We start from the raw sequence: 111559 nt of genomic DNA, 5'->3' as shown, positions 1-111559 counted from the left end.
CACTGGCCGGACGGCTGGCGAGTTCCTGCTCGAGTTGCTGGATGCGGCCATGAGCAACACTCAGCGCCTGCTCCTGCACCACGATGGTCTGGGCCATGTAGTACGGCGCATTCGGCTGCTGGCCGATCCGTGAGCGGATGAATTCCGCCGCCTGTGCATCCGGGGCTGCAGACTGGCTCTCGACCTGGGCCAGCTTGCCGAAGAGCTGTTCAATGGCCTGACGATCCTGATGGTCCATGAAGGGCAATCCTTACTATCAAATGTAGCTGTGGGGCAGGGAGTTACTCTTGCCGCTGCCCGGTGAGGCTGAGGAGGAGCTGGAAGATGTTGATGAAGTTCAGGTAGAGGGAGAGCGCGCCGAACACGGCCATCTTGTTGTTGGCCTCATGCCCGAAGCCTTCCGCATACTGTTCCTTGATGTTCTGCGTGTCGTAGGCGGTGAGGCCCGTGAACACGAGCACGCCGATGATCGAAATCGCGAACTGCAGCAGGCTGGAGCCGACGAAGATGTTGACCAGCGATGCGATGATGATGCCGATCAGGCCCATGATCAGGAACGAGCCGAACTTCGAGAGATCCCGCTTGGTCGTGTAGCCGTAGAGACTGGTGGCACCGAACATGGTGGCAGTGATGAAGAAGGTGCGCGCAATGCTCGCCCCGGTGAACACCAGGAACACAGAGGCCAGCGACAGGCCCATCACGGCGCAGAAGGCCCAAAAGGCCATCTGGGCGCTGGCCGCCGACATGGCGTGCATGCGAAACGAGAAGAAGAAGATAAAGGCGAGCGGCGCCAGCATCACGACCCATTTCAACGGCGTCTGGAAGATCGGCACGTAGAGGGCCGGGGTCGAGGCGACAAAGAAGGCGACCAGTCCCGTGAGGACGAGCCCGATGCCCATGTAGTTGTAGACCCGCAGCATGTGCTGTCGCAGGCCTTCATCGAAGATGGCGCCGCTCGGGCGAGCTGTGGCGGTCTGCCAGGCATAGGGAGTGTTCATGGATGTTTTCTCCTGAGGTTTACGGAAGCTGGCGCGACAGCCGCAGGGCTGCCCGCTCCAGTACTTTGTCGCCGCCGGTCCCAGTCAGTGCGCAGGCGACAGGGCCGGTCTGCCAGTAGACCGCCTTGGCCTTGTCGAAGCGTACCAAGGTTGGGGCTGGAGCCGCACCCGGCTTTCCTGGTCGGTGGAGCCGCTGTCTCGGCACCAGCAGCAGCCTGCTCCAGGCGACGGAACTCCGCCACGTGACGCCGTCGGTGATCGATGAAGGTGTTGTGCAGGATCGAGAGCAGCCAACCACGCAGATTGCCACCCGGGCGGAACGAGCTTCGCCGCTCATAGGCTCGAACAAGGGTGTCCTGCACCAAGTTCCCGGCTTGGCTCTCATCCCGTGCCAGCGAGTGAGCAATGCGCCGCAAGGGCCCGAGCAGTCCAATGACATCCATGCGCTTGGCGTCGTTCATGACGTTCATGACCCGTATACGGAGCTGATCGCCGAAGTAATCCAGCACGGATAAAATTTTTACCCCCCACCAGACGAGGAACTGAAAAGAAAAGGCGAGTGCGGTCGAAGCCGTCGCGTTCTCACCTTTGGTTTAACTCTGTAGCTGAGGAACCAGTCCTCCGTCGCTCTCCCGCGGCCGGCCACGGCCGGCGGTGGGAACAGCGGAGCCGCGGCTCGGAGTCACCGTGTCGCCGGTATCGCGCACGGGGGGCTGGCCGTCGAGGAGGTTGCGGATCTCCTCGCCCGACAGGGTCTCGTATTCCAGGAGGCCGCGGGCCAGGGCCTCGAGCTCGTGCTGCTTCTCGGTCAGAATGCGGCGGGCATCGTTGAGCCCGTCCTCGACCAGGCGGCGGACTTCCGAGTCGATCTTCTGGGCCGTCGCCTCGGACACATTCTGCTGGCGCCCCATGGACATGCCGAGGAAGACCTCTTCCTGGTTCTCGCCATAGGCCACCGTGCCGAGTTCGGGCGAGAAGCCCCAGCGGGTCACCATCATGCGGGCAAGACGCGTCGCCTGCTCGATGTCCGACTGGGCGCCGGAGGTCACCTTGTCGTGGCCGAAGATCATTTCCTCGGCGATGCGGCCGCCCATCATGATGGCAAGCCGCGAGGTCATCTGCTCGTAGGACATGGACAGCTTGTCGCGCTCAGGGAGCTGCATGACCATGCCGAGCGCGCGGCCGCGCGGAATGATCGTCGCCTTGTGGACCGGATCGGTCGCCGGGACGTTCAGGGCCACGACCGCATGGCCGGCCTCGTGATAGGCGGTCAGGCGCTTCTCGTCGTCGGTCATGACGAGAGTGCGGCGCTCGGCGCCCATCATCACCTTGTCCTTGGCGTCCTCGAACTCCTTCATCGTGACGATGCGCTTGCCGCGCCGGGCGGCGAGCAAAGCCGCCTCGTTGACGAGGTTCATCAGGTCCGCGCCCGAGAAGCCGGGAGTGCCGCGAGCGATGATCTTCAGGTCCACGTCGGGAGCCAAGGGCACCTTGCGCACATGGACGCGCAGGATCTTCTCGCGGCCGACCACGTCCGGGTTGGGAACGACGATCTGGCGGTCGAAGCGGCCCGGGCGCAGCAGCGCCGGATCGAGCACGTCGGGACGGTTGGTGGCGGCAATGATGATCACGCCCTCGTTGGCCTCGAAGCCGTCCATCTCGACCAGCAGCTGGTTGAGGGTCTGCTCGCGCTCGTCGTTGCCGCCGCCGAGGCCGGCGCCGCGATGGCGGCCGACCGCGTCGATCTCGTCGATGAAGATGATGCAGGGGGCGTTCTTCTTCGCCTGCTCGAACATGTCGCGCACGCGGGAGGCGCCGACGCCGACGAACATCTCGACGAAGTCCGAGCCCGAGATGGTGAAGAAGGGCACGTTGGCCTCGCCTGCGACCGCACGCGCCGTCAGGGTCTTGCCGGTGCCGGGAGGGCCGACGAGCAGCACGCCGCGCGGAATGCGGCCGCCGAGGCGCTGGAATTTCTGCGGATCGCGCAGGAACTCCACGACCTCCTGCAGGTCCTCCTTGGCCTCGTCGATGCCGGCCACCTCATCAAACGTCACGCGGCCATGCGCTTCGGTGAGGAGCTTCGCCTTGGACTTGCCGATGGACATCAGGCCGCCACCCTGCTTGTTCATGGCGTTACGGGACAGCCAGACGACGATGCCGATCATCAAGGCAAACGGCAGCAGCGACAGCAGCAGGCTACCAAGCAGGCTCGGCTGCGGCGGCGGCTCTGCTTTGATCACGACACTCTTTTGCTGCAGTTGAGCGATGAGGCCAGCACCTTGTGGAACATAGGTGGTGACGGTGCCGCCCGCGAAGCGCTCGGCGATCACCTCCTGCCCCTGGATGGTGACGGAACGGATCTCGCCCTGGTCGACTGCCGTGATGAACGCCGAGTAAGGGAGCTGATCAGGTTGCGGTCGCGTCGTGTTTTGGAAGTAGAACAGCGACAGCAGGGACATGACTGCGGCCACAATCGCAAGATTGCGAAAGTTGGGTGCGGTGTTCGGGTTGTTCATCTTGTTACTTTCTGAACGACACTGAAGCAGGCTGACGAGCGCCTGATCCGGCGCTCATCGCGGATGCTGTCAGCGTTGGAAGCGGTTCGGCACCGGATGCGCCTTGTCCAAATGCCTGCGGAGCAGATCCATGTTGCGCAGGTTCGAGCGGTAGAACACGTCGCCGACCCAGCCCACGAGTGGAATGGCGCTGATCACGAAGTCAACGCCGACATTGCCCATCATGCGCAGGAGCGTCGACATGGGTACGCCCAGGCGGCGCGCCTCCCAGATCAGGTAGGCCGACATGCCCTTTGAGGTTAGCGTGCCGACACCCGGGATCAAATTCAGGAGCGCGTCCGCGCCGAAGCGAATGTTGGTTCCCGGAACGCGGACAGCGCCGTCGAGAAACCGCGCCAGGGTATCGAGACGCACACGTGTTTCGTTAGCGCGAGAAAAGGCCTCATGGTGGGGTGATACGTAGGAATAAGACGTCACAGTCATCTCCCAAATGCGGAGCAGTTCCACTGCTCCTCAGGTGAGAGAGTCCGACATCGCAGTCTGGAGAAGACTGCCAGAGGGGCCCGGACCCCGGTAAGCGAATGTGGGGGTGGGAAGACCGGGTTCAAGGCCTGACTATCATCCCCTGGGGCACATTCATCCTTAGCGGTGTTCAATGACGGTATATTCCGCATCGATAACACCATCTTCGGGCTGCCTTCGTTGCGCCCGGCGCAGCCGACGCCGGAGATAGAAGGATAGGGCGATGCCGCCGATCAGCATGACGGGCAGTACAATGAAGAGCCCGACGAGCATGATGGTCAAAAGGACAGCTCCCGCCAAAAACAGGCCAGCGAGCCTCATCATCGGGGCCCATACCCGACCCGAGCCGATCGTAGCGCTCCGACCGGCATGGTCCATTTGCATCGTGGTCTCCTTTGCAGCCTGGGAGAGTCAATGGGACTGTAGCCCGTGAGCAGCTCCCAGTGTGTTCCCTGCACAGCATACGGAACGAGTGGGCATGATAATCCCGATCTTCGCTTGAAATGAGTCCGGCAGCATACTGCTCCAGGCGACAGGATCCCTGCGAGGCCGCCGAGCCCTGCTCCGGCCGCACTCGCATCCCCACCGGCACTAAGCCCGATCCATAGGAGGAGGATCAGGCGCTCAATCGTCGCGCGATTTCTCCACGCCCGCGGGGCAGGGAGCCTGTACCGGCGAACACTCCTGCTGCTCCCGCGGCGAGAATGCCAAGAACCAGAGGGAGAGCGAAGGGAAGTAGCCCCGGTTCCCACGGGATATGCATGGCCTCGGTTGTCAGCCACCAGCCGCCGATGAGGCCAGCCGTTCCTCCGACTGCGGCGGCAAGGATACCCACGGCTGCGATCTCCATCAGGCGCGCCATCGCCACCTCCCGGCGGGATGCCCCGACCAGGGAGAATACGAGGGCCTCGCGGGCCCGTGCATCCGTAGTCTGTCGCGACGTCGCTGTCCTGAACGAAAATACCCAAGACGTGGCCTTTTGCATCGGTGATCGGCTGATAGACGAAATTCACAAAGCGCTCCTCAAGGAGGCTGCCACTGAGCATTTTGGGATCAGACAGCCGGTTCAATGATTTCAGAGAGTTAGAGCATCGGACGGTTAAACGGACGCATATCCGGCAGCCTTAAGGTAGTTCCAGCACTCTTGTGGTTCGAACAGGTTGCAGATCTCACCGAGCGCTCGCCAGAGCGCGTCGAACGTTCGGGCCTCGGCCTTGCGCAAGTGCGCTTTGATCTTGGCAAAGGCCTGTTCAATTGGATTAAGATCAGGCGAATAAGCAGGTAAAAACAGGAACCAGGCTCCGCGTTGCTTCAGACACTGAGCGGCCTTCTCGCTCTTGTGGACAGCCAGGTTGTCGAGGATCACCACATCGCCTTTGCGCAGCGTCGGCGCGAGCTGCGTCTCAATGTAAGCCTCGAACGCCAACCGGGTGATCGGGCCATCGATGATCCACGGCGCGCACAACTCGTTGCACCGTAGCCCAGCCAGAAAGGTATGGGTTTTCCAGTGTCCAAAGGGAGCTTTCATGCGTAGGCGCTGGCCCCTGCGGCTCCGCCCGCGCAGGCGCGTCATCTTGGTGTTGACATACGTCTCGTCCAGGAACACCAGCCGGTGCGTCTCCTGGCGCATGCGCGGCTGGCGCTGGGCATGCCAGACCCGGCGCTCATCCCGCACATCGGCGCGTGCGCACTCCGCCGCCATCAGGCATTTTTTTATATGAGAAGCCGTGCCGGCACAGGAAGCGCGAGAGCATCGCGGGAGCCGCAACGATCCCATGCTCAGTCAGCAGCCTTGCGGCCAGCTCGGGCATGGTGATGGCCGGCTCGGCCTCGACCGTCTGGATCAAGAAGCTCTCATAGGGCACCAGCTTGCTGCGTCCGGGCGGACGGCCTTGCCGGGCCGGTGCCGGCGAGCCGAACCGCCGCTTCCGCTGCACCAGCTTGATGGCGAAACTCTCGCTGACGTCAAAGTGCTGGGCTGCCGCCCGGCAGGAATGACCTGCATCGACAAAGTCGGCGACGCGCACCCGCAGATCCAGGGAATAGCAATGACCCATAATCCACCTCCCAGTCCAGGCAGTGAATCACAGCTCGGCCTCGCACAGAAGCCAGGAGTCTCATTTCCGGTCCGAGGCTCTAACTGGTGCTTGGGCGCGGTGATAGTCCAAAGCTTTGTCTGCGCATCCTGAGCATGGGCCGCGTCGAGGCGGCCCGGTCCATTGAGCATACGATCAGTCAGTGCAGCCCCGACCATCGCTCAGTTTCTGGGTAAATGAATGCAGTCAGTCCCGCTCGATTTGCTGGCTTAGGTGTAGGTAGTCAGGATTGTATTGGCCTTCCTTCTGAAGGCGCTCCCAATCATTGATAACCACACTCTTTCCGCGTGAGGTGATCAACCCGTCGCCCCGGAGTTCTTGCAAGATGCGGTTGACGTGGACGGTCGTAAGCCCGAAGGCATCGCCCAACTCTTCTTGAGTGATCCGCAGGTCATAGCCGTGGTCCTTCGTCAGGCCCACGGCTTCGAGGCGGTCGTGCATCTCACACAGAAAGTGCGCCACCCGGTTGCGAGCATCCATTCGTCCGAGCGTCATGATCCATGTGCGATGCACCGCAGCGTCAATGAGTGTCGTGAGCCAGAGCACCCGAGTGAGGTAGGGATAGTTCTTCGTAATCTCGCGAAGATCACTGTGCGGGACGGCAGCCACCGTGCAGGGTGTGAGCGCACCAACACCGTCCTCCATCTTCTTGAGGAGGAAGCTGTGGAGGTCCATAAAATCGCCGGGGACGTGAAAAGCCGTGATCTGCCGTTTCCCACCAGCCAGATGCTGGTGACGGGCAGCAAAGCCCTTAAGAACGAGACTGCTGTGGGACTGGGTGCTGCCCTCGGGCACCACCTCCTCATGCGCCTTGTAGGTGGTCACCCGAGACGTGATCTGCTGGATCACTTGCTTCTCCTCATCGGAGAGGGGGCCATGTGGTTCGAGCTTGGCAAAATGAGTGGATGTGACACGCGCGTACCCCTGCTAAGTTCGAGGACCGGTGTTCTCTAATGATCTTAGAAGAGAATAAGAGCGCTACAAGGACGAAACTGGCTTTGGGACGCCATGTTGTCCCGCCTTCGTCCATTTCCTCTCGGCTCGGGTCTCTCCCGAGCTTGACCCTTGCCAGCCTCAGGCCGCTCCGCGCAGGCGTGGGGGCAGGGCCTCAATGAACGGAATCGTCATCAACTCCCGACCGGCCTTGTTGGTTATGACGATGGCATCGTCAAGCGGAACATCGTTCCCGCGTTTGATAGCTTCTGCCAGAATGTCTCGGATGCCTTCAAGGGCATCCGCCCGATCCGCGTCGAGGTCGGTAAGCTCAATCCCATCAGTGTCATGGATAAGCTGGTCGCCCTGTCGAATATGGCGGTAAAACCAAGGCATGCGCCTCAACTATTGAGATCATTTGATGTTCCTCGGTTCAGGAGTGATCTGCCTCCGTAAACCTCATCGGCCACTCTGGGGCACAGTCTGACGGCTCAATTATCCATGTCCCGCTGCAAACGACCAAGCCCAGCAATCAAGTAGCGGTCGGCACGGTCAAAAGCCGTGTCAACTGTGCTCGCTCAAAGCTGGCCTCCCTTCTGGACATCACTGGTGAGGCTGAACTTGGACCTGACAGTGTGACCAAAGCGGCGCTGGCTACGGGATAGACTGCCGCTTCAACCCTTAAAATGGTCAAGTCTGCTGGGTGAAGGTTTGGCGATTGCACAAACACCGCTGTTGGTGAAGACGCTCGCAAAAACTTGACCCTTGCGGCCTCCGGTGTAGATTGAGAACAATTCGAGAACATGAATCGGCAGGCCAAGGGGCGACTCCTGATGGAGGATCGTAATGCTTGGTGAAGTGAATTTTCACAGCAAGCCGCAATGGCACACATGGGCTGAGTACAGCGTCCTCGCTGCATCCCTCATCCTTGCGATCACGGTTGCTGCGAGTGTCTAAACCCTAGATGAAGACTGAGCCCAGTGTGGTGCAGGTCGGCCCACGTTACTGCTTTGGCTTCGGGCATGATCAATGCGAGCCAATGCAGCCTCAATCTTCGGCGGCAAAGGCTGGCAGATGATGTCGGCATAGAAGCTGCGAAGGTCCTCGCCGATGGTCCGCAGAAGTTCCTCATCAGACACCAGCGACACCCGACTTCCGCCCTCGCTGATGCTCCCCATCGTCGCCTCCAAATCACCGCCTCGGTAAAAGTAGCGAGGCGCTGAGAAACCGTTAACCACATTGTTAACCATATTCGCGAGTGGCTGTGGATAACGGGAAGAACGTCGGATTTTCACACATCAGGTACTTGCCTGTTCCCGACCGCGACGAAACCGGCGATTGCCAGTCCTGGCGCTGTAATCAGCCGTATCGCTGGATAAAGCCTTAGCCAGAGCAAGAAGATACGATGCTCGCATGGAACTCTCCTCGTCAGCAGCTATAACGTCGTGATGTTAGTCGTCTCGGATGGAACAGCGAATGGAACTCTCAGGTGAGTATAGGATTAGTTGAGCAGACGGACCCCTTATCCCCGCATTCCCCTTGTGCAGCGGGTCCACGACTTGCGAGAGATTGCTCGACCCGGCGCTCCTGAGAGCAGCCGGGTTCTTTTTTGTCATCAAGGCATAGCCGCTTGGTTCATGCCGCCGACCACTGCTGCTTCACCATAATCTCAATGGCCAAGTTTAGGGGTTCAGTTTAGATTCAAGGCAGATGGCCGTAGGCGGACCGCATGACTAAGCTCGCAGGCAGCAAGCCGCTTGTCCTCGTCTTGGAGGACGAGGCCCTCATTGCCTTCAATCTCCATGATGAGTTGCAGGATGCAGGCTATGCGGTGGCTGGTCCTTTCACGACCTGCTCTGCCGCCCTGGAGTGGCTTCAGACAGGCACACCTCAGACTGCCATTCTGGATGCGGCACTGAAGGATGGTTCGTGCCGCGAGATTGCCCTGGAACTAAGCCGCCATGGAGTGCCGTTCCTGATCTACTCGGGGCATCATGAGGACCGTCAGCTTCTGGCCGAGTTCCACCATGTCACCTGGATCGAAAAGCCGGTTCCGTCTGCTGTTCTGGTCCAAGCCTGTCAGCAGCTTCTGGTCGGCGGTCTCTAAATTGCCTGGGGAAATCAGTCGCTTCGCGTGAACGCTTGCACATCCAGCACGTTTTCATGGGTGGTCTCAGCGGTAAGTGGCGCGTAGTGGACAACAAAATGCAGTCTGTCTCGACGGAAGATGACCGGCTTGCAACCCTGCGCAGCTACCGGGTTCTCGACACGCCGCCAGAACCTGCGTTCGACGATCTGGTGCAGCTTGCCGCCCGTGCCTGTCAGACTCCCATTGCCCTGATCAGCCTCATCGACGAAGGCAGGCAGTGGTTCAAGGCCGAGGTGGGACTCGGGGTGCGTGAGACGCCTCTCGACCGCTCGATCTGCCTCAGCGCCATGCTTGAGCCGGAAATGACCATCGTTCCAGACCTAGCCGAGGACCCTCGCTTCGCTCACAACCCGCTGGTGACAGAGGAGCCGCACCTGCGCTTCTATGCCGGGGCGGTGCTGCGAACACCGGATGGGGTGCCTTTGGGAGCACTATGCGTGTTCGACCGCGTGGCCCGTGACCTTACGGAGGAGCAGGCTTCCACCCTCACGATGCTGGCGGGACAGGTGATGTCGCAACTGGAACTGCGCCGCGCCATCGCCGAGCGGGATGATGTGCTGGAGGCCAATCGCAGGTTTGAGCAGCGGCAATCTCTTCTCGTCAGAGAGCTTCATCACCGGGTGAAGAACACCTTGGCGACGGTTCAGGCGCTGGTCGGAGCCACGGGTCGGTCCAGCGGCAGCTTTGACGAGTTCTACCGCTCATTCTCGAACCGCATCGTTTCTTTGGCAAAGACCCACAACCTGCTGACCGAGGATTACTGGCAGACCGCACCGCTGCGGGGGATCGCTCTCACCGAACTCAAGCCGTTTGCCGAGGGCCGACAGCCTCGCTTCATGTTGATTGGTCCACCCGTGGAGCTATCGGCTGATCTGGCGGTGCCGGTTGGCATGGCACTCCATGAACTGACCGCTAATGCCATCTGCTATGGGGCTCTGTCGGTCCCAGGCGGACACGTCCAGGTTCGATGGAGTGTGACTCAGATCGAGGAGGTCAGGAAGCTTCATCTGGAATGGAGGGAGTTCGGCGGTCCTATTGTAAGCGAGCCGCAGCACCAAGGGTTTGGCACAACCCTCCTCCAGCGGATTCTGCCCATGCAGTGCAAGGCCGAGGTGGAGGTCCAGTATGACCCGCAGGGCTTGCGGTTTCGGATGGACGCGCCCTTGGTCGAACAGCGGCTGGTTCCAGCCTATTGATAGCCTGCAAGATCAAGAACCAGATGGAGCCAAGATCAGCCTTTGGTACTCCTTCTCGTCCCTGACGCCGCTTTCTTGGAAGACCGACCCTTGGTCGAGGGCCGAATCTTGGATCGCGTTGTCTCGTTCAACATTGCCTTCGGCTGTCGCTGCATCTCTGCCGTCCAAAAGCCACGGGCAGCGCCAGCCCACGTGTTTGCAGCAATCAGCCAGAGGCTCGGCAAAGGTTCTTCGTCATATCGAACTCAGCCTCCCGGAGCCTGTACGTGGATATGGTACGGAAGGGAGAAGCGCTTTTACGTGCTCTGAAGGAACGATCATCCATTGTGGATGGCTCAAGTCATCCTCACAGGTAGACATTTAGATGGCGTTGACCCTATTCGGGGAGACCCGCCAATCGCAATCCAGTCACGTATCGAGCAAGGTCGTTTGGGTTGGTGTATGGCGCTTGGGCGGCAAAGCGACTGATCGAGAACGCTGGGTTGATCTTTAACAGTTCCGCCACCGCATGTTTGGCATCTTCAAGCCGTCCAAGCTGGGCGTACGTAGCTGCGAAGAGGCGGTAGGCGGGTCCTGGCTGCGCCATCCGCTGGAGGTATCCTAGTGCCCCTTTGTAATCCCCGCAGAGATAGTAACCGGCTGCAACATTCCAAAGATATGTGTCTGGCTGATGGGGGTTCAGATGCAGGGCCAATTCGCCAACCTGAATGGCCTCCTGTGGTCGCCCAACATATGTAAGCGCATCACACATATCACCGAGAAGATCAGCATGGTTTGGGCTGAGGGACCGAGCCCGTTCATAACAGGCTATCGCCTCCTCAGGTTCTCTTCGCCAAAGATGGATTAGACCCAACGCCCAATGACACTCGGCGTCATTCGGGTCCAATGTTGTTGCTGTGACCGCAGCATCAAACGCTTCGGCAAGCACAGTGGCTGGGTCAGACGGTTCGTTCCACCGGAAGCTTAGGATTTTCGTCCGTGCCAGCCCGAGATATCCGCGTGAGTATTGAGGGTCCACCTCGATGGCTTTGACGAACATGCTGATGGCACGACGGCGATCAACTTGGGCCAAGCTCCGCTCAAGGTGGCGTCCGCGAAGGTAATAATCGTAAGCAGCCAAGTTTGCAGGCGGCTTGGTTAAGGCGAGATAGCGCTCATGCCCTTCAAGCTCAATCTTCAGGGCCGCTGGTATGCTCCGGGCCAGTTCATCTTGAACAGTGAAAATATCATCCAACTCGAAATCATACTTCTCAGCCCACACACCTTCCCCTGATGGGCCGGTCAGTTGAGCGGTCACGCGGCCATGATGGCCGGAACGACGGACACTTCCCTCCAGGAGGTAGGTTGCGCCTAGATCAGCCGCTGGATGTCCGATCCGTTGTGGGTCAGGGCGCGAACTGCTTGGGATGATCACAAGCCCGGAGAAGCGGAGGAGGGCGGCGATAAGGTCATCTCTTAGGCCCTCTGCGAAGTAAAGGTGTTCACGATCTTCGCTAAAATTCTTGAAGGGGAGAACAGTGAGAGATGGCTTATCGGAGAGAGTGGCAGGCGGCTTCGGCACAGTGGGTGAGCGTTCTGAGGAATCGGCTGGAAATGCGTACGCCCTGATAGGCTCCTCAATATTCTTCATCTGCTGAAGCCCAAGATCAGTGAACGACAACGAAAGTGTTTTGCGCACATAATCGTGCGCTGCTCCGGAAATGCAGATACCTCCTGGGTTAGCGAGCCCCTGAAGGCGCGCCGCTATGTTCACCCTGTCGCCGAGCAGATCACCGCCACGGACAATCACGTCACCGACGTGAATCCCGATCCGGAATTGCAGGTGGCATTCCTCGGGAGCGTCCTGGCTCGTTTGCGCGAGGGCGTTCTGGATATCTACAGCACATTGAACAGCATCCACCGCGCTTGGGAACTCGGCCAGAACACTATCGCCCGCCGTATTGGCGATCCGACCACCATATTCGGCAATCAGCCTGTCTGTGATCTCACGGTAGGTCGCTAGAGTCCGAAGAGTTCCGACCTCATCCTGGCTAATTAGACGCGAGTAACCTGCCACGTCGGCGGCGAAGATCGCCGCCAGCCGCCGCTCGACCCTGTGCTCCTGCCGATCCATGGGACCCTCGGTGCCGTTCCAGAGGGAATTCTGCTGCCGGTCGGGCAGGGTGTCCAGTCAGGGATGATTGTCTCATTCCCGCCCACGATGTCTACAGCCCCACCGGCCCCCGAGCGTCAGCCTTTCTCGCGCCAGAAATTAGTGACTTAAATCCGAGGCTCGACTTGGCTACTCGTTTTGCGGCGGCTGTGCGGGTGTAGCGGCTGGGTTGGGTTCCTCAAGTACGCTCGCTTCCGGCGTGAGCATAACGTCTTCCTTCGGTGGTCCCTCACCCGGAACCTCAACAGTCTTGCAATCCTTCAGAACCGCATTTTGCATTTCAAGGTTCGATGCCTGTTTCAAGCAATCGTCATAGCTTGAAAACAGCTTCTCCCAAGCCTGAGCGATATGTTGTTCGGTGGGGTTTGCGCTGCTGAGGATGAAGATCAAAACGTACTTCACGGCCATGGGTGCGACCCTCCGACCCTATGAAGGGTTAAACTCGCCAGCCGTGATGCCGTTCACAAAGCCGAGCTTACGGTTTCGACCGTTGTGAAGAGAATGAACTTCGAAGCCTTGATTGCAGCGGTCAGTTCAGATTGCCTCTCGTCCGAAGGCACCATTTGGTGTGTGCAGATGATCGAACTCTGCCAACAGCCAGAACTCTCTCAGCAGGCGCAGGCGCTTGAGCACTGGGCTGACTGTCGCGAGCGTGCTGTTGCGAGGCTGGAGCGTAAGGTCGAGCGCTTGCTTGATCAGAAGCGAGTGGAACAGGCTGCACGTCTTCGCTGCGCAGCCCATTACCTGCGCCAAGCTGCGCTCCGCGAGCGTCTCCACGCCGCCGCCTTGAGAGAACGGCTCAGCCATTAAGCTGCGACGTAGTTCCCCTCTTGCAGGCTTGCTTTGCTCACCGCTCAGAGAATTCACTTGAGATGCTGGGCAAGGTGCTTGTTCATCTCGAACATGCTCACCTTGTTCTTGCCGCCGAACACCGCCTGAAGCTTCTCGTCCGCCATGATCTCGCGCTTGTTCTGCGGGTTCTGGAGCCTGTGCGCCTTGATGTACTCCCAGACCTTGCTCACCACCTCCGGGCGCGGCAGGGGTGCCGAGCCGACAATGGCAGCCAATTCCTGCGAGGGCTGTAACGGCTTGAGGAAGTTAGAAGTCTGCTCCTGGGCCACACCCTTGGCTGATTTCGCCGGTTTCTTAGGTTCTGAAGTCGGCATGTGTTCCTCCACTCCGGGTGGAACTAAGGACGGTTTCACATGGAAGCTACGGCGTTCGAGTGTTGAAGGGCGGCTTGCATCAGCCGATCCGGTCCGAGATCGTGCCGGTTCTCCATCTGCAACATCGCGGCAAGCTGGGTGCGAGCCCGGTTCACCCGGCTCTTGATCGTGCCTTCCGCGACACCGCAGCGAGCCGCCACATCCGCATAGGTCTCGCCGTGCTCAGTCACCAGGAGGAGAGCCTCGCGCTGCTCCAGCGGCAAGCGCACCAATGCCCGTTGAACGTCGTCCAGAAACATCCTGAATTCCTGCTCGGGCTGCACCATCAGGCGTTGGGCGAAGCTGCTGTCCGGGTCCTCGACCTCCCGTCTGTACTTACGATGCTCTGAGTAGAAGCTGTTGCGCAGGATGGTGAACAGCCATGCTTCAAGATTGGTGTCGTGCTGGAAGTGATCCAGGTTTGCCCAAGCCCGCAGGAGGGTACTCTGCACGAGATCATCACTCCGGACCGGATCGCGGGTCAGAGACAGCGCAAAGGCTCGCAGGTGGGGGAGACAGGCGGGAAGGCGGTCGCGCATGTATTTTGAGCGACGGCCCGCGCAGACCTCCTCAACAAGGGCAAGATGCTGCGTATGTGAGGGCGGATGAATGTGCCGCAGCCGCGCCAGCTTGCGCCGTGCCGACCGGCTGCGCTCTGACTCCTTGAGCGCGGGATGGCTGTGTTGGCGGGCGGCGGTGATCATGGCCTCGCTCCACCTTCACCATACACCTACGGTTGCCTTTCAACCAGCCTATTCGGTCGCGAAACTGGCTTCTGCGGGCTGCTTGACCGCCTATCGACGCAAGCGCACCATGCCTGTCACCTAGCCTCGGCTTTTGGAGCCTGTCATGGCTGAACAAGATGGTGATGTCGCCTTGATCCGCCGCTGGTTCCAGAAGCTCCAACTCTGCATCCAGGCGGTGGATTTCGTCGGTTCCCGCCCACTCGTCGCCGACGACATCATCACCTTTGGGACCTTCGCAGCCTTCACTGTTGGGCGCGAGGCAACCGAGCAAGAGCAGTGGCGTCACGTCTGGAGCCATATCGACCAGTTCCGCCGGCGTCTGGATGATCTGCGGACCATCATCTCAGCCGACCGCCTCACGGCGGTCGGCATGGCGGTGTTCGAGTCCACCGGCTACACTGAGAGCGGCAAAGCGTTTGATCGGCCCGGACGGGCGACGATGGTGCTCGGGCGGCAGGCTGCGGGCGAGGAGTGGATCGCCCAGCACACGCACGTGTCGCTGTTCCCTGGCACCCCCTCACGCTCCTTCACCAAGCGGAAGCATCCGCCTGCTTTGTAGCGGAGACAGCGCAGCCAACCGGAGGAGCTTGGCGCTTCGGACCAAGGGGCTGAGGCGCAATGTCTGCCACGGGAAGGTCACCCATGACCGAGCGAAACTACAATGTTCTGTTCCTCTGCACCAGCAACTCTGCCCGCTCGGTCTTAGCCGAAGGCCTCCTGCGCAAGGACGGCGAGGGCCGCTTGAGAGCCTACTCGGCAGGCAGCGAGCCGAAGGGCGCGGTCAACCCGCTGCCCCTGAAGGTGCAGGGTGACCACGGCTATCCAACTAACGGAATCCGCTCGAAAAGCTGGGATGAGTTCGCGGCTCCGGAAGCGCCTGTGATGGATTTTGTGCTCACCGTCTGCGACAGCGCGGCAGGTGAGGCGTGTCCGGTCTGGCCAGGACACCCCTCAATCGCGCACTGGGCCATCGACGATCCCGTCGCTGTCGAAGGTTCCGACGCCGACAAGGAGCAAGCTTTTGTTCGCGCCTTCCATGCCGTGAAAAGCCGGATCGACACATTCCTCCATCTGCCGCTGGTCAGCCTTGATCGGTTCACGATGGGCACTCGGCTTCAGGCCATTGGTCATGTGGAAGCAGCAGGCTGACTCCATCAAGGGGAACTGACCTGCATTAGCGGTAGGCTGTGACCGAGAAGCGCAAGGCGACAACGTCAAACCGGTGTGCCTGGGTCGCTCTCTGAATCCTGGATTTCAGCCAGGATGGGCTCGGGCGTGAACGGCGAGCGCTCAACCAGCAGCACCTTGGCCATCGCGCCAAAGGCCCGCAACTCGTCGAGAACATGCTTCATCGGTTCCGACGCTGCGGCTTGCCGAGCCTCCTCCATGGTGCGGAATTCCAGCAGGGTGAACGTGTCAGGGCTGTTCTGATGAGCGGCGCGATAGGCCATGAAAGATATGGCCCCAGGCATTTTCAGAAGCTGGGTGATCCAGTCTTGAACGTGTCGGTTGTAGTTGTTCCAGTTCCGGGTGTCGGTCGGACGGTCATATTGAAACATCAGATAAGCCATGGGCCACCTCCGGGTCAGCGCATCTGAGATTCCGTCTCCGCTATCAGCGGCTCTCTCACTCCCCAGACTTGATCGCGAAAACGTAGATCAGAACAACAGCAGCCATCAGGAGCAGCGCGATCAAGGTTTGGGAGAGCATCACATGAAACCCATGATCACAGCCCCACAAAACAAGAATGCGAGACCAGCAACAATGAGCGCTTCGTTCTCAAAGGAAACGTAAGACTTGATTCTTCTGAACATCAGGCCCTCCGCATCTCATGGAAATATACGCTGTCCTCAGCGGCAAGGATATGTCCGTGTCAGCTTAAGATGCCTGGGAGCAAACGCCGCTTTGGTGCTGGAGAATCAGCAAGGGCCTCGCGACGACTCAGATCGTTCGAGGTTTGATTGACATCAAAAAGGCTGCTCACCGTCGTTTGATGCGAGCATGAGCAAGGCTCCGAAACGACCGGGCCAGCGTGACGATCTTAGACGATGGGACGACGAAGGCGGTGCGCCGCGCTCCGGGCATCCTTCCCACGAGCCGCATCCCGGGCCCACGCAGGCGACCCAACCGGCGTTGCACTACTTCAACATCGGGACCCGGAGCGGCGTTATTGAGGACTCAGAGGGTGAGACGCATCCCGGTCTCCAAGCCGCCCGTGCAGACGCACTCGCCAAGGCCCGCGACATGATCGCGAAAGGTGATCAAAAAGGCGAGGATCGGCACGATTGGAGTTTCGAGATCAGGGACCGTGCCAATCAACATGTCCTGACAGTCGCGCTTTCAGAAATCTCCAAGTCGAAGCTGACCAGCCAAGGCGGGAGACGCTAACTGCCAGCGCTCCGATAACGGACGGCAGATGGATATTGCTGTTGTCACGATCCTACTTCGATGAGGACCAGTAGAGGACGAGTTAGCGGAGTTCGATGATCGTTTCGACGACATGCTTTAGCGCGGGCTCATCGTCTGAAGTCAGGGTCATGCGAAGCCGCAGGCTCGCTCCTTTCATGGCTCCCTCACGTACAATCCGCTCGATCTCGCGCTGCGACGTTACTCCCACTTCCTTTAGGAACTTGCGGACGGCCATGTTGAAGTGGTCTTCATCCATAATGATCTCCTCTTTCGAGGCCACTAAATACCACAGTATCGCAGGAGCTTGGAGTGGGGCGACCGGCGGCGATTGAGAGCGTGGAGAACTTGAAGATCAGGCACTAACCTTGCAACCGAGCGAGCGGTCAGGGGCCTGCTCCCCGGCCAACAAGGGGTGATGCCGCACGAGATGCTTAACATCCTGTCCGCACAATTGCCACAAAATCTCGCTGCATTGCACAATAGCGACCCTGAACAAGGGCGAGAATATAGGGGCATTTACCGGCACCTCGGTGCCGTCAACAAGAGTGTCTCAATGCAAGCTCCGCCCTAGACCGATGCCCCGGCAATCACCCTGTCTCCTCCAGCCCCGCTACGCTGAATCAGTCGCTTGCCCCCAGTGACCTTAAATGGCTGGGGGAGCGACTACGGGCTGCCTACGATCCGGTCGAGACTCCCCTCTCAGCCCGATTGACAGAGCTTGTGGAGCGGCTCGCACGACGGGAGCAGATTGAGAATTAAGCTGCCGCTGGTCTGTATTGGGGGTTCGGCACCTATGAGGCACTTTTGCCGTCTACCTTAAATCACTCCGGTAAGACCAGCGTAGATGGCCGGTTGAAGGTTTGTGCCGAACTCGCGCCTTATTATTAAGCGCCCTGAGTACGCTTGGTGATATGCGCCCGGTACGCCGCTGCTGACTTCATCGTGATCGTGCCAGCCTCGGTCAGCTTCACGATCTCGGCTTTGGCCCGCCGTGCCGCCTGTGTGGTATAGGATGGTTTCAGCGTGACCTGAACGCGGCTGGCAATGTATCGCCGTTGGGCACTGGCCTGTCGCAGGTTGATGTTCCTCTTGGCGACAAGCTGATCCAGTTGTTTATAGGCCCGTTGGGATTCTGTGGGTGTGTAGCTCTGCTTCTTCTCAAACATAGGAATAACCTTTCGGCGATAAAGCGGCCCACATAGGTGCAGCCTCCGTATTTCCCAGAAGGGGTCGTATCTAAAGTAGGAAGACTATCGCCGTGGCGTCAATGAGAGGGTTCTATGCCTTTGAAGTATGTCATGCTGAGACTCGACGGCGGCGAGTTGCTCCCGCTGCTTTTTCCCGAGTTCATGCAGCACTCTCACATGGCCCACTCTGTTCCGGCCACGGTGGTGAGTGCCGGTCGCGTCTCTCTGGAAGCTGGAAAGCTCATTGCCGATGGCGCATCAAGCTCACTGAATGTCGCCTCACGCGAGGAGGATAGCGGGATCATCCAGGCGTATTTTGATGGGCAGAATGTCATCCAGCAGGAGCTATGAGCGTCAGCAGGCGTGGACGATCATGGAGCGTTGACCGTGAGGCTCAGGATACCACTCCGGTTTCCTCGCAGACGAGCCAATGATCAAAGCCTCAAAACCTGATCACTCTCGGTCCTTTATCCGATATCCGAGTTACCTCTGACCCGAATGCTGCTATGCTCCCCTTCATTCTGAGAAGAGGGAGGGTGTTCAATTCCGCGTACCTCTGTCGTGCGACAGGCTTCCGCCTCGGCGATGCAATGTCCCTGGTATCCCGCCGACCTACTGCCCCAGCTTCAGAGCACCCTGGCGGTTCTGGCGGATATCGAACTTCGCTACCAAAGTGACCAGGAGCAGCTTCAGGGAAGGGTAGGCCCCGAGGCCATCAAGACGCGGTTCGCTGCCCAACTTGCAGAGCGCTTCCAGCGCGAGCGTAATCCCTATGTTCAGAAGCTGACCGAGCTACAGCATCTGATGGATCGGATGATCTTCCATCATTAGCGTCGTGACCTTCCAATGCTCATTGGAGAGGAAGCCAAGGAGGAACCCATGCGCCATGTTCTACCTGCCTCGCTCGCCGGGACTATCCTGCTTGCACTCTCATCATCGTTGGCTTTGGCTCAGACATCCACCCCAGCAACGCCTCCTGGCGATGCGGCGACACCACCTGCGGGCGGGATCGCCACGTGGTGGTGGGTTCTTCTGCTGGCCATCGTGATCGCCGCTGCGGTTTGGTATTTTACCCGCAAGCGGACGACCCTCTAGGGAAGGCGAACCGATCATGAGCAAGATGCCGCTTAGCCCCATTCAGAGGGTTGTAAACTCGGTCTGGAAAGCCGTGCGGATGCTGGAAGACCGTCCCACATCGAGCGCGAAGGTCAAGCTCCACGGACGGCGCGGCTTTGGTGATGGCGATATTCCGGCACCGGACCGTACCCCTGACAGCGACTGATCCGAAGCCCATGCGCGAACACGGAGGGGCTGTGGATGCCCGAGAACACCACGAACACCATGCCCTGCTGTGTCACCGATATCGGCACGGGGCGTATCTGGTGGGAATGGCGTCAGGGTCATTGGAGCATCACTGCGAAGCCTGCCGCTGCGCCTGCACCGAAGCGGCACAAGGCGAACCGCCACGGGTAGCTGAGTTCACCCTCTCGAACGAGCACAAAGCGAGGCTCGGCGGAACTTGCCCGATCTGAGTTGGGTTGGTTCTATGGCCCATTCTGCGCAGGAGGGTTTGTCATGACCCAGGCAGCAGAATGAGCTTTGGCGGTTTCCTGGGGATCGGCTGCCAGGAGCACACAATTCCATGGGAGAAGCTCAAATACGACACCCAGCTTGGCGGCTTCCGCACTGACATCACGCCAGAGGAACTGACCAGGGCTCCCGTGGTCTCCGAGGATAAAAAGGACTGGCGGGACCGCAGGCGGGAGCAGGACCTGCATGACCATTGGAAAGTGCCGCCCTACTGGGGCTGGTGAGCAGCAAACCGAGCCGTCTCAGAGCAGCTTACCTGGATCACGCAGGTTGCCGTGATCACCAGCTTGGCTGAGACGGCTGTAACACGGCGGCGGTAAGCCATGGCACATCTGTCCAACACAGCGACGCATCGGGCGAACCGCCTCCTGGCGACGCTGGAGCCCAAGGACTTTGCTTACCTCTTACCGCACCTGGAGATCATAACTCTGCACCGAAGGCAGGTGCTCTACGAGGCAGGCGAAACCATCTGCTACACCTATTTCCCGCATGATGCTGTCGTGTCGCTGGTCAATGTGCTGGATGACGGCGGCTCGGTCGAGGTAGCGATCTTCGGGCGGGAGGGCGTGTTCGGTCTGATTAGCGCCCTGTTTACCCGCGAGTCCTTCGGGCGCTACATCGTGCAGATTCCCGGCACGGCCTCGCGGGTCGAGATCGAGTGGGTGCGCGAGGCGGTCAATGCCTCCCCGCGCATGCGCCTGCTGCTGTACCGCTTCACCGAGGCGCTGCTGGCGCAGACCTTCCAGATCGTCACCTGCAATGCGGTTCACAATGTCGAAGCCCGCTGCTGCCGCTGGCTCCTCAGCACGCATGATCGAGTCGAGCAGGACACGCTGCCGCTCACGCACGAGTTCTTGGCCGAGATGCTGGGGACGCAGCGCCCGAGCGTCAGCATCGTTCTGCGCACGCTCCAGAACGCGGGCCTGATCCGCCAGCGCAGGGGCGGCATTGTCATCACGGATCGGGCTGGTCTCGAAGAAGCGGCTTGCGAATGCTACGGCAAAATCCGCCGCAGCTACGAGCGTCTGCTGCCCCACACTTACCCTCCAGTCGATGAAGATGTTGGCTCAACCGTGGCATGAATAAGGCTATCGTGTGGTGTAGATATTAACATAGATCAATAAAAACTGCCCGTTCTGTTAGATTGCGAACAGACGAATCAAACACATCCCAACATCGTCCCTGCTCTGTACGTCAAGATACAGGGAGGAAAACAATGGCCGACAACAAACCTTACTCCGCACGATCTGCTCAGCCGAGGATGTATTCTTCTGATCTCCAGCCCTTGCTCCAGTCGCTCTTGGCGACTTTGGCTGATATCGACTTTGAACACGAGCGCGAGCGCGACAACGTCAATTGCCGCGCGATGGATATGAACCTCAAGATACGCCTGCTGGAGAAGCTCAAGCAGCACCATCACCAGCGGCGCGAGCCTTACCTTCAGCAACTTGCCATCCTGCAAGAGCGTATCCGCCAATTCTCGCAGTAGGCTGCTCCATCCGTCGCAGGGCCACGCACCATGACCGATGAGGAAATCGAAGTGGTTACCGAGGAGCTTGCCAAGAGGGATGGCTCGTCTTGGTATCCAGGGCGCATGCAGGCACCGCTCACGCGACTGGTAACAGACTGCTACCGTGACAAGCCCGTACGGCGATTGCGGCCCTGGATTATCTCAGGATCGGTAGTACCCCCTTTCAGTCTCCCGCCCTCGGAGGGAGAGATCGCCGAAAGCCGTCCATCGTGGCTCGGTCAACGATGTTTGATCCTGTGCAGCAATCATTTATCCCCGTCCAGGAGACCAACGGGCGAATCCATGCCGGATCGTGGAAACCCAGGGTGATCGCGCCTACTTGGCTTCCACCATATTCCCGGCGATGAGGTTCTGCTCTTCCCGTAAGCAAATCCCTGAGTGGAACATTGACGGTTGCTCTGGCGTTTCTCTTGTAGCTCGCCGGAAAAGGAGAGCCAGAATCGAAATTACCCTGCACAACGACATAGCCATTGCTGCGTGTACCGACAGGGATGGGTCGAAAAGAACCCTGGTTTGCTTTGAATGGCACCAGGGTTTTCTCATGGACGGACACAGTTGCTGCTCAGCTTGAGGAGCGCCGTCAACGGGACCGGGAGCCATATGTGCAGCGCCTTGCTAATCTCCATTGCTCGATGGTCAGGATCATGACGTTGGAAGACATTTGCTCAAATCCGTGAGGCTTTGAACGACCAGTTCACGCGGCTCATTGATGGGATGAATGCCGCTACAGGCTGGAGATCGTCGCTTGAACCTCTCTGGACTTTGAACAGACGCGCGTGGGCGATCTGCAAGAACTAAGTGGCCTGCTTGCCGCATGCCGTGTCATGAACGCTTTGATGCGCGGAGCGATCTCCAAACGGAAGCGAGAGCCGTTGAAGACGCCATAATGCCCGACCCCCGCTTGAAGATGGTGCTCCTTCTTCCCAGGCGACAGGTTCGACGAAAGATCGAGCGCTGCAACCGTCTGGCCGCGTCCGGTGATGTCGTCCTTCTCCCCCTCGATGGTCATGACAGCACAGCGGTGGATCGCCTTCAGGTCCACCGGTCGGCCCCGGTGCCGCATCAGCCCTCTGGGCAGCAGATGGTCGATGAACACTGTCTCCAGCGTCTGGAGGTAATATTCGGCAGACAAGTCCATGACGGCCAGATACTCATCATAGAACTCGCGGTGCTTTTCCGCCGAGTCACCGTCGCCTTCGACGAGGTGATTGAACATCTCCCAATGGGCTGAGAAATGGCGGTCCGGGTTCATCGCCATGAATCCGCAGAGTTGCATGAACCCTGGATAGACCAGCCGTCCCCGGCCCCGGAACCGGTCTGGCACAGGGTGGATGCAGTGACGCTTGAACCAAGGGATGTCGCGTGTCTGGGCGAAGCTATTGACTGCGGTAGGGGTCTTCCGGGTGTCGATAGGTCCACCCAGGAGTGTGACCGAGTGGGGCACCTGTGGATGCTCTTCAGCCTCCATAAGAGCTATCGCTGCCAGGACTGGCACAGCGGGTTGGCACACCGCCATCACGTGCAGGTCTGGTCCCAGCGTCGCGAACATGCTGATGCAGTAGTCCACGTAATCCGAGAGATCGAACTGGCCCTCGGACAAAGACACCTGCTTGGCATCATTCCAGTCGGTGATGAACACCTGATCGCTGTCGAGGAACGCCGCCACTGTGCCGCGCAGCAGCGTGGCGTTGTGGCCTGACATCGGAGCGACAATCAACACTTTGGGCTTGCTCGATGGTGGCCCGAAGGCGATCACCCGGCAGAAGGGCTGCTGCCACACAACTCGTTCCGACGCAGGAAGGTTGAAGGTGGGTTTAGGATAAGAGCGAGTGGCCCGCTCGAACAACTCACAAGAAGCCACCAGAGCGCGACCGCCTGGAGTGTAGGTCACTGGGTTGAGAGAATGAGTGCAGGTGAGCCTTGTGAGATCGGCGATCATCCGAGCGGGGGAGAACATAAACTGCGACGCTTCATGCAACAGGTACCACATGCGAACGTTCCTTGCGGTCCGTCTGCGCCCCACCGCTATTCTGAGCCGCCGATTACCGCCCCGGCACTGACGTGAATGCACGATGGTTCGGCTCAGTCTCCAGCCAATCTATCCGAACAATGGTTAATATTTCGAACCCAAAAGTGGAATGCACCTTTGGGACAACGCGTATGGTAGTGTCCTGCTTCTCAAACTACTTGCTGTCGGCGGTGAACCGCCTATTCGGTCTGCCCTCTACTTCAGATACGACCGAGTTATCAATTTGATCCTCCCCATGGCCCAAGAGACCATCGAGCATCGCGGGATGCCGACCCTCGACAACATGTAGGGCAGTCGATGGCGACTGAGGCCGAAGGTCCAGTGGGATCAGAAGGTTCTGAGACACGGCCAGTGATGTTTCAGCATCTCACACCCCTCGCGGTGTTGCCGCTGAATTCTCAGCAGCCATGACCGGCTGGGAGCGGCCCCCTTACACAAATTTCTGGCGCTGGTCATTGGGGTGCAGCGCTCCATCGTCAGCACTGTCATGGGAGCGCTCCACAAGAGAGGGCTGATTCAGCAAAGCCGAGGAGGCATCACCGTGACAGACCGGACTGGCCTCGAAGGAGCAGCCTGCGAGTGCTACGGCAAGATACGCCGCCGCTTCGAGCGACTTCGGCCTCATACCTTCACAAAAGGCTTTCCAGAGAGCAATCAAAGCTGATGTCGCATTGTCTCTTGTTAACGGGATTGAGCGATCAATCCAGCGCCGCCGATTCAACTAACAGATCGGCAAGCAGGAGCGCAGATGGATCGAGATCATCCAGAACTGGCATTGGAGCGGAGCGGCAGCGACTCCTCAACTATCCAGCATTTTGCAGTGACGCGATCTGATACGATTGCTGTGTCCGAGAGCAACGCTATTCCGGCTGAGCCAGCTTTCGATCCATCCCACTCGCATCGGGTCTGGCGCATGATGAATGCCTTGATCGACGCGAAGCCAGAATGGGCCGACCAAGATACGTTCGAAGCCGACCGGAAGAAGATGCTCCGGTACGGCCTCTCAGCCGGGATGTCTCTGGAGGAGCTTTTCAAACTCACTGACCCAGACGCTATTCTGGGCCTGTGGACGGCGGCTGAAGCTAAAAATGTAGAGGTTTAGAGGGTCCTCACACCCATAGAGCAGACCGCATACAAGTTGCGATGTGTGTTGCTGCTCAGCCAATCAACTCTCAGGGACCCCAGCCTTAGACAGACCCTCAGCGATGATTGCCCCAGTCGCATATTTTTTCAGTTGGCTTCGGACTAAGCTGACCGTGAGTGGTGGTGCCGGAAGGGAATTCCGGTGCGCTAATAGCATCTTCGTCTGGTCTCGGAGCCCAAGGTGGCCATAGCAGCTAATCAGTAAAGCGTAGTGAGAAGGGAAGTGGGGAAAGGCCACAATAGCCCTGCGAACATAGGGAAGAGCATCCTCAAAACGACGAGCAGCCAGGAGCGTAAAACCGTGGACGAACTCATAAAAGCTAAGGAATGTGTCCGCAGGGCTCAGGCGAAGAGCCGTCTGAGTCTCCACAACGGCATCATCGAACCTTCCAATTCGAGCGAGCGCCCATCCATAGATCGTATGGGCCAACGCAAAACTCGGGTTGATCCCCAGCGCAGCTTCAAGTTCCAACAAAGCGCGTTCGTGCTGACCATCGGTGCTGACACACAGGCCCAACATCATGCGAGCCCACGGCTCGCTTGCGTCAAGAGCAAGCGCCCGCTCCGCATGTCTCTGCGCCTCGGCAACACCGTCTTGCTCATCAGGAAGCCAGTAGTTATAGGCTGCCCACCACACGGCCCAGCTTAAAATTGCATGGGCCTTCGCATAGGTTGGCTCTATCGCAATTGCCCGTTCGAGAAGGGATCGCGCGTCGTCACTTTCCTGGCGTTCGAGCTTGCTGATCAATCCAATAGCGCGGACAACGAGGCCCCACGTGCCAATATGGTCAGGAGGTTGGCTGGCTATTCGAGCACCCTCCTCAGCATACAGGTGCGGCTCGATGGCAGCGAGGACACTTGTTGTGATCTCGTCCTGAACCGCAAAAACGTCATCAAGCTGCCTGTCGTAGCGTTCGGCCCAGATGTGCCTGCCGCTCGCGGCCTCGATCAACTGGCTGGAGATGCGAATGCGGCTGCCTGACACCCTGACACTACCTTCGAGCACATACCGAACGCCCAAGCCTTGAGCGACTTGCCGAACATCCACCGCCTTACCTTTGTAAGCAAACGTGGAATTGCGAGCGATGACGAACAGCCACTTTAAGTGCGAGAGACCTGTGATGATATCTTCGGTCATGCCGTCCGCGAAATACTCCTGCTCGGGATTCCCGCTCATGTTGGTGAAGGGTAGGACAGCAATGGATGGTTTGTCGGGAAGAGGGATAGGCCCACTCTGCTCGGCCATTCTGGTTGGCTGCAAAGGACCTTTGATGGTGTAGGCTCTGATCGGCTCATGGAGGTTCTTCACCGACTGGGGGCCAAGGTCAGTGAAGTCGAGTGGAAGGACTTTGCGAATGTAGCCGTAAGCGGCCTCAGAGACGCAGATGCCCCCTGGATTGGCCAATCCCTGAAGGCGCGCAGCCACATTGATCCCGTCACCCAGGAGATCGCCGCCTCGGGCCATCACGTCACCGACATGCACCCCGATACGGAAGTGCATGCTCAGGCCGCTTGAAACGGACGCGAATTGCTTCTGGACTTCCACTGCGCACCGGACCGCATCCACGGCGCTCGGGAACTCGGCCAGAACGCTGTCACCGGCTGTATTGGCGATGCGCCCGCTGTGCTCCGTAATGAGGCCGTCCATTATCGCGCGATGAGCGGTCAAGCTCCGAAGCGTCCTGACTTCGTCCTGCTCCATCATGCGCGAGTATCCCGCCACATCAGCCGCGAAGATGGCCGCCAGCCGTCGCTCGACCTTACCCTGTGGTGGGGGCATCGCGTTCCCCAGGTTCATTTGCAGTTATAATGATACGTCTCGCGTGGGGACATGTCGATGGTTTCTTGAGGGCGATCACCGAGGGGGCGCGACGGAGATTTAAAAGAGTCTTCTACTGTGTCTCCCTCATTCAGGTACACCGGCCTTTCTAAGCCCCTCTATGATCCGGTTCATGTGCTCATTATGAGAGATAATGTTCTGAAAATGCCGTGAGATCGTGAACTCTGGATAGCTGTGAAGCAAAAGCGTTGCTGACTGTCGAGCGTCTTCCATTCGGCCAGCATGAGCATAGGCAGGGGTCAGCAATCGGTAGGCCCAGACTGCACTGGGCCGCTCTTGCAGGCCCTTCTTGAGCCACTCGATTGCATCGTTGTAGCGAACAGCCGCGAAGTGAGCCATCCCCATGCCGATATACGAGTTGAAGTTGATCGGGTCGAAAGGGCTGATCCGGAGACCGTGCTTAAAATGGTCGAGAGCCAACTCGGGTTGATCCCTGTAGACATGAATCCACCCGCTTCGCTGCCACGCCCATGCTGAGTTGGGATCAAGCTGAAGGGCCTTCTCGATCAGTGTGGACGCGCGGTCCAACCTTCCAACGAGTGTGTAGGCTGCGCTTAGAGTGGTCAGCACCAGCGGGTCATTGCTGTCCAGTCGCGCGGCCTCCTCCGCCAGGGCAAGCGCCCGCTCTCGGTCCCGCTGCGGATCGGACGAGCGAAGATACATCGCCTGTTGAGCATGACACCAAGATGCCATTGACTTTGCCAGGGCGTAATCAGGGTCGAGGGCCATCGCCCGTTCCAGAAGCTCCAGGGCTTGTTTGGCTGTCTCCGGATCGTTGGACCAGACGGTTGGCATTGCTTTCATCACGCAGTCGTAGGCATCCAGGCTGTCGGGACGTTTGCGCCTTGCCCGCTCGATTTCGGTTGCCCGAATGTTTGGTAGGATGGCTCCTATGATCGCTTCGGTCAGTCGGTCTTGAAGGTCGAAGATGTCCTCGACTTGGCTGTCGTAACGATCTGCCCAGATGTGACCGCCATCAGAGCCATCGACCAACTCAGCCGTAACTCGAACGCGCGAACCAGACTTCCGAATGCTCCCCACCAGCACGTATCGGACACCGAGTTCCTGGGCGATCTGGCGTACATCCTTTTTGGTGCCCTTGTACGAGAGGCCCGAATTGCGCGCGATGACAAAGAGCGAGCGGATGCGGGACAGGGCAGCGGTGATTTCCTCCACCATACCGTCAGCGAGATACTCCTGCTCAGGATCACCGCTCATGTTGGTAAACGGCAGGACTGCTATCGACGGCTTGCTCGGCAGTGGGAGAAACTTGGTAGGATCGATCTGTACCGGATGTGGCGAGGGCTCTGAGAGAGCATACGCCCCGATTGGTTCCTCGATGTTCTTCACCTTCTGGGGTCCGAGATCAGAAAACATAAGAGGCACCACTTTACGCACGTATCCATAGGTGGCTTCCGAGATGCAGATACCGCCCGGATCAGCGATCCCTTCGAGCCGCGCCGCAATATTTACGCCGTCACCGAGGAGGTCGCCGCCGCGTATCATTACATCACCAACATGAATTCCAATCCGGAACTGAAGGCGCTCCCGCTCTGCGTCATCCTGATTAGCGGACGCGAGGGCCTCCTGCACGGCAATAGCACATTGGACGGCATCAACGGCACTCGGGAATTCGGCCAAGACACTGTCGCCAGCCGTGTTGGCGATCCGTCCCCTATGCTCGGCGATCAACCGGTCCATCACCTCGCGATGGGCCGTCAAGGTGCGGAGCGTCTCAACCTCGTTGTGGCTCATCAGTCGCGAGTAGCCTGCCACATCAGCGGCAAAGATCGCTGCCAGCCGTCGCTCGACCCTATGCTCCTGCCGATCCATGATAGCCTCGGTGCAGTTCGAGACGGAATTGTGCTGCGGGGCGGGTGAGGTGTCCAGCCTACAGCAAATTCTATTGCTAAGCTTTACCAGAGTATCCTGCGGGCATAGACGGTTGTGGGACTAAGGATACTTCCGCGAGATGATCCTCCGGTGTATTATACTCCCCAATTAGGGCGTTCCGCTGCCATAACCCGAGGTGTCGCAGACGCAGCCGAGACGGCAGCCCCTTGGCCATCTTTAAAGGCCAGCCTCCCACGTCGCGTCAGGTTTATCCGTTGGTTGTGTGGGCTCGTGCTTCCCAGTTGCTTAGCGAGAGAGCCACCATGGGTGTCTTCTTACAGCTTGCAGGCGCGATGGCTGTCATCCTTGTGTCAGGATTGGCAGCCGCTACCGAGGCACAGGTCCAAGTTGACGCCAACCTTGTCACCACTCTGGATACTTCGGCCTCGGTGGGGCGCTACGAAGAATGGCTTGAGAGAGAAGGCTTAGCCCAGGCCATGACCGACCCACGCTTCCTTGAGGCAGTCCGAACAGGGTCTCATAGGCGCGTCGGGTTTGCCGTGTTCACGTGGTCGAGCCACGGTCACGCGAAGACGCTTGTTCCCTGGACTATGGTCGCCACGCCCGAGGATGCCGCGTGGGTCTCTAAGCATCTGCGCTCAGTTCAACTTATCGAGGAAAGCCAGCTTCTCGACCGCGATATTCCGACAGATCATTACGAAGCCCCCAAAAAGCAGCATCAGACGGATATTGCCCTGGCGATCCGCACCGCATCGGCTCTCCTTAAGGCGGCACCATTCACAAGCCGTCGCTCAGTCATCAACGTCGTCGGCAACGGGCCAAGTAACAGTGGAATGGAGCCTGCCCTGGCACGTGACGCGGCGCTGGAGGCAGGGCAGATCATCAATGGCCTTGTCATCGGCTACGGCCTTGTCAGTGATGTCGGGTATTACCGCACACACGTGATTGGGGGTGCCGGTTCGTTCGTGATGCAGGTTTCCAACCTGGAAGAGATGACTGAAGCTTTCCTGGCAAAATTCCGATTGGATATGAGAACGGCGGTGCAAAATTTGACCACGGTAGCGGCGGGATAGACCCGCTGCGGGCGGCGCAAAAGTCGTCCACCTATTCCCTTTCTGCCGGTTGCAGGGAGGGCTGGGGGATTTTCACCGTGGAACTTTACCGGAAGGTTCGGCTGGCGTGCTCTGAAGGCATGAGCCAGCGCGAGGCGGCGAAGCATTTCAACATATCGCGCGACAGCGTTCGCAAGATGATGGCCTATGCGGAGCCGCCCGGCTATCGGCGTCATGCTCCTGTCCGGCGCCCGAAGCTGGAAACGTTCGTCCCGATCATCGATGCCTGGCTGGAGGGCGATCGGTCGGTTCACCGCAAGCAACGCCATACGGCGAAGCGGGTGTTTGACCGGCTCCGGGAGGAGCATGGGTTCACCGGCGGCTATACGACGATCAAAGACTACATCCGCGAGCGCGAGCGGCGATGCCAGGAGATGTTTGTGCCGCTGTCGCACCCACCCGGCCATGCGCAGGCCGACTTCGGGGAGGCGGTGGTCGTGATCGGCGGGGTGGAGCAGAAAGCGCATTTCTTCGTGCTTGATCTTCCGCACAGCGATGCGTGTTTCGTCCGGGCCTATCCCGCGGCTGTGTCTGAGGCCTGGGTGGACGGCCACATCCAGGCCTTTGCCTTCTTCGGTGCGGTGCCGCAGTCGGTGCTCTATGACAATGACCGCTGCCTGGTGGCAAAGATCCTGCCGGACGGGACGCGCAAGCGGGCGGCGTTGTTCAGTGGTTTCCTGTCGCACTACGTGATCCGGGATCGCTACGGTCGTCCGGGCAAGGGGAACGACAAAGGGAATGTGGAGGGCCTCGTCGGTTATTCCCGTCGCAACTTCATGGTGCCAATCCCGAACTTCCCGAGCTGGGAGACCTTCAACACCTGGCTGGAGGGGCAATGCCGCAAGCGGCAGGATGACAAGCTGCGGGGGCCGGCCGAGACGATCGGCCAGCGCCTGCAGCGGGATACCGCGGCCATGCGTCCCCTGCCGGCCTCGCCATTTGAGGCCTGCGATCAGGCCAGCGGGCGCGTCTCATCGCAGTCGCTCGTGCGCTACAAGACCAACGACTACTCGGTGCCCGTGGCCTGGGGCCATCAGGATGTCTGGATCCGGGGCTATGTCGACGAGGTGGTGATCGGCTGCCGCAGCGAGGTCATTGCGCGCCATCCCCGCAGCTACGAGCGGGAAGAGGTGATCTTTAATCCGCTACATTACCTCCCGTTGATCGAGAACAAGATCAACGCACTCGATCAGGCCGCTCCTTTGCAGGGATGGGACCTGCCCGAGGAGTTCGCGACCTTGCGCGGCTTGATGGAAGTCCGCATGAACAAGCAGGGCCGGCGCGAATATGTGCAGGTGCTGCGGCTGCTGGAACTCTTCAATCTCCCGGATCTCCATGCTGCGGTGAAGCAGGCCCTGCAGATGGGGGCGATCGGCTTCGATGCGGTCAAGCATCTGGTCCTGTGCCGGGTGGAGCGCAGACCGCCGCGGCTGGACCTCGATGTTTACCCCTATCTGCCGAAAGCCAGGGTCGAGAAGACATCGGCGGCGGCCTATATGTGCCTGATCTCGGAGGATGCCGCATGAGCGCTGAAGCTCCCGAGATTTTGCTCGCCCACCACCTCAAGGCGCTCAAACTGCCCACATTCCTGCGCGAGCACCAGAAGCTGGCCCGCCAATGCGCCACCGAGGGGCTTGACCATGTCCGCTTCTTGGCCCGGCTCGTGGAGATGGAGCTGATCGACCGCGAGCGGCGGATGGTCGAGCGGCGCATCAAGACCGCGAAGTTCCCGGCCGTCAAAAGCCTCGACAGCTTCGACTTCGCCGCCATCCCGAGACTGAACAAGATGCAGGTCCTAGAGCTGGCGCGTGGCGAGTGGATCGAGCGGCGCGAGAATGTCATTGCCCTCGGCCCCTCCGGCACCGGCAAGACCCATATCGCCCTGGGGCTCGGGCTGGCCGCCTGCCAAAGGGGACTGTCCGTCGGCTTCACCACAGCCTCTGCCCTGGTCAGCGAGATGATGGAGGCCCGTGACGAGCGCCGCCTGCTTCGTCTCCAGAGGCAGATGGCCGGATACAAGCTGCTGATCATCGACGAACTGGGCTTCGTGCCCCTCTCGAAGACCGGGGCGGAGCTGCTGTTCGAGCTGATCTCGCGACGCTACGAACGCGGCGCCACCCTCATAACCAGCAATCTGCCCTTTGACGAATGGACCGAGACCCTTGGCTCAGAACGCCTTACGGGCGCACTTCTCGACCGACTGACCCACCATGTCAGCATCCTCGAGATGAACGGCGAGAGCTACCGTCTTGCTCATAGCCGATCGCGCAAACGGCAAACATCGTCCTGAAATCAACCCGATGACAATTGGCCCAGGGGGCCAATGCGCCATGGCACGCGCCAGCTATGTGGTCAGCGCGCCCGCCACTGGCCCAGTTTTGCGCCGCCCCGTGGTCGACTTTTGAACCGCCGTTGACAGTTCACGCTCCAAGTCTGAGTGAGCGTCAGCCCGAGGCACTGCGACACGAACTCGGTGAGCGCTTTGCCGCAGCCGCAACCGCGCGAGGTCCCACCTGAGCATTTTCTCGGACGTGCCGAGGGTCTCGATTGAGATTGTGGGGTGCTGTTCGCGGCTCTTACCCGTGGTCCTCCTCTGGGGACAATCCCTCCTCCAGCAATGTCTTTATGTCGGCCAATCCGGTCATTCTCTCGGCATCTCTCGTCCGGACCTTCCTCAAGATCGACCTGATGTACTCCATCACGATTGGCTCAGCTAAACCCATTTCGGAGGAGATCGAGGTGATCTTGTCTCCCTCGCTGACACGCCGCAGGACTTCAGCTTCCACCTGAGAAAAGGCACAAGTATCGGCATTGAGCAGCTTGATGACGGTTCCTGTCATTGCGGTTGCGCAACCAGGGCCGCAAATTTCCGCACGTAGTTTTTCCGTCGTGTACGGTGGCGGGGCTTGAGCATCGACAACGCACGGTGATCCACGTTCGCTTGTGGCAAGGTTCTAATGAACCGGTCGCGCTTGCGCTCACAGCCATCGTTAATCCGTTCCAGATTGGACTGAGGGGATTGAACGAGTGGCTGAAGTTCCGAGGGGCCTCTGAAACTTGTTTCGGCCTCAAGGAAGGAAATTCTATCCAGTACCTGGACAGTCATGCTAAGTCCTATGCTCACCTTGGTGATGATTTAGCAGAAAAATAACATCTTTTCTGTCGGGGATACGACAGTCTTGCAGTAAAACGGCCTGGAGAACGACATTTAAGCTGTGCAGCTATCTTCATAGATGCGATATAGAAGGATAACAGCAAAGCTATTCATCCAAACTCAACTTCAGAGCGGATCGAATCCCGCTGCGGCAAGCTGACCTATACGAAAGAGTTATGATCTTTGTCGGGTTTCAGACAGACACAGGATGCCTCTTCCCGTATTTCCCAGCGCGCCTTCAGAAAACATTCAATCAGCACGGACTGAGACCCGCCTGAATTCTGACACAAGGGTGGTCAGGTGCCGTAGCATTGCCGAGGTGTGCTGAAGTCGAACAGTTTAGGGATGAACCGTTTCTTGAGAATGGGCACGTGCTGAGCTTAAGCACCTCAACAAAGGTGCGGCTCAGCACGACCCGTTGGGAGCCGCAATGCAGAACCAACAGCATGTCTCGTCTGCACTAAACCGCCTGATCGTCGGCGAGAACCAAAGCTTTGACTTGCATGGCTTGTGGCAGAACACATCGCGCACCCTGTCTAATCTCGACTTCGAGCACCAGCATGAGATGCAGCGCTTGGAGCGAAGCAGAACCGAACCGATGCTGAAGAAGCAGATTGTGGAGACCCTGACGCGAAGGCACCGCGAGCGCCGTCAGCCTTACCTGATGCTGATTGCCGAACTCCAGAAGCACCTCTCGTCAACCATGTCAGACGACCTTCAGGCAGCAGGCTAACTGATTTCCGAATTCACCGGCTCATCTGCCCCTACGGGCCGGAACCTCCAAGCGCCCTCAACGGGCGCTTTTTCTTGTTCGCTTCTAAGACTGGGGAGTACCTCAAGCAGCCTTATTCTCGCGGCAGCGCGGGGCTGCGCGACTTCAGCAGCAAATCGTCTCGCAACGCTGAACCATGCTCCGAGTTCGCGCAGAGGGTGAAGGTCAAAATGCTGCTGCATTGGTGCTCTACCTGGAACAGCGGTGTCTCAGACGAACATCAATGGAGACCAGTCCGATGCTGAAACCCTTCTCGCGATATCTGAAGGCTGTCGAGGAGCACCTTCCCTCCGAGCATCACCAGCTTCTGCGCAATAGCCTCTATTTGGCGCTCTTGGACTGGTACGCCGATGGGGTCGAGCCGAGAGATGCTGCGGCTCGGATCAGCGCTGCGGTCGCGGGATAGATTCGGCAACCGAGCACTGCGAGTATCATTCACCGGAGGGTGACACGCCTCATCGAGGTGGCCATGTCAGGCCCAAAGCAGCCTTAGGATAATGCCTGCGCCCGCTACAGCGGTGCCCCAGCGATGGCCCGAAGGATCGGCATGAGCCATTGGAGCGGAGCCGCAACAGCCCATCGGAACAGGTTCAGGTCAGTTCCCATCATTCGTCCAAGCATTGGCAGAAGGAAGATGATCCCGAGGAGGATGAGGAATCCGAAACGCTCCAGCTTTGCGTATTGCCACGCCAGAGCCTTGGGCAGAAGGCTCATGACGACGCGACTGCCGTCCAGAGGCGGGATGGGAAACATGTTGAAGATCGCGAGGATCAGATTCAGCAGGATCGACTGATAGAGGGTCTGTACAAACCACAGGGCCATGTCCTCTGGCAGCAACCCTGCAAGACGGATGAGAGCGGCTGACACCACAGCGAGCACGACATTCGTCAACGGACCAGCGATGGCGACAAGCGCCATATCGCGGCGCGGCTTACCGAGACGCTGGAATGCCACTGGGACAGGTTTGGCCCACCCGAAGAGAAAAGGAGCCTTGGTCAGGAAGAGCAGGGCAGGAAGCAGGATCGTTCCAAACGGGTCTACATGCTTGAGCGGATTGAAGGTGACGCGGCCAAGACGATGCGCCGTATCGTCCCCCAGCCTCCAGGCGGCAAACGCATGGGCCGCTTCGTGGAACGTGATGGCGATGAGGATCGGCACAATCCATGTTGAGGCCGTATAGATAGTGTCGGGCAAGTTCAAACAGCGATCCTCATTGTTGTGTCAGGCATAGACAATCAATTTCGTCCCAGCCGTGAAGGATTCGGCTGTCGAACCTTCATGGGATGAGAATCTACCTTGGGAATGCTGCGAAACACATCCCGAAGGATTGCTTTCATTCATGTAGCCTGTTGCCAATATAAATGATCGCCGGTCAGTTTATCAGAGCCGGTTCGGGAAATGATCTTGCAAAACTCTGTCGAAAGGCATAGGTGCGGCGCAGATCACAGGCGCTTATTGTGCTGCACGGGCCGTTCCTGCTGATCCTGTTAGAGTAACGTCTTGTTCAATTTTCGTCCCCATACCAGTTTCCGTGCAGCCAAGGACACGAAACCATGACTGAGAGCGCAACCGCTCCGAACTATATCGAACTGTCTGCTGACATCGTCTCGGCGTATGTCAGCAACAACTCGGTTCCCGCCGCTGATCTCCCCTCGCTGCTTCAGTCGGTCTACGCGGCCCTGACGAAGACCGTACAGGGCCAGCAAGAAGAGCCCAAGGCTGAGTTGGTGCCCGCTGTCTCGGTGCGGAAGTCCATCACTCCAGATGCTATCATCTGCCTGGAGGATGGAAAATCGTTTAAGTCGCTCAAGCGCCATCTGCGCACGACCTACGACATGACGCCCGAGCAGTACCGCACCAAGTGGAACCTGCCAGCCGATTACCCGATGGTTGCGCCGAACTACGCCAAGGCGCGCTCCGAGCTTGCTAAGACGATGGGGCTCGGCCAGCAGCGCAGGAAGGGCAAGGCTCCGGTCGAGGGTCCTGAAACTGCTGCTCCCGCAAAGGGCCGTCGCTCGAAAAAGGCTGCTTAACTGATCCTGCCATGATCAGGATCGACCATAGCCGGTCAAATAGAATCCTTGAACTCGGTGCTGCGAGGTGCCGAGTTTTCGTTAAGGCTTTCCGCCCCTATGTTGTTGCACGAGACGGCGTCGGCAACGTCGCGCATTGGGTGTGGAATGCCCCGCCAAGGCGGGGCATCGTATATGCAATGATCACCGGAATGTAGGCCAAGCTACTTCGCCGGAACAGGCTCTTTTGCTGGTGTAGATGCTGCCTTCTGAGCCGCTGCATCAGCTTCGTGCTTCAGCTTATCGACAGCCTGGGTGCGCTTAGCCTCAAGCTCCCGCTGGCGATCAGCCTCAGCCTTCGCCCTCTCCTCGGACACATACGATCCGCGATAGTGGCACATGGTGTTCTTCCTCTCTCAATTACCAGTCCGAATGATTGGAACGGCCCGACTCATTGGGATTTGCTCGGATCATCGGCTGGGTTGGCATACTTGATGACGAAGGGACCCTCCGAGTCGATCTGGACCACGGTTTCAGGACCCATGAAGGCAAAGTGGTTCATGTTGGCTGGAAGATCGACAAACCCGCCGCTGGCGAGCTTCTCGGCCTTAGCTTGATCCAGCTTGTCGCCCATGCCGAAATTGAACTCTCCAGAGATCACCGTAACGCGCTCAGCCGTAGGATGGCTGTGAGCGGGAATCTTGTAATCCGCAGGTGCTTTCAACCGGATCGTGAATGGGCCGGTCTTGCTGGGATCACCCGACAAAACGGCAAGCTGTGCGCCTTTGGGCAACACGGATGGAGCCGCTCCCCACTGAAGTTGGTCAGCCCTCATGGCGTGACCTGCCTTGGGGTCTTGGGCCATCAGGGTGCCCGTGGTGGCAAGAAGCAGAGAAGTTGTAAGCATGAATGGCCGCATGGCAAACCTTCCTCTCCGAACATGCTGAACCGAATTGGCCCTCGACCTGGGCCAACCATCAAGGCCGGGAAAGGCTAAGCAGAGCCATGCCTTGCCGATGCGGCTCCTGAAGCCGCTCCCGGTCTGCCGTTCGTGGAGTAAACCGCTACGCTGAAGCCCGTCCGGGTGCCGCAGCGGTCATCACGGCCAAGTTCGGAGGTGGCTCCATGCTGAACCTCCTTTCCGGGGAATGTACCGATCTTCACGGGACCGGTACGCTGCCAAGAGCAGCGGAAAATGCTCTGCCTGTCAGAACGTGCTGTCAAGAACGACAATGCAATGACAGCTTGCCGGTCGCGGGTCCTCTGGACGGAGCTACTTGTTGGTGTTCCAGATGTCGGTGGCAAGTTTCCAGTCGGCTCCAACCTTCTCCCACACCACCACATACTTGCCGGTGACTTGCTGCGATTGTGCCCCTTTGGTCCGGAGAGCGAAGGTCCCAATCTCGCGGGCGGCGTTGTTTCCGAGTGGCTTCACATCGACCGCTGTCAGCTTGATGTCGCCAATCTGGTCAGCAGCAGATTTCCAGAATGTCAGGATCGCGTTCCGGCCCAGTACCATCTCGGCTCCGGGCGGCAGGACAAACGCATCTTCGGTGTAGTGGGCCGCGACGGCCGCTGCATCGCCGGTATTGAACGCCTTCGCGAACTGATCGTTCAGAGTTTGAATGCTTGCCCTGTCCTGTGCCAGGGCAGAAACCGGCAGGCACAGACAGGTGGCTGTAAGGAGGGCATGGGCGCGCATGATGTCGCTCCGCGCAATCAGGAAAGATCATGATATCACTGCTGGCATGCGCTGCCATCTGAGCCCGAACTACCCACTCGGGATGAGGTGCTTCCCTTCGGGTTGATATGGTTTCATGCTCCGGTCGCTGAAAAGGGAGGAACCCGATGGCCGGTAGGGCTCGCATGAGACCGTCATTCAAGAAGCACACCCGCCGCTACAAGGAGATGATTGCCCCGGCGAAGATACTCGAAGGCAGAAGAACCTCGCCAAGAAGCGTCGTTACGCCAACCGCCACGGTTAGCTCCGAAGTTATTTCTCTTGGAGAAGACCTCACCGAGCGTCTTTGAATTCGGTAGTGCTCTGCTCCAGTCCCAGCGCACAATACGGGGCTCTGATGGTCCCGTAGCTATCATAATCGCGAGGCGACATGGGCTCGATGTATCAAGGTGACATTGAGATCATAGAGGCTGATACCCGCCTCCGATATGCTCAGTGCGTTCAAATCAGGACGCGCGTCTTTGTCATTGGCCAGAATGTCCCGGCTGAGCGGGAGATTGATCAACACGAGGATGTCTGCCTGCACTATGTGGCGCTTGCAGGTGCAGTTCCTGTGGGCACTGTCCGATGGCGCACCTATGCTCCTGACACCGCCAAGATTGAGAGACTTGCAGTGCTCGACGGAGCCAGAGGAAGAGGCATAGGGTCAGGCTTGATGGCTTACCTCCTGGACGAGATTCCTCGGCATCCAGAGTTCTCGTATGTCAAGCTTGCTTCCCAGGATCACGCCATACCCTTCTACACGGCTATGGGCTTTGAGGTGATTGGAGATGCCTTCGACGACGGTGGACTTCCCCATCACGATATGATTCTGAAGCTGAGAGTGTGCTCTAATGGAGGTAAATAGCCTGTTTCGTCAGCTTCATTGCTCCTGGTCAGCTTTAGCGTTCAAAGCCTGAGCCTGCTTGAGACTCTCAAGCGTAGCCTTCAGGGCTCCCCGATAGCCGTTGGCCTGGATAAGCAGAGTCATGAACATTGGCTTGGGCAGATCAGGATGACGGAATCCGTTGAGGAGGCTCTAATCCTTCGTGAACCCGTTTCGCTCCATCGCGGCTACAAATTGCTTCTCGGTTAAATCGCGCATTTTCAATTCAGTTTTTTGAGAGCAGTCGTTGAGGTAACGCAGCAACGAGAAGCCGGAATAAACAGGCCGAACGGTATGTGAGAAAGGCCAAAAGGGTGCAGGCCCTATTTGATAAAGGGCATGACACCAGGAGAACCGGTTACCGCCGTTTCCATGGCCACGCGGGATCAGCTTTCTCGCGGAACAGTCGGAGCGCTTCTGAGGACAGACTGAGCAGAGGCTTGGACGTAGTCGGCTGGGCCAGCCTGGGACTACGCCGCTCCTCGCGTTTGTACACGCGCAATGCCTCTGCCGAGAGCTTCGGCAATCCCCCAGTGGCTATCAGGTGACGCAACTCCTGCAAGGTCTTGTCAGGGTCGTCGGGCATGGCTGATCCCGCAGCCGAAGAGCACGGAATCGATATCAGCGCAGAAGGACAAGGAAGGTTCCGTGTTGTGCCCTCCTCAAAAATAGGGGTGATGTGCTGGATTAAATTGTGGGAGTGGCCTCAGCGTCTTGCGCAGCCAAGCTCACCTATCCACATCTCGGCCAAAAGCACCCGGAGGTTGTTCATGCGGCAGAGAGCGCGCGGCTGGATCATGCCCAAGACTGACATCGTTTCGCTGTTGAGGCTAATCGACGAGAGGGTAAGCTCGCCCAGGCTCGGGGTCCGACATCGCGACATCCTGATCCGGCGCTGTGACATCCTGGAAGACGACCTGAACCGTAATCGGCATGATAGGTTGCTCAAACAGCAGGAGACGAAACAAGGGGACGCAGCGTAAAGGAGCTTGGCGATGGACCCCAAGGAGCGGCAAGCACACTGGGAGAATGTCTACCAGACCAAGGCCGAGACTGAAGTCAGTTGGTTTGAGGAGACTCCGGTACTCTCGCTGGATATCATCCACACCGCCGGTGTCGGGAAAGACGCCGCTATCATCGATATCGGCGGTGGGGAGTCCAGGCTGGTCGATGCCCTGCTCAACGAGGGTTATACCGCTCTTTCTGTCCTGGATATTTCGCAAAAGGCTGTTGCTGAGACCCATGCCCGTCTTGGCCAACGCGCGTCACACGTCACGTGGATTGTAGCCGATGTGACCGCTTGGGAGTCTGAGAGGACTTACGACCTATGGCATGATCGGGCAGCGTTCCATTTCCTGACCGAACCTGCCGACCAAGACGCCTATGTGGCGCAACTGGTGAGGGCTCTTCGCCCCGATGGCCACCTGATCATCGGTACATTTGCGCTCGACGGGCCTGAACGGTGCAGTGGCCTGCCTGTGGTTCGCTACGATGCCCGATCTCTGCGCCAAAGGCTTGGGCCATTATTCGAGTTAGTGGAAAGCCGAAATCATGAGCACCACACCCCAGCGGGCCATGTTCAGCGGTTCCAGTTTAGTTGGTTCCATCGTGCGGGTCTGGGTCGGCCACCCAGAGATTGAAGCCGAGTACCGATTCCACCAAGTAGCACTTCGAGCAGTTCCTGCTTCGGCATTGCTACGTCTTCCGATCCGGTCGTTCTCTCGACATCTCGCATCCGGACCTTTCTCAAGAGTGACCTGATGTACTCCTTCACGATTGGCTCAGCTAACCCGAGTTCAGTGGAGATCGAGTTGATCGTGCTTCCTTCGCTGACACGCCGCAGGACCTCAGCTTCCACCTGAGAAAAGGCACAAGTGTCGGCATTAAGCAGCTTGATAACGGTTCCTGTCATTGTGGTTGCCCAACCAGGGCCGCAAGTTCCCGCACATCGTTGTCGCGCCGGTCCTGGTGACGGGATTTGAGCATGGCCAGCGCACGATCCTTCACGCACGTGTCTGGCAAGGTTTGGCTGGGCCTGTTGCGCTCTCGCTCGTACTCATCGTCGATTTGCTTCAGAACAGACTGAAGGGATTGCACGAGTGGCTGAAGCTGGGAAGGTTCTCTAAAGGTGGGATCAGCCTCCCGGTGGGAGGCTCTATCCAGAGTTTGGGTGGTCATGCTGCCCCCTGAAATCCATCTTGATTGATGGATAATTGTCTACCAGCGGAAATCGAATCTTTTCTGTCGGGAAAACGACAGTACAGCAATAAAACTGCTTGAAGCGTTACATTTTAGCAATATAGCTACTTTCATAGGCGCGAAGTGGACTGAAAGTTAGCACTATGCCCCGCCGAAGCAGGCCGCTTACGAATATTATGCAACGCTATCCATAATATTTGCGGTAATCTTCCATGCAGAGAGGCGGTTGCCTTCGGGTTGATTAGCGTGAGCATCCCAGAACGAGAGCACTCGGTCGATCTGCTCCGCTGTCCCCCATTCCCCGATGAGGCACATCACAGGACAGGGCAAATAGCCCAGCCATGTGGCATCAGCCCAAAGGGTGCGTCCGCCGCTCAGACCAGGATCGTACCCTGCGGCCCAGCGGAGGAATGCCTGATGCTGGCCGTACATCTGACCTTCTGGATCAAGCGCCGTTCCGAAACGTGCCCGTTGGCGGCTCTGAAGCCGAGCCAGCCTGATCTTGGTCGGCACATACAGGAACACCACAAGGTCAAAGCTCGGGATCAGAGCATCACCCCAGCCTGCAACGGACCCGGACAGCACCCGTTTGCAGGAGGATTTCGTCGCCTCTAACAAAAGGTGCAGGCGCTCAGGCGTGGTTCGCCTCCTCTGGAAAGGTGGCGTAGTGGGAAGCCAGTAGATATCGTCGCTGTCGAGGTGCTGACACGCCAGCCGTCGCGCGAGCGCCCATCCCAGGGTGGACGACCCGCAACCGGCTGCACCGAAGATGCGAACGCGCTCCAATGGTCGCATCGCTCACCTGAGTAAGCCCAGGCACTGGCGGCACACCGCAGTGATGGCCTGCACGACTTCAGCATCTGATCCTCACGTAGTGCAGGAACGCGCCTGAAGTTTGGCGAGAGGATGGAAGTCAAAATGCTGCTGCATTGGTGCTCTATCTGGAAGAGCGGTGTTTCAGGCGAACATCAATGGAGGCTGCTCCGACGCTGAAACCCTTCTCGCGATATCTGAAGGCCGTTGAGGAGCATCTTCCTGCTGAGCACCACCCACTTCTACGAAATGGCCTCTATTTGGCGATCTTGGACTGGTACACCGATGGGGTCGAGCCGAGGGAGGCCGCTTCTCGAATTAGCGCTGCGGTCGCGGGATAGGTTGCTCCAGCCCATCAGGGCTGTTGGAGGCTTGGTGGGGATGCGCCGTTGGTCGATCCGCTGTGCCGTGCCCAGAGCCGACATCCTGCTCGTTGTTCTCAAGGGCTGATGAGAGGTTCGTCGCGGCTCGCAGGAGAAACTCTTGCAACTGTTTCTGCTCGGCTGAGCTAACGTCTTTCAACAGATCGCGCTCGACCTCGTCCCACAGCCCCTGAAGGCGAGTGAGAGCCATCCGGCCCTTCCGGGTGAGCCTGACCCTGACCGTGCGAGCATCCTTTCGACCCACATCGCGCTGAACGAAGCCCAGCACAGCAAGCCGTGTCACCATCTTGGAAGCAGTCGGAGCGCGCACCCGCAGCATGACGGCAAGTTCGCTCATGGTCAGAGCACCATGGCTGTCGAGAGCCTCAAGCACCTGCTCCTGGCCAGCAAACAGGCCCAGACCGGCGAGCTTCGTGTTCAGGTGAGTGCGGTGCAGCCTCGCAGCTTGCGTGAGAACCCAGCCGATGGTGCGGTCACCAGGATGCTTCAGATCGTTCAAGGTGCTCATGCGATAGGTGCTCAGAGCTTCTCACGAGTTGGAAAACTGGGTTCATCGGAGTTCGTCTTCGGAAGAACTCCAGCGTCACGCAAGGCCAGAGGTTAGCTCGGCAGTCGGGAAAACATACTTTGGTGGCAAACCGCGTATTTATTCAGGGCGATCTACTTGCAAACTTCGAAGAGGCTCGGCTAAGACAGGGCACCCTAAGAAAGAAAAAGGCCACCCTTGCGAGCGGCCCGAAGTTTAGGGAGGAAACGCCCAAGAAGGGCTGCAACGCGGCGACGCCAATCGCCGTGTTGCACTGCAATAATTACGCCGCATCGCACAAGACGCAAGCTCAAAAGGGCGGCATGGCTGCTCCTTTTTGCGGCTGCTGACATGCCTTACCTGCATGCCTCGTGTTAGTGACGTTGAGCTATGTGAGCGCGAGGCTCACGCTCCAATGCTTCAGGCGCTCTCGCCGTCACTGGAATTAATGCCAACATTCATATCGTCTTTCAGAGCCCTTCTCAGCATGGGTCGTTCACCTCTTACTGACACCTGATACGTCGGCAGCTTGGCCATTTACGGGACAACCTATCCGGTGATCACGATTACCTTGTTGTATGGCTGCTGATTTGCTTGCGAAGCGTGACCTTGTCTGACAGTTTCCTGTGGTTTGACAACCAAAGGATTGCCTTATGAAATCGCCAGCTATGGGAGTGTGGACCTCGCGCTTACAGGAAGCCTCAGTTCGGGTGAGAGGTGCCTCGGGGCGCGTGAAGGTATGGGCGCAAGAGAGATCAGCGCGCAGGGCGCATGAGGCACCCACGGCGGCGGAATCAACCAATCCAGTTTACATTCTTGCCGCCATCACGCTTGGCATTCCGGCGTTGCTGCTGATCCCGCTGGTTGGGATGAACCCAGGAGTACAGGACGGCACCTTCACCACCGTGGTGACCTTCCTCGTAGCCTCGGCGTTCGTTACGGCGGCGGTGTTCGAGATCAAGAGGCTGGCTGATCAACGTTCTGATGCAGACAAGCATTAGGGTAGGAGGGGAGCGTTCAAGTCCTACAAGTGGATGCCACGACCGGCATTGGGTGTCACACATCCAGGTGGGGAGGGTCGCCATGACGCAAACCGGTCTGCAAGGCAAAAGTAAAGGGCACCGTCGCCACTTGATTCCGTGCCTCGTCCTGGATGTCCACGGACCAAGCCGCCCAGCGGTGAGGATCGTGTTTCTCGCTCATGAGGCTCAGAGCGGCCAGAAGAGCATATTGGATTGCTTCGGTGGAGTCGGCGCAGTCCTCCCCGCGAGCATCACAGGCTGACAAATGACCCCGGCGCAGATTGAAGAAATACCGGGGCATGAACCTTCAGCCCCTCAGGTCACGCCTGCTCGTGCAGGGCAGCGAGTTGCTGAACAAGGGGCTGTCGCCGTTGCTGATGCTGCTCGCGCAGCCGCTTCAGGCTCTGTGACTTTGCCAGAGCGCCCAAGGAGCTTTGGCTGACGGCTTTGCACTCGCACTCATAAGCCACGTCAATGTCGATCAAGGTGTCAATGACTGCCAGGAGCGAAGCCTTGGGATTGGAGCCACTCCGACGAGAAGAGAGCGGTTCGCCTTCGGGACGAGCGGTACGCGGCACAGGATTGGACACCCTATTGGCCCTGCCTTGCAGTGGGAAAGAACATAGCCATAGCGGGACAACAATCCTGCGTCTGTCGGATTTCCGACCGAGCGGTCTTGCTTGTGCGCGTTTACCGCGCCTTTACCATGAACCACTCGACGAGTGCTCTTACAGCCAAGCTGACTCGTTATTGCCACGATTGACCGGAGAATTGTCCCCAAACAAGGGGCTTTCATGATTTCTCGTCTTATTCTCGGCTGCGCTCTGCTGGCCTGCGCCTTACCGGCGGCTGCATCCGACCGTGCCTCTCTCGACGCGCTTGTGGCACAGCATGCTCAAGCCAACGGGATTCCTGAAGCCCTGGTGCATCGGATTATTCAGCGCGAGAGCGGCTACAACTCCCGCGCTTCAAACCGGGGCAACCTCGGCCTGATGCAAATCCGCTATGGAACGGCGCGAGCCATGGGCTACACCGGCCCCGCGTCGGGTCTCCTCGATGCGAACACCAATCTCGCCTATGCGGTCCCATATCTGGCCAATGCCTACAAGGTGGCCGGGGGCAATCCGAACCGCACCGTGTCTTTGTACTCCGGAGGCTACTACTACGCGGCCAAGCGCAAAGGTCTGCTGCGGGAGCTTCGCACCGGTCCCAACGAGCCGGTCACGACAGGTTCTGTGTCGGCTCCCTCTCCGTCGCTCGCCTCGTTGATCTCTTCAGTGTTCACACCCTCTGGGACCCGTTAGCTCCTGACGGGTCTGAACCACCCATCCACATACGCCGGAATCTGACCAAGTGCGGGAATCAGGACGTGCTGGACCAACTTGTAAGGGTGCGGCGCAGTATCTTGCACAGCCAAGCTCGGACCTCCAAATCTCGGGCAGAATCACCTGGAGGTCATTCATGCGGCAGAGTCCGCGCGGCTGGATCATGCCTGAAGCTGACATTCTTTTGCTGTTGAGGCTGATCGACGAGAGGATAAGCTCGCCCAAGACCGAGGTCCGACACCGCGACACCCTGATCCGGCTCCGAGACATCCTGGAAGGCGACCTGAACCGTTATCGGCAGGATGGGTTGCCTAAAGAGCAGGAAACTCAATCAGGGAAGGCGGCTTAAGGGAAGCTGAGTGACAATTGCCGGTCAGCGAAGATAAAGGTTTGGGAGCCAGTTAGGGGAGGGGCTGGCGGTGCGAAAGAGAGTGATGATCGAATGGGTGATAATAGAACAATTGGTCTTTCGCACCTTGACCTAAGTTCTTGTCTTTTTTAGTAAGTGCTATTCCGCCCCTGGGCACCACTCCTTTTCATTTCCCTCGCTTTCACAGCTACTTAGAGTATCTGCTGCCAAACCTTTAGCCTCGCTGGTTCGAAAGGTTTGGCAAAAACGGTCATGATCCGTTCCTGAGGCGACCGTGAAGATCAAAGCGGCGACGTTCAAAATGAGAAAGCCGCCCCTTAAGGGACGGCTCTCCGTTAGGCCCGATTCTCAGGCCGCCTGCTCGTACTTCTTGATCCATTTGTCGAGGACCGCTTCTGCACGTTGCTGGCGGGCGTACTCGCGGGAGTAGCGGTCGATCTCTTTCAGGGTCCTGTGTCCAGTGACTGCCATGATGTCGTGCGGGGTGTAGTCCTCACTGACCAGATGGACCACACAGGCTTTACGCAGCCCGTGGGCTGAGCACCCAGTCAGTCCAATCCTGTCGCATACGTCCCGAAACCAGTTCCCGAAGCTCTCCTTCGTATACGGCTGGCCGTTTTCCTGGACGAACCAGACTGTGCCTCCGAGGACGCCTTTAGCCCTGCTGGCATCGAGCACCGCTTGGAGCGGCGGCAGAATCGGAATATAGGCGGTCGCCTCCTTTTCCGTGCCCCGGTTCTTTTCCTGGACAACTGTCAGGAGACCATTGCGCAGTTTGTGCCAGCCGAGGTCCACGAAATCGCCACGGCGTTGGCCTGTGTAGAACAGGATTTCGAACGCAAGCCGCTCCTTCGTGCCGATTTCGTATTCGGACCGAAAAAGGTCGATTTCGTCCAATGTCCAAGTGTGCAGCCCTTTGCTGGAGCCCCTGTAGTAGGGCACGTCCTTGGCCCAGTTCGTAGGCACGAGATGAGGATAGGCGACTTTGGCGTATGCTAAGAGGCCACGCAGGTACTTTACGCGACTGTTGCCTGCCTCAGGCGTGAGAGGCTTCTCGATCAGGTCGCCCTTCCCATCTTCAACCTTCTGCCATTTGGCAGCCCGCTTGTGGAGAATTTCGACCGACTTGGTATTGAAGCTTGTTAGGGGGCAATCCCCAAAAGTGAACTTCGAACCTGGGCTAATCGGCTCACACCAGATGCTCTCGAATACAAGGCGGCGAGCCCGCTTGCCATCTTTCTTGAGCATTTTCCACTCGGTGCAGTTCGCAAAGTAGTCCTCGCAGAGCCAGCGCAAAGTGTGTTCAGTTGTGAGCTTCTGCTCTTCCTCTGGTCGGACCTTGTTTTGAACTTGGACCCGGTGCTTGGGCGGCGGCTGCCCTTCAAGACACGTGGCATAATCGGCAAAGAACTGTGCCCGCTCGGTGTACAAATCTGAGAACATACGAAAGGGCTTGGTGCCTGTGACCCCCTTCTTCCGGAAGTACACCATTGGCTTGCCATGCCTTGAGGCCCACGCCGAGCAGTGATCCGGGAGATCGGCGTTGAGCCTATCCAAGTGCGCCTGGAGAGCCCTCGGGCTCATCTTCGCAGATTTTCGTGTCAACGGCGGTTCAAAAGTCGACCACGGGGCGGCGCAAAACTGGGCCAGTGGCGGGCGCGCTGACCACATAGCTGGCGCGTGCCATGGCGCATTGGCCCCCTGGGCCAATTGTCATCGGGTTGATTTCAGGACGATGTTTGCCGTTTGCGCGATCGGCTATGAGCAAGACGGTAGCTCTCGCCGTTCATCTCGAGGATGCTGACATGGTGGGTCAGTCGGTCGAGAAGTGCGCCCGTAAGGCGTTCTGAGCCAAGGGTCTCGGTCCATTCGTCAAAGGGCAGATTGCTGGTTATGAGGGTGGCGCCGCGTTCGTAGCGTCGCGAGATCAGCTCGAACAGCAGCTCCGCCCCGGTCTTCGAGAGGGGCACGAAGCCCAGTTCGTCGATGATCAGCAGCTTGTATCCGGCCATCTGCCTCTGGAGACGAAGCAGGCGGCGCTCGTCACGGGCCTCCATCATCTCGCTGACCAGGGCAGAGGCTGTGGTGAAGCCGACGGACAGTCCCCTTTGGCAGGCGGCCAGCCCGAGCCCCAGGGCGATATGGGTCTTGCCGGTGCCGGAGGGGCCGAGGGCAATGACATTCTCGCGCCGCTCGATCCACTCGCCACGCGCCAGCTCTAGGACCTGCATCTTGTTCAGTCTCGGGATGGCGGCGAAGTCGAAGCTGTCGAGGCTTTTGACGGCCGGGAACTTCGCGGTCTTGATGCGCCGCTCGACCATCCGCCGCTCGCGGTCGATCAGCTCCATCTCCACGAGCCGGGCCAAGAAGCGGACATGGTCAAGCCCCTCGGTGGCGCATTGGCGGGCCAGCTTCTGGTGCTCGCGCAGGAATGTGGGCAGTTTGAGCGCCTTGAGGTGGTGGGCGAGCAAAATCTCGGGAGCTTCAGCGCTCATGCGGCATCCTCCGAGATCAGGCACATATAGGCCGCCGCCGATGTCTTCTCGACCCTGGCTTTCGGCAGATAGGGGTAAACATCGAGGTCCAGCCGCGGCGGTCTGCGCTCCACCCGGCACAGGACCAGATGCTTGACCGCATCGAAGCCGATCGCCCCCATCTGCAGGGCCTGCTTCACCGCAGCATGGAGATCCGGGAGATTGAAGAGTTCCAGCAGCCGCAGCACCTGCACATATTCGCGCCGGCCCTGCTTGTTCATGCGGACTTCCATCAAGCCGCGCAAGGTCGCGAACTCCTCGGGCAGGTCCCATCCCTGCAAAGGAGCGGCCTGATCGAGTGCGTTGATCTTGTTCTCGATCAACGGGAGGTAATGTAGCGGATTAAAGATCACCTCTTCCCGCTCGTAGCTGCGGGGATGGCGCGCAATGACCTCGCTGCGGCAGCCGATCACCACCTCGTCGACATAGCCCCGGATCCAGACATCCTGATGGCCCCAGGCCACGGGCACCGAGTAGTCGTTGGTCTTGTAGCGCACGAGCGACTGCGATGAGACGCGCCCGCTGGCCTGATCGCAGGCCTCAAATGGCGAGGCCGGCAGGGGACGCATGGCCGCGGTATCCCGCTGCAGGCGCTGGCCGATCGTCTCGGCCGGCCCCCGCAGCTTGTCATCCTGCCGCTTGCGGCATTGCCCCTCCAGCCAGGTGTTGAAGGTCTCCCAGCTCGGGAAGTTCGGGATTGGCACCATGAAGTTGCGACGGGAATAACCGACGAGGCCCTCCACATTCCCTTTGTCGTTCCCCTTGCCCGGACGACCGTAGCGATCCCGGATCACGTAGTGCGACAGGAAACCACTGAACAACGCCGCCCGCTTGCGCGTCCCGTCCGGCAGGATCTTTGCCACCAGGCAGCGGTCATTGTCATAGAGCACCGACTGCGGCACCGCACCGAAGAAGGCAAAGGCCTGGATGTGGCCGTCCACCCAGGCCTCAGACACAGCCGCGGGATAGGCCCGGACGAAACACGCATCGCTGTGCGGAAGATCAAGCACGAAGAAATGCGCTTTCTGCTCCACCCCGCCGATCACGACCACCGCCTCCCCGAAGTCGGCCTGCGCATGGCCGGGTGGGTGCGACAGCGGCACAAACATCTCCTGGCATCGCCGCTCGCGCTCGCGGATGTAGTCTTTGATCGTCGTATAGCCGCCGGTGAACCCATGCTCCTCCCGGAGCCGGTCAAACACCCGCTTCGCCGTATGGCGTTGCTTGCGGTGAACCGACCGATCGCCCTCCAGCCAGGCATCGATGATCGGGACGAACGTTTCCAGCTTCGGGCGCCGGACAGGAGCATGACGCCGATAGCCGGGCGGCTCCGCATAGGCCATCATCTTGCGAACGCTGTCGCGCGATATGTTGAAATGCTTCGCCGCCTCGCGCTGGCTCATGCCTTCAGAGCACGCCAGCCGAACCTTCCGGTAAAGTTCCACGGTGAAAATCCCCCAGCCCTCCCTGCAACCGGCAGAAAGGGAATAGGTGGACGACTTTTGCGCCGCCCGCAGCGGGTCTATCCCGCCGCTACCGTGGTCAAATTTTGCACCGCCGTTCTCACCTGCTTGTCGCGGCCCTTTTCCTGCCCTCCGGCTTCAACAAACTTATGACCTTTTCGGCCTTCGCGTCCTCACTCGCGGCCAAGGGCCTGCCGTATCCAGAAGTCGTTGCCGGGCTGCTGGTGGCGGTGGAGGTTCTCGGCCCCCTAGCTCTGATCGTTGGCCTGTGGCCGCGCCGGACGGCCGTGGTTCTGATCGGATTTACCGCGTTGACCCTTTGGATGACCTACGGCCAATCAGCGGTAGTATTGATCTTCCGCCCCCGGCAGAATGTGGATTTCTTCCAGGGCCTTGCCATCATCGGAGGGTTGCTATTCTACTTCGCCAGCGGGCCAGGAGGATGGAGCCGGACCTGCTTGCGGTGACGAGAGGCGACGGCGGCTAGGCGTCCGTCGCACCAGTCCCTCCATCCTTCTCCAGGCAGGATCGAAGAAAGGGGCGTAGCCGAGCGGGATAGAGGTCCAATGAAACCTTGGAGCTATCGCCAAACCACTCAATCAGATTGTCAGCAACCTCCGGCTTCCAAAGCCTTTCGATGGCTTCTTGAACGAGGTCATCTGAGATTGCGGGATCGTCCCAGGTGACCCCACCGTCCTCCTGCTGAACCATCTCCCATTCAAAATCCTGAGACAACCCCTCACATTTGTCGCGAGAGGGCCACGTAAGACGTATTGTCCATGTCTCTATATGAACCTCGCTCTTCAACCCTATTGCAGGAAGATCATCGCTGCCATCCAGAAGCATTTTGCTTTCGCATATAACTACAAGCGATGTTTCCGTTTGCTCTGCAATCTCCACTGTTCGCGATAACGGGGTGTCTTGGTAGAGCGTTAGCTCGTCAACCAGCTTGTCAACGAGATCATGTACGGCAGCCTCGTATTCGGGGCTAAACGATAATTGGTTGCTTTCAGGGCTCATTAGTGTGCTTCTCCAGAGATATGCAATTGCCGATCTGGCCGAAGTTGTGGGACGCCGACCGTGTGAGTGGAAGAAGGTCTAAGCTGCATCAACTCTTTGCAGTACTAGGAAGTTCTCGTGCCTGTCCAGCCATGTTTTTCGACTCTCTCAGTCCGGCAGGATCGCGCCGTCCGAGTTCCAGAACTCTAGGTCATGATTACGATGCCGGAGATGGCAGAGTTCGTGGACAACCGCGAACTCCAAGACCGTTTTCGGCGCGAAAATCAACTGCCAGTTCAGGTTGACAATCCGGTCGCGCCCACAACTTCCCCATAGATGTTTCTGGTCCCTGAGATCGACACGCATCGGCTTGTGACTTAGCAGGTAGGAAAGCCTCTGAAGAATGTACGTCTCAGGAGATAGCCGACAGGATAGCGCCCCGGACGGCGGGGATGAGCATCATGACAAGGATCGCCAAATGGGCACCTGCGATCATGTAAAGATTCGTACGAAAGGGTTCCTTGCGGGTCTTGTGTCGCATCCAGTGCTGAGTGGTAATGGCACCAACAATCCCGCCAATTGCTGCGATGGTGAGAAGGGTGCTCTCCTGTATCCGCCAGCGGTTAGTCCTGGCGCGGTGTTTGTCCCATGCGAATGCGGTGAACGCCACGACATTGATCGTCATGAAATATGCGACGACTAGGACTATGACATGTCCACCCACTGTGCTGAGGTCTCCTGCGCCCTTCACGCCGCTGGTTCGAACAACACTGCCAGCCTGAAGTTAAGTTTTTACCTCCGCAGCGCCGCCGCATCGCAGCGTTCTGATGTATGGGGCGCAGCAGGTGTCATCCGGATAGTAGCTCCCGATCAGTGTGGATTAAGCAATAGTTCTTTCAGCCACGTACCTGACGATGACCTCCATCTCGGGGGAAATCATGGCTGACAGGGCCGTACTGATTGGGCGACGGGTTGGATACCGGTGGCTACGGCGGAACAAAAATCCACGACTAGCGGTGAGTCTCGCAGTCGCCTCTGGTCTTCTGATTGTCTTTCTCGGTCTTCCACTGCCTGCCGTCGCCGACGAGTTCGATCCTCGTGCTACTCTGAAGGGAGCCGCTCCCCTTAACGACCGCTGGCAAGCCCGCGCCGCCGCGAATGTGAGGCCAGCGCGGATGTCCTTCCATTGCGTCTCAAGCTGTGGCTGCACCGGGCCTTTGCCCTGGCGGATGAGGTCGTAACGCTTGCCGCCTCGACCCTTGCCCACAAGCGCCACGCTCTGAAGCGCAGTCTGGAGGCGATCCTGGCCGCGCCGACAGCCTGCGATCTGGCCCGCGACCTCAGAACAAGTTCCGGTGAGCCCGCGATCAGCTTTTGACTTCGCCTATAGGCCCGGCATGGTTGACGCGACGAACAACGCCTGCGAACGCGCGCTCAGACCCGCCGTCATTCAGCGCAAGGTGACCAACGGTTATCGGGCCTTGTGGGCTGCCAAGGGGGGAGCGGACATAGGCAGGGTCGTTGACACGGCTCGTCTCGGCTCGGGAACCAACGCGGTCAAGACAATCCTTCAGACTGTTTCCGCCCGAACCTCAATTCGGAAAGGGGCGTGGACAATTACTCAAAAACTCAAAGATTTGTCTTCTTATCACAAGATTTTGTCTTCCTTTCACAAGTCAGATGAAAGGGGCCTGTATATTGTACAGTCAAACGCGGGCGCGTTCGAATATCACCGCGTTCAAGCATTCGAGCCAAAAGTATAAAAGAGTACTACCCGTATAACGAGGGTTCGATCTTCAGACTGTGTCCGCCCCAACCTCCGTGCGGACGGGGTGCCTGCGTAATTACACAGTAAAGCGCCCGCCAAAAGAATGATAACCGAACCTTGTTGACCTCAAACGGTAGTGGCTTTGACGAGGACCACGTTTTAACGAGCTTGGCCGTCGCACAGACGTGCCTATTAGTTACTTTGTTGCTTTGGGGGACTAAATGACATATCAGGATACGCAAACCAGCACTGCCGGTGGCGATACTTTGGTCGGAGGCGCAGGGGACACCCTCTTTGTTGTCGATCATCAGAATGTAGCGATTGCCGATGCAGGCGGAAACGATACGGTCCGAACATCGCTGAGCACCTATACCCTACCATGGAGTGGGTATTATCCGCCGAGCCCGACACAAATGCCGGGTCCGACAACGCTGGAAAATCTTGAATACTCCGGTAGCGGGAACTTCAACGGCACCGGCAATGATTTGAATAACAGCATCACGGGCGGTGATGGCAACGACACTCTTCAGGGTGGTAACGCCATGTCTCCCGGCGTCGTCGGTGGCGGCGACACACTGATCGGTGGCAATGGCGATGATCTTCTCTTCGGAGGGACGTACACTCCCGCCAGCCAGTCTATGCCGGAAAGCTTCTACGATCAGGACGAGGGTGACCGGCTCGAAGGCGGCGCTGGCAACGACACCTACGTGATCGGCAAGGGTGATGTGGTTGTTGAGGGTGCCGATGGTGGCAATGACACCGTCATCTATCGCCAGACCAATTACTACAACCCATCCAATCCAAACCCGGTAAACACCTATGTCCTCACTGACAACGTCGAGAACCTGATGGTTTATCCATCAGGTGGCAGCTACTCTCTTGTCGGCAACGGTCTCAACAACGTGATCAAGATCGCCGTTGGCGATCAGTCAGGATACTATTCGGAGGCAACGCTCGATGGTGGTGATGGCGCTGACACGCTGATTGGTGGCAATGGTTCCGACACCTATCACGTGAACAGCACCGACGATGTCGTGCAAGATTTCGGCAGCGGCGGCAACGATACGATTGTCACGACTCTGAACGAATACACCCTCGGCAACGACTTCGAAACCCTTGTATTCTCTGGTACGGGTAACTTCGTCGGTTACGGAAACGAGAACGATAACACCATCGTTGGTGGCAATGGCGACGATACCATCTACGGTGGCGGCGGTTGGGATCAACTTTCTGGTGGGCTTGGTGACGACTACTACGTCATTGATGGCAACAGCGAGGTTATGATTGAAGAATCCGTCAATGGTGGCACGGACACCGCCGAATATCATGGCGGTGGCTGGTTCGTTCTCGCAGACAATGTTGAGAATGCCGTTTGGGCGGAGATGGGCAGCGTCGAGATCACGGGCAATGCCAGCAACAATTCCATCTCAACGGGTGACGGTAATGACACCCTCAGTGGTGGCAACGGTGACGATGGGTCTGACACCTTGTCGGGGGGCGGCGGCGATGACACCTACATCGTCAGCGAAGGAGACGTTGTAATCGAGGGTAATGGCGGTGGATTTGACAGGGTGGTATCGTTCACCACGAGCTATACCTTGGGAGCCAATTTCGAGAACCTATCCCTTGAAACCGGCAGCAACGGAACCGGCAACGAACTCGCAAACGTGGTCGAGGGCAACGGCGGCTTCAACATCCTGAAGGGTGAACTTGGCGCTGATACCATCAGCGGCTATGACGGCAGGGACACCATTGATGGCGGTGACGACAACGACTGGCTGTTCGGCGGCAACGGCAACGATTTGGTCGGTGGTGGCGAAGGTAGCGACGCAATTTTTGGCGATGCTGGAGATGACACGCTGAACGGCGGAGCCGGAAATGACACCATTGTCAGCGGTAGTGGCAACGACTCCGTCAATGGTGGTGATGGCTACGACTATCTCGACATCAGCGGTGCACGGACGGATTTCTCCTTCAAGGTGAACGCTGATGGCTCTGTCACACTGACCGATACATGGATGTTTGACGGCAACCTCGGCACTGAAACGATCATCGGGGTTGAAGGTATTCACTTCAGCGATGGCCTGCTGAGCGTAGCAGACCTTCTGAAGATGCCTGAGGGCCAGATCACGTTCCCTCAGGGGCCAAAGGGCGACCCAGGACCTCAAGGACCAACTGGACCTCAGGGACCGACCGGGCCGCAAGGTCCTCAAGGACCGACTGTAACGGTGACAGTGACTCCAGCGATTCAGGGAGATACGACACCAGCCAATGATCGTATCACCGGCACTGATGGTAATGATTCAATCCGTGGCATGGGCGGCAATGACTCAATCATTGGCGGCGGCGGAGATGACTGGCTCTTCGGCGGAACCGGTAAGGACACCCTGACCGGCGGCGCTGGTAAAGATGTCTTCTTCTTCGATACCAAACCAAACAAGTCGTCCAACATCGATAAGATCACGGACTTTAATGTGAAGGACGACTCAATCTACTTGGAGAACTCCATCTTCAAGGCGATTGGGAAGGGCTCAGCAACAAAGCCTGGAGCGCTTAAGAGCGGCTACTTCTATGTGGGTACCAAGGCTCACGATAAGGATGATCACCTGATCTACAACAAGAAGACTGGAGCAGTGTACTACGACGCTGACGGCACAGGCTCCCAGGCTCAGGTGCAGATTGCAACGCTCTCGAAGAACCTTAAAATGACGTACAAGGATTTCTTCGTAATCTGACTCAAACAGAGCCACCTGGAAATCCAGGTGGCTCTTCCACTCACAGGACGCTCCTTCATAGGTCTCACTCGCATTTCGCAAGAATGCCCCAGTAGTCAGCCCGAACGTTTGAATTACCTAACTCCAGGAAGTGGGCTCCACAATCCGGATCATTCATTCTTGCCATTAGGCCTCTACCCGGCACCATCCTGCGACCAAAGTTGCTGACTGAATCTGTTGCCGAATAACTGCGTTTAGTTATGCCCGCGTCGGGCTCATGGATGTCCAAGGACAATAAATGTGGCGAACTTTTCTATCTCAAATCTCGCAGGCCAGGGCCTGGATATGCGTTACGCGGCCTTCGGCCTTTCATACCAGGGTGAAAGCTCGTTCTGGATCGACGATCACTATGATCAGATCACAAGCTACGGTACCGCCCTGTTCGGGATGAACTTCAATCCAGTCATCAATCAGTACGATATCCATTACAAGCAACTCGGCCCGGACTATTTCGCGGTCGATATGATCCGCGCAGGCAAGAACGGTGTCACCCTTTTCGAGGGTAAGAACCTCAACCTTGTTGGCTCGTCGTCAGCAGTGATCGGCCTTAACGTTTCCTATGATGTAGTCATGGCCGAGAGTGATTCTATCGACGGCAATGATTACGCCGACTATGTGTTTGCCGGAAATGGCAACGATTATGTATTCACCTACGCCGGGAACGACGAGATTAACGGCGACGCAGGAAACGACTACATCAATGCTGGCGTGGGCACCGACCTGATCTATTACAATGGGCTCAGCTATAACTTTGTTTTCTCAAGGAACTATGACGGGTCGATCCAGATCACCGATCTGACTGGGACGTTCGGTTCCGACACAGTCTATAACGCTGAATTGGTGAGCTTCTCGAACGGCGTGTTCGATATCTCTGCGTTGCTTCCTGCCGTCACGCCGCCGGTCGTCCTGCTGCCTCCGACCCCGCCTTCTCCGGAAGATACCTACGCCGGGCACGACAGCCTCTCCGGCACGGGTGGTGCGGACCATCTCAAGGGTTACGCTGGAAACGACGTTTTGAAGGGCGGCGCAGGCAACGACTTCCTTTATGGCGGTACTGGCAACGACAAGCTTTACGGCGGCGCAGGCAAAGATACCTTCGTGTTCGACACCATGCCACATAAGAGCACGAACAAGGATGCCATCCTGGACTTCAAGGTTGTGGATGACACGATCCGCCTGGACCACGCCGTCTTCACGAAGGTGGGCTCCAACGGCACCCTGAAATCGTCGGCCTTCTGGACCAATAATACCGGCAAGGCTCACGATAAGGACGACCGGATCATCTACGACAAAGACAGCGGCGTTCTCTACTATGACGCGGATGGATCGGGGAAGGGAGCGTCCGTGGCATTCGCGACGATTAGCAAAAACCTCGCACTGACGAACAAAGATTTCGTCATCATTTGACGAGATGGGCCTCAGTTAAAGACAAAAGCCCCAGATCGCTCTGGGGTTTTTACGATCTCTAAAACAAGAACGGGCGACTCTGAGATAGCCCGCTTCATTTGTTACGTTCTTCCTGATCAGCAAGATCGTAGCCTTCGTCTGCATAAGGCCTGCCACAGTTCTGATCAAAACCTCGCCGTCTGAGCCCTACCGCGCGAGCCTATCGTATGACGAATAGTAGCTCTCTACTGGCGTAGGCGAAGCAACGGTTCTTTAAGTTCCTCGCCAGACGATGATCCCCATGCCGGAGGGAGCGTCATGGCTTACAGGACAATGCCGTCTGTGCGGCAGGCCATGTTTCTGTGGCGACGGCAGAAGCGGCCTCTCCGGCTCAATCGGAATCTTGTAGCCGCTGTCTTCCTTTTGACCGTCCTTGGACCTTTACGACCTACGCTTGCCGACGAGTTCGACCTGCTTGCTGCGATCAAGGGTGCGGCTCCACTCAATGATCTCTGGCAGGCCTGCGCCGCCGCATATGTGAAACCACGGATCGAATCCAGGCAATCCTCAGTGGCAGTTGTCGGAAATGCCCTCCGGAAATGTCGGACGGAGGAAGGAAGATTGCGGCGTTTTCTGGTAGGGAAAGTCGGTCGAAAATCGGCAGGGACTGTGATCAGTCAGCTTAGGGAGAAGTACCGGTCAGACCTGATTACGATCATCGATGCGCGCCGGAAAGGCGATTAGTCCTGGTACGGGATCGAAAACGTCATTTCTAGTAGAGCTATGCGGTTTCCGGGACACTAGCGGTGGAGCAAGCATCCTCCAGCCTGTTCATGCTGAAAAGCGACAGATCAAGTTGGCTGGTTCCCTTGGTCGCGAGAGCAGCCACCTACTCAGACATAGGCCCGCCGCGCCGGACCTCGCGCGATAGGAATGCCGTATAAGCCCACCCTTCAACACCATTGTATTGAACGAAAACCCAGTTGCCTTCTCGTTCACCAGTTTTCGCAATGCCGGTACCGTCGGGTGGGATCACGCCGACAATCCGGCTCTGGTTCGTCGGGAACTCCCGAATGTTGAGAACATCGTTCTTGCGAACTCCCATGACGCGGAGCGTGGTCTGTGCCAAGGCAGGCACAGACGCAAATAGGAACAGGGACAGGGCACCAGCAGCTATATACTTGAACATGTTTTCTCCACGGATTGAGGGGTAGGGCCGCAGATTACTCTGCGGCAACCTGTCTGATCTGGCCCCAACGGCTGTCGAAAGCCCAGGCGTCTTCTTCGTTCACGAAGGCAATCGCCACTTCCTTCTCGCCTTCCCGCACTTGGGACAGAGGCGTGTTCTCCTTCAACCAGGACCGGACCTTGGGATGAAGAATGACGCGGTCGTAGTCGATGGAGGAGGGGAAGGTCACGAGGGGATCGGACCAGCCGAGTTCGGCGACGAATGACCCGTTTTCGTGCTTACGGATGTACATAGGCTAGTTTCCTATTTGCAGACCACCATCACACTGACCTTCTTTGCCCGCTCTGCGATATCCTCCGGCTTCATGGGATTCGTGTTAGAGGACGCCACAGCATACTGGACCCCTTTACTTTCGAGGAAATTCGCCGCCACGCTCGTCTTAATCGCGAAGTTGATGTTCTGAGGCAGGGTGTCAGTCACTTCGAGCATGCGCTTGGCATCCATCATGGCCACCACAACTCCGATCACATTTCCACTTGCGTCGAGCAGCGGACCACCACTGTTGCCGCTCTGGACAGGGGCCTGGATTTGAAGGTGACGGGTATCGTCCCGTAGACCGGCTAAGGCTGTGACGCTACCTTGTGTGAAGTTGCCTGAACTGGCGAGGACTTCCGACAGGGGATAGCCGAACACGGCTACCGATTCACCAAGACGGGTATTTAACCGTAAAGCTGCGATAGTGCCGGGGACGATGTCGGCCTGAAGCAGGGCTAGGTCATTGGTCGGATCGGTTCCAACAATCCTGGCCGGAGTCGGTTGGTAGTCGTCGGAACCCACTGCCACGTTGGAGCAGCCCTTGATCACGTGGTTGTTGGTGAGGATGAAGCCAGTGTTCGTGACGAAGAAGCCTGTGCCAGATTTGATGCCTTCCCCGTCCTTGTCTTCCTTGGGCACATGGGTCGGCGGCTGGATACGCTGGGTTGGAGGATTAGCCGCTTCCTGAACGATCTTGGGCGGCGTGACGAATGGGGAGCCGTTGGCCACTGCCCATAAGGACGAGGACACGAGGGTTACAATACGGTCGCCGTAGATTTTCGCGCCGTCTTCGTTCCAAGCAAAGATGAAGCCGAGCATCCCATTCCGGTCCTCATGATAGCGCATGTAGCGGGTGATGCCGTTCTTAAAGACAGCCACCACAAAGAAGTCCTTGCGCAGAACCTTGTACTGAACCGTCTCGCCTTCGGCGGCAGCCTGTTTCAGCAGGTAATCGTAGACCTGCTGGAGGCCGACATCGGGCAGGTATTTGTAGGCTAGGAAGACCCGCTTGAGCGGATCGTTGAACTCATAGCCTTCCCGGATGCGGTTCTGGGACAGGCCTAGACCCATCGGAACCCAGATCGGGACGCCTCGGTCGGGATGCTGGACCTCTTGCAGTCCCCACATACGCAGGATCGGCTCAGCCTCCTTCATCAGGACGCCGACCTGTTCGTCAGTCAGTATACCGGCGACGGGAAAACCATGGTCGCTCTGGAATTTTGCCATGGCATCGTACAGCCGGTTACCAAAGTCTTGGTTCGGCACACCGCTCCAATAACCATCTGCCGTCAAATAGACCTGAAGACGAACCCGCTGGTAGGGATCGAGTTCTTTCCAGTCGAGCGCGGCGTCATGAAAATAGGGTCGATCTCTGCTCGTCTGCGCGAGGGCTGGGAATGTCAGCAAAGCAGCGGTAATGGCGGTAGCGAACACGCTCTTCACGACCCGCACCTTCTGCATAGGGAAGTCATATTCTGCCCAGAAGGATTTCCAAACTGACATGTTCAAGTTCCTTCCAATCACCATCGGCATTGTTGCATGGTGCGGGGTCAAAGGACCTTGCGCTGGACCGGGTCCATCCGCAGGCGCTCGTTGACCACCGGCACGGCTTGCTTCGGTTGCGATTGCGACTGCGGAGCCTGTTCGGCCCGCAGGGTTTTGGGCGCGAATTCCTTCAGGCACCATTCCTGGATCGTGGCCGGATAGGTCGCCCGGCACCAGTTCTGCCAGTCAGAGTAGCTCGCTCCTGCCGGGGGCTTGGCCATGGTCGAGGGAGCGAATGGCTGCGGGGTGGCCGGAGCGGAAGGCGCGGGCAGAAGCTGGTCCTCGCCCGGCGTGATCGCCGTGGTCCGGGTCGAGGAGCCGTCAAACCAGCGGCATTCCTGGGCCGCCGCGTAGCGGTCGATGGTCGGGGAACTGCTATTCGGGATCAGTTTTCCGTCCTCGGCCAGATCGATGATCGTGTCAGAGAACGCCCCCGCAGGCCGGTAGTAACAATACTGGGAGTAGGGCCGCTCCTCGGTGTTGTCGTGGTATTTCCAGCCCGTCGTCACCTTCCCATCGGCGAAGGGCCGGTTGGCAAAGCGAGTGAACTCGACCACGAGCCTGCCGTCCTTATCCTGCGCGTAGGGCGCGGCCGCCTGCATCTGAGCCGTAGACGGAGCCGACAGAATGGGAGATGCGGATGCGCTCGGCGAGGTTAGGGCGCTGCTCCGCCCCAAACTACCATCCACCTTCACGGTGCCACCCTCGACACGCACCGTGCCGCCCGGCTGGACGCCAACCGTTTCTCCATCGGCGTCCAATTTCACGGTGCCCCCATCGGCCAATTTGACCTCGCCGGTCGTCTGGACATTCACCCTCTCCAGGACCGTCTTGAGGGTATCGGCCAAATGCTCCGCCGTATTGGTCACGTCGGCCACCTTCGAATAGCCCCAGAGACCAGCCCCGATTCCGATACCTAAGAGGGCCAGGAAGAGACCTGCGCCACCAAGCCACCACAGAGCGGCCTTGCCGGTGGTGAGCCGGGTTTCGGCGCGAAGGCGGTTGTGCACCTGTTCCGCAGCATAGGCCTTCTGCTCAGAAGTGCCTTCGAAAATGTAGTTTGGAGCATCCGACATGGTGGTCCTCACGCGACTTTGAGACTCGGGGTCGCTTGAGGCGAGGTCTCGGGCTTCTTCATGCCATCAACTACGGTATCGATGGCCTTCTCCACTACTGTCTTATGGAATGGATCGAGGACATACCGGCCACCCTCAACCGGAACGACCTTCTGGCTCGCAACCGCTTTGAACTTCTTCGGCTTGATCCGGGTGACCGATCCCATCGCCAGCAGCGTCGAGGCCAGCGAGGCGCAGATCGCCGGGATGAAGACGAAGAGGCGCAGGAAGTTCGAAAGCTCGCCTTCCGTGACCTGCGCCGGGTCCTTGGCGAAGAACATGCCGGTGAAGGCATGAAGCTGGGAGTGGGCGATGGCGTCGTCATAGACCTTTCTGGTTGCAACCACATTGGCCTCGACCTCTTCAGCCGTACCGAGAGTGCGCAGAGCCTTATTGGCTTCATCCACCTTCTCGCGGGCTGCCGTCACCGTTCCGCGCTGATCGGTCATCGTCGCGCGGATTTCCTTGGAGGCAGCGGACTCAGGGCAGGGGGCAGTGCGGGTACCGCGCTGGGTCTTACCGTTGCGATCCCGGTAGGTATAAGTTATCGGGCACATCTGGGGCTTGCCCGTCTCTTTGAGTGCATCGACCTGCTTGGACGACAACTCATTGGCCGAGGTCAGCGATGCGTTGGCCTGATCGAGCACAGCCTTACGGGCGGCATACTCGCCCTGGAATGCATCACGCTTGCCCTTGGCCTCTTCGAAGTCATGGCGAGCCTTGTTCACATCCATCATACGGGGCCGAAACATCATCTCACCCAACTGCGACAGGCTCTTGGTCGTCACGGCGCTGGCGCAGAGGATGCCAACGAAGAACAGCAGCTTTAAAAGGTAGTTAGGCTGGGTCCTGACGAGGATCGCCAGAGGCACACGGGTCAGTTCGACGACCGCGTAGCCAATGGGGGCTAGGAACATAAAGCCCATGAGAATCCAGTCCTGATGGCCATACTGAATGGCGAACAGGACGGCTCCAAGCAGGGAAAGAATGATCACCAGTCCCTCGCTGACGAAGGCGATGGACAAGTACTTCATGTTAATGCGGTAGCCACGGGCTTCGTCGCGAGCTTGGCGAGCTTGTTCTACTTGCTCACGAGCACTCAATTGTATTGTCGGCGTAACCATGAAGTCTCTTTTCTTTTTGACGAGAAAATATGACTTATGGAGGCACCTTTGTCATGGACCGCGAGGGATTGGTTTCATAACCCTTTGGCGGATATCGAAAGAGGTAGTCGCGCCTCGTTGTAATCACGTACTCCATCTTCGAAAGATGTCAGCTAACTCCAACGCTGCGCTATTCGCAGACGATTAAAGCATCCGTCACAATGAGCATATTGTTGGGTTCTAGCTCCAAGGATCGCCCAACAGCATACCCTGGTACGTCACGGGGATAATGATCGATTCTACGCCCCTTGCGCCACTCCGAGGGCAAAACGAAGTTGCCAGTCCATATTCCTGCCCGGACACGCCGAGCGGTAAGCTCATCCGGTACATAGTCCTGGCTGTACTCTCGGTAAGCGACGGCCCATCCCTGCTGGATCATCCATTGGTTCATATCCTTCCCTCGGACACGGCAGACCGCGACGACCCGGCCATACCGGTCGGTGTCGCGCCGCTCACAGGAAACGGTCGCCCGACCGATCCAGTCGGCCAATGCAAATGCTGATTTCTGCCCGCAACGATAATCCCGTCCTCCGGCATCCTGACATATCTGGCTACTTTCGGGCGCATCGATCCCATGCAGCCGAAAGCGAGTTCCGGCAATCTCGATAGTATCTCCGTCAATGACGCTTGCCTGACCGGCAAACTGTTGGGCCTCAGCAGAGAAAGAAAAGAGAAGCACGGGCAGAAGAAAAAGTCGCAAGGGGTATGACTCCAAAGAACCAATCAATCGTACAGTCGGGAAGCAAAAAGCAATTGCCAAAATGCGGACACGTGAGAGTCTTCTCTCATCCGAGGCAATTACGGAGCCTGCGATTGGTACGATCTCCTGCGAGCCAACACCTTCGACCTCGCTCCTTTTCCGGCTGGCCCCTGAGCCTTGCTATCGAATTGGACACCAGTTCTCCCAACTTCATTTCATTCACCTTCCGAGCGTCTACCCTTAGGCGGCAGGCCATCTTCGCGGCCCTGGCCGTCCTGACCCGAGACGGTCCTGAAAGCCTTGCCTCTAGCCTCCAATCCCTTGTCCCCGCCGAATGTCATGCCTACAAGAGCCCGCACGAGCGCATTGCTCGTGCCGTGATGGCCTCTCCTCGGGCAAAGGAGATTGTCCGGAGCGTCTTCGGAGCAGTCCCAGAAGGTCTTCTCGGTGTTCTCAACCGGGTCGGCGGCGATCCGCTGCCCGATCCGAGCCTCTACTTTTCACTGTTCGAGACCTTTACCGATCCGCAGCATAGGGTAAGGCGAGATGTACTGCATCAGCAGTCTGGCCCGGTCAGCGCGATCCAGATCAAGATCATCCAACATCTCCATCCCGTCCTGGTTCATAATCATATTCTGACGCGCCTCCATAGTGTCTCTGAGGCGAAGGATGCAAATGCTGCCTTCACTCTTATCCGAAACGCCGTTTCGTCGGCGACTGAGGAGGCATTCCGGCAGTCCGTCGAGAATTTGGGCGACAAAACTGATCTTGCGACTTTCTTCTCGCGGTGGATTCAGAAGATAGATTGCCCTCCGACCCTTCCGATGATCCCCGAGAATGACCCGGATATCGTGGTGATGACCTCCGGCCATGAGATCGCAGCCCTTGGTCGGCGCTTCAGGAACTGTTCTTCCACCCGTGTTGTCCATGCAGCTATCGGCTATGAGACACTCCTCGAATGGAAGCCGTCACCTGGGCTTGTCGCTCAATGCCGACGCCTGACTGACGGTCAATGGATTCTTACCGACATTCACGCCAAGGGAAATGGGCAGGTCGAGCCATCTGCGGCAGCCGCATTCCGCCGCAAGCTTCAAGAATTGGGGATTCCTGCGCTGTCCCCCGGCGACCTGTTCCCTCGCGCCCGAGGCGTCCTCTCGATGATCGGTGTCTGGCATGGGTTGGGAAACAACCTCGGCTTCGAGGATGAAGACGTTGTCGATGACGAGGATTTTGCGGAAGTCGGGAATGCCGCGTGAAGTCCTGCGCGACCCGGCTGGCCGGGTCATCGGATCGTATGAAGACAATGCCGTTTCGGGCCGGATCACGGCCCGAGACGCCTCGGGGCGTTGGCTGGGCTACTATGACACCCGCCGAGATGAAACGCGGGATGCGGCTGGTCGGTTTCTTGCCAAGGGCAATGTCCTTGCGAGCTTGATCTTCGGTTGCGAGGGCCGCCGATGAGCATCCATCCGAATGCCCCACCGAAGCCAGAGATCGACGATCCCGAGGAGTATTTGGCGATGCTTCTCAGCAGAGAACCGCGCCCTCGAAGAAAAAGTGCGGAAAAGGACGTTTTAAAGCGCTTCCCATGGTGGAACCGGTGGAAGCCATGGTGGCGACCCGACGGCTTTTCTTCATCGAAGCCAGAGGAGAAGATCAAGGAGGGGCCGTAGTCCAGGACCAATACCCGGCAGCGGGAACATCAGCACCGCTGTGACGACGCCGGATACCAGCAACGACAGGAACGCGTGGAACAGGGACAGGCTCGCTGGGAGCAGCAAGAAATGAACAATGGTCCGAACATCGACACGAGCCGGATTGATGAGCTTTTCGCGGTTGGAGATCGGGCCGTACTAAAATGGACGGTATCCTGCACAGACTACGCCCAGTTCTGCGTGGATGACGATGCCACTAACGAAGAAGTTGCCCATTCGTTGTTTGCTGCGCTGACAGCCATGAAGCAAGAGCGGGATCGGGCTATCGATCTCGTGAATCTTCTGGTCCAGGAGCGGAAGGAGATGCGCTCATATATGGTCGCGCGGGGCCGTTCTTCGCATGAAGCCAGGGAAGGCAAGCGGACAAGGACCCCACATCAATCGGTTGGGACTGATGAGCATTGTCCCCCCTTCGTCCTCAAGGCAGCAAGGAAAGCATGGAGAATCCATAATCATCCGGACAATTCTCCTCCAGGCAAAGGGCGGAGGCTGAAGAGCGCTTCAAGCAAGTGGAGGCCATCTTCGACGAGATTGAACGGCTGCGAGATTCCTCACGGAGATCATGATCAGAGGGGGCAGCCGACATAGGAACCGGACGATAAATACCTCGTATACACAAATGGGGTTCCTAAAAAATGCGTTATTATCAGTTTGCCCGGCCCAAAGACCCATTCAACTGGGTTTTAAAATTATCGGCTTCAGCCGGTTCCAAGCTCTGCTTTGTCGATGATGCCCGTCGCGCCGCGACACCCTACGTCGTCGATTGTCATGATCTTGCCCGAGAACAGATCGGCGACAGGAATTTCGAAAGGCAGTTTTGCAAACGCAGGAGTTGGTGCGAGTCGCATTGCCCCGACAATCACGAAATCGAGCCGATCCGGGATCATCGGGGTTGTTTAACGGGCCGTCGGTTCCGGTTCGCCTGTGCGGGCGACGCCACGCTCTTTAAGACCTTCTTCGGTTGAAACGTCCTTTTAGAGAATCAGGCAAACCGGTGCAGTCTGTGAATGCAACGGTATCCAGGAGAAATGAAATCGCCACCATTCGTGCAATAGGAGAGAGATGTTCGCTTGTAAGAGGGGAAGGGCACCCATCCCTGGATGTGCTCGCCAAATTAGCCCGCCGTTCCATAACGCTCGGAGAAGACGCTCCCTGCCTGGGACGACGAACTCCGAGAGAAGATCGAGATCGCCAAGGGCACCGCTCTTACCTTCGGTGAATTTTACGCGGACATCCATCCGCCGCACGATGACATCACCCACTGTTATGTCTGGCACCACGGGCGAAAGCTCACTGGGGTCGCCCTCGACGAAATCCGTGAGCCCTGAAGGCTTTCAGTTTCGCCGGAGAAACGTGTCCTTCAGGTCACACTGATAGTTCCGGAGAGCCTCTGTCCGCTCGGGCCGGAACACCGGGCGCATCAACTCGTCGTCCCAGCGATTCAAACCGTCCATCGGGCACCCGCGCTCCCGCAATTTCGCCTTCAGCTTGCGCTCCCATTCATGGAGTGTCTTCACGGGAGCTTCCTTCATGTCTCCACCGTCGGGGAAAGTTAATACGCGCATACACTTCTCGCGGCTCGCCCTGCTCGCGCTGACTATCTCTGTGTTGTCCTACGCCATCGAGGACTTTCTGATCTTCCGGGTGGACATATGGGGGACGTGGTTCGGTGACCGTCGGGTGACGTTCGTGGTCTACATGATCGTGCTCATGCCCCTGGTCGAGGAGATCGTGCGTGTCCTGCTGGTCCGGGTGGCTGAAAAACGTCGTTGGCTGGAGCAGCCAGTCTCCCTTCAAACCGCAATCTTCCTGGGCGCGCTCATTGGTACGTTTGAGTGGGTCGCCAAGTCCATCTGGCTGGAGCCTGCATTAACCCGGAAGACTATCCTGGGGCTCATAACCCATTTCTCCTCCTTTCCAATCCACATCGCCTAATCGTGTGCCTTCTTCAGCTTTAGGAGCGAGCGATTCGTGAAGACTGCGGCGCTCCACATCCTGACCAACCTCACCATCATCATTGTGGCTGTGACCCTGACCGCTCAAGGCTGGGACGGCGCTTCTCTGGTCTATGTGCTGGCGATGTTGGCTACGGTCATCTTCGTATCCGCTCTAGTGGTCTGGAGGCCGGTCCGGGTTCTCCGCCGATCATCAGACTTATGAACGCAACCGGTCAGCGCAGCTTCGACGCTGTATTGCAGACTCACCGATGGTCTCACAAATGAGGAGGCCAAGACTCGATTTGACCGACGGTCGAATGATGAGCGCTGCAACGAGCTTTACCGGAACAAGCCATGAGCCCGAAGCTCGGCGGAGGCCCTCCTGGGAAGAAACCCATTAAGAAGTGGGTAATTCCAGCTTGTGGTAAGGATCACGATCTCTTCGGCATAGTGCCTGTCAAGGAAGAGAAGGATGAGGAAGGTTGGGATTGAGCGGGAGGCCGCGCGCCGACCATCCAGAGACACCGATTCCGACTGGCCTGTCCGACGACGAGGTCATCGCGTGGTGCAAAGCACGTATGGGCGTGGGTAACTTGATGCCTCCCAACAAGCCCAGCAGCGTTTGCGAAAGGTCTTCCCATCTGCCGTCCTGGTGGATGGAGAGCCGGTAAAGGCGGGAGAGTTCGAAAGTCACGAGCTTCCAAACAAGATCGCCGCTGCTCTCGCTGCGGCGGGAAACGCGACTTAAACCCACGTGATTTTGTATCGGCTGGTCTGACGGAGTGGGAAGTGCGACTTAAACCCACCTAACTCCTTACGAGTTGCAATGGCGCGGCGCATTCACCGGATTTTTGCTCAAGACCTAGCTCAAGGGCATTCCAAACTTCCATACTCAGCGCATTCAGATGAATTTAAGTAGGTGATGCCTGAGCAAAAGGGGCGGGAAACGCGACTTAAACCTACGTGATTCTGTAGCAATCAGGATGGCACGTCAGGGAAATGGGTGCGAACCGCGACTTAAACCTACGTGATTATGTTTCGCGAAGCGGTAGGTTTCCAGAACCTACCGTCTGTTGGAACCTTAATGACGATCCTGGGCGAAAATTTACTTCGTGAACGTCAAACAGTATGGAGAACTAAGGGGTATCACCTTGGAGCCCAGAGCGCCGTGGAAGCCCGAGAACCGTCCTCAACAGTTTCCCGTAACGAAAAATTCTGACGACACGGCCCTACTGCCAAATTGGAAAATTCATCCTAGCCCACCCTATTCATAAGACATGTTGATGACTGCCGTTCTGGACTGCGATCGCGGGGGCTCGTTGCGTCTGTTTCATCGCGATGAGGTCTGGAACATGGGGAACGCGTTGGCAGGAGTTGGATGGACTGATGGGGGCGATCGTGGCCCCGCCGTTCATGGCGACGCCGTCCGCGGCCGAGGTGCGAGAGCCCAAGCAAGACGGCGGAAGAGGTCGGCTTCGGGACAGCAGGACGCATAGGCCAAGCGGATGCGGCTGGTGGTTTCCTGCACCCTCACGGCGATCTTGAGCAGGCGCAACCGCAGTGTTGCAAACTCCGCCCGGGCGAGATCGCGAGCGGCCGGGATGGCCTCGCGCACGGACAGCATCAGCCAGTAGGCCGCCGTGTGCAGCACGAGACGAACCTGATTGGCCACAGCGCGCCGGCACGACGTCCGGTCGGAGGCGAGTTGCGCCTTGTGGAACTTGATCCAGTTCTCGGCCTGGCCTCGGGCACAATACAGGCTCTCGTAGACGACGCGCGGGCTGGTGCCGGTCAGGTTGGTGACGACAAAGCGGATGTCGAGCCCCAGGCGCGTGGCTTCGATGCGGGCCACCGCGCGACGCTCGCACGACCAACTCTTGGCCCGGTGTGTCGTCTCGGCAAAGTCTCGCACGACGTCACGATCCTCGACAGCCCTTTGGGTGCGCACCGCATCGGCCATATCTTGAACTTTGGCCATGAGTGGTCGGGTGCCGGTCAGCCCGAAGAGATAGCTGAGGCCGTTCTGCTCGCAGAAGTCCATGGCTTCGGGACGGGCATAGTGACTGTCGCCCCGGATGGTGATGCGGGTGAGAGGCCAACGCATGCGGATGCGCCGCACGAGCCGGCGTAAATGAGCCCGCACCTCGATACCGGAGGGCGTCTTGCCCGGCCGCAGCACGACGGCGACCGGGCGGCCTGTCGCGCTGTCATAGACATGGATGGGGAGAAAGCAGCGCTCGTCGTAATGGGCGTTGAACAGCGACAACTGCTGATGGCCGTGCACGACATCGCAGGTGTCGTCGATGTCCAGCACCACTCCATCCGGCGCGGTGGCATAGCTTTCCATCCACTGATCCACCAGAGCATAGGTCAGACGGATGGCATCGCGCAGACTCGGGGCGTTCTCCAGGCGCGAGAGGGTCGGCTGCGAGGCCAGATCCGCCCCGGTTTCCGGCAAGTGCCCGCAGGCGAGCTTGAACGCCGGATCAGCGCGCAGCGGGCCGAAGTCGTTGCAGTCCTCATAGCCGCAGGCGATGGCGAAGATGCGAGCGCGGATCATGTCGGTGATCGCGTGCTTCACACGGCCGGGATCGCGCCGATCCGGGATGAAGCGCGCCAGCCGCTCGGCGATCCCGAGCCGGCGCTCGGCCTGGGCCAGGAACATGACGCCGCCGTCGGACGACAAGCGTCCACCATCGAAAGCGGCGGTGATCTTCTTGCGGCTAACGGCTGGAAATGGGAACGTCGCAGTTGTATCGTCCGTCACGGCGGGTGTGGCACAGTGCAATCGTGGCAGGGGTTGGTCTCAGCAACCAAATCCTACGCTGCTTCAAGTGCTTAAGCTACATCCGCCAGCCCTCTCCAGACGCCTCGTGCATAAGAGCGGCTAGCAAAGAGTAGGGTAAGGCGTGTCCGTCATTGTGCCCAGTCATGCGAGGCATACACCTTTGGCGACTTCCAAAAATTTGCGACCAGCAACGCTTCGCAATATCCTATCTTAGGAATACAGGAGCGCTCACATGGCTAATTGGCTTCGCCTTTCGATAACTTGCAGCATGGCGGTGATGCCAAGTATCGTGCATGCGGAGTTGTTGAATTTCCAATGTAGCTTTTACAATGAGGTCCCAATTGGCGTAACGGTTGATGATCAAGCGAGGACGGTTTCAACAAAGGAAGGGTACAGTTACGATCTTGGTGGTGGGGCTTTTAAGGTTCTCAAGATTACAAAGGAAGCCATATGGTTTATTGCGCATGAAAAGGATGCCGACGACGCAAGTTTGAAGATCACTGTGCTTGAGCGTTCAAATTCCGGCAATCGTAGAAAAGGCGGATCATTGAGCACAGCAGTAGTCGGTGGCGGACAGGAGCCCTTCTCTAGTGCCCCGCCCGGTGGCGTATGCTGGGAGCTACCGCAGAAGCAACCATGAACCATCAACGCCTTAACTGCACCGTTCTGGAACCTTCACTAAGGGTACTTATTTCGTTCCCATAGTGGCTGGATGGTAACCGTCGAGCGACTTTCCAAACCTTCATAGTTGATCGTGAGCGTTTGTTACTTCATTGCCGGAACACGTCGTGTTGGTTTCACCGATGTTCCGCCAATCTCATTTGCACGGGGTCTGGAGTAAGACGAACGCCTTGATTGATACAAAGCCAGTTGATCCCGCGCATGTAGAGGGCCGGATCGGGTGGGGAGGGAACACGCGGCTAAGTAGAGGTCTCCGCCTGAGTGACCGGGAGGAGGGCGAAGAGCATCAGCCGTTACCAATCAAATCCCGGCAATTCATTAGCCCCTTGACCGCATACCCCTTCCCTCGGGATGATTGAAGAACTGCCGACGGAGGGTCGTAATGTATCGTGCTGCTGCATGCGTGATGATGGGTGCCGTCTTGCTTTCCTCGACCAAGCCTGCTTCCGCGTTCATTCTGACGTTCCGAGATGTCAGTGATGCCCTCGACACCTGCGCAGGTGGGAAAACCCCGAAAACTGAAGCCGTCAAGGGCGAGGTCTTCGCCTTCATCAATTCGTCCATCGCGGCGGGCTCCGGCAATCTCATGACGCTGCGCCGAAACTTCAATCTCACCAAAGGATCGTTCGGCGAAGACGACGCCTACGAGCCGTTCACCCAGTGCGCGACTGAGAAGGCGACCGACATCCTCAAGCAGGCAGGTGCGCGGCTTGTGCGCAAAATTCCCGACCTCGATCCGGAATATAAGAATAGGAGCTTCGCGTTCTTTCCAACTCTACTCGGACAATCGATTTCCGCTTACCAACTGGTGCGGGTTCGCAAAGATTACAAAACTATCATCAACATCGACAATATCACCTGCGATGCGACGTTTTCAGTCGCGTATGTGGTCTACCCCGAAGACTCCCTTCAGCCGGGTTTAGAGCCCTCGGTCGCGGTTCAGCAGCCCGTCAAGGCTCGTTTCCAGATCGAACTGACTCGTGCCTCAAAGGAAGTGGCTCAGGCGATCCAGGAGACGGCCGATGCGATCAAGTCCGCTCAGTGGATCACCGATAAGGCGTCCTACAACGCCGAGTTGGAAAACTTTGTCCAGACACATTCTGACGAGCTTTGGCTTTGGGTCAACCTGATGAGCAAGGACAAGACATGCTCGGCATTGGTGTCGGTGCGCGAGGAAAGGAGCCCGCACTGGACCAGTCACCACACCCGATACGAGCCGCGACCTGTCAGTTGGCGCGGCCTCGTGCCAAGGTCCTTAATGAACTTGCGCACTGCTTCAAGTCCTGCGAGGCCCATCGTGCATTTCAGGAATGCAGGCTGCCACGCAGACATCAACGATTTGCCGCTCTCGCCGCGCAAGCATCAGGCCTGGATATCCTCGTTAGCCTTGGGCGGGCAGTAGGGCTGCTGCCGGTAACGACCTCGAATGAGTTAGGACCGAGGACCTCCAACTTTTGGCCAAGTGGCTCGGTCACCACAAGAGCAAGGAGGGCGAGATCAAGCGGCGCGGATGTGGTGCGCATCTTCCCCAATAACCGGGCGGTGATCTGTCTCGCAGGAGCCCTTAGCCGGTGAGTGTGTTGGGAGCAAGTATCTCAGAGGCAGCCATAAGCCATCATCACTTCAACTGCGCTGTGCCAAAATCTTCTCTTCCACAGGTGATCGTTCATATCGGTTGCCCCTTTTTCCCCTCACCGCAAGGAGCAGTATAGGCTGATTGGCTAGGCCAAGAGTTTTAGTCGCAAGAGACTGTAGCTCAGAAAAAAACTGGGGGAGTAGGTACGGAAACATGCGGGGAAATGCGAGATGAAAGCCGTACCCCAGGTTTACCTAAATGCTTGAATATATTCGATCCTTCGCGCCCTCTCCGAACACAGAAAAGCAGGCCCTATACGATCCTCCAAGAGAACAGCCTGATAGAATCGGGATGGCGATGGTCTATCGGAGCGGTGATCTCTTATGCAGCTACGAAAGGGCGTCGGTGGCTTGTCCCCTTGCCTCACGCACACAGGTACGACGTAGCTCTTGGATGAGTGGCTTTTGAGGATTCTTCCAGCCTGTCAGATTCAGCGGAGGCTCCAGCGATCTGATCAGGTCAGCCTCTTCTGCTTCGACCCGTTCGGTAAGAGCTACATGAGCGTAACGAAGATTATCCCGCATCCATTCGGTTAATCGGGCCTCACATGCCTCGTCGAACCGGAAGTTCTGAGTGTTGGATAGTGACAGACCAGAGGACCGAGGCCGAGCGTTGAGATCGAGGGTCTGCTCGAGGATAGCGCCGAGCGACTGGCGAAACGTCGAGAAGCCACTATGCGAATGGTTGAAGTGGCACCTTGAATCCAAACTACTCGCAGTCATCCCGACGTAGAGCATGCCATTGGGATCGATCTTGATCGTCGGAAGCGCAATCTGGCTGATGGAGAAAGTAGGCGTAAGCTCCCGGTCCGTCCACTAAGGGAAGCTCGTTCCAACGGTATTGCTGCTCAAACATGCTCGTCCTTCTATCACACCGCCTCGAAGGGCCGTTCCCAGCATTCAATACCTTTGACAGGGATGGCCTGCTCTGATGCAGTGTCTCTCCATCAGGAACAGTGCAATGCCAACACAGAAGACCTCAAGCCTTCAAGACAAGTTCCTGAAGTATCTCCGCGACAAGAGGAGTGAGGTAACCATCTTTCTGGCGAACGGGATTCGGCTACAGGGCCAGATCAGATCGTTTGACAACTTCACAATCCAGCTTGTTCGCGGCAACGGTACACAGATTGTCTACAAGCATGCTATCTCGACAATCCTCCCAGCAGAACCCATCCAACTGGCAGACTCAGCTTCATTCGAGTGATGAAGCCTTCGTCCAAAGTTATCGAGATGGACATATTACTGATCGAGCGGCGGCTCGTCCCATTTTTTGATCAGACTCATTCCGCAATCCCACGGAGTTTAAGGCTCCCTTGGAAAATGCTCCTGTGGGCTTGAAGTTTGACGCCGAAACCGAAGGATGGGAACAATTCGAGAACATGAATCGGCAGCGCAAATCGGACGAGCCTTGATGGAGGATTGGAATGTTTGGCGAAGTGAACTTTCACAGCAAGTCGCAATATTGCCCATGGGCTGAATACAGCGTCCTTGCTGCCTCCCTTGTCGTCGCTATTGCCTTTCTCGCAAATGCTTAGAACGCGAGTGGAGCCTTGGCCCAGTGCAGTGCCGGTCGGCTCAGGTTGCCACTCAGACTTTGTGCACGATCAATGCGGGTCAGAGCAGCTTCAATCTTCGCGGGTAAGGGCTGTCGGATGATATCCGCGTAGAGGGTGCGGAGGTCCTGACCAATCGTTCGCAGAAGCTCCTCATCAGACATCATGGAAACCCGTCTACCACCTTCGACGCTGCTTCCCATAGCCGCCTCCAAATCTCCGCATTAGTAGAAATAGAGGCGGGTTGAGGAAGCGTTAACCAACTTTTTATAAGGCTGTGGATAGCGGGCAGGAACCCGCGATTTTTGACATTCGGGACTTGCTTTCAATCTTCATCTTCAATTGGCATCGACTCGATATCCCTCACGCCCAGGCACGGTGGCCTGATCGCAGTTCCAGTGCCGCGACCTGTTGCAGAAGCTGGGTTGTGAGTATTGCCTCGCGCCGAAAACCCTCATCACCGAAGTCCCTTCCGAGGCGCAGGTGCATGTCACGCGCTCTTGCTTCCAATGCTCGTCTGAGAGCGCCCAACCCGTCTTTTGTCCAGTTCAAGCAACATCATAACTCACGAATTTGTGACGGCCGTGCGGAGATACTACTCTCAGCCTTTCGTATCGACTGCATTGCCAGCCAAGCTTAGGCGCGAAACAATGATCGGATCAGGTCTCCCCAAGGAGTGCGATCCTCGCGCATGCGGCAGGAGCGAACAGCGACAGACCATCGAACCAACTGCCTTCTGGCGGCTCTTGAACCTGAAGACTTCGCGTATCTGGAGCCGCATCTGTAAGGCGTGATCCTGCCTAAGGGTACGATTCTCTACGAGACGGACGAGACTATCCGTTACATCTACTTTCCTCATGACATCATCGTATCGCTCGTCGATGTGATGGAGGACGGCGGCAGTGCCGAGATGACCGTGTTCGGTTGCGAAGCTGTGATTGGCTTCATCAGTGCGGTTGTCACCCGTGAGTCGGTCGGTCGCTACATTGTTCAAGTCCCCGGTACTGCATCCCGAATTGCCACCGATAAAATGCATGAGGCGATCTCGACCCGTCCGAAGCTTCGACGCCTGATCCTCCACTACACCGAAGCCCTGATCGCCCAGCTTGTGTCAACGGCGGTTCAAAAGTCGACCACGGGGCGGCGCAAAACTGGGTGAGGATACCGACGAAGCCGTCCACTTCGTCCAATCTGAAGCCGTCCAGGCATTCCGATTTCAAGCCGTCCGTGGTTCCGAGGTGAAGTCGTCCACCTGAGCGCCGCTCTTCGGGTCGTTGATGGATGGTGGTTGAGGCGGTGGCGCTGGTCAAGCGTCGGCTTGCGCGTGGCGGGTCTTGCGCAGGCTCTCGCCGGTGAGAGTGATCCGGTAGGCGTTGTGCACGACCCGATCGAGAATGGCGTCAGCCAGAGTTGGAAGGCTGCCGATCATCGCGTACCAGTTCTCGACCGGCACTTGGCTGGTGATCAGCAACGAACCGGCATCATAGCGGTCCTCGACGATCTCCAGCAGATCGCGCTGCTGCTCGCCGGTGAGCGCCTCAGGACCCCAGTCGTCGAGCACCAGCAGCTTGGCCCGGGCGAGTGTGCGTAACAGGCGAGAGTAGCGGCCATCGCTGCGGGCGAGATCGAGCGCTGCAAACAGCCGCGGCACACGATGGTAGAGCACCGACAGATCCTCCCGGCAGGCGCGGTGTCCAAGGGCGCAGGCGAGCCAGCTCTTTCCGACGCCGCACGGGCCGGTGATCAACAGATTGCGCCGCTCGCGGATCCAGTCGCAGGACGCCAGCTTGAGAAACAGTGCCCGGTCGAGGCCGCGCGCGGCCCGGAAGTCGACATCCTCGACGCTGGCAGGATGGCGCAGTTTGGCTGTCTTGGCCCGGGTCTCGAAGCGCTTCTGCTGGCGCGTCGTCACTTCATGATCGAGGATCAGGCCGAGCCATTCGGCATGGCCGAGCGCGTCAGCCTCGGGATTGGCGCCGAGCGCCTTGAAGCCCTTGGCCATGCCGTGCAGGCCCAGCGCGTGGAGCTGGTCGAGGGTGGGATGGGTCAACATGGTCGGTCTCCGTTCAGTGGAAATACCCCGGTCCGCGGACGTTGGGGTGGGTGATCACGGGCGTGTCGGCCGCCGGGGCGGGAGCACGCTCGTGGTAGGTGTCGAGTAGCGACACGATGCTCTTGTAGGTCAGCGCCCGGATCGCCAGGGCTTTGGCCGCGACCGCCTCGACACGCTCCTTCGGGATGCCGCGCATGTGCTGCAAAACCCCGATGCAGGTGCGAAAGCCCTGCTCGGGATGGCGGCGCGCCGACAGGATGGCGGCAATCAGTCCCTCGGTGTGGGGGCCGATCACCGCCGCCCAGGAGCGGAAGCGCTCGGGCGACCAGGCGGCATAGCGGCGATGAGAGCTCGGCATGTGCTCGGCCTGCGTGCCGTGCGCCCGTCCCGCGAAACGCCGCGCGTGGGCAGCCACGCGCCCGCCCTTGTGGAAGGCCTCGATCGTGCGTTGGGTGACGCGCACCTCGACCTGCTGGCCGATGAGGCCAAACGGCACCGAGTAGAAGAAGCCCTCGACCTCGATGTGATAGTCGAGCCCAACCCGGGCGAACTGCCAGTGCGCGAAGACGTAGTCCTGCGCCGGCAATGGTGCGAGGGCCGGCTTCTCGATGGTCTCGAACACCTGGCGCCGGCTGACGCCGAGCCGGCGCATGGGCACACTGTTCATGCGCGTGACGGCCTCGGCGATGGCCGCATTGGCCTCCTGGAGCGAGAAGAAGGTGCGGTGGCGCAGGCGGCCGAGAATGTAGAATTGGGCGAAGCGCACGCCGGACTCGACTTTTGCCTTATCCTTCGGGCGACGCGGTCGGGCCGGAAGAATGCCGACCTCGTAGTGGGCCGCCATCTTGCCGTAGCTGCGGTTGATCTCGGGATCGTAGAACGAGGCCTTGTGGACGCCGCTCTTCAGGTTGTCCGGGACAACGAGCTTGGTCACGCCGCCATGGAAGCGGAACATGCGCACATGGGCTTCGATCCAATCCGGCAGGGTCTGGGTCCAGGTCGCTTCGGCATAGGTCAGGTTGGAGGCGCCGAGTACGGCCACGAAGATCTCGGCGTGGCGGATCTCGCCGGTGAGCGGATCGACGATCGGCAGCTTCTTGCCGGAATAATCGACGAAGACCTTGTCGCCGGCGACGTGATGCTGGCGCATGGTCGGCGTCAGGCGGCGCTCGAAGGAGCGAAACAGATCGCAGAAGCGCGAATAGCCGTATCCGTCCGGATGATCCGCGAGATATTCCTCGTGCAGGATGGCGATGCTGACGCCAGGCCGCTTGAGCTCCTGGACCAGGTGGGCCCAATCCGGCTCCGGCCGGCGGCGCGTTCCGATCCGGGCGCCCGCCCGGGCGAACAGCTTCTCCTCGAGGGCGGTATCGCTCAGGTCCTCCGGCAGGGGCCAGATCAGCCCGGCCGCCTTGGCCCGCTGGATGGCGTCCCGCACGGTCGAGCGCGCCGCGCCGACAATCCGGCCGATTGCGCGGTCGCTGGTTCCACTCGCGTGGAGCCGTAGCACTTGCCGCATCTGTCGCATGGTCATCTCTCTGTTTGCCGGCATCGCGTCCCTCTCTGGTGGAGAGGTCGAAATGCCCCAATTGGATGACCCGGTGCAGCACGGTTCTTCCGCCTGAGCCCTGGACGGGATCAAATCGGAAGGATGGACGGCTTCAGTTCGGAAGGGTGGACGGCATCAAATCGGAACCATGGACGACTTCAAGTCGGTACACATGGACGGATTGCGTCGGTATCCGCACTGGGCCAGTGGCGGGCGCGCTGACCACATAGCTGGCGCGTGCCATGGCGCATTGGCCCCCTGGGCCAATTGTCATCGGGTTGATTTCAGGACGATGTTTGCCGTTTGCGCGATCGGCTATGAGCAAGACGGTAGCTCTCGCCGTTCATCTCGAGGATGCTGACATGGTGGGTCAGTCGGTCGAGAAGTGCGCCCGTAAGGCGTTCTGAGCCAAGGGTCTCGGTCCATTCGTCAAAGGGCAGATTGCTGGTTATGAGGGTGGCGCCGCGTTCGTAGCGTCGCGAGATCAGCTCGAACAGCAGCTCCGCCCCGGTCTTCGAGAGGGGCACGAAGCCCAGTTCGTCGATGATCAGCAGCTTGTATCCGGCCATCTGCCTCTGGAGACGAAGCAGGCGGCGCTCGTCACGGGCCTCCATCATCTCGCTGACCAGGGCAGAGGCTGTGGTGAAGCCGACGGACAGTCCCCTTTGGCAGGCGGCCAGCCCGAGCCCCAGGGCGATATGGGTCTTGCCGGTGCCGGAGGGGCCGAGGGCAATGACATTCTCGCGCCGCTCGATCCACTCGCCACGCGCCAGCTCTAGGACCTGCATCTTGTTCAGTCTCGGGATGGCGGCGAAGTCGAAGCTGTCGAGGCTTTTGACGGCCGGGAACTTCGCGGTCTTGATGCGCCGCTCGACCATCCGCCGCTCGCGGTCGATCAGCTCCATCTCCACGAGCCGGGCCAAGAAGCGGACATGGTCAAGCCCCTCGGTGGCGCATTGGCGGGCCAGCTTCTGGTGCTCGCGCAGGAATGTGGGCAGTTTGAGCGCCTTGAGGTGGTGGGCGAGCAAAATCTCGGGAGCTTCAGCGCTCATGCGGCATCCTCCGAGATCAGGCACATATAGGCCGCCGCCGATGTCTTCTCGACCCTGGCTTTCGGCAGATAGGGGTAAACATCGAGGTCCAGCCGCGGCGGTCTGCGCTCCACCCGGCACAGGACCAGATGCTTGACCGCATCGAAGCCGATCGCCCCCATCTGCAGGGCCTGCTTCACCGCAGCATGGAGATCCGGGAGATTGAAGAGTTCCAGCAGCCGCAGCACCTGCACATATTCGCGCCGGCCCTGCTTGTTCATGCGGACTTCCATCAAGCCGCGCAAGGTCGCGAACTCCTCGGGCAGGTCCCATCCCTGCAAAGGAGCGGCCTGATCGAGTGCGTTGATCTTGTTCTCGATCAACGGGAGGTAATGTAGCGGATTAAAGATCACCTCTTCCCGCTCGTAGCTGCGGGGATGGCGCGCAATGACCTCGCTGCGGCAGCCGATCACCACCTCGTCGACATAGCCCCGGATCCAGACATCCTGATGGCCCCAGGCCACGGGCACCGAGTAGTCGTTGGTCTTGTAGCGCACGAGCGACTGCGATGAGACGCGCCCGCTGGCCTGATCGCAGGCCTCAAATGGCGAGGCCGGCAGGGGACGCATGGCCGCGGTATCCCGCTGCAGGCGCTGGCCGATCGTCTCGGCCGGCCCCCGCAGCTTGTCATCCTGCCGCTTGCGACATTGCCCCTCCAGCCAGGTGTTGAAGGTCTCCCAGCTCGGGAAGTTCGGGATTGGCACCATGAAGTTGCGACGGGAATAACCGACGAGGCCCTCCACATTCCCTTTGTCGTTCCCCTTGCCCGGACGACCGTAGCGATCCCGGATCACGTAGTGCGACAGGAAACCACTGAACAACGCCGCCCGCTTGCGCGTCCCGTCCGGCAGGATCTTTGCCACCAGGCAGCGGTCATTGTCATAGAGCACCGACTGCGGCACCGCACCGAAGAAGGCAAAGGCCTGGATGTGGCCGTCCACCCAGGCCTCAGACACAGCCGCGGGATAGGCCCGGACGAAACACGCATCGCTGTGCGGAAGATCAAGCACGAAGAAATGCGCTTTCTGCTCCACCCCGCCGATCACGACCACCGCCTCCCCGAAGTCGGCCTGCGCATGGCCGGGTGGGTGCGACAGCGGCACAAACATCTCCTGGCATCGCCGCTCGCGCTCGCGGATGTAGTCTTTGATCGTCGTATAGCCGCCGGTGAACCCATGCTCCTCCCGGAGCCGGTCAAACACCCGCTTCGCCGTATGGCGTTGCTTGCGGTGAACCGACCGATCGCCCTCCAGCCAGGCATCGATGATCGGGACGAACGTTTCCAGCTTCGGGCGCCGGACAGGAGCATGACGCCGATAGCCGGGCGGCTCCGCATAGGCCATCATCTTGCGAACGCTGTCGCGCGATATGTTGAAATGCTTCGCCGCCTCGCGCTGGCTCATGCCTTCAGAGCACGCCAGCCGAACCTTCCGGTAAAGTTCCACGGTGAAAATCCCCCAGCCCTCCCTGCAACCGGCAGAAAGGGAATAGGTGGACGACTTTTACGCCGCCCGCAGCGGGTCTATCCCGCCGCTACCGTGGTCAAATTTTGCACCGCCGTTCTCACAGCGCGCTGCGCTCGGATTGTCCCAGGTCTCCTCCACGTTCGAGATGAACCCCGGCACGATCACGAGATCGACGGAGCCAGCGCCAAAGACCTGATAGGCGATGTGAAGATCGCCACTTCTCGCATAGCGAGTCTCGGGCTGCATTGCAACATCCTACCAACATGGGTACGTTAGAACCGTTGCCGAGAATAGCTGACTGGCTCAAACAGCCGAGATTCCAAGGGGTTTTCCAGAACGGCGATGTGGACCACAACCACTCGGCGGCAGTATAGCTGCGATCTCCTCTGCGACAAAGGCGATCTGATGGATGCCAATGGGCGCTTGATCGAACCGATTTGCCAATCCCGATCAGGCAGGCGCGGTTGGTCGTGGGCGAGTTGGAGTGGGAGAGTGTCACAGGGGTAAGCCGGCCATCCGCAGACCCTCGAAAAGGAGTTCCCGCTTCTCAGGGTTGCGATAGCACGACCGGTGCAAGTGGACACGCATTGCTTCCCAGCGAGTGGATTTCAACAAGTGCCCAACTTCCGTTGCCTCAGCCAGCCTCCCCATTTGCGCGAGCGCCGCCGTCAGATAGCGAAGCGAGATAGGATGACCGGGGTTCATCTCCAGGGCTCGCCGCGTGAACTGTTCCGCCTCCTTGAACCGTCTCTCCAGGAAGTGCGCAGCCCCCATGCCATTCAGAGTGATGTAGCCTCGTGGGTCCAGCGGATTCAGCCGATGTGCCTTCTCCAGGCAGGCCAGGGCTCGCTCGCTCTCATCGTTGTAGACGAGCACCCACCCGCAGTTCGTCAGCACATTCGATGAGTTCGGCTGAAGATACAGAGCGCGCTCGCAAAACGTGATGGCTTGGTCCAGCACGCCTGACAGCGAGGTCAACGACCATGCTGCTACGGAGAGAACCACTCCATTGTCTGGATCGCACTGAACCGCTTGCAGAGCGGCCTCCCGGTTACGGGCCGCATCCGCATCCCAGTCGTTGGTCCAACCTCCGACCATCAGGCGGCCTCGGCAATCGGCGAGCGCACCCCAGGCGTCAGCAAAGCCAGGATCACGTTCAACGGCTTGTCGCAAGAGCGCCTCGGCCCTATGAAAGCCCGGTTCGGTAAAGGCGTAGAACTCGGGTAGGGCGCGAAGGTAGAGATCATACGCCTCCAGATTGTCGGTTGCCTTTGCCCTGGCTCGCTCAATCTCAGCCGCTCGCAAGTTGGGCTCGATGGCTGACACGACGCTCTCTGTGATCTCATCTTGTAATGCAAAGATGTCCGTCAGGTCGCGGTCGAAGCGTCCAGCCCAGATGTCGGTACCCATAACAGCCTCAACCAATTGGGCCGTGATGCGCACGCGATTGCCTGCCTTGCGGATGGAGCCCTCCAGCACGTACCGGACGCCAAGCTGGTGGCTGACTTCCTTCATGTCCAGGGCTCGGCCCTTGAGTGCAAAGCTGGAGTTGCGGGCGATAACGAAGAGCCAGCGACAGCGGGAGAGCGCCGCGATCAGGTCCTCCGTAATTCCGTCTGCAAAATACTCCTGCTTGGGGTCGCCGCTCATGTTCGTGAAGGGCAGGACGGCAATGAAAGGCTTATCAGGAAGGGAGAATCTTGGCACGATTTTCGAGACCGGATTGGTTCCACGCAGTGCGTAGACCCTGATAGGGCGGGCGATGTTCTTGAGATGCTGTTCGCCCCTGTCCTCAAACGAAAGGCCGAGCTTCCCCTGTAGCTCGTCATAGACTTTGCCCGAAATGCAGATGCCCCCAGGATCGGCGATGCTTTCCAGGCGAACGGCCACGTTCACGCTGTCTCCGAAGATGTCACCATCTTCGCTGATGAGAATATCGCCCAGGTTGACGCCCATTCGTAGCTGGACAACCTGATCTCCGGGTTGGTGCTCGGCCCGGTCGGCGATCCCAGCCTGGACCTCCACTGCGCACAGGACAGCTTCAACTGGGCTTGCGAACTCCAGGAGCACTCCGTCGCCCATGGTCTTCACAATGCGCCCTCGATACCGAGAGGCGGTGGGTTCGATGATCTCGGACAGGATTGCCCGAATGGCTGACAGCGTGCCTTCCTCGTCGGCTTCCATGAGGTGCGACGAGCCTACAACATCAGCAGCGAGGATGGCTGCGAGCCTTCGCTGCGACTTTGGGTGCGGATCGGCCATGGTCACGCTCACATGCCCACAAGGGTAGTTTGCGCTGATCCATGGTCGAGGTCCACTCACCTCTCTGCGCTTGTAGATTGGAAGCGCCCGGTGTGTGGTAAGATATCTCTGCGGGGCTTAGCCTTGCCGTGAGCATGTCCTTGTTCCCGTAGAGATCGCCTGCCAACACTTGGTGGAGGCTGCCATGAGAATTCTCCTTGCCACCGTGGCCGTGATCGCCGCCCTTAGCCCAGCAACGGCTCAGACGGGACAATCACACAGCACCGCTTCTGATCATGCGATTTACCTGAACTTTCAGGACATGAAGTGGGACAAGACCGTCCCCGAGCTTGGGGCTGGCTCTCCGGAGATCACGATCCTGCACGTTGATCAGAAGACCGGTGCGACCAAGCTCATGATTCGGGTGCCGCAGAACTTCCATGTGCCAAAGCACTGGCACACTGCCAATGAGACTCACACCGTCGTCTCTGGCACCTTCATCATGGCTCATGATGGAAACCGGGAGGAACTTGGGCCAGGGTCGTTCAACTATGTCCCGAGTAAGCTGGTCCATGAGGCATGGACCAAACCTGATGAGGGAACCCTGCTCTTCATCACTGTCGATGGACCGTGGGACGTGCATTGGGTCGAGGGGCCACCGAAGGGGCCAAGCAACTAGAAGAAAGCCGTGGCCCGCCGCTGCGTCTATGCCCCAGTGTCGGAGGTCTCTGCGGAACAAAGTGACGATGCTCGCCCTGCCAAGGCGGCTTGCAATTTGGAAGTGCACGATGACTGACACGACAGTCACAAAGGTAAGCAGCGCCCACTCACTGACTGGCGAACAAGGCGAGGTCTACCTCGCGTCCGGCAAACGGGTGTCCATCCGGCTCTGGCGGGATGAGCCCCGACTCAAGATAAACCTAGCCGCAAGCACGAGTATGAGGTGGCTGGCTACGTGATTTCCGGACGGGCGGAACTAGAGATCGAGGGGCAGACTGTGCGGCTGGAGCCCGGCGACTCCTGGGTGGTGCCTGCTGGAGCCGAGCATACCTACCGCATTCTGGAGACATTTACCGCAGTCGAGGCGATGGCTCCTCCTGCTCAGGTGCATGCGCGGGAGCAGACTTAACGGCTCGGGCGAGGTGGTGTTAGGTCAGTGGAAGTCCAGTGAAAGTGAACTGGACCTCCCTAATTCAACCCTTCCTGCCCTGGATGGTCCTAAGCTTACTCATCATCGGCGGGAGGTCTGGGGGAGGGCGGCTGGCTGCCTTAGGTTGGCGATTCGAGTATTGCCCTCACCCCTGCGCAATGGCAGGGCAACTATAGGGTTTGGCAAGCCGAACGGGAGAATACGAGATTCTGCGGGGTAGCCGACAAAGGTTTGGCAACGTAAATGGTTGGGGTTGTTGCGCTATTTCGAAAATAGCACTCCGCCCCTGGGCACCAATCATCTCCTTGAAATATATTTCATACTCGCTGTCCCCTATTGCGGCTGTGCCGGCTGCTGAGCCTCTGCAGGGCTGGGACTGCATGCCTTCTTTGAAATGAGGCCACTCCACACAGTTGCGGTTCGCGGGTGATCTCCTTCCCACCGCAACAGGGATGCAATCGCTGTAGAGCGGGAAGTCTCGACGATCTCTCAGATGCGTCTGGTCAATGCAGCCTGCGATGATCGGCGACCGGTAGAAATCGGAGAACTTCCGGAATCTTAGCTCATGGCAGGCTCTTCGGATCGAGATCTGGAACATACCTCGCAGACCATCCACCGGAAGCCGCACCTCTTGCGCGATCGACGTCAGGTCTGATGCGAGATCCCGGGCGCTCAGGTCGTCATCGATCTGCTTGAGGAGACCGGCGATCTGCCGCTCCGAAAATTTGGGCAACTCTTGGTCCATTGCCGTTGTCCCGTCGGGAGAGATGACTGGAACATTCCCACTTTCGCTGATCCAGTGTCCGGGGCGAAGGTCAGCGGGGCGTCGCTCCCTTAAGACGTACCACAATTGGTAGCCTTGTGCGGTCGTTCGGAACCCAAATAGAAATTAGCTTCGAGCCGACGTGCATATGCTCTGCTTGCAGGATCTACTTTCTTACCGATGAGGGTGGGGTGGATTGACTGGTTACAACTGGATTGTTGCAAGTCGACAGACGCAACAAGATCTCATACCCGCATTCGAGTGAGGCTCGATGAAGAGTAGGTCACGGACCGGCCACACAGGCGTAAAATAACGACGCCTCTTAAGACCGAGGGCTGTGTGAATAGAATGAATGGTTCCGAGTTTTCTGCATTTCATCGCCTGCTAAGTCAGATTCAAAGAAAATGCAGGTTCCGTACTGCAGCCAACAAGAAACGGCACCGGGGGGAAGAGGCAGGCAGACATGTGCGGCATATTCGGCGAGTTCGGATCTCCCCAGTCTTCAACAAACGCTGACATATACTCCGGATTGCTGAACGTCCTGGAGCACCGAGGTCCAGACGACTACGGACTCGAACGCGGCAACAATTGGATGCTCGGCTTTCGACGGCTTGCAATCCTGGATCTGAGTCCTGCAGGCCACCAGCCCATGTGCACACCTGACGGGCGTCACTGGTTGGTCTTCAACGGTGAGATTTACAACTATCTGGAGCTTCGCCGCGCCCTTGAACATGACGGTGTGACGTTTCGGAGCGAATCCGACACCGAAGTGCTCTTGCAGCTCCTCTTACGCTGTGGCCCTTCTGCGTTGTCGCGCTTGAACGGCATGTTCGCATTTGCCTTTGTCGATTTGACGAAAAGAACTTTTCTTCTTGCGCGCGATCGCCTTGGGGTGAAGCCTCTCTATTGGTACAATCAGGGAGGAAAACTCCGCTTCGCGTCCGAACTGAAAGGTCTCCTTGCTTGGCCGGACGCCACGAGAACGATCAATCGGAAGGCCGTTCTGGAGTTCCTCTCACTTGGTTACATCCCGGCCAGTTCATGCATCTTGGAAGGTTACGGGAAGCTGGAAGCCGGCACGTATGCTGTGGGCTCCCTGGACAGACCGACCCTCAATCCCACACGCTATTGGTCCATCGATATCGCTCCAGGTTCCAACTCGGGTCCCCTCACGACGGACCAGTTGTCCGAGTTCCATGAGCTCCTGGCCGACGCCGCCAAAATTCGCCTCCGAAGCGACGTGCCCGTCGGCATATTTCTGTCCGGGGGAATCGATAGCGGGCTCGTAGCATCGTTCGCGGCTGAGTCTAGCGCCCCACCTCTCGCTCTGACTGTCGGCTTTGCTGAAGAGTCGTTTGACGAAACGTCGATCGCCCAGGAAACGGCGGCGCATCTTGGATTGAAGCTGAAGGTTCTGCAGCAACGCGCGGCGAGCATCGATGATGTCGATAGTCTTTCATGGACGTTCGACGAGCCCTTTGGCGATGCATCGGCTCTGCCGACCATGCTTCTTTGCTCTGCAGCCTCCGAGCACGCGACCGTCTTCCTGTCGGGAGACGGCGGAGACGAGGCGTTCGGTGGGTATCGGCGCTATCTCGAAGCAGCGCGACATGGCTGGATAAGTCGAGTTCCGAGTGCTGCCAAAGCAGCTGGATATGCGCTATCGCAAGCGATGCCGCTCCAATCGGCCCTCCGCTATCGCTTGGCCAAAGCAACGCTTCCTAGAGATCAGATGGCTGCGGTTTTCGATGGGCAGGGCCTGACACGCGATCCCGCGCTTCGTTCAATCCTGCCGCGGGATCTCCTTGCTCAGGCCGGCGATGTGCTCGACCCTGTGCGTGTGGCTTGGGAGAACGGGTCAGCACTCGATCCCCTCTAACGTCAAAGGGCTTTGGATTATCAGTTATATCTGCCGGACGATGTGCTGGTTAAAGTCGATCGTGCTTCCATGGCCAGCTCCATCGAGGTTAGATCGCCGTTCTTGGACTACCGAGTGGTCGAATGGGCTGCGAAGCTGCCCCCTGCGGCATTGACGAACGGCAGAGAGGGAAAGCTGCCGCTTCGTCAACTCGCTCAACTGAGGCTGCCCGCCAGAACGGCGCAGGCCCGGAAGAGCGGATTCGGAGTTCCGATCGGCACATGGATGCGGCAGGCTCAATGGAGGTCGATGATCACTGACCGCCTGGTGAGTGGCGCATCCCGTCAGGGCGATCTCTGGGACGTGGCTGGAGCGAGCCGTCTGCTCGACCTGCACAACCGCGGCAACCGTGACTTCTCCGAGTATCTTTGGCGGCTTCTCGTCCTCGACTCATGGAAGCGCCAGCATCTCGACGATCATTCTTATCGACATCGATGCAACAATAGCGCGCTTCAATCCGATACCAGTCGAATATCCGCAAGTGCGTAATGTCGGAATGATCTTATGCGATACCGTAGGATCGCCCAGCAACCTCACACACCCAGAAGCCGCCATCGGTACCATTGGATTCTAGATTGCCTCGACACCGCTGATGACAACACGTGAATCGATATGACTCGCTCAAATGTCGGGTAAACCCAAGTGACGAGTGAACGCATCCGGATCCTGTTCTTCCTGCCAACCTTGGTTGCCGGAGGAGCTGAACGGGTTGTGTTAACGATAATTCGAAATCTCTCGAGAGAGAAATTCGACATTTCGCTTGCGGTGCTCAACCGTCAGGGTGACGCGCTCTCACAGGATCTGCCTGCCGACATAGACCTGATCGACCTTAAGCAGAAACGTGTCAGATCGTCCTTGCCAAGCATCGCGCGATTCGTTCGCAGTCACAAACCCGATATCGTTTTCTCGACGTTGGACTACTTCAGCCTGGCATTGGCCATCACACGTCGCTTCTGGCCATCCCACACAAAATTCGTCGCCCGACCGACAATCTTGCTGAGCGCGGCGGTGGCAGGACGCCGCATTCCTCGTCTCTGGCAGGGAGCCACCAAAGCGGCTTTGTCGACAACCGATCAGATCGTGTTCCAGTCTCCGGAGATGCAAGATGATTATACGACCTGTCTCAGATGGCGGCGAAAATCCGGAGTTGTGATCCGAAACCCGATTGATCTTTTCCACCTGCGAAAGTGCGCAGCCGATCCTTCTGATGAGGCAGAACTGGCACCTGCGGCATTCAATCTCGTCTCAGCGGGTCGGTTGGAGGCGCAAAAGGGCTTTGACGTCGCGATCGAAGCGATCAAGCTCGCAAAGCATCGAGAGATCAACCTCACCATCTTGGGTGCAGGCCAACTCCGTATGGAATTGGAGCAACATGCCTGCAGGATGCAAGTGCAGCATCGGGTGCATTTTGCCGGGCACAGATCGAACGTCTACACTTTTTTTCGCAGGCCGACGGGTTCCTGTTGTCTTCGCGCTTCGAGGGTTTCCCGAACGTCGTCATAGAGGCGCTCGCCTTTGGAACCCCGGTCGTCGCAACTCCTGTTCCTGGCCTTGAAAGCCTGTTCGCGCAGCTTCCTCAATGCCGATTGGCTAGAGATTTCACTGCGGTAGCTCTTGCCGATGCTATCGATCAATTCGCCCAGGCAGGGCGTAGGCGCGTGTCACCAGACGCTGTCGGGGCCTTCGAGCTTCAGACCATCATCGCTCAATACGAACGAATGTTCATCGACACTCACTTGGGAAAGCTAAGAGACCCTTCAGGTTAGCCAGCGAATTTATTGCTCTGTGAGATGGCCCGATCATGGACAGACACTGCTCCTTTGGAGCAATGCCTCCGTGATCTCGATAAAGTGTCATCAAACTGTCATAGAAACTTCACTGTTTTTGATGCGCCAACGCTGCTAACCGAGAGCGCCCGCAACGAAGAGAGAGCTTTATGGCAAAGAAGTCCTGTGTCGTCGGCAATGAACTCGTCCTCACTGCAAAAGCGATCCGGCGTGGCGAGAAGCTCGAACGCACGCTCACCAAGCTCACCGTCATTCAAGAGGCAGGATCGCCTGCGGAGGCTTTCCTGAAGACCGTGCAGAAGGGGTTGGCGCAGCTTCGCAAGGAAGATGTCTCCACCGATCGCGAACGCGCCGAGAAGAAGAAAGCCCCGGCGGGCGAGGCAGAAACCACGGGTCGCAAGGCGCAACGAATGCCAACTCCACGCAAGTCAATCCGCAAGTCGAAGGTGCCGGCCGAGAAAGCGGCCGAGAACGCTTCCCCCACCACGCAAGCAAGCGCACCATCAACCGAAAGCTGAGACCCGGCGGCATCGCGACCGGTCACTGCATCGTTTCACTTCGCAGGATGCGGAATGGTGCGTCTCGTTACTTCTTCGCGCAGATCGCCCGCGCTTTCATGCCGTTCGGGCTCTCGCTGGTGGAAAAGCAATAGACGCCGGCTTCGTCCATGTCGAAGCGGTCGCCGCGGTTGCAGGTGCCGTTGACGGGATATTCGTCCTCGTCGCAGCGGGCCATGCACCGCGCCTGCGCGGCGCATTCCTTTACCAGGACCCGCAGGATCGTTCCTGCCGATCCGGCCTTTCCTTCCGGACCCGCCTTTCCTTCCGGACCGACGGGTCCGATTGGACCGATAGGGCCTGTCAGTCCTGCGGGGCCGATAGGCCCGATAGGGCCCGGAGGGCCGATCGGTCCGATCTCTCCGGCGCTGCCCTGCGGTCCGGGAGGCCCCACAGGACCCACGGCTCCGGCAAGGCCGATCGGACCCGCCGGACCGACAGAACCGGGAGGTCCGGCCGGGCCGGGTTCACCGCGCGGACCGGGAAGCCCCTGAGGCCCTTGCGGACCCTGGTGGCCGGCGAGACCCTGCGGTCCTTGCGGGCCTGCGGGTCCGGGCGGCCCGTCGGGGCCGGTAGGACCGATTGGGCCGACAGGACCCGGCTGACCATCCGAGGTCACGCGCGCTTCGGCCGTTCCGGCAGAGCCCGGAGGTCCAGCAGGGCCTGCGGGTCCCTGTGGGCCGACGAGACCGGCGGGACCTTGGGGGCCTTCGCTGCCGCGCTCCCCTTGCGGACCCGGAGGCCCGACGAGACCCTGCGGACCCGGCTCACCTTTCGCGCCCGCGGGCCCCGCAGGTCCCGGCGCGCCGTCGCGGCCCGGCTCGCCTTGCAGGCCCGGGGGGCCGGAGGGGATCGATGTCGCAGCGGCCTTCAAAGCCTCGTCGGATGCGGCCGGGCCCTGTTGCCCGCAAAATCCGACCACGACCTGCCGCTGCTCCTCTTCCGCCTGGATCGTCACGATGCAGGTGGCGGGATGATACATGATGCGAAAGGCGAACCGTCCGTTCGCCTCCGATCGCGTCTGATACTGCTCGTCGAGCGAGACAGGCGCCTGACGCGGCCTGCTCAACCGGCCAAGAACACGCAATTCGCCACCGGCGATCATGGCCTGGTCGATAACGATATCGGCCAGGGCCGGGGCGCTGCCGGCGAGAACGACAGCTCCGGCAAACAGGTACTTCAGCATCGGGCCCACCCAGCATCAGAGACGAAAAAGCGTCACCCGAGCGAGGCGGCGGGTCAATTCACCCTGAAGGATATCACGGACGCTATAATTCGTGCGCCTTATGGATATGCAATCAACTCAATGCACGCCTTCCGCCTGCATGGCCTCGACGCGGATCTCCTCGGTGAGCTGTGCCTTCAGGGCGGAGAATTCCGGTGTCGTCTTCATGGTGTAGTGGCGGGGATGTGGCAGGTCGACCGGGATGTCGGCCTTGATGCGGCCGGGGCGGGCCGACATGACGATGACGCGGGAGGCGAGGAAGATCGCTTCCTCGATGTCGTGGGTGACGAAGAGAACCGTCTTGCGCTCGCGCTCCCAGATGCCGAGGAGCAGCTCCTGCATCAGGCCGCGGGTCTGGTTGTCGAGGGCGCCGAAGGGCTCGTCGAGGAGCAGGATCTCCGGGTCGTTGGCGAGCGCGCGGGCGATGGCCGTGCGCTGCTGCATGCCGCCGGAGAGCTGCTTCGGATAATGGTTCTCGAAGCCGCGCAGGCCGACCTTTTCGGTGTAGGAGGCGACGATCTCCCGGCGCTGCGCTTTCGGCACGCCCTTCTCGCGCAGGCCGTAGGCGATGTTGTCCGCGATCGTCAGCCAAGGGAACAGAGTGTAGGACTGGAACACCATGCCGCGATCTGCGCCGGGGCCTTTGATCTCGCGGCCGTTGAGCAGCACGCGCCCATTGCTCGGGCGGTCGAGGCCGGCGACGATGCGAAGCAGCGTGGATTTTCCGCAGCCGGAGGGGCCGAGGATCGTGATGAAATCGTTCTGCGCCACCTGCAGGTTCGTGGGCTCGAGCGCACGCACGGGCGCGCCGCCGCGCACGCCCGGAAAGACCCGCGAGACGTTGTCGATCTGGAGGATCGTGCCGGTCATGCGAGCCTCCACGGAAAGAGCTTGCGATTGGCGGCCTTGAACAGGAAGTCGGAGATCAGCCCGATGATGCCGATGACGATGATGCCGAAGATCATCTGGCCCGTCGCGAGAAGCGCCTGGCTGTCGATGATCATGTGCCCGATGCCGGAGGACGAGCCGATGAGTTCGGCGACGATCACATAGGTCCAGGCCCAGCCGAGCACGAGGCGCAGGATCTCCGCGATCTCCGGCGCATTGGCCGGAATGAGCACGCGCTTGACGACGCCCTGATCGCTGGACCCGAGCGTATAGGCGGCCTCGACGAGATCGCGGCGCGTGTTGCCGACAGCCACAGCCACCATCAGGATGATCTGGAAGACCGATCCGATGAAGATGACGAGCAGCTTCTGCATCTCGCCGATGCCGGCCCACAGGATAAGCAGCGGCACGAAGGCGGAGGCTGGCAGGTAGCGGGCGAAGGACACGAAGGGCTCTAGAAACGCTTCAAAGGACTTGTACGCGCCCATCATGATGCCGAGCGGCACGGCGACCATGGCCGCGATGATGAAGCCGCCGACGACGCGCCAGACCGTGATGCCGATATCGCCCATGAAACCGAAACGGGTGAGCAGCAGCCAGCCGTCCTGCACCATGGTGATCGGATCGGCAAGGAAGGTGCGCGAGACGAAGCCGCCCAGGGTCGCGAAGGCCCAGGCTGCGACGAACAGGACGAAGAAGGAGATGCCGAGCGTGACGCGCGTGCCCTGGCTGACGGGTTCGAGAGGACGAGGCATGAAGAATCCGCTCTGCCGTCCGGATCTGCTGTTCCGAATGGCCTCGGTGGAAAAGGATCAGGCGATGGCCCGCATGGAAGCGGGCCATCGCCGCGATATGGAAGGCTTTACTGGATGAAGCTGGTGTCGGCCAGCGCTTCCATGTCCGGCTTCTGCTTGATGATGCCGGTTTCGAGAAGCAGGTCGGCCGCTTCCGCCGAGAAGGTCTTGAACTCGCCGGCGAAGAACTTCTTGTTGGCTTCGCGGTCCTGCCAGCGCAGGAACTGGGCCGACTTGCCGAAGGCCTCGCCCGTCTGCTTCACATCCGCGCCCATGATCTCGTAGGCCTTGGCCTGATCCTTGGCGATCATCTCGAGCGCCTCGAAATAGCTGTCGGCGAAAGCCTTCGCGGCCTTCGGTTTGTCGGCCAGGAATTTCGGCGTGCAGCCGAAGGTGTCCATCACCATTGGGTAGTCGAGCGTGGTGGCGATGATCTTGCCGGATTGCGGCGCGGCACGAACGGAGGAGAGATAAGGCTCGTAGGTCATCGCCGCATCGTTCTGCCCGGCGATGAAGGCCTGGGCGGCCGGGCCCGGCTCCATGTTGACGACCGTCACGTCCTTCACCGAGAGCCCGTTCTTCTTCAGCATCCATGAGAGCGCGAAATAGGGCGACGTACCCGGCGCGGAGGCCGCCACCTGCTTGCCCTTGATGTCCTTGATCGAGGCGATGTCGTTCTTCACCACCATGCCGTCGGCGCCGTAACTCTTGTCGAGCTGGAAGATCTGCTTGGTGGGCACGCCGTTGGCGTTCCAGACGATCCAGGTCTCGACCGTGGTCGCGGCGCATTGGATGTCGCCGGACTGGATCGCAAGGTGGCGGCTCGCCTGCGGCACCTTCTTGATCGTCACGTCGAGGCCGTTCTTCTTGAAGATCCCGGCTTCCTTCGCGAGCGTCAGGGGCGCAAAGCCCGTCCAGCCCGAGATGCCCACCGCCACCTTCGTCTCCTGCGCCGAGGCGGAACCGACCGCCAAGGCCAACACGGCCAATCCACCCAATACCGCCTTCATCGCAGCCTCCGTTCTCTTAAAATTCCTGTCTTGCTCCGCCGACCGCACCCTCTGGAAGGTTCTGCGTGTTTCGTCGGGCCTGTTTTCGAGCGGGCGAATGGCACCATGACGGAGCGGCAATGTCAAATGTATAGACATTTTCGCCTGCCATTGTTTTAGGCGTCGTCCGCCGAAAATTGCGCTCCTCGCCGTCTGGCCGCCGGTAATGCTCTCCTGGGCCCTCATCCTGAGGAGCAGCCGTCAGGCTGCGTCTCGAAGGAGGCTCCAGAGAGCACTGGATCCTCCTTCGAGACGCCTGCTGCGCAGGCTCCTCAGGATGAGGTGGAGATTGATGCCAGACACTCAGGATGAAGTGGGAGAGTCATGATCCAGACTTTCAGGGTCGTCGGGCGCGATCTCGATGAGGATCGCCCGGCCGGTCCCGGACAGTGGGATCAGGTCCTGCGTTGCGTCCAGCATCAGCGTGTCGAGCACATCGAGCGAATGGATCGTCGAATCGAAGGTGACGTCGAAGGGACCGTCTAGAGCGACGATGAAGGCGGCACTCGTGTCTTCCGACAGCAGCGCCACGCCCGATTCCACGAAGCGCGTCCGGTGCCGGAACGGCCCGCGCCGGGTCATGACGTTGAGATCGCGGATCGGGCCCGAGAGCAGCCGCCCGGTCGTGATATCGTCGCCGGAAAACGACAGCTTGGGATTGGCCGCGTCGAGCGGGTAGACGATGCCCTCGACATCGAGCTCGATGCCGTCGCCCTCGACCACGATCAGGGTGCGGTCGATGCCCGGGAAGGCCGAGAACGGTCCGTTCGAGGCGACATCCGCCATGCTGATGCGCCATCCGAAGGTCTCGAAAGTCGAGCCTTCCGGAAAAGCGGCGACCTCCGCGGTGGTGCCGCCGCCGTTCTTCCAGGGAACGCGGACGAGGTCCGCGTTGCGGATGACACGCGCCGTCATCGGTGCAGGCTCGGCAGGTTGAGTCCGTGCTCGCGGGCGCAATCGACGGCGATGTCGTAGCCCGCATCCGCATGGCGCATCACGCCGGTCGCCGGATCGTTCCAGAGCACGCGCTCGACGCGCTTGGCCGCTTCCGGCGTGCCGTCGCAGACGATCACCATCCCCGAATGCTGCGAGAAGCCCATGCCAACGCCGCCGCCGTGATGCAGCGACACCCAGGTCGCGCCGGAAGCGCAGTTGAGCAGGGCGTTGAGGAGCGGCCAGTCGGAAACCGCGTCCGAGCCGTCCTTCATGGCTTCCGTCTCGCGGTTCGGGCTGGCGACCGAGCCGGAATCGAGATGGTCGCGGCCGATCACGATGGGCGCCTTCAGCTCGCCCTTGGCCACCATCTCGTTGAAGGCGAGGCCGAGGCGATGGCGGTCGCCTAAGCCCACCCAGCAGATGCGCGCCGGCAGGCCCTGGAACTGAATGCGCTCCTTCGCCATGTCGAGCCAGTTGTGCAGGTGCTTGTTGTCGGGCAGCAGCTCCTTCACCTTGGCGTCGGTCTTGTAAATGTCCTCGGGATCGCCGGAGAGCGCGGCCCAGCGGAACGGGCCGATGCCGCGGCAGAAGAGCGGGCGGATATAGGCCGGCACGAAGCCGGGGAAATCGAAGGCGTTGTCGACGCCTTCCTCCTTCGCCATCTGGCGGATGTTGTTGCCGTAATCGAGGGTTGGCACGCCCGCCTTGTGGAAGTCGAGCATGGCGCGCACGTGCTCGGCCATGGATTGCTTCGCAGCGTGCTCCACGGCTTTCGGATCGCTCTCGCGCTTGGAATCCCACTCGCTAAGCGTCCAGCCCTTCGGCAGGTAACCGTTGATCGGATCGTGCGCGGAGGTCTGGTCGGTGACCGCATCGGGACGGATGCCGCGCCGATAGATCTCCGGAAAGATCTCGGCGGCGTTGCCGAGGAGACCGACCGAGACCGGCTTCCTGTCGCGGCAGGATTGCTCGATGATCGCCAGCGCCTCGTCGAGCGTGTCGGCGCGCCTGTCGACATAGCCCGTGCGCAGTCGCATCTCGATGCGGCTCGGCTGGCATTCCACCGCAAGGCAGGAGGCTCCCGCCATGGTGGCGGCAAGCGGCTGCGCGCCGCCCATGCCGCCGAGGCCGCCGGTGAGAATCCAGCGGCCGGAAAGGTCGCCGTTGTAGTGCTGGCGGCCCACTTCCACGAAGGTCTCGTAGGTGCCCTGGACGATGCCTTGAGTGCCGATATAGATCCAGGAGCCGGCCGTCATCTGGCCGTACATCATGAGCCCCTTGCGGTCGAGTTCGTGGAACTTGTCCCAGGTGGCCCAGTGCGGCACGAGGTTGGAATTGGCGATCAGCACGCGCGGCGCATCCGGGTGCGTGCGGAACACGCCGACGGGCTTGCCCGACTGCACGAGCAGCGTCTCGTCATCATTGAGGTTCTTCAGCGCAGCGACAATGCGGTCGAAGCTGTCCCAATCGCGCGCGGCGCGGCCGATGCCGCCGTAGACGACGAGCTCGCCCGGCTTCTCGGCGACGTCGGGGTCGAGGTTGTTCATCAGCATGCGCAGGGGCGCTTCCGTCAGCCAGCTCTTGGCCGACAATTCGGTGCCGTGGGGAGCGCGGATCACGCGGGCGTTGTCGATGCGAGTCATGGAACGGATCCTCAAGCTTTGGAACGGGCGAACGTGAGACAGGTTTGGAGAATGGGGGTGAGCGCCGCGCGCATGGGCGCTGCATAATCCTCGTCGTATGGCGTCGGCCACTCGTCTTCGGCCACCGGGCCGAGTGGCTCTTTCATGTAGCCGCGGCAGGCGAGCTCCATCTGAACGGCGTGGACGCCTGCTTCAGGATGCCCAAGGCTGCGCGTGATGTAGCCGCCCTTGAAGCGACCGTCGACCACATGGCTGAAGCCGCTGCCGATGCAGATCGTCTCGATGGCATCGCTCAACTCAGGGGCGCAAGCGGTACCACCATTGGTGCCGATGTTGAAATGGGGCAGGGTGCCCTCGAACAGGCGCGGAATGACCGAGCGGATCGAGTGGCAATCGTAGACCACGATGTTGCTGTGCTGCGCCCGAAGCCGCTCGATCTCCGTCCTGAGCGCCGCGTGATACGGATCAAAAAAGCGGGCGCGACGCTCGGCGATCTGCTCCGCACTCGGCTCGGTGCCGGGCTCATAGAGCGACTCGCCGTCGAAGGTGGTGGTGGGGCTGAGTTCCGTCGTCGCCTGGCCCGGATAGAGCGAGATTCCGGACGGTTCGCGGTTCACGTCGATCACCGTGCGGGAGATCGCCGTGCGGATCGCCGTGGCTCCGAGACCGACAGCGAAATCGTAGAGCCGCTCGATCCACCAATCCGCATCCTTGCGCGCGAGCCATGGCGAGACGAGACCGTTTTCATATTCGGCCGGGATGTCCGTGCCCGTATGCGGCAGGCTCACCACGAGGGGTGCGCCACCGCGGACGATGGCGAGCCAGTCGGGATGTTGGCTCATGCCCGAACCTCATCCATTACGCTGGGCAGCACGTCGCCACCGGCAGCATCGGCCAATGTACCGGATACGACAAGAGACGTGGCTCGCTCCATGTCGGGCGCCATGTGTCTGTCGTCGTCGAGATGCGCCACCTTCGCGCGCAGCAGCGCGCGGGCGCGCTCGAGGCGTTCGCTCGATTGCATCGGGGCATGGAAATCGCAGCTCTGGACGGCGGCGAGCAATTCGATGCCGATGACGTTGGCGACATTCGCCGCCATGGGCATGAGCCTGCGCGCGCCATGGGTGGCCATGGACACGTGATCCTCCTGGTTGGCGGAGGTCGGGATGGAGTCGACGCTGGCCGGATAGGCGCGCTGCTTGTTCTCGGAGACGAGAGCGGCCGCCGTCACCTGCGGGATCATGAAGCCTGAGTTGAGCCCCGGCTTCGGCGTGAGGAAGGCGGGCAGGCCGGAAAGCGCAGGGTCGACCAGCATGGCGATACGCCGCTCGGCAAGCGATCCGATCTCGCACAGGGCCATGGCGATCATGTCGGCGGCAAAGGCGACCGGCTCGGCATGGAAATTGCCGCCGGAAATGACCTCGCCCGTCTCCGAGAAGACGAGCGGGTTGTCGGAGACGCCGTTCGCCTCCGTGCCGAGGGTCTCGGCCGCCTGTCGAAGCAGGTCGAGCACGGCGCCCATCACCTGCGGCTGGCAGCGCAGGCAATAGGGATCCTGCACGCGGTCGTCGTTGGTGAGATGCGAAGCGCGGATGGCGCTGCCCTGCATCAGGGCGCGCAAGGAAGCGGCCACCTCGATCTGTCCGCGATGGCGCCGCAGCTTCTGGATGCGTTCGTCGAACGGCCCGTCGGAACCCTTGGCCGCATCGGTCGCGAGCGCGCCGGTGACGAGAGCCGCCTGGAACACGCGCTCGGCTTCGAACAGGCCGGCCAGTGCCAGCGCGGTCGAGACCTGCGTGCCGTTGAGAAGCGCCAGACCCTCCTTCGGGCCGAGAACGAGCGGCGTAAGGCCGGCTTTTGCGAGAGCCGACTCCGCAGGAACGCGCGCGCTATCGACGAAGAATTCGCCGACCCCCATGAGGGCCGCCGTCATGTGAGAGAGGGGCGCGAGATCGCCGGACGCGCCGACCGACCCCTGACCGGGAATGACCGGGATCAGGTTCGCTTTCAGGCACGCCGTAAGGTGCTCGATGGTGGACCAGCGCACGCCCGATGCGCCCTGCGCCAGGCTCGCGAGCTTGAGCGCCATCACGAGCCGCACGACGGAAGCGGGAAGGGGCTCGCCGACGCCGGCGGCATGGGAGAGCACGATGTTGCGCTGGAGCGTCGCGAGATCGGCGGTGCCGATGCGCACGCTCGCGAGCTTTCCGAAGCCGGTGTTGATGCCATAGACCGGCTCGCCCTTGGCGACGATGGCCTCGATGGTTTTGGCGCCGGCTTCGATGGCGGCGCGGCAATCCTGATCGAGTGCAATCTGTGCGCCGAAATAGACCCGGGCCCAGTCGGCCAGAGCCACGGAGCCGGGATGAAGCGTTACGGTTTGTGTCACTGTCCTCTCCAGATGCGGGCGTGAAGCGGGTTGAATCCGATGCGGTAGACGAGCTCCGCCGGGCGCTCGATATTCCAGATCGCAAGATCGCAGGACTTGCCGGTTTCCAGCGTGCCGATCTCGTCGAGTTGACCCAGCGCACGCGCGGCCTCACGCGTGACGCCGGCGATGCACTCCTCGACCGTCATCCTGAACAGCGTCGCGCCCATGTTCATGGTGAGCAGCAGCGAGGTCAGCGGCGAGGTGCCGGGATTGCAATCGGTCGCGAGGGCCATATGCGTGCCGGCTTTGCGGAAGGCGGCGATGGGCGGCAGCTTGGTTTCGCGCAGCATGTAGAAGGCGCCAGGCAGCAGCACGGCGACGGTGCCGGCCTTCGCCATGGCGACAGCGCCGTCCTCGTCCGTGTATTCGAGATGATCGGCCGAGAGAGCGCCGTAATCGGCGGCAAGTTTTGCGCCGTGCAGGTTCGAGAGCTGATCGGCATGGAGCTTGATGTGCAGGCCGTGCGCCTTCGCAGCATCGAACACGCGCGCCGTCTGCTCGGGAGAAAAGGCGATGCCCTCGCAGAAGGCGTCGACCGCATTGGCCAGACCTTCGCGGGCAAGTGCGGGCAGCATCTCGCGGCAGATCTTGTCGATGAAGGCATCTTTGTCGCCTTTCGCCTCCGGCGGCAGGGCATGGGCGCCGAGGAAGGTGGTGGTGACGGAGACGGGACGCTCGCTGCCTAAGCGGCGCGCGGCGCGCAAGGATCGGGCCTCGGTGTCAAGGTCGAGGCCGTAGCCCGACTTGATCTCGATAGAGGTGCAGCCCTCGGCGATGAGATGGTCGAGGCGGGGCAGGGCACTTGCCACGAGTTCATCCTCGCTCGCCGCGCGGGTGGCCTTGACGGTGGAGACGATGCCGCCGCCGGCGCGGGCGATCTCCTCGTAGCTCGCGCCTTTCAGGCGCAGCTCGAACTCGTGCGCCCGTTCGCCGCCATAGACGACGTGGGTGTGGCAATCGACGAGACCGGGGGTGATCCAGCGGCCCTCGCAGTCGATTCGCTCGCCCGCATCCCAGCCGCCGGGCAGGTCCTTTTCCGGTCCGGCAAAGGCAATCCGGCCATCCTTGGCAGCAATGGCCCCGTTCTCGACGATCCCGAGGCCGTCATCTTGAAGCGTAGCAAGGCGAGCGTTGAGCCAGACCCTATCGAAGCGCATGTTCCTGCTCCGGTGTAGTCGCGATAATGTCTATACATAATCGCGAAAGATCGATATTGTCTAGACTTATTCGATCGGCTTTGATGGTCCTGCGTCGGAATGGCTTTTTGGCGGCCTTCGATGCCCAGGCCGGTCCGCAGCAGAGGTAACGGCGATGCGCAGGCTCATTCTCGATCATGCCCTCCTTGCCCATGGCTGGGCCAGGAATGTCGGTCTCGATATCGGGGACGGCACGATTGCCGCGGTCCATCCGAATGCCTCCGCCGAAGACCGCGAGCGCGTCGCCGGCATCGCGCTGCCGGGCCTGCCGAACCTGCACAGCCATACCTTCCAGCGCGGCATGGCGGGGCTTGCCGAAACGCGCGGGCCGCAAGGGGACAGCTTCTGGACCTGGCGGCAGGTGATGTACCGCTTCCTCGGATCCCTCATGCCGGACGATGTCGAGGCCATCGCGGCCTTCGCGATGATGGAGATGCTGGAAGGCGGCTTCACCGCGCTCGCCGAGTTCCACTACCTGCATCACGATGCCGACGGTCGTCCTCATGCCGACATCGCGGAACTCTCCCATCGCATCGCGGCCGCAGCGCACGAGACTGGCATGGGCCTGACGCTGCTGCCGGTCTTCTATGCCCAGGGCGGCTTCGGCGGCGCGGCGCCTGCGGAGGGGCAGCGGCGGTTCATCAACGATATCGAGAGCTACGCCCGCCTGCTCGAAGGCGCCCGCAAGGCGGTGGCGGATCTCGACGATGCCGTTGTCGGAATCGCGCCGCACAGCCTGCGCGCGGTGACATCCGAGAGCCTTCGCGATGTCGTCGCGATGGCCGGCGAGGGGCCGATCCATATCCACATCGCCGAGCAGGTGAAGGAGGTCGAGGATTGCCTCGCCTGGTCGGGCCAGTGCCCGGTCGCGTGGCTGCTCGATCATGCGCCTGTGGATCAACGCTGGTGCCTGATCCATGCCACGCATCTCGACGCGCGGGAGGTCAAGGGTATCGCCGACAGTGGCGCAGTGGCGGGTTTGTGCCCGATCACCGAGGCCAATCTCGGCGACGGGATTTTCGAGGGCGTCGACTATCTCGCCGCGGGCGGCCGCTTCGGCGTCGGGTCCGATTCCAACATCGAGATTTCGGCGCCGGGAGAGCTCAAGCTTTTCGAATACAGCCAGCGCCTCAAGCACCGCGCCCGCAACGTGCTCGCCGAGCGCGAAGGACAATCGACGGGGCGCAGCCTCTACCAGAAGGCGCTGGCCGGCGGAGCGCAGGCTCTCGGACGGCGCGTGGGCGGAATCGCAGAGGGGAAGCGCGCCGATTTCGTGGTGCTCGACGGCAGCCACCCGGATCTTGCTGCCATTTCCGGCGATCGCTGGATCGATTCTTACGTGTTCGTGGCGGGCAAGGCCGTCATCGATACGGTGTTCGTCGCGGGCAAGCCTGTGGTAAGAAACGGCCGGCACATCCATGGCGAAGCGATCCGCGCCCGCTATTCACGCGCCTTGGCTCGCATCCTGGCATGAAGACTGAAGGCAGCATGAAACATCTGCACCAGCGCATCCGCGACGATATCGAGGCCAGGATCATGTCCGGCGATTGGGCGCCAGGCTACCGCATCCCGTTCGAGCACGAGCTGATGGCCGAATACGGCTGCTCGCGCATGACGGTGAACAAGGTGCTTTCGACGCTCGCGGCCAACGGCCTTATCACGCGCCGGCGCCGGGCGGGCTCGGTGGTGGCGGAGCCGAGCAACCAGCAGGCCGTGCTGCAGATCCAGGATTTCGCCCTCGAGGCGGCGCGCGCCGGCATCGAGTACCGCTTCAGGATCCTCCATCGCGCCATCGAGCCGATCGATGCGGCGGCCGCGCAGCGCACGGGCCAGCCGGCTGGCATGAAGATGCTCTGCATTTCCACCCTTCACGTGATGGACGACGTGCCGCAGGCCTTCGAGCAGCGCCTGATCAACCTCGCCACCGTGCCGGAGGCGAAGGCCGAGCCGTTCAAGGACGATCCGCCCGGCACGTGGCTGTTGCGGCGCGTGCCGTGGACGGATGCGGAGCACATCCTGCGTGCCGTCAATGCCGACAGCGCCATGGCCAAGCGACTTCAGGTTCAGACAGGCGCCGCCTGCCTCGTGCTGGAGCGGCGCACCTGGCAGGCCGGCGCGTTCGTCACCGAGGCGCGGATCACCTATCCCGGCGACAGGCATCAGCTCGTCGGGCGCTTCTCACCGGTCGCTTGAGGGCGTGTCATCTCCGGCTACCGTTGTCATTCCGGGGCGGCCAGAGGCCGAGCCCGGAATCCATACCCGCTAACATTGCAGAACGAAGTGGACACGGCTCGCTCGTTCCGGAGAGGTCGTGTTTATGGATTCCGGGCTCCGCTGCGCGGCCCCGGAATGACAGCCGGAATGACAGCGTTGTGCGCTCCACACGTCATGGCCGGCTTGTCCCGGTAATGACGCCCCTATCAATCGCGGCACTTTTCGGGTTGGGATCACCGGCACAAGGCCGGTGATGACGTGAAGTCAATTGTACCGGCTCTCACGCCAAAGCCGAGCGCAGGTCCTGGATCAGGTCGTCCGCATCCTCGATGCCGACCGATAGGCGGACGAGCCCGTCGTCGATGCCGAGTTCGGCCCGAACCTCTCCCGGTACCGAAGCATGGGTCATGATGCCCGGATGCTCGATCAGGCTCTCGACGCCGCCTAGGCTCTCCGCGAGCGTGAACAGCTGGCAGCGTTCCAGGAAGCGCGTCGCGCCCTCGAGCCCGCCCTTGATGCGACCGGTGACGATGCCGCCGAAGCCGCGCATCTGGCGCTTGGCGAGTTCATGCTGCGGATGCGAGGCGAGGCCCGGATAGATCACGCCGTCCACGCCCGGATGGGATTCGAGGAACTGGGCGATCTTCAAGGCCGAGGTGCAGTGCCGTTCCATGCGCAGCGACAATGTCTTGAGACCGCGCAGGGCGAGGAAGCTGTCGAAGGGGCTGGAGACGGAGCCGACCGCATTCTGCAGGAACGCGATCTTCTCGCGGACCTCGTCGTTACTCCCGACCACCACCGTGCCGCCGACCATGTCGGAATGGCCGTTGAGATATTTGGTGGTCGAATGCACGATGATGTCGAAGCCGAATTCGAGCGGGCGCTGTACCCAGGGGCTGGCGAAAGTGTTGTCGGCGACGAGCCATGTGCCATGCCCGCGCGTGGCCGCGGCAATGGCTTCGAGATCGGCGAGCTTCAGAAGTGGATTGGTCGGCGTCTCGACCCAGACGAGCTTGGTGTTGGGGCGAAGCGCCGCCTTCACCGCGTCGACATCGCCCAGATTCACGTAAGTGATCTCGAGCCCGGCCGACTTCCTGCGCACGCGCTCGAACAGGCGGCGCGTGCCGCCATAGAGATCGTCCGAGGCGATCATGTGCGATCCCTGTTCCAGCATGTCGAGCACGGTCGCGCTCGCTGCGAGACCGGAGGAGAAGGCGAAACCCGCCGTGCCGCCCTCGAGATCCGCGATGCAGCGCTCGAAGGCCATGCGGGTCGGGTTCTGCGAGCGGGCATAATCGTAGCCCTTGTGAACGCCGGGGCTCTCCTGCGCATAGGTCGAGGTGGCGTAGATCGGCATCATCACCGCACCCGTGGTGGGATCCGGCGACTGGCCTGCATGGATGCAGCGGGTGGCGAAATCGAGCTGGTTGCGGGCGTTCATTGAGCCTGGATCCGGAAGTAGTTGATGAGGTCGATGCGGGTAGCGAGGCCCACGAAGGCATCGCCGTCCATGATCACCGGCACGAGACCGGCGGCGAAGAGGGGCAGAAGCTCCTTGACCGGAGCATCGGCGGAAATGGTTTGCAGGCGTGTCACCATCACGTCGCGCACGGGCTTGTCGAACACGCTCTGCGGAGCGTGCTCGTTGGCAACCAGCGCGTCGAGGATGTCGCTCTCGTCGATCAGGCCGACCACGCGGCCATCCTCGATCACCGGCAGCTGCGAGATGTCGGAGGAGCGCATGCGGGCGAAGGCCGAGCGCAGGGTCTCGCTCGGCGACACGAAGATGGTCGCTCCCTCGCCGAAGGGGTTGATGACCACGTCGCGCGCCGTGCCGGTCGTCTTGCGGTCGAGCCAGCCTTCCTGCGCGATGAAGGCATCGTTGAACACCTTCGACAGATATTTGGCGCCCGTGTCGCAGACGAGGGTGACGACGCGCTTTGGCTCGGTCTGCTCGCGGCAGTAGCGCAGCGCGGCAGCCAGCAGCGTGCCGGTTGAGGAGCCGGCGAGGATGCCCTCCTTGCGCAGCAATTCGCGCGCCGTGGAAAAACTCTCCTTGTCGCCGATGGAATAGGCCTTCTTCACCAGGGAGAGGTCGCAGTTAGGCGGCACGAAATCCTCGCCGATGCCTTCGACGGCCCAGGAGCCGGCTTCGGTCATCCGACCCGTCTCGACGAGCGGCGCGAGGATCGACCCGGCGGGATCGGCCAGCACCATCACGGTCTTGGGCGAGGCCTTCTTGAGATAGCGCCCGATGCCGGTGAGCGTGCCGCCCGAGCCGACGCCGACCACGACGGCATCCACGTCGCCCTCCATCCCGTCCAGGATCTCGGGGCCGGTGCTCGCCTCGTGGGCGGCCGGGTTTGCGGGGTTCTCGAACTGGTTGATGTAGACGGCGCCTGGCGTCCTGCCGGTGATCGCCTGGGCCAGATCCTGGTAATAATCCGGATGGCCCTTGCCGACGTCGGAGCGGGTGATGACGACCTCTGCACCCAGGGCCTTGGCATGGAGCACCTTCTCGCGGGACATCTTGTCCGGCACCACGAGAAGGGTGCGATAGCCCTTGCTGGCCCCGACCAGCGCCAACCCGACGCCGGTATTGCCCGCCGTTGCCTCGACGATGGTGCCGCCGGGCTTCAGGCGGCCGTCGGCCTCCGCGGCCTCGATCATGGCCCGCGCCGGGCGATCCTTGATGGATCCGCTGGGATTGGCGCTCTCCAGCTTGAGGAAGAGCTTGCAGGGACCGGTGTCGAGACTCGTCACCTCGACGAGGGGGGTCCGTCCGATCAGTTCCAGGGCGCCATGGGCTGGCATATTTCGCAGCTTTCAGATGTTGAATATTTTATTTGTTTCTTTTTTATGTGAAACGTGACCGTCAGTACAGTCAGGAATGTGGATTGTCACCTGCGGTTCCGATCACTAAATTTCGATCCGTCGGTGCTGGTCTGCCTGCGGATCATGTCCATCGGCCGGTTATCAAAGCGAATTGCCGTTTGCCGACAGGCGTTCCCTCAAAAATCCCTGAAAGAGAAAATTCTTCTTTTTGTTCGCTAAAAAGAACATTTGTATTGACATGCCGGATTGTGGGGACAACCCTGCCTCCGCTCGCGGGCCACAAAACCTGTCGATGCCGCGGTGATTTGGTGAGCAACTTGCGCTGCGTGATCAAACGCTAAGATGCCGCGAAGCGTCCTCCGCCTCGTGGTCCAGCAGAGGAACGCCAGTCATGAGAGCCCTAGCTCGTCCACCCGCTTTCATCGCAATCCGTCGCCGCTCCCGGCCCTGAGAGCTAGGAAGTCCAGCGGCCGCCCGGCACGAATGTCTCACTTGCCTGAAAGGGGCTCTTCATGACGTACCCTCGCATCGTCGGCATTGCCGGCAGCTTTCGCCGTCCCTCCAAGACCCGCTCTCTCGTCGAAGCCATCGGGGCGGAGGTCGGACGGGCGACGCCCATCGATTTCGTCGTTCATGACCTGGTGGAAATCGGGCAGGGGCTCGGCGCCGCCTTCTCCCGCACGCAGCTGACGCCGGATGCCGCGCGCGTCCTGCGCGATATCGAGACCGCCGATGCGCTGATCGTCGGGACGCCCGTCTTCAAGGGGTCCTACACGGGCCTGTTCAAGCACCTCTTCGATCTCGTCGACCCCGATGCCCTGCGCGACGTGCCTGTGCTGCTGACGGCCACCGGCGGAGGGCTGCGCCATGCCCTCGTCGTCGAGCATCATCTTCGTCCGCTCTTCGGCTTCTTCGAGGCCTTCACAATTCCGACCGCGGTCTATGCCAGCGAGAGCAACTTCATCGACGGCACGCTCGTCGATTCAGCCGTCCGCGCACGGGCCTCGGCGGCTGCCGCGCAGCTCGCTTCCGTGCTCGGCCAGCGCGCCGTGCAGGCGCCGAGTGCGACGCCGGTTCGCCTCGCTGCGGCGCGCTGAAGATCAGACACAGCATTCATCGAGAGACAAGAGACATCATGACGAAGCAGATCCGGCTCAACGCCTTCGACATGAATTGCGTCGGGCACATCCAGCACGGCATGTGGGCGCATCCCCGCGACCGCTCGATGGCCTACAACACGCTGGAGTACTGGCAGGATCTGGCGCGCATTGCGGAACGGGGAAAGTTCGACGGAATCTTTCTCGCCGACATCGTCGGCGTCTATGACGTCTATAAGGACAGCCCGGATCCGTCCATCGCCCATGCGGTCCAGGTGCCGGTCAACGACCCTCTGCTCGTGATCCCGGCCATGGCGGCGGTCACGAAGCATATCGGCTTCGGCGTGACCGCCAATCTCACCTACGAGCCGCCCTATCTCTTCGCCCGCCGCATGTCGACGCTGGACCATCTCACCCGCGGGCGGATCGGCTGGAACATCGTCACCGGCTATCTCGACAGCGCGGCGCGCGGGATGGGTCTGACGAAGCAGATCAAGCACGACGAGCGCTACGACGCTGCCGAGGAATATATGGAGGTGGTGTACAAGCTCTGGGAAGGCAGCTGGGAGGACGACGCGGTTCTGCGCGACCGTGCGCGCGGTCTTTATGCCGATCCGAGCAAGGTGCATCGGGTCAGGCACGAGGGAAAGCATTACCGCGTGGACGCTCTGCACCTCGCGGAGCCGTCGCCGCAGCGCACGCCCGTGCTCTACCAGGCAGGCGCCTCGTCCCGCGGCAAGGATTTCGGCGCGAAGCACGCCGAATGCATCTTCCTGGCCGGACCGAACAAGGAGAGCACCCGCGCCACCGTGGCCGATATCCGCCGGCGTGCGGTGGGGCAGGGGCGCGATCCTTCCGATATCGTGGTGTTTCTCGGGCGCGCCGTCGTCGTGGGGCGCACCCGCAAGGAGGCCGAGGAGAAATACGAAGAGTACCATCGCTATGCGAGCACCGAGGGCGCGCTGGCGCATTTCTCGAGCTCGACCGGCATCGACTTCTCCCGCTACGATCCCGACGAACCGCTGCGCTACGAGGAAAACGACGCGATGAACTCGGTGCTGCGGGATTTCACGATCGACAGCAGCGAGACATGGACCCTGCGCAAGATCTTCGGTCGCAAGGGCCTCGGCAGCCGCAACGCGCCGCTCGTGGGCTCGGCGGAGGAGATCGCGGACGAGCTGCAGAGCTGGGTCGAGGATACGGATATCGACGGCTTCAATCTCAGCCGCGTCGTCACGCCCGAAGGTCTGGAGGATTTCGTCGACCTCGTGGTGCCGATCCTGCAGGAGCGCGGCGTGTACAAGCGCGACTACGCCGATGGCACCCTGCGCGAGAAGCTCTTCGGTTCCGGCCGCTCGCGGCTTGCCAAAAGCCATCCGGCCGCCTCGTATCGGTTGCTCCGCCAAGGGCGTTCGAGCGGCTTGCAGGATATCGCGCCGGCCGCCGAGTAATGGCATTCGAGGAAGTGCTTCTACTCCGAATGAGTTGAGGCCTATCCAAGCGGTTATCGATGCTCATCGGCGCTGTATGACACTCGGAGCAATCAAAACATTGTTCTCGGTGCATTATGTCGAAATCCGAATACCTGAAGCTGGCCGACGCCATCGCTGCGGAAATCGCGGATGGCGCCCTCAAGCCCGGCGACCGCCTGCCTCCCCAGCGCAGCTTCGCCTACGAGCGCAAGATCGCGGTCTCGACCGCGAGCCGCGTCTATGCGGAGCTGTTGCGGCGCGGCCACGTGGTCGGGGAGGTCGGCAGGGGTACTTTCATCGCGGGCGAGGCCAGGCGCGGCGTGGCGGCGCCAGGCGAACCGCGCGGCATCCGGATCGATCTCGAGTTCAATTATCCATTGCTCCCAGATCAGACGGCGCTCATCGCCAAAAGCCTGGAGGGCCTGGAGAAATCCGAGGCGCTCGATGCCGCCTTGCGACAGGCGACCAGCGTCGGGACGCCGGCGGTCAGGAGCGTCGCCGCCGAACACCTGTCGCAGGGCGCATGGTCCGTCTCCCCGGAGCAACTCGTCTTCACCGGCAACGGCCGGCAGAGCATTGCCGCCGCGCTGGCCGCAGTCGTTCCCGCGGGCGGCCGCTGCGGCGTGGAGGCCTTGACCTACCCCTTCATCAAGGGGATCGCCGCCCGGCTCGGGATTGCGCTGGTGCCGCTGGCGATGGACAAGGACGGTGTCCAGCCGGACGCGGTGCAAAAGGCGCATCGTGAGGCCCATCTCTCGGCCATCTATGTTCAGCCGGCGGTCCACAATCCCCTGGGGATGACGATGCCCCCGACGCGCAGGACCGATCTCGTGCGCGTCGTCGAAAAGCTCGACCTTCCGATCATCGAGGACAATGTCTACGGCTTCCTCGACAGCGAGCCGCCGCTTGCCGCGATCGCGCCTGAATCCTGCATCGCCATCGACAGCCTCTCCAAGAAGGTCGCTCCCGGTCTGGCGCTTGGCTTCATCGTGCCGCCGCAGCGGCTGCGTGAAAGCGTGAGGACGTCGGTGCGTTCGGGGGGATGGACTGCCTCAGGATTTGCGTTGGCCGCGGCTGAGCGGCTGATGAACGAGGGCGTCGTTGCCGAGCTTTCGCGATTGAAGCGCCTCGATGCCCGCGCGCGTCAGAAACTGGCGGCCGATCGTCTTTCGGCTTTCGAGATCCAGGCGAACGAGAAATCCTATCATCTTTGGCTGACGCTGCCGGCCCATTGGCGTTCGCAGACCTTTGTCGCGGCCGCGGCCCGGCGCGACATCGCGTTGACGCCGTCCACGACCTTCGCCGTCACGCCGGGCCATGCCCCGAACGCCGTCAGGCTGGCGTTGGCATCTCCGGCAATGGATCAGCTCGATACCGGCCTGCGTACCCTGGCCGCCATGCTCAACGCCAGGGAAGACGACTTCGATTGGACTGAATGAGCGAGTGAACGGATCATGCCGTTTCTTCCCGCTCACTGGGCTGTCTGCTCGGGGGCAGGGTGGGCGGCGGGATCAGACCTCCCGATCTCCCGCAGGCTTTCCTCAAGCGCGAGTCGATCGATGGATCCGATCGGGATCGCCAGCAGGAGCTCGATCCGGCGCCGCAGCATGCGATAGGCCTCATCGAAGGCAACGGCGATCTCCGCCTCGGTTCCCGTAGCGGCCTTCGGATCGGGAACGCCCCAGTGCGCCATTGTCGGATGGCCCGGCCAGACCGGGCAGGCTTCGTTGACTGCGCTGTCACACACGGTGAACACGAGATCCATGTGCGGTGCGCCGGACCCGGCGAACTCATCCAAGCTCTTGGATCGCAAGACTGCGGTGTCATGGCCCATGTTGCGCACGAGGTTGAGCGCGTAGCGATTGATGGCGCCGAGCGGCTGGCTTCCGGCACTGGAGGCATGGAACCGGCTCTTGCCGAGTTCGTTCAGGATGGCCTCGGCCAGGATCGAGCGGGCCGCGTTGGCCGTGCAGAGAAACAGGACGTTGTGGACGCGGTCAGCCGTGGACGGGTTCCTTCGGGATCGGCGGGCCGTGAGGGCGGTTTCCCGGTGTCCCAGCGCCCGTTGGCGCCTGGGGCTCGGTTGCACACCAAAGGTATAGGACTCGCGGTCGCGATGTCCCTTCGCTTGTCACCTCGGCTGAGAGGCGTATCCTGGTGGCCTGCGTTGAAATCGTGCGCCGGACCCAGGCCCCCACTGGGCCGCTTCCGGTCACCGATCTTTGTAGGCGTCGCACCTGTAACGCGTGGTTTGTTTCGACCGCCAGCGAGAATGACGATGTCCTTTCTGACGCCCCCCGCTGCAATGCTCCTCGGCACGTCAGCAATCATGCTCGCCGTCGGCTGGCCTCCGATGTCCCCGGCCGCGCAGCCCGCTCCGGCCGGCACGGTGAGCCAGGACACAACGATTCGACCGTTCCAGGCCGGCATACCGGACGAACAACTGGTCGACCTCCGCCGCCGCATTGCGGCGACGCGCTGGCCCGACAGGGAGACGGTCAACGACCAGTCGCAGGGCATCCAGCTCGCGAAGATCAAGCCACTCGTCGAGTACTGGGGCAGCGGCTACGACTGGCGCAAGGCGGAATCGAAGCTGAATGCCTACCCGCAATTCATGACCAGGATCGATGGCGTCGACATTCACTTCATCCATGTCCGCTCAAGGCAGCCCAATGCCCTGCCCGTGATCATCACCCATGGCTGGCCGAGCTCGGTCTTCGAGCAGCTCAAGGTCATCGGCCCGCTTACGAATCCGACGGCGCATGGCGGCCGCGCGGAGGATGCGTTCGACGTGGTGATCCCGTCGATGCCGGGCTACGGCTTCTCCGGCAAGCCCACGGACACCGGATGGGGTCCCGACCGCATCGCACGAACCTGGGCGGAGCTGATGAAGCGCCTCGGCTACACCCGCTATGTCGCCCAGGGCGGCGACTGGGGCTCCCCGGTCTCGAGCGCGTTGGCGCGCCTGGCGCCGGCCGGCCTGCTCGGCATCCATATCAACCTGCCGGCGATCGTCCCGCCGGAGGCGGCTGCGGCGCTCGTCACCGGCGGGCCCGCGCCGGCAGGGCTGTCCGATAAGGAACGCGTAACCTTCAACGAGCTCAGCGCCGCGGCAAAAATGGGGAACCGGTCCTATGCGACCATGATGGGCACGCGGCCGCAGACGATCGGCTACGCCATCACGGACTCTCCCGCCGGCCTTGCGGCCTGGATGCTCGGGCATCCAGGCTTCACGAAATGGACCTATGACAGCACTGACCCCGAGAAGTCGCCGGACGAGGTCCTGGACGAAGTCTCGCTGTACTGGCTGACGAACACCGCGACCTCGGCCGGGCGGCTGTACTGGGAGACGGGCGGAGGCAGCCCTGCCATTGCGGCGGGACAGAGGACGGACGAGATCTCGTTGCCGGTCGCGATTACGGTCTTTCCGGGAGAGGGCTATCGCGCCCCTGAGACATGGGCCCGGCGCGCGTATCGCAACCTGATCTACTTCCACGAGGTCGATCGGGGCGGCCACTTCGCCGCCTGGGAACAGCCTGAGCTCTTCAGCGCCGAGCTCCGAGGAGCGTTCAGACCGCTCCGCCAATCGAACTGAAGGCTTCGACACCGACAGGGCGAGAACTTGATGATCAATCCGCGGGAGGTTCTGAATGACGAGACCAACCTACGCCCATGCAATCCTGACCACTGCCGAGTTGATCGCGTCACTGCATGCCGAGCCGACCGAGGTTGGCTGAGTCGTTCACCCGAGCCCGTTACCAGCGAAGTCCAGGCAGCATTCAGATCCTTGCGCTGAGGGAAGGAAGCCAATGTCCGAAGGGGTCAATCATGAGCGTCGCCGCTTCCTGAGCTTGGCGGCCCTTACCGCTGCGGCTACCGCCACCTTCAAGACGAGATCGGTACAGGCTCAGGCGAACGGGGCACGTGGGCCGGGCACAAATATGCCGCACGGGCCGCCGAAGCAGATCGATGCCGGCGAACTAAATGTCGGATATGCGGAAGCGGGGCCTGCCGACGGTCCTGTGGTCCTTCTTCTGCACGGCTGGCCCTACGACATTCACAGCTTTGTGGGTGTTACTCCGATATTGGCATCGGCGGGCTACCGGGTGATCGTCCCGTATCTGCGTGGTTATGGCTCGACCCGCTTTCTGTCCGATGAAACGTTCCGCAACGGGCAGCCGTCGGCGCTCGCCGTCGATGTCATCGCGCTGATGGATGCGCTCAGAATCGAGAAGGCAACGCTCGCCGGTTTCGACTGGGGCGGCCGCACGGCCAACATCGTCGCGGCGATCTGGCCGGAGCGGTGCAGGGCAATGGTATCCGTGAGCGGCTATCTGATCGGCAGCCAGGACGCCGGCGGGATGCCGTTGCCGCCCAAGGCCGAGCTCGAATGGTGGTACCAGTTCTATTTCGCCACCGAACGCGGCCGCGCCGGCTATGACAAGTACCGGCATGACTTCGCGAGGCTCATCTGGCAGCTCGCTTCACCGAAATGGGCCTTCGACGACGCCACCTTCGAGCGCAGCGCTTCCTCGTTCGACAATCCGGATCACGTGGCCATCGTGATCCACAACTACCGCTGGCGGCTCGGATTGGTCGAGGGCGATCCGAAGCTTGACGACCTGGAAAGGCGACTGGCGGCCTTCCCGGTCATCACCGTGCCGACTATCACGATGGAGGGCGATGCCAATGGTGCTCCCCATCCGGACCCGGCCGCCTATGCCAGGAAGTTCTCCGGCAAGTACGAACATCGGCTGATCACCGGTGGCATCGGTCACAACCTGCCGCAGGAGGCGCCGCAGGCCTTCGCCGAGGCCGTGATCGACGTCGATCGCTCGTGATCGGGCCCCATAGCGATTGCCGTTTGCAGGGTTCTCAAACCGAAGGAGGCTGACATGACCGATACGCAGGTGCGCGGAACGACAACGGCCAACATCCCTGGTGCGCGGGCGGTCGACCTGAAGCTTGAGGTGGTCGTCATCGCCGTTGCGGATGTCGACCGGGCCAAGGGCTTTTACGGCGGATTGGGATGGCGGCTCGACGCCGACTTCGTCAAGGGCGATGCGTTTCGTGTCGTCCAGTTCACGCCCCCAGGCTCGCCATGCTCGATCCACTTCGGCAAGGGTGTGACCTCGGCCGCGCCGGGTTCTGCACAAGGACTTTATCTCGTCGTCTCCGATATCGAGGCGGCCCGCGCCGGGCTCGTCGCTCACGGTGTCGAAGTGAGCGAGGTGTTCCACCGGGCGGCGATCGGGGAGGGCCCTGTAAGCGGACCGGATCCGGAGCGGCGCAGCTACAACTCGTTCGCCACCTTCCGCGATCCGGACGGCAATGGCTGGCTGTTGCAGGAGGTCACCGCGCGCCTGCCCGGCCGCGTGGACGCTGACAGCACCACATTCATCTCGGTGACCGACCTTGCAGCCGCACTGCGCCGCGCTGCGACCGCGCATGGGGAACACGAGAAGCGCAACGGCGGGCGGCACGACGAGAACTGGCCGAATTGGTACGCCGAGTACATCGTCCAGGAGCAGTCTGGTAAGCCACTGCCCTCGTGAGCAGTGTTCGGGTGGCCAAGCAGTTTTTGGCGAGCGCATTCCAAGCGATCCATAGTCGGATTACGGAACGGGGTAAAACCATCATCTCATCTGTCTATCCTTGGCATGAGAATCATGGAGGGGCCTCGGGATGGCGTATGAAGTGCAAAGCGGGGTAAGCCCTGCACTCGCGAAATAAGCGAACATCAGGTGTCGAGACCCGACTTCCAGCAACGCGGACGATTTACGAAGCAGTCACCGTTGGCACAGCAAAAGTGGCAACAAGGCACCGCATTGAGCCGGTTCCCACAATCAGCATTCCCCATTGGGCATCGGGGCAATTTCCGGTCGAGGCCTCAAAGCTGCGGTCCGACAAGGTGCACCTTGTGCTCGGCACTGAAGATATTGCTGTACAATTGCGCAATCCACTTCTTGCCGCTGACTGTCACGTTCAGGTAGCGGATGGCTGGAGTGAGATGGTCTGACACGTGCGTCCAGAAGAAGTCCGGGTAGCGCTCAACCAGGTCAGCCGGCGAACTATAGCCGAGCCTCTGGGCGATGCCGATCTCCGCAAATTCGTGAAACAGGGCATTGGCCTTGCGCAGGTAATGGGGGTCGCCGAGCTGGCCGATCAGGTCCGCGGCACGGACGAGACCCGCCTCGGCGTCGATCTCGGCATGGTCGCGTTCCGGCGGCACGGGAAAGCGGGTGAACTCGATGGCTCGGGCGATGCGCACGGCATCGAGGCTGGCCGAGGCTCCGAGACGCTCCATGACGAAGAGCTTGGAGCGGTCGACGTGATAGGGAGCAAGAGCCGCATCCGATGCCCCGCGTGGAAGCACGACCCTGCGCCCCTCCGTGTCTACCGTGAACTGGTTTCCATCATCGCCGCGAATGATACTCCTGACATAGCCGATGTCGTGCATGAGGCAGGCGATCAGGAAATGAGCCCAGTCACTCGGGGTCGTCGGTTCCGTCAGTGCCCGGCCGCGCAGGATGTCTCGCCCGACGAGCGTCACCAGCATCGTGTGCTCAAGATTGTGGTAGAGGGCATCGCTATTGCTGATGCATTCGAGCGCAACCTGGGCTGTCGCGTCGATCTCATGCGCCAAGTGCGCCTCGGATGATCCGAAGGTTCGCTTGAAGTCTTCAGCTAGAAAAGCGCCGAGCGCGTTTCCGGCCAGTTCGGCGGTCGTCATCATGGGCAGTCCCTCCAAGCTTGCCAAAACATCGGGCTCAATCGTGAAACGTCCATGACGGATGCCAGCGGTCCGTGGTCGCTACTCACCGCGGGTGCTGCGCTTTCTCGCGCCTCCCGCCTTCCTGGCCTTCGCCTTATCCGCAGAAGCCTTCGTCGGCTTGTCCTTCGCCTTCTCGCTGCCCCTTCTCTCTTTGGCACGTCGTCAGAGGAGAAGATCGAGAGGACTGCTTCGGTGAGGACGCTGCCCAGCGTTCCAGCCGCCGCTTGAACGGCGCCGGCCGTTGCCGTCACGGCGCGTTGACCCGAGTCCAGCGCTGCTTCGCCGGCCAGGGCCACTTGAGCTTCGCTCGGCCGATGCTGCACCAAGGCGGCTGCGGCGGCCCCTGCTGCGGCAACCAGAACGTCGGCGAGGATCCTGCGGCCGAGATCGTTATTCAGGAACTGGGTGATCACACCTGATTTACGCAGGCTCTTCGGGATTTTCCACCCAGCCAGCGACTTCGGCACCTTGCCTCGCTCTTTGCCACTCGCTCCCGCCTGTGGTGTGCTCGTTTCAACACGAGAGAAAGCCGCAGCCTCACGCCTGGTTCCTAGAGAGCAGGGTCACGGGATAGCAAGGCTTCGGATCGCGCAATTCCGATGCCTGGGCAGGATGTGAGGCCAGCGTGCTGACGTGCCTTTGAAAGCCGAAGGTCCGGATCTGGGATGCCTGAGACCAAATCCTTGCTTGGTTGAGTCAATCCCCAGGGCGTATCCATTCAACCCGCAAACTAGATAACGCAATAAATCGTGCGGTAATTGACGTTCTGCAATTAT

At 59.9% G+C, this 111559-nt stretch carries 117 protein-coding genes and 3 pseudogenes (1 of these 120 only partly in view); 55 read left to right on the top strand and 65 right to left on the bottom strand.

Annotated elements, in window-relative coordinates; translation table 11 throughout:
- The 3 genes in view from BB934_RS03340 to BB934_RS50520 are tightly spaced (at most 43 nt apart) and all read right to left on the bottom strand, a layout consistent with a single transcriptional unit that may run on beyond the window.
- Positions 1–238, bottom strand: the 5' portion of a protein-coding gene (locus BB934_RS03340) for a DUF2076 domain-containing protein (protein ID WP_099512605.1). The gene continues 344 nt to the left of window position 1, outside the view; 238 of the gene's 582 nt are visible here — the first part of the coding sequence; the start codon lies at positions 236–238; its stop codon lies off the left edge, out of view.
- 43 nt (positions 239–281) lie between these two features.
- Entirely contained in the window at positions 282–998 is a 717-nt protein-coding gene (locus BB934_RS03335; protein ID WP_099508365.1) for a Bax inhibitor-1/YccA family protein, read from the bottom strand.
- Entirely contained in the window at positions 995–1360 is a 366-nt protein-coding gene (locus BB934_RS50520; RefSeq protein WP_335645623.1) for a sigma factor, read from the bottom strand. The genes BB934_RS03335 and BB934_RS50520 overlap by 4 nt, the downstream gene beginning before the upstream one ends.
- On the opposite strand from BB934_RS50520, the gene BB934_RS50515 reads away from it, so the two are divergent.
- Positions 1241–1513 carry a hypothetical protein gene (locus tag BB934_RS50515; RefSeq protein WP_335645634.1) on the top strand — a complete coding sequence of 91 codons (273 nt, stop codon included), beginning with the start codon at positions 1241–1243 and terminating at the stop codon, positions 1511–1513. The two genes, BB934_RS50520 and BB934_RS50515, sit on opposite strands and share 120 nt — an antisense overlap.
- A 78-nt stretch (positions 1514–1591) precedes the next feature.
- Here the strand turns inward: BB934_RS50515 and ftsH are convergent, their stop codons facing one another.
- From ftsH to BB934_RS03295, 7 genes and pseudogenes are all read right to left on the bottom strand, one after another.
- Complete coding sequence (ftsH, locus tag BB934_RS03325; RefSeq protein ID WP_099508364.1) at positions 1592–3517, bottom strand: ATP-dependent zinc metalloprotease FtsH; 1926 nt, start codon at positions 3515–3517, stop codon at positions 1592–1594.
- Between the two features lie 69 nt (positions 3518–3586).
- A complete protein-coding gene (locus BB934_RS03320; RefSeq protein WP_157934006.1) occupies positions 3587–3931 on the bottom strand; it encodes a DUF4112 domain-containing protein in 345 nt (114 codons plus the stop codon).
- A gap of 228 nt (positions 3932–4159) precedes the next feature.
- A complete protein-coding gene (locus BB934_RS03315; RefSeq protein WP_099508362.1) occupies positions 4160–4423 on the bottom strand; it encodes a hypothetical protein in 264 nt (87 codons plus the stop codon).
- Between the two features lie 232 nt (positions 4424–4655).
- Positions 4656–5024 (bottom strand): FtsX-like permease family protein, encoded by a 369-nt coding sequence (locus tag BB934_RS03310; protein ID WP_099508361.1) that lies wholly within the window; start codon positions 5022–5024, stop codon positions 4656–4658.
- 114 nt (positions 5025–5138) lie between these two features.
- Positions 5139–6096, bottom strand: a pseudogene (locus BB934_RS03305) (IS630 family transposase).
- A gap of 225 nt (positions 6097–6321) precedes the next feature.
- Entirely contained in the window at positions 6322–6984 is a 663-nt protein-coding gene (locus BB934_RS03300; RefSeq protein WP_099508360.1) for a Crp/Fnr family transcriptional regulator, read from the bottom strand.
- 225 nt (positions 6985–7209) lie between these two features.
- Positions 7210–7464: a DUF6894 family protein gene (locus BB934_RS03295; protein ID WP_099508359.1), complete on the bottom strand. Its 255-nt coding sequence runs from the start codon at positions 7462–7464 to the stop codon at positions 7210–7212.
- 1333 nt (positions 7465–8797) lie between these two features.
- Between BB934_RS03295 and BB934_RS03285 the strand changes: the two genes are divergently transcribed.
- Complete coding sequence (locus BB934_RS03285; protein ID WP_099508358.1) at positions 8798–9175, top strand: response regulator; 378 nt, start codon at positions 8798–8800, stop codon at positions 9173–9175.
- Between the two features lie 98 nt (positions 9176–9273).
- Positions 9274–10413 (top strand): sensor histidine kinase, encoded by a 1140-nt coding sequence (locus BB934_RS03280; protein WP_237050163.1) that lies wholly within the window; start codon positions 9274–9276, stop codon positions 10411–10413.
- Between the two features lie 376 nt (positions 10414–10789).
- Here the strand turns inward: BB934_RS03280 and BB934_RS03275 are convergent, their stop codons facing one another.
- The 5 genes from BB934_RS03275 to BB934_RS03255 form a co-directional block, all read right to left on the bottom strand.
- Positions 10790–12526 carry an adenylate/guanylate cyclase domain-containing protein gene (locus BB934_RS03275; protein WP_099508357.1) on the bottom strand — a complete coding sequence of 579 codons (1737 nt, stop codon included), beginning with the start codon at positions 12524–12526 and terminating at the stop codon, positions 10790–10792.
- 168 nt (positions 12527–12694) lie between these two features.
- Positions 12695–12973: a hypothetical protein gene (locus BB934_RS03270; protein ID WP_099508356.1), complete on the bottom strand. Its 279-nt coding sequence runs from the start codon at positions 12971–12973 to the stop codon at positions 12695–12697.
- Positions 12974–13099: 126 nt separating this feature from the next.
- Positions 13100–13372 (bottom strand): hypothetical protein, encoded by a 273-nt coding sequence (locus BB934_RS03265; protein ID WP_099508355.1) that lies wholly within the window; start codon positions 13370–13372, stop codon positions 13100–13102.
- Between the two features lie 56 nt (positions 13373–13428).
- Entirely contained in the window at positions 13429–13731 is a 303-nt protein-coding gene (locus BB934_RS03260; RefSeq protein WP_099508354.1) for an SWIB/MDM2 domain-containing protein, read from the bottom strand.
- Between the two features lie 35 nt (positions 13732–13766).
- Positions 13767–14474: a sigma-70 family RNA polymerase sigma factor gene (locus BB934_RS03255; protein ID WP_237050162.1), complete on the bottom strand. Its 708-nt coding sequence runs from the start codon at positions 14472–14474 to the stop codon at positions 13767–13769.
- Positions 14475–14619: 145 nt separating this feature from the next.
- Between BB934_RS03255 and BB934_RS03250 the strand changes: the two genes are divergently transcribed.
- Positions 14620–15075 (top strand): YybH family protein, encoded by a 456-nt coding sequence (locus BB934_RS03250; RefSeq protein ID WP_099508353.1) that lies wholly within the window; start codon positions 14620–14622, stop codon positions 15073–15075.
- A gap of 83 nt (positions 15076–15158) precedes the next feature.
- Positions 15159–15665 (top strand): arsenate reductase ArsC, encoded by a 507-nt coding sequence (locus tag BB934_RS03245; protein ID WP_099508352.1) that lies wholly within the window; start codon positions 15159–15161, stop codon positions 15663–15665.
- Between the two features lie 65 nt (positions 15666–15730).
- Here BB934_RS03245 and BB934_RS03240 read toward each other — a convergent pair whose 3' ends face one another.
- Positions 15731–16087, bottom strand: coding sequence for a DUF1330 domain-containing protein (locus BB934_RS03240; protein ID WP_099508351.1), 357 nt, complete (start codon positions 16085–16087; stop codon positions 15731–15733).
- 430 nt (positions 16088–16517) lie between these two features.
- Between BB934_RS03240 and BB934_RS03235 the strand changes: the two genes are divergently transcribed.
- Entirely contained in the window at positions 16518–16904 is a 387-nt protein-coding gene (locus BB934_RS03235; protein WP_099508350.1) for a DUF6894 family protein, read from the top strand.
- Between the two features lie 82 nt (positions 16905–16986).
- Here the strand turns inward: BB934_RS03235 and BB934_RS03230 are convergent, their stop codons facing one another.
- Both BB934_RS03230 and BB934_RS03225 read right to left on the bottom strand, forming a co-directional pair.
- The gene (locus tag BB934_RS03230; RefSeq protein WP_099508349.1) at positions 16987–17181 is read right to left on the bottom strand and encodes a DUF6494 family protein; all 195 of its coding nucleotides are present in this window, start codon (positions 17179–17181) and stop codon (positions 16987–16989) included.
- A gap of 628 nt (positions 17182–17809) precedes the next feature.
- Positions 17810–18091 (bottom strand): hypothetical protein, encoded by a 282-nt coding sequence (locus tag BB934_RS03225; protein ID WP_099508348.1) that lies wholly within the window; start codon positions 18089–18091, stop codon positions 17810–17812.
- Positions 18092–18223: 132 nt separating this feature from the next.
- On the opposite strand from BB934_RS03225, the gene BB934_RS03220 reads away from it, so the two are divergent.
- The 8 genes from BB934_RS03220 (at position 18224) to BB934_RS03200 (ending at position 21191) form a co-directional block, all read left to right on the top strand.
- Entirely contained in the window at positions 18224–18463 is a 240-nt protein-coding gene (locus BB934_RS03220) for a hypothetical protein (RefSeq protein ID WP_157934004.1), read from the top strand.
- A gap of 210 nt (positions 18464–18673) precedes the next feature.
- Positions 18674–18943 carry a hypothetical protein gene (locus tag BB934_RS03215; RefSeq protein ID WP_099508346.1) on the top strand — a complete coding sequence of 90 codons (270 nt, stop codon included), beginning with the start codon at positions 18674–18676 and terminating at the stop codon, positions 18941–18943.
- A gap of 48 nt (positions 18944–18991) precedes the next feature.
- Positions 18992–19207: a hypothetical protein gene (locus BB934_RS46820; RefSeq protein ID WP_157934003.1), complete on the top strand. Its 216-nt coding sequence runs from the start codon at positions 18992–18994 to the stop codon at positions 19205–19207.
- 16 nt (positions 19208–19223) lie between these two features.
- Positions 19224–19394 carry a hypothetical protein gene (locus BB934_RS46815; RefSeq protein ID WP_157934002.1) on the top strand — a complete coding sequence of 57 codons (171 nt, stop codon included), beginning with the start codon at positions 19224–19226 and terminating at the stop codon, positions 19392–19394.
- Positions 19395–19429: 35 nt separating this feature from the next.
- Entirely contained in the window at positions 19430–19585 is a 156-nt protein-coding gene (locus tag BB934_RS46810; protein WP_157934001.1) for a hypothetical protein, read from the top strand.
- Positions 19586–19704: 119 nt separating this feature from the next.
- On the top strand, positions 19705–19926 hold the full coding sequence (locus tag BB934_RS03210) for a hypothetical protein (protein ID WP_099508345.1): 222 nt from the start codon (positions 19705–19707) through the stop codon (positions 19924–19926).
- A 99-nt stretch (positions 19927–20025) separates the two neighbouring features.
- Positions 20026–20784, top strand: coding sequence for a Crp/Fnr family transcriptional regulator (locus BB934_RS03205; RefSeq protein WP_099508344.1), 759 nt, complete (start codon positions 20026–20028; stop codon positions 20782–20784).
- Positions 20785–20918: 134 nt separating this feature from the next.
- Positions 20919–21191, top strand: a complete 273-nt coding sequence (locus BB934_RS03200) for a hypothetical protein (RefSeq protein WP_099508343.1) — start codon at positions 20919–20921, stop codon at positions 21189–21191.
- A 766-nt stretch (positions 21192–21957) separates the two neighbouring features.
- On the opposite strand, the gene BB934_RS03195 is transcribed toward BB934_RS03200, so the two are convergent.
- Entirely contained in the window at positions 21958–23223 is a 1266-nt protein-coding gene (locus tag BB934_RS03195; RefSeq protein WP_099508342.1) for a polyhydroxyalkanoate depolymerase, read from the bottom strand.
- A gap of 526 nt (positions 23224–23749) precedes the next feature.
- Here BB934_RS03195 and BB934_RS50830 point away from each other — a divergent pair.
- Both BB934_RS50830 and BB934_RS03180 read left to right on the top strand, forming a co-directional pair.
- A complete protein-coding gene (locus BB934_RS50830) occupies positions 23750–23926 on the top strand; it encodes a hypothetical protein (RefSeq protein ID WP_418294746.1) in 177 nt (58 codons plus the stop codon).
- A gap of 84 nt (positions 23927–24010) precedes the next feature.
- Positions 24011–24364: a hypothetical protein gene (locus tag BB934_RS03180; RefSeq protein WP_099508339.1), complete on the top strand. Its 354-nt coding sequence runs from the start codon at positions 24011–24013 to the stop codon at positions 24362–24364.
- A 63-nt stretch (positions 24365–24427) separates the two neighbouring features.
- Here the strand turns inward: BB934_RS03180 and BB934_RS03175 are convergent, their stop codons facing one another.
- Positions 24428–26185 (bottom strand): adenylate/guanylate cyclase domain-containing protein, encoded by a 1758-nt coding sequence (locus BB934_RS03175; protein ID WP_162299138.1) that lies wholly within the window; start codon positions 26183–26185, stop codon positions 24428–24430.
- Between the two features lie 126 nt (positions 26186–26311).
- Entirely contained in the window at positions 26312–28078 is a 1767-nt protein-coding gene (locus BB934_RS03170; RefSeq protein ID WP_099508337.1) for an adenylate/guanylate cyclase domain-containing protein, read from the bottom strand.
- A gap of 323 nt (positions 28079–28401) precedes the next feature.
- On the opposite strand from BB934_RS03170, the gene BB934_RS03165 reads away from it, so the two are divergent.
- The 3 genes from BB934_RS03165 (at position 28402) to istB (BB934_RS03155) (ending at position 31501) form a co-directional block, all read left to right on the top strand.
- The gene (locus tag BB934_RS03165) at positions 28402–29172 is read left to right on the top strand and encodes a DUF1194 domain-containing protein (protein ID WP_099508336.1); all 771 of its coding nucleotides are present in this window, start codon (positions 28402–28404) and stop codon (positions 29170–29172) included.
- Positions 29173–29249: 77 nt separating this feature from the next.
- Positions 29250–30737, top strand: coding sequence for an IS21 family transposase (istA, locus tag BB934_RS03160; RefSeq protein WP_157933989.1), 1488 nt, complete (start codon positions 29250–29252; stop codon positions 30735–30737).
- A complete protein-coding gene (gene istB / locus BB934_RS03155) occupies positions 30734–31501 on the top strand; it encodes an IS21-like element helper ATPase IstB (protein WP_099508287.1) in 768 nt (255 codons plus the stop codon). Before istA (BB934_RS03160) ends, istB (BB934_RS03155) begins: the two co-directional genes overlap by 4 nt.
- 286 nt (positions 31502–31787) lie before the next feature.
- Here istB (BB934_RS03155) and BB934_RS50825 read toward each other — a convergent pair whose 3' ends face one another.
- Entirely contained in the window at positions 31788–32051 is a 264-nt protein-coding gene (locus BB934_RS50825; RefSeq protein ID WP_099508335.1) for a LuxR C-terminal-related transcriptional regulator, read from the bottom strand.
- Positions 32052–32795: 744 nt separating this feature from the next.
- Here BB934_RS50825 and BB934_RS03145 point away from each other — a divergent pair.
- On the top strand, positions 32796–33098 hold the full coding sequence (locus BB934_RS03145) for a hypothetical protein (RefSeq protein WP_099508334.1): 303 nt from the start codon (positions 32796–32798) through the stop codon (positions 33096–33098).
- 277 nt (positions 33099–33375) lie between these two features.
- Positions 33376–33543, top strand: coding sequence for a hypothetical protein (locus BB934_RS46805; protein WP_157933999.1), 168 nt, complete (start codon positions 33376–33378; stop codon positions 33541–33543).
- Between the two features lie 104 nt (positions 33544–33647).
- Here BB934_RS46805 and BB934_RS03140 read toward each other — a convergent pair whose 3' ends face one another.
- On the bottom strand, positions 33648–34337 hold the full coding sequence (locus BB934_RS03140) for a site-2 protease family protein (RefSeq protein ID WP_099508333.1): 690 nt from the start codon (positions 34335–34337) through the stop codon (positions 33648–33650).
- Positions 34338–34690: 353 nt separating this feature from the next.
- Here BB934_RS03140 and BB934_RS03135 point away from each other — a divergent pair, with 353 nt between their 5' ends.
- Positions 34691–35170: a Ros/MucR family transcriptional regulator gene (locus tag BB934_RS03135; RefSeq protein ID WP_099508332.1), complete on the top strand. Its 480-nt coding sequence runs from the start codon at positions 34691–34693 to the stop codon at positions 35168–35170.
- Between the two features lie 430 nt (positions 35171–35600).
- Here BB934_RS03135 and BB934_RS03130 read toward each other — a convergent pair whose 3' ends face one another.
- Positions 35601–36056 (bottom strand): cupin domain-containing protein, encoded by a 456-nt coding sequence (locus BB934_RS03130; protein WP_237050161.1) that lies wholly within the window; start codon positions 36054–36056, stop codon positions 35601–35603.
- Positions 36057–36422: 366 nt separating this feature from the next.
- A complete protein-coding gene (locus BB934_RS03125) occupies positions 36423–36851 on the bottom strand; it encodes a YybH family protein (protein ID WP_099508330.1) in 429 nt (142 codons plus the stop codon).
- A 409-nt stretch (positions 36852–37260) separates the two neighbouring features.
- Here BB934_RS03125 and BB934_RS03120 point away from each other — a divergent pair, with 409 nt between their 5' ends.
- Entirely contained in the window at positions 37261–37737 is a 477-nt protein-coding gene (locus tag BB934_RS03120) for a GNAT family N-acetyltransferase (protein ID WP_099508329.1), read from the top strand.
- Positions 37738–38750: 1013 nt separating this feature from the next.
- On the top strand, positions 38751–39395 hold the full coding sequence (locus BB934_RS03100) for a class I SAM-dependent methyltransferase (protein WP_099508325.1): 645 nt from the start codon (positions 38751–38753) through the stop codon (positions 39393–39395).
- Here the strand turns inward: BB934_RS03100 and BB934_RS50820 are convergent.
- From BB934_RS50820 to BB934_RS03080, 3 genes are all read right to left on the bottom strand, one after another.
- Entirely contained in the window at positions 39335–39667 is a 333-nt protein-coding gene (locus BB934_RS50820; protein ID WP_099508324.1) for a LuxR C-terminal-related transcriptional regulator, read from the bottom strand. The two genes, BB934_RS03100 and BB934_RS50820, sit on opposite strands and share 61 nt — an antisense overlap.
- A 461-nt stretch (positions 39668–40128) precedes the next feature.
- Positions 40129–40740, bottom strand: coding sequence for a P-loop NTPase family protein (locus BB934_RS03085; protein WP_099508322.1), 612 nt, complete (start codon positions 40738–40740; stop codon positions 40129–40131).
- A 345-nt stretch (positions 40741–41085) separates the two neighbouring features.
- Positions 41086–41658: a MarR family winged helix-turn-helix transcriptional regulator gene (locus BB934_RS03080; protein WP_099508321.1), complete on the bottom strand. Its 573-nt coding sequence runs from the start codon at positions 41656–41658 to the stop codon at positions 41086–41088.
- Between the two features lie 122 nt (positions 41659–41780).
- Between BB934_RS03080 and BB934_RS46800 the strand changes: the two genes are divergently transcribed.
- Positions 41781–42026, top strand: a complete 246-nt coding sequence (locus BB934_RS46800; protein ID WP_157933998.1) for a hypothetical protein — start codon at positions 41781–41783, stop codon at positions 42024–42026.
- Positions 42027–42329: 303 nt separating this feature from the next.
- Positions 42330–42677: a hypothetical protein gene (locus BB934_RS03075; protein WP_157933997.1), complete on the top strand. Its 348-nt coding sequence runs from the start codon at positions 42330–42332 to the stop codon at positions 42675–42677.
- 55 nt (positions 42678–42732) lie between these two features.
- Here the strand turns inward: BB934_RS03075 and BB934_RS03070 are convergent, their stop codons facing one another.
- Positions 42733–42999, bottom strand: coding sequence for a DUF6894 family protein (locus tag BB934_RS03070; RefSeq protein WP_099508319.1), 267 nt, complete (start codon positions 42997–42999; stop codon positions 42733–42735).
- 493 nt (positions 43000–43492) lie between these two features.
- On the opposite strand from BB934_RS03070, the gene BB934_RS03065 reads away from it, so the two are divergent.
- Complete coding sequence (locus BB934_RS03065) at positions 43493–44002, top strand: lytic transglycosylase domain-containing protein (RefSeq protein WP_099508318.1); 510 nt, start codon at positions 43493–43495, stop codon at positions 44000–44002.
- A 157-nt stretch (positions 44003–44159) separates the two neighbouring features.
- Entirely contained in the window at positions 44160–44372 is a 213-nt protein-coding gene (locus tag BB934_RS03060) for a hypothetical protein (protein ID WP_099508317.1), read from the top strand.
- A 369-nt stretch (positions 44373–44741) separates the two neighbouring features.
- On the opposite strand, the gene BB934_RS03055 is transcribed toward BB934_RS03060, so the two are convergent.
- The 3 genes from BB934_RS03055 to istA (BB934_RS03045) all read right to left on the bottom strand — a co-directional run bounded on the left by BB934_RS03055 (position 44742) and on the right by istA (BB934_RS03045) (position 48372).
- Complete coding sequence (locus tag BB934_RS03055) at positions 44742–45950, bottom strand: tyrosine-type recombinase/integrase (protein ID WP_157933996.1); 1209 nt, start codon at positions 45948–45950, stop codon at positions 44742–44744.
- Between the two features lie 170 nt (positions 45951–46120).
- A complete protein-coding gene (gene istB, locus BB934_RS03050) occupies positions 46121–46888 on the bottom strand; it encodes an IS21-like element helper ATPase IstB (protein ID WP_099508287.1) in 768 nt (255 codons plus the stop codon).
- Positions 46885–48372, bottom strand: coding sequence for an IS21 family transposase (istA, locus tag BB934_RS03045; protein ID WP_157933989.1), 1488 nt, complete (start codon positions 48370–48372; stop codon positions 46885–46887). The genes istB (BB934_RS03050) and istA (BB934_RS03045) overlap by 4 nt, the downstream gene beginning before the upstream one ends.
- 104 nt (positions 48373–48476) lie before the next feature.
- Here istA (BB934_RS03045) and BB934_RS03040 point away from each other — a divergent pair, with 104 nt between their 5' ends.
- Complete coding sequence (locus BB934_RS03040) at positions 48477–48857, top strand: DoxX family protein (protein WP_237050160.1); 381 nt, start codon at positions 48477–48479, stop codon at positions 48855–48857.
- A gap of 16 nt (positions 48858–48873) precedes the next feature.
- On the opposite strand, the gene BB934_RS03035 is transcribed toward BB934_RS03040, so the two are convergent.
- From BB934_RS03035 to BB934_RS03025, 3 genes are all read right to left on the bottom strand, one after another.
- Positions 48874–49410, bottom strand: a complete 537-nt coding sequence (locus tag BB934_RS03035; protein ID WP_099508314.1) for a hypothetical protein — start codon at positions 49408–49410, stop codon at positions 48874–48876.
- Positions 49411–49557: 147 nt separating this feature from the next.
- Positions 49558–49755, bottom strand: coding sequence for a M48 metallopeptidase family protein (locus BB934_RS03030; protein WP_099508313.1), 198 nt, complete (start codon positions 49753–49755; stop codon positions 49558–49560).
- A 46-nt stretch (positions 49756–49801) separates the two neighbouring features.
- A complete protein-coding gene (locus BB934_RS03025) occupies positions 49802–50074 on the bottom strand; it encodes a DUF1294 domain-containing protein (protein WP_157933995.1) in 273 nt (90 codons plus the stop codon).
- A 477-nt stretch (positions 50075–50551) separates the two neighbouring features.
- On the opposite strand from BB934_RS03025, the pseudogene BB934_RS48940 reads away from it, so the two are divergent.
- The 3 genes and pseudogenes from BB934_RS48940 to BB934_RS02995 form a co-directional block, all read left to right on the top strand.
- Positions 50552–50975 (top strand): annotated as a pseudogene (locus BB934_RS48940) (IS66 family transposase); the annotation flags it as partial.
- A 403-nt stretch (positions 50976–51378) separates the two neighbouring features.
- Positions 51379–53892: a hypothetical protein gene (locus BB934_RS46795; RefSeq protein ID WP_157933994.1), complete on the top strand. Its 2514-nt coding sequence runs from the start codon at positions 51379–51381 to the stop codon at positions 53890–53892.
- A gap of 279 nt (positions 53893–54171) precedes the next feature.
- A complete protein-coding gene (locus tag BB934_RS02995; protein ID WP_099508306.1) occupies positions 54172–55338 on the top strand; it encodes a calcium-binding protein in 1167 nt (388 codons plus the stop codon).
- An 868-nt stretch (positions 55339–56206) separates the two neighbouring features.
- Here BB934_RS02995 and BB934_RS02985 read toward each other — a convergent pair.
- From BB934_RS02985 to BB934_RS02965, 6 genes are all read right to left on the bottom strand, one after another.
- Positions 56207–56506: an SH3 domain-containing protein gene (locus BB934_RS02985; RefSeq protein WP_099508304.1), complete on the bottom strand. Its 300-nt coding sequence runs from the start codon at positions 56504–56506 to the stop codon at positions 56207–56209.
- Between the two features lie 34 nt (positions 56507–56540).
- Positions 56541–56798, bottom strand: a complete 258-nt coding sequence (locus BB934_RS02980; protein WP_099508303.1) for a hypothetical protein — start codon at positions 56796–56798, stop codon at positions 56541–56543.
- Positions 56799–56809: 11 nt separating this feature from the next.
- The gene (locus BB934_RS02975) at positions 56810–58324 is read right to left on the bottom strand and encodes a serine protease (protein ID WP_237050159.1); all 1515 of its coding nucleotides are present in this window, start codon (positions 58322–58324) and stop codon (positions 56810–56812) included.
- A 47-nt stretch (positions 58325–58371) separates the two neighbouring features.
- The gene (locus BB934_RS48375) at positions 58372–59442 is read right to left on the bottom strand and encodes a hypothetical protein (protein WP_162299137.1); all 1071 of its coding nucleotides are present in this window, start codon (positions 59440–59442) and stop codon (positions 58372–58374) included.
- 8 nt (positions 59443–59450) lie between these two features.
- Positions 59451–60515 carry a hypothetical protein gene (locus BB934_RS02970; protein ID WP_099508301.1) on the bottom strand — a complete coding sequence of 355 codons (1065 nt, stop codon included), beginning with the start codon at positions 60513–60515 and terminating at the stop codon, positions 59451–59453.
- A gap of 259 nt (positions 60516–60774) precedes the next feature.
- Positions 60775–61344 carry a thermonuclease family protein gene (locus BB934_RS02965; RefSeq protein WP_099508300.1) on the bottom strand — a complete coding sequence of 190 codons (570 nt, stop codon included), beginning with the start codon at positions 61342–61344 and terminating at the stop codon, positions 60775–60777.
- A 5-nt stretch (positions 61345–61349) separates the two neighbouring features.
- Between BB934_RS02965 and BB934_RS02960 the strand changes: the two genes are divergently transcribed.
- Both BB934_RS02960 and BB934_RS02955 read left to right on the top strand, forming a co-directional pair.
- Positions 61350–62600, top strand: a complete 1251-nt coding sequence (locus BB934_RS02960; RefSeq protein WP_157933993.1) for a hypothetical protein — start codon at positions 61350–61352, stop codon at positions 62598–62600.
- Positions 62590–62805: a hypothetical protein gene (locus BB934_RS02955; RefSeq protein ID WP_099508298.1), complete on the top strand. Its 216-nt coding sequence runs from the start codon at positions 62590–62592 to the stop codon at positions 62803–62805. The genes BB934_RS02960 and BB934_RS02955 overlap by 11 nt, the downstream gene beginning before the upstream one ends.
- Before the next feature lie 952 nt (positions 62806–63757).
- On the opposite strand, the gene BB934_RS02950 is transcribed toward BB934_RS02955, so the two are convergent.
- Both BB934_RS02950 and BB934_RS02945 read right to left on the bottom strand, forming a co-directional pair.
- On the bottom strand, positions 63758–63946 hold the full coding sequence (locus tag BB934_RS02950; protein WP_099508297.1) for a hypothetical protein: 189 nt from the start codon (positions 63944–63946) through the stop codon (positions 63758–63760).
- 447 nt (positions 63947–64393) lie between these two features.
- A complete protein-coding gene (locus tag BB934_RS02945; RefSeq protein ID WP_157933992.1) occupies positions 64394–64576 on the bottom strand; it encodes a hypothetical protein in 183 nt (60 codons plus the stop codon).
- A 13-nt stretch (positions 64577–64589) separates the two neighbouring features.
- On the opposite strand from BB934_RS02945, the gene BB934_RS02940 reads away from it, so the two are divergent.
- From BB934_RS02940 to BB934_RS46790, 3 genes are all read left to right on the top strand, one after another.
- The gene (locus BB934_RS02940; RefSeq protein ID WP_099508295.1) at positions 64590–64994 is read left to right on the top strand and encodes a hypothetical protein; all 405 of its coding nucleotides are present in this window, start codon (positions 64590–64592) and stop codon (positions 64992–64994) included.
- Between the two features lie 36 nt (positions 64995–65030).
- A complete protein-coding gene (locus BB934_RS02935; protein WP_099508294.1) occupies positions 65031–65219 on the top strand; it encodes a hypothetical protein in 189 nt (62 codons plus the stop codon).
- Between the two features lie 131 nt (positions 65220–65350).
- Positions 65351–65488: a hypothetical protein gene (locus BB934_RS46790; RefSeq protein WP_157933991.1), complete on the top strand. Its 138-nt coding sequence runs from the start codon at positions 65351–65353 to the stop codon at positions 65486–65488.
- A 919-nt stretch (positions 65489–66407) separates the two neighbouring features.
- Here the strand turns inward: BB934_RS46790 and BB934_RS02930 are convergent.
- Positions 66408–67763, bottom strand: coding sequence for an IS1380 family transposase (locus BB934_RS02930; RefSeq protein ID WP_099512601.1), 1356 nt, complete (start codon positions 67761–67763; stop codon positions 66408–66410).
- A gap of 253 nt (positions 67764–68016) precedes the next feature.
- Here BB934_RS02930 and BB934_RS46785 point away from each other — a divergent pair, with 253 nt between their 5' ends.
- The gene (locus BB934_RS46785) at positions 68017–68424 is read left to right on the top strand and encodes a hypothetical protein (RefSeq protein ID WP_157933990.1); all 408 of its coding nucleotides are present in this window, start codon (positions 68017–68019) and stop codon (positions 68422–68424) included.
- Positions 68425–68847: 423 nt separating this feature from the next.
- Positions 68848–69867 (top strand): hypothetical protein, encoded by a 1020-nt coding sequence (locus tag BB934_RS02925; RefSeq protein ID WP_099508293.1) that lies wholly within the window; start codon positions 68848–68850, stop codon positions 69865–69867.
- Between the two features lie 563 nt (positions 69868–70430).
- Here the strand turns inward: BB934_RS02925 and BB934_RS50815 are convergent.
- On the bottom strand, positions 70431–70823 hold the full coding sequence (locus BB934_RS50815; protein WP_418294745.1) for a GIY-YIG nuclease family protein: 393 nt from the start codon (positions 70821–70823) through the stop codon (positions 70431–70433).
- Between the two features lie 208 nt (positions 70824–71031).
- Here BB934_RS50815 and hfq point away from each other — a divergent pair, with 208 nt between their 5' ends.
- Both hfq and BB934_RS02910 read left to right on the top strand, forming a co-directional pair.
- The gene (gene hfq / locus BB934_RS02920) at positions 71032–71304 is read left to right on the top strand and encodes an RNA chaperone Hfq (RefSeq protein WP_335645599.1); all 273 of its coding nucleotides are present in this window, start codon (positions 71032–71034) and stop codon (positions 71302–71304) included.
- A gap of 1139 nt (positions 71305–72443) precedes the next feature.
- Positions 72444–72812, top strand: coding sequence for a cyclic nucleotide-binding domain-containing protein (locus BB934_RS02910; RefSeq protein ID WP_099508290.1), 369 nt, complete (start codon positions 72444–72446; stop codon positions 72810–72812).
- Between the two features lie 147 nt (positions 72813–72959).
- On the opposite strand, the gene istB (BB934_RS02905) is transcribed toward BB934_RS02910, so the two are convergent.
- The 6 genes from istB (BB934_RS02905) to BB934_RS02880 form a co-directional block, all read right to left on the bottom strand.
- Entirely contained in the window at positions 72960–73706 is a 747-nt protein-coding gene (gene istB / locus BB934_RS02905) for an IS21-like element helper ATPase IstB (RefSeq protein ID WP_099508289.1), read from the bottom strand.
- A gap of 13 nt (positions 73707–73719) precedes the next feature.
- Positions 73720–75258: an IS21 family transposase gene (istA, locus tag BB934_RS02900; RefSeq protein WP_099508288.1), complete on the bottom strand. Its 1539-nt coding sequence runs from the start codon at positions 75256–75258 to the stop codon at positions 73720–73722.
- Positions 75259–75539: 281 nt separating this feature from the next.
- Positions 75540–76307, bottom strand: a complete 768-nt coding sequence (gene istB, locus BB934_RS02895) for an IS21-like element helper ATPase IstB (protein WP_099508287.1) — start codon at positions 76305–76307, stop codon at positions 75540–75542.
- Positions 76304–77791 (bottom strand): IS21 family transposase, encoded by a 1488-nt coding sequence (gene istA / locus BB934_RS02890; protein ID WP_157933989.1) that lies wholly within the window; start codon positions 77789–77791, stop codon positions 76304–76306. Before istA (BB934_RS02890) ends, istB (BB934_RS02895) begins: the two co-directional genes overlap by 4 nt.
- A 57-nt stretch (positions 77792–77848) precedes the next feature.
- Entirely contained in the window at positions 77849–78058 is a 210-nt protein-coding gene (locus BB934_RS02885; protein WP_099508285.1) for a hypothetical protein, read from the bottom strand.
- Between the two features lie 249 nt (positions 78059–78307).
- Entirely contained in the window at positions 78308–80074 is a 1767-nt protein-coding gene (locus tag BB934_RS02880) for an adenylate/guanylate cyclase domain-containing protein (RefSeq protein ID WP_099508284.1), read from the bottom strand.
- A 184-nt stretch (positions 80075–80258) separates the two neighbouring features.
- On the opposite strand from BB934_RS02880, the gene BB934_RS02875 reads away from it, so the two are divergent.
- Both BB934_RS02875 and BB934_RS50510 read left to right on the top strand, forming a co-directional pair.
- Positions 80259–80732 (top strand): cupin domain-containing protein, encoded by a 474-nt coding sequence (locus BB934_RS02875; RefSeq protein WP_099508283.1) that lies wholly within the window; start codon positions 80259–80261, stop codon positions 80730–80732.
- Between the two features lie 264 nt (positions 80733–80996).
- Complete coding sequence (locus tag BB934_RS50510; RefSeq protein ID WP_335645598.1) at positions 80997–81182, top strand: cupin domain-containing protein; 186 nt, start codon at positions 80997–80999, stop codon at positions 81180–81182.
- A 166-nt stretch (positions 81183–81348) separates the two neighbouring features.
- Here the strand turns inward: BB934_RS50510 and BB934_RS02865 are convergent, their stop codons facing one another.
- Complete coding sequence (locus tag BB934_RS02865; protein ID WP_099508282.1) at positions 81349–81948, bottom strand: hypothetical protein; 600 nt, start codon at positions 81946–81948, stop codon at positions 81349–81351.
- Between the two features lie 481 nt (positions 81949–82429).
- Here BB934_RS02865 and asnB point away from each other — a divergent pair, with 481 nt between their 5' ends.
- From asnB to BB934_RS02840, 4 genes and pseudogenes are all read left to right on the top strand, one after another.
- Positions 82430–83845, top strand: a complete 1416-nt coding sequence (gene asnB / locus BB934_RS02860; RefSeq protein WP_099508281.1) for an asparagine synthase (glutamine-hydrolyzing) — start codon at positions 82430–82432, stop codon at positions 83843–83845.
- Positions 83846–83857: 12 nt separating this feature from the next.
- Positions 83858–84373: an asparagine synthase-related protein gene (locus BB934_RS02855; RefSeq protein ID WP_099508280.1), complete on the top strand. Its 516-nt coding sequence runs from the start codon at positions 83858–83860 to the stop codon at positions 84371–84373.
- Positions 84374–84526: 153 nt separating this feature from the next.
- Positions 84527–85650: pseudogene (locus BB934_RS02850) on the top strand (glycosyltransferase).
- A 170-nt stretch (positions 85651–85820) separates the two neighbouring features.
- On the top strand, positions 85821–86189 hold the full coding sequence (locus tag BB934_RS02840) for a hypothetical protein (RefSeq protein ID WP_099508277.1): 369 nt from the start codon (positions 85821–85823) through the stop codon (positions 86187–86189).
- A gap of 67 nt (positions 86190–86256) precedes the next feature.
- Here the strand turns inward: BB934_RS02840 and BB934_RS02835 are convergent, their stop codons facing one another.
- The 9 genes from BB934_RS02835 to hutI form a co-directional block, all read right to left on the bottom strand.
- Positions 86257–87414: a collagen-like domain-containing protein gene (locus BB934_RS02835; RefSeq protein ID WP_099508276.1), complete on the bottom strand. Its 1158-nt coding sequence runs from the start codon at positions 87412–87414 to the stop codon at positions 86257–86259.
- Positions 87415–87531: 117 nt separating this feature from the next.
- The gene (locus tag BB934_RS02830; protein ID WP_099508275.1) at positions 87532–88323 is read right to left on the bottom strand and encodes an ABC transporter ATP-binding protein; all 792 of its coding nucleotides are present in this window, start codon (positions 88321–88323) and stop codon (positions 87532–87534) included.
- Positions 88320–89096: an ABC transporter permease gene (locus BB934_RS02825; protein ID WP_099508274.1), complete on the bottom strand. Its 777-nt coding sequence runs from the start codon at positions 89094–89096 to the stop codon at positions 88320–88322. The genes BB934_RS02830 and BB934_RS02825 overlap by 4 nt, the downstream gene beginning before the upstream one ends.
- A 107-nt stretch (positions 89097–89203) precedes the next feature.
- Entirely contained in the window at positions 89204–90145 is a 942-nt protein-coding gene (locus tag BB934_RS02820; protein ID WP_099508273.1) for an ABC transporter substrate-binding protein, read from the bottom strand.
- Positions 90146–90487: 342 nt separating this feature from the next.
- Positions 90488–91099: a HutD/Ves family protein gene (locus BB934_RS02815; RefSeq protein ID WP_099508272.1), complete on the bottom strand. Its 612-nt coding sequence runs from the start codon at positions 91097–91099 to the stop codon at positions 90488–90490.
- Complete coding sequence (gene hutU / locus BB934_RS02810; protein ID WP_099508271.1) at positions 91096–92763, bottom strand: urocanate hydratase; 1668 nt, start codon at positions 92761–92763, stop codon at positions 91096–91098. Before hutU ends, BB934_RS02815 begins: the two co-directional genes overlap by 4 nt.
- An 11-nt stretch (positions 92764–92774) precedes the next feature.
- Positions 92775–93605 (bottom strand): N-formylglutamate deformylase, encoded by an 831-nt coding sequence (gene hutG / locus BB934_RS02805; RefSeq protein ID WP_099508270.1) that lies wholly within the window; start codon positions 93603–93605, stop codon positions 92775–92777.
- On the bottom strand, positions 93602–95152 hold the full coding sequence (hutH, locus tag BB934_RS02800) for a histidine ammonia-lyase (RefSeq protein WP_099508269.1): 1551 nt from the start codon (positions 95150–95152) through the stop codon (positions 93602–93604). Before hutH ends, hutG begins: the two co-directional genes overlap by 4 nt.
- Complete coding sequence (gene hutI, locus BB934_RS02795) at positions 95149–96351, bottom strand: imidazolonepropionase (protein WP_099508268.1); 1203 nt, start codon at positions 96349–96351, stop codon at positions 95149–95151. The genes hutH and hutI overlap by 4 nt, the downstream gene beginning before the upstream one ends.
- Before the next feature lie 154 nt (positions 96352–96505).
- On the opposite strand from hutI, the gene BB934_RS02790 reads away from it, so the two are divergent.
- Complete coding sequence (locus tag BB934_RS02790; protein WP_099508267.1) at positions 96506–97864, top strand: formimidoylglutamate deiminase; 1359 nt, start codon at positions 96506–96508, stop codon at positions 97862–97864.
- A gap of 14 nt (positions 97865–97878) precedes the next feature.
- Positions 97879–98583 carry a histidine utilization repressor gene (gene hutC / locus BB934_RS02785; RefSeq protein WP_099512600.1) on the top strand — a complete coding sequence of 235 codons (705 nt, stop codon included), beginning with the start codon at positions 97879–97881 and terminating at the stop codon, positions 98581–98583.
- A 301-nt stretch (positions 98584–98884) separates the two neighbouring features.
- Here hutC and BB934_RS02780 read toward each other — a convergent pair whose 3' ends face one another.
- Positions 98885–100045, bottom strand: a complete 1161-nt coding sequence (locus tag BB934_RS02780) for a cystathionine gamma-synthase (protein ID WP_099508266.1) — start codon at positions 100043–100045, stop codon at positions 98885–98887.
- Entirely contained in the window at positions 100042–101418 is a 1377-nt protein-coding gene (locus BB934_RS02775) for a pyridoxal-phosphate dependent enzyme (protein WP_099508265.1), read from the bottom strand. The genes BB934_RS02780 and BB934_RS02775 overlap by 4 nt, the downstream gene beginning before the upstream one ends.
- A gap of 533 nt (positions 101419–101951) precedes the next feature.
- Here BB934_RS02775 and msuE point away from each other — a divergent pair.
- From msuE to BB934_RS02760, 3 genes are all read left to right on the top strand, one after another.
- Positions 101952–102536: an FMN reductase gene (gene msuE / locus BB934_RS02770; RefSeq protein ID WP_099508264.1), complete on the top strand. Its 585-nt coding sequence runs from the start codon at positions 101952–101954 to the stop codon at positions 102534–102536.
- A 38-nt stretch (positions 102537–102574) separates the two neighbouring features.
- Positions 102575–103987: an LLM class flavin-dependent oxidoreductase gene (locus BB934_RS02765; protein WP_210422130.1), complete on the top strand. Its 1413-nt coding sequence runs from the start codon at positions 102575–102577 to the stop codon at positions 103985–103987.
- 116 nt (positions 103988–104103) lie between these two features.
- The gene (locus BB934_RS02760; RefSeq protein WP_099508262.1) at positions 104104–105447 is read left to right on the top strand and encodes an aminotransferase-like domain-containing protein; all 1344 of its coding nucleotides are present in this window, start codon (positions 104104–104106) and stop codon (positions 105445–105447) included.
- A gap of 32 nt (positions 105448–105479) precedes the next feature.
- On the opposite strand, the gene BB934_RS02755 is transcribed toward BB934_RS02760, so the two are convergent.
- Positions 105480–105989, bottom strand: coding sequence for an arsenate reductase ArsC (locus BB934_RS02755; RefSeq protein ID WP_237050286.1), 510 nt, complete (start codon positions 105987–105989; stop codon positions 105480–105482).
- 297 nt (positions 105990–106286) lie between these two features.
- Between BB934_RS02755 and BB934_RS02750 the strand changes: the two genes are divergently transcribed.
- The 3 genes from BB934_RS02750 (at position 106287) to BB934_RS02740 (ending at position 109563) form a co-directional block, all read left to right on the top strand.
- The gene (locus tag BB934_RS02750) at positions 106287–107603 is read left to right on the top strand and encodes an epoxide hydrolase family protein (protein ID WP_237050158.1); all 1317 of its coding nucleotides are present in this window, start codon (positions 106287–106289) and stop codon (positions 107601–107603) included.
- A gap of 214 nt (positions 107604–107817) precedes the next feature.
- The gene (locus BB934_RS02745) at positions 107818–108849 is read left to right on the top strand and encodes an alpha/beta fold hydrolase (protein ID WP_099508260.1); all 1032 of its coding nucleotides are present in this window, start codon (positions 107818–107820) and stop codon (positions 108847–108849) included.
- 54 nt (positions 108850–108903) lie between these two features.
- Positions 108904–109563 carry a VOC family protein gene (locus tag BB934_RS02740; RefSeq protein ID WP_099508259.1) on the top strand — a complete coding sequence of 220 codons (660 nt, stop codon included), beginning with the start codon at positions 108904–108906 and terminating at the stop codon, positions 109561–109563.
- A gap of 335 nt (positions 109564–109898) precedes the next feature.
- Here BB934_RS02740 and BB934_RS02735 read toward each other — a convergent pair whose 3' ends face one another.
- Positions 109899–110744 carry a metal-dependent phosphohydrolase gene (locus tag BB934_RS02735; protein WP_099508258.1) on the bottom strand — a complete coding sequence of 282 codons (846 nt, stop codon included), beginning with the start codon at positions 110742–110744 and terminating at the stop codon, positions 109899–109901.
- Positions 110745–111559 lie beyond the last annotated feature (815 nt).

This window comes from Microvirga ossetica (assembly GCF_002741015.1).
Lineage (GTDB): Bacteria > Pseudomonadota > Alphaproteobacteria > Rhizobiales > Beijerinckiaceae > Microvirga > Microvirga ossetica.
Note: the sequence above shows the minus strand (reverse complement) of the source record. Positions and strands in the feature narration are given on the sequence as shown.

Bases quoted from the DNA above. Each gene is read 5' to 3' on its own strand.
- hutI (WP_099508268.1), bottom strand. From the start codon at position 96,351: ATGCGCTTCGATAGGGTCTGGCTCAACGCTCGCCTTGCTACGCTTCAA.
- BB934_RS02780 (WP_099508266.1), bottom strand. From the start codon at position 100,045: ATGAACGCCCGCAACCAGCTCGATTTCGCCACCCGCTGCATCCATGCA.
- BB934_RS02735 (WP_099508258.1), bottom strand. From the start codon at position 110,744: ATGATGACGACCGCCGAACTGGCCGGAAACGCGCTCGGCGCTTTTCTA.
- BB934_RS46810 (WP_157934001.1), top strand. From the start codon at position 19,430: ATGCCCGAGAACACCACGAACACCATGCCCTGCTGTGTCACCGATATC.
- BB934_RS03025 (WP_157933995.1), bottom strand. From the start codon at position 50,074: ATGACGATCAATGTCGTGGCGTTCACCGCATTCGCATGGGACAAACAC.
- BB934_RS03080 (WP_099508321.1), bottom strand. From the start codon at position 41,658: ATGAGCACCTTGAACGATCTGAAGCATCCTGGTGACCGCACCATCGGC.
- BB934_RS03260 (WP_099508354.1), bottom strand. From the start codon at position 13,731: ATGCCGACTTCAGAACCTAAGAAACCGGCGAAATCAGCCAAGGGTGTG.
- BB934_RS02885 (WP_099508285.1), bottom strand. From the start codon at position 78,058: ATGCAGCCCGAGACTCGCTATGCGAGAAGTGGCGATCTTCACATCGCC.
- BB934_RS02775 (WP_099508265.1), bottom strand. From the start codon at position 101,418: ATGCCAGCCCATGGCGCCCTGGAACTGATCGGACGGACCCCCCTCGTC.
- BB934_RS03165 (WP_099508336.1), top strand. From the start codon at position 28,402: ATGGGTGTCTTCTTACAGCTTGCAGGCGCGATGGCTGTCATCCTTGTG.
- BB934_RS03315 (WP_099508362.1), bottom strand. From the start codon at position 4,423: ATGCAAATGGACCATGCCGGTCGGAGCGCTACGATCGGCTCGGGTCGG.
- BB934_RS02820 (WP_099508273.1), bottom strand. From the start codon at position 90,145: ATGAAGGCGGTATTGGGTGGATTGGCCGTGTTGGCCTTGGCGGTCGGT.
- istB (WP_099508287.1), top strand. From the start codon at position 30,734: ATGAGCGCTGAAGCTCCCGAGATTTTGCTCGCCCACCACCTCAAGGCG.
- BB934_RS03280 (WP_237050163.1), top strand. From the start codon at position 9,274: ATGCAGTCTGTCTCGACGGAAGATGACCGGCTTGCAACCCTGCGCAGC.
- BB934_RS03135 (WP_099508332.1), top strand. From the start codon at position 34,691: ATGACTGAGAGCGCAACCGCTCCGAACTATATCGAACTGTCTGCTGAC.
- BB934_RS02925 (WP_099508293.1), top strand. From the start codon at position 68,848: ATGTATCGTGCTGCTGCATGCGTGATGATGGGTGCCGTCTTGCTTTCC.
- BB934_RS46820 (WP_157934003.1), top strand. From the start codon at position 18,992: ATGCGCCATGTTCTACCTGCCTCGCTCGCCGGGACTATCCTGCTTGCA.
- hutC (WP_099512600.1), top strand. From the start codon at position 97,879: ATGAAACATCTGCACCAGCGCATCCGCGACGATATCGAGGCCAGGATC.
- BB934_RS03175 (WP_162299138.1), bottom strand. From the start codon at position 26,185: ATGCCCCCACCACAGGGTAAGGTCGAGCGACGGCTGGCGGCCATCTTC.
- BB934_RS03295 (WP_099508359.1), bottom strand. From the start codon at position 7,464: ATGCCTTGGTTTTACCGCCATATTCGACAGGGCGACCAGCTTATCCAT.
- BB934_RS02745 (WP_099508260.1), top strand. From the start codon at position 107,818: ATGTCCGAAGGGGTCAATCATGAGCGTCGCCGCTTCCTGAGCTTGGCG.
- ftsH (WP_099508364.1), bottom strand. From the start codon at position 3,517: ATGAACAACCCGAACACCGCACCCAACTTTCGCAATCTTGCGATTGTG.
- BB934_RS02970 (WP_099508301.1), bottom strand. From the start codon at position 60,515: ATGAAGTACTTGTCCATCGCCTTCGTCAGCGAGGGACTGGTGATCATT.
- BB934_RS02790 (WP_099508267.1), top strand. From the start codon at position 96,506: ATGCGCAGGCTCATTCTCGATCATGCCCTCCTTGCCCATGGCTGGGCC.
- BB934_RS03255 (WP_237050162.1), bottom strand. From the start codon at position 14,474: ATGATCACCGCCGCCCGCCAACACAGCCATCCCGCGCTCAAGGAGTCA.
- BB934_RS02835 (WP_099508276.1), bottom strand. From the start codon at position 87,414: ATGCTGAAGTACCTGTTTGCCGGAGCTGTCGTTCTCGCCGGCAGCGCC.
- BB934_RS03335 (WP_099508365.1), bottom strand. From the start codon at position 998: ATGAACACTCCCTATGCCTGGCAGACCGCCACAGCTCGCCCGAGCGGC.
- BB934_RS03310 (WP_099508361.1), bottom strand. From the start codon at position 5,024: ATGCAAAAGGCCACGTCTTGGGTATTTTCGTTCAGGACAGCGACGTCG.
- BB934_RS02880 (WP_099508284.1), bottom strand. From the start codon at position 80,074: ATGGCCGATCCGCACCCAAAGTCGCAGCGAAGGCTCGCAGCCATCCTC.
- BB934_RS03120 (WP_099508329.1), top strand. From the start codon at position 37,261: ATGGGCTCGATGTATCAAGGTGACATTGAGATCATAGAGGCTGATACC.
- BB934_RS02865 (WP_099508282.1), bottom strand. From the start codon at position 81,948: ATGGACCAAGAGTTGCCCAAATTTTCGGAGCGGCAGATCGCCGGTCTC.
- BB934_RS03125 (WP_099508330.1), bottom strand. From the start codon at position 36,851: ATGCGCGCCCATGCCCTCCTTACAGCCACCTGTCTGTGCCTGCCGGTT.
- BB934_RS03285 (WP_099508358.1), top strand. From the start codon at position 8,798: ATGACTAAGCTCGCAGGCAGCAAGCCGCTTGTCCTCGTCTTGGAGGAC.
- BB934_RS02760 (WP_099508262.1), top strand. From the start codon at position 104,104: ATGTCGAAATCCGAATACCTGAAGCTGGCCGACGCCATCGCTGCGGAA.
- BB934_RS02750 (WP_237050158.1), top strand. From the start codon at position 106,287: ATGTCCTTTCTGACGCCCCCCGCTGCAATGCTCCTCGGCACGTCAGCA.
- BB934_RS03235 (WP_099508350.1), top strand. From the start codon at position 16,518: ATGAGCAAGGCTCCGAAACGACCGGGCCAGCGTGACGATCTTAGACGA.
- BB934_RS02840 (WP_099508277.1), top strand. From the start codon at position 85,821: ATGGCAAAGAAGTCCTGTGTCGTCGGCAATGAACTCGTCCTCACTGCA.
- BB934_RS03130 (WP_237050161.1), bottom strand. From the start codon at position 36,056: ATGCTTACAACTTCTCTGCTTCTTGCCACCACGGGCACCCTGATGGCC.
- hutU (WP_099508271.1), bottom strand. From the start codon at position 92,763: ATGACTCGCATCGACAACGCCCGCGTGATCCGCGCTCCCCACGGCACC.
- istA (WP_099508288.1), bottom strand. From the start codon at position 75,258: ATGCCGGCAAACAGAGAGATGACCATGCGACAGATGCGGCAAGTGCTA.
- BB934_RS50815 (WP_418294745.1), bottom strand. From the start codon at position 70,823: ATGACTGCGAGTAGTTTGGATTCAAGGTGCCACTTCAACCATTCGCAT.
- BB934_RS46815 (WP_157934002.1), top strand. From the start codon at position 19,224: ATGAGCAAGATGCCGCTTAGCCCCATTCAGAGGGTTGTAAACTCGGTC.
- BB934_RS02740 (WP_099508259.1), top strand. From the start codon at position 108,904: ATGACCGATACGCAGGTGCGCGGAACGACAACGGCCAACATCCCTGGT.
- BB934_RS02815 (WP_099508272.1), bottom strand. From the start codon at position 91,099: ATGACGGCGCGTGTCATCCGCAACGCGGACCTCGTCCGCGTTCCCTGG.
- BB934_RS03265 (WP_099508355.1), bottom strand. From the start codon at position 13,372: ATGGCTGAGCCGTTCTCTCAAGGCGGCGGCGTGGAGACGCTCGCGGAG.
- BB934_RS02825 (WP_099508274.1), bottom strand. From the start codon at position 89,096: ATGCCTCGTCCTCTCGAACCCGTCAGCCAGGGCACGCGCGTCACGCTC.
- BB934_RS03035 (WP_099508314.1), bottom strand. From the start codon at position 49,410: ATGAGCCCTGAAAGCAACCAATTATCGTTTAGCCCCGAATACGAGGCT.
- BB934_RS02830 (WP_099508275.1), bottom strand. From the start codon at position 88,323: ATGACCGGCACGATCCTCCAGATCGACAACGTCTCGCGGGTCTTTCCG.
- BB934_RS02950 (WP_099508297.1), bottom strand. From the start codon at position 63,946: ATGATCCCGGATCGGCTCGATTTCGTGATTGTCGGGGCAATGCGACTC.
- BB934_RS02765 (WP_210422130.1), top strand. From the start codon at position 102,575: ATGACGAAGCAGATCCGGCTCAACGCCTTCGACATGAATTGCGTCGGG.
- BB934_RS03100 (WP_099508325.1), top strand. From the start codon at position 38,751: ATGGACCCCAAGGAGCGGCAAGCACACTGGGAGAATGTCTACCAGACC.
- istB (WP_099508289.1), bottom strand. From the start codon at position 73,706: ATGTTGACCCATCCCACCCTCGACCAGCTCCACGCGCTGGGCCTGCAC.
- hutG (WP_099508270.1), bottom strand. From the start codon at position 93,605: ATGAGCCAACATCCCGACTGGCTCGCCATCGTCCGCGGTGGCGCACCC.
- BB934_RS02980 (WP_099508303.1), bottom strand. From the start codon at position 56,798: ATGTACATCCGTAAGCACGAAAACGGGTCATTCGTCGCCGAACTCGGC.
- BB934_RS03240 (WP_099508351.1), bottom strand. From the start codon at position 16,087: ATGGCTTATCTGATGTTTCAATATGACCGTCCGACCGACACCCGGAAC.
- BB934_RS46805 (WP_157933999.1), top strand. From the start codon at position 33,376: ATGCTGAAACCCTTCTCGCGATATCTGAAGGCTGTCGAGGAGCACCTT.
- BB934_RS03205 (WP_099508344.1), top strand. From the start codon at position 20,026: ATGGCACATCTGTCCAACACAGCGACGCATCGGGCGAACCGCCTCCTG.
- BB934_RS03270 (WP_099508356.1), bottom strand. From the start codon at position 12,973: ATGGCCGTGAAGTACGTTTTGATCTTCATCCTCAGCAGCGCAAACCCC.
- BB934_RS03275 (WP_099508357.1), bottom strand. From the start codon at position 12,526: ATGGATCGGCAGGAGCACAGGGTCGAGCGGCGGCTGGCGGCGATCTTC.
- BB934_RS03230 (WP_099508349.1), bottom strand. From the start codon at position 17,181: ATGGATGAAGACCACTTCAACATGGCCGTCCGCAAGTTCCTAAAGGAA.
- BB934_RS03220 (WP_157934004.1), top strand. From the start codon at position 18,224: ATGCTGAGACTCGACGGCGGCGAGTTGCTCCCGCTGCTTTTTCCCGAG.
- asnB (WP_099508281.1), top strand. From the start codon at position 82,430: ATGTGCGGCATATTCGGCGAGTTCGGATCTCCCCAGTCTTCAACAAAC.
- BB934_RS03195 (WP_099508342.1), bottom strand. From the start codon at position 23,223: ATGTGGTACCTGTTGCATGAAGCGTCGCAGTTTATGTTCTCCCCCGCT.
- msuE (WP_099508264.1), top strand. From the start codon at position 101,952: ATGACGTACCCTCGCATCGTCGGCATTGCCGGCAGCTTTCGCCGTCCC.
- BB934_RS50830 (WP_418294746.1), top strand. From the start codon at position 23,750: ATGGGAGCGCTCCACAAGAGAGGGCTGATTCAGCAAAGCCGAGGAGGC.
- BB934_RS46795 (WP_157933994.1), top strand. From the start codon at position 51,379: ATGACATATCAGGATACGCAAACCAGCACTGCCGGTGGCGATACTTTG.
- BB934_RS02960 (WP_157933993.1), top strand. From the start codon at position 61,350: ATGACTCCAAAGAACCAATCAATCGTACAGTCGGGAAGCAAAAAGCAA.
- hfq (WP_335645599.1), top strand. From the start codon at position 71,032: ATGCAGTGTCTCTCCATCAGGAACAGTGCAATGCCAACACAGAAGACC.
- BB934_RS03060 (WP_099508317.1), top strand. From the start codon at position 44,160: ATGCGGCAGAGTCCGCGCGGCTGGATCATGCCTGAAGCTGACATTCTT.
- BB934_RS03030 (WP_099508313.1), bottom strand. From the start codon at position 49,755: ATGCGTGTCGATCTCAGGGACCAGAAACATCTATGGGGAAGTTGTGGG.
- BB934_RS03065 (WP_099508318.1), top strand. From the start codon at position 43,493: ATGATTTCTCGTCTTATTCTCGGCTGCGCTCTGCTGGCCTGCGCCTTA.
- BB934_RS02955 (WP_099508298.1), top strand. From the start codon at position 62,590: ATGCCGCGTGAAGTCCTGCGCGACCCGGCTGGCCGGGTCATCGGATCG.
- BB934_RS46785 (WP_157933990.1), top strand. From the start codon at position 68,017: ATGGCTAATTGGCTTCGCCTTTCGATAACTTGCAGCATGGCGGTGATG.
- BB934_RS50825 (WP_099508335.1), bottom strand. From the start codon at position 32,051: ATGACAGGAACCGTCATCAAGCTGCTCAATGCCGATACTTGTGCCTTT.
- BB934_RS50820 (WP_099508324.1), bottom strand. From the start codon at position 39,667: ATGACAGGAACCGTTATCAAGCTGCTTAATGCCGACACTTGTGCCTTT.
- BB934_RS03200 (WP_099508343.1), top strand. From the start codon at position 20,919: ATGGCCGACAACAAACCTTACTCCGCACGATCTGCTCAGCCGAGGATG.
- BB934_RS03250 (WP_099508353.1), top strand. From the start codon at position 14,620: ATGGCTGAACAAGATGGTGATGTCGCCTTGATCCGCCGCTGGTTCCAG.
- BB934_RS03170 (WP_099508337.1), bottom strand. From the start codon at position 28,078: ATGGATCGGCAGGAGCATAGGGTCGAGCGACGGCTGGCAGCGATCTTT.
- BB934_RS03075 (WP_157933997.1), top strand. From the start codon at position 42,330: ATGAAATCGCCAGCTATGGGAGTGTGGACCTCGCGCTTACAGGAAGCC.
- BB934_RS46790 (WP_157933991.1), top strand. From the start codon at position 65,351: ATGAGCCCGAAGCTCGGCGGAGGCCCTCCTGGGAAGAAACCCATTAAG.
- BB934_RS03210 (WP_099508345.1), top strand. From the start codon at position 19,705: ATGAGCTTTGGCGGTTTCCTGGGGATCGGCTGCCAGGAGCACACAATT.
- BB934_RS03225 (WP_099508348.1), bottom strand. From the start codon at position 18,091: ATGTTTGAGAAGAAGCAGAGCTACACACCCACAGAATCCCAACGGGCC.
- BB934_RS02940 (WP_099508295.1), top strand. From the start codon at position 64,590: ATGTCTCCACCGTCGGGGAAAGTTAATACGCGCATACACTTCTCGCGG.
- istB (WP_099508287.1), bottom strand. From the start codon at position 46,888: ATGAGCGCTGAAGCTCCCGAGATTTTGCTCGCCCACCACCTCAAGGCG.
- BB934_RS03245 (WP_099508352.1), top strand. From the start codon at position 15,159: ATGACCGAGCGAAACTACAATGTTCTGTTCCTCTGCACCAGCAACTCT.
- BB934_RS02875 (WP_099508283.1), top strand. From the start codon at position 80,259: ATGAGAATTCTCCTTGCCACCGTGGCCGTGATCGCCGCCCTTAGCCCA.
- BB934_RS03145 (WP_099508334.1), top strand. From the start codon at position 32,796: ATGCAGAACCAACAGCATGTCTCGTCTGCACTAAACCGCCTGATCGTC.
- BB934_RS02975 (WP_237050159.1), bottom strand. From the start codon at position 58,324: ATGTCAGTTTGGAAATCCTTCTGGGCAGAATATGACTTCCCTATGCAG.
- BB934_RS03180 (WP_099508339.1), top strand. From the start codon at position 24,011: ATGGATCGAGATCATCCAGAACTGGCATTGGAGCGGAGCGGCAGCGAC.
- BB934_RS48375 (WP_162299137.1), bottom strand. From the start codon at position 59,442: ATGTCGGATGCTCCAAACTACATTTTCGAAGGCACTTCTGAGCAGAAG.
- BB934_RS02985 (WP_099508304.1), bottom strand. From the start codon at position 56,506: ATGTTCAAGTATATAGCTGCTGGTGCCCTGTCCCTGTTCCTATTTGCG.
- istB (WP_099508287.1), bottom strand. From the start codon at position 76,307: ATGAGCGCTGAAGCTCCCGAGATTTTGCTCGCCCACCACCTCAAGGCG.
- BB934_RS03070 (WP_099508319.1), bottom strand. From the start codon at position 42,999: ATGCCCCGGTATTTCTTCAATCTGCGCCGGGGTCATTTGTCAGCCTGT.